This window comes from Vibrio sp. B7, from assembly GCF_963888765.1.
Taxonomy (GTDB): domain Bacteria; phylum Pseudomonadota; class Gammaproteobacteria; order Enterobacterales; family Vibrionaceae; genus Vibrio; species Vibrio anguillarum.
Window position 1 is genome coordinate 1 of record NZ_CAWPKR010000003.1, and the last position, 115,343, is coordinate 115,343.

The 115,343-nt window shown below is 45.2% G+C and carries 109 protein-coding genes, 2 tRNA genes, 1 other RNA gene, 3 pseudogenes and 1 riboswitch (1 of these 116 running past the window's edge); of the genes and pseudogenes, 51 read left to right on the top strand and 64 right to left on the bottom strand.

Annotated elements, in window-relative coordinates; genetic code table 11:
- Positions 1–47 precede the first annotated feature (47 nt).
- Positions 48–132, top strand: a tRNA-Tyr gene (locus tag AACV32_RS01695).
- A 79-nt stretch (positions 133–211) separates the two neighbouring features.
- Positions 212–296, top strand: a tRNA-Tyr gene (locus AACV32_RS01700).
- 99 nt (positions 297–395) lie between these two features.
- On the opposite strand, the gene AACV32_RS01705 is transcribed toward AACV32_RS01700, so the two are convergent.
- The 9 genes from AACV32_RS01705 to gmhB all read right to left on the bottom strand — a co-directional run bounded on the left by AACV32_RS01705 (position 396) and on the right by gmhB (position 9,374).
- A complete protein-coding gene (locus AACV32_RS01705) occupies positions 396–1,163 on the bottom strand; it encodes a PKD domain-containing protein (RefSeq protein ID WP_017047989.1) in 768 nt (255 codons plus the stop codon).
- 22 nt (positions 1,164–1,185) lie between these two features.
- Entirely contained in the window at positions 1,186–1,422 is a 237-nt protein-coding gene (locus tag AACV32_RS01710; protein ID WP_170894834.1) for a hypothetical protein, read from the bottom strand.
- A 76-nt stretch (positions 1,423–1,498) separates the two neighbouring features.
- A complete protein-coding gene (locus AACV32_RS01715; protein ID WP_017049464.1) occupies positions 1,499–3,133 on the bottom strand; it encodes an ATP-binding protein in 1,635 nt (544 codons plus the stop codon).
- Positions 3,124–3,846: a winged helix-turn-helix domain-containing protein gene (locus AACV32_RS01720; RefSeq protein WP_017044211.1), complete on the bottom strand. Its 723-nt coding sequence runs from the start codon at positions 3,844–3,846 to the stop codon at positions 3,124–3,126. Before AACV32_RS01720 ends, AACV32_RS01715 begins: the two co-directional genes overlap by 10 nt.
- 257 nt (positions 3,847–4,103) lie before the next feature.
- Positions 4,104–5,795, bottom strand: a complete 1,692-nt coding sequence (treC, locus tag AACV32_RS01725; protein WP_170894835.1) for an alpha,alpha-phosphotrehalase — start codon at positions 5,793–5,795, stop codon at positions 4,104–4,106.
- A gap of 61 nt (positions 5,796–5,856) precedes the next feature.
- On the bottom strand, positions 5,857–7,281 hold the full coding sequence (treB, locus tag AACV32_RS01730) for a PTS trehalose transporter subunit IIBC (protein WP_026027679.1): 1,425 nt from the start codon (positions 7,279–7,281) through the stop codon (positions 5,857–5,859).
- 167 nt (positions 7,282–7,448) lie between these two features.
- Positions 7,449–8,396: a trehalose operon repressor TreR gene (gene treR, locus AACV32_RS01735; protein ID WP_013857380.1), complete on the bottom strand. Its 948-nt coding sequence runs from the start codon at positions 8,394–8,396 to the stop codon at positions 7,449–7,451.
- Between the two features lie 55 nt (positions 8,397–8,451).
- Positions 8,452–8,796: an MliC family protein gene (locus AACV32_RS01740; protein WP_096036176.1), complete on the bottom strand. Its 345-nt coding sequence runs from the start codon at positions 8,794–8,796 to the stop codon at positions 8,452–8,454.
- Positions 8,797–8,822: 26 nt separating this feature from the next.
- A complete protein-coding gene (gene gmhB, locus AACV32_RS01745) occupies positions 8,823–9,374 on the bottom strand; it encodes a D-glycero-beta-D-manno-heptose 1,7-bisphosphate 7-phosphatase (RefSeq protein WP_017044207.1) in 552 nt (183 codons plus the stop codon).
- Between the two features lie 197 nt (positions 9,375–9,571).
- Between gmhB and metN the strand changes: the two genes are divergently transcribed.
- The 3 genes from metN to AACV32_RS01760 are packed head-to-tail and all read left to right on the top strand — an operon-like array spanning position 9,572 to position 12,132.
- Positions 9,572–10,606 carry a methionine ABC transporter ATP-binding protein MetN gene (gene metN / locus AACV32_RS01750; protein WP_013857383.1) on the top strand — a complete coding sequence of 345 codons (1,035 nt, stop codon included), beginning with the start codon at positions 9,572–9,574 and terminating at the stop codon, positions 10,604–10,606.
- Positions 10,596–11,273, top strand: a complete 678-nt coding sequence (locus tag AACV32_RS01755; protein ID WP_017044205.1) for a methionine ABC transporter permease — start codon at positions 10,596–10,598, stop codon at positions 11,271–11,273. The genes metN and AACV32_RS01755 overlap by 11 nt, the downstream gene beginning before the upstream one ends.
- Positions 11,274–11,322: 49 nt before the next feature.
- Complete coding sequence (locus AACV32_RS01760) at positions 11,323–12,132, top strand: MetQ/NlpA family lipoprotein (RefSeq protein ID WP_013857385.1); 810 nt, start codon at positions 11,323–11,325, stop codon at positions 12,130–12,132.
- A 94-nt stretch (positions 12,133–12,226) separates the two neighbouring features.
- Here the strand turns inward: AACV32_RS01760 and AACV32_RS01765 are convergent, their stop codons facing one another.
- Positions 12,227–13,003: a Zn-ribbon-containing protein gene (locus tag AACV32_RS01765; RefSeq protein WP_088728698.1), complete on the bottom strand. Its 777-nt coding sequence runs from the start codon at positions 13,001–13,003 to the stop codon at positions 12,227–12,229.
- 2 nt (positions 13,004–13,005) lie between these two features.
- On the bottom strand, positions 13,006–13,551 hold the full coding sequence (gene syd / locus AACV32_RS01770; protein WP_170894836.1) for a SecY-interacting protein: 546 nt from the start codon (positions 13,549–13,551) through the stop codon (positions 13,006–13,008).
- 98 nt (positions 13,552–13,649) lie between these two features.
- Here syd and queF point away from each other — a divergent pair, with 98 nt between their 5' ends.
- The 5 genes from queF (at position 13,650) to xni (ending at position 21,005) form a co-directional block, all read left to right on the top strand.
- Positions 13,650–14,495 carry an NADPH-dependent 7-cyano-7-deazaguanine reductase QueF gene (gene queF / locus AACV32_RS01775; protein WP_013857388.1) on the top strand — a complete coding sequence of 282 codons (846 nt, stop codon included), beginning with the start codon at positions 13,650–13,652 and terminating at the stop codon, positions 14,493–14,495.
- A gap of 14 nt (positions 14,496–14,509) precedes the next feature.
- The gene (locus AACV32_RS01780; protein ID WP_170894837.1) at positions 14,510–16,777 is read left to right on the top strand and encodes a tetratricopeptide repeat protein; all 2,268 of its coding nucleotides are present in this window, start codon (positions 14,510–14,512) and stop codon (positions 16,775–16,777) included.
- Between the two features lie 109 nt (positions 16,778–16,886).
- On the top strand, positions 16,887–18,443 hold the full coding sequence (locus AACV32_RS01785; RefSeq protein WP_017049458.1) for a GGDEF domain-containing protein: 1,557 nt from the start codon (positions 16,887–16,889) through the stop codon (positions 18,441–18,443).
- A gap of 304 nt (positions 18,444–18,747) precedes the next feature.
- Complete coding sequence (gene ppnN, locus AACV32_RS01790; protein WP_017044198.1) at positions 18,748–20,115, top strand: nucleotide 5'-monophosphate nucleosidase PpnN; 1,368 nt, start codon at positions 18,748–18,750, stop codon at positions 20,113–20,115.
- Positions 20,116–20,219: 104 nt separating this feature from the next.
- Positions 20,220–21,005 (top strand): flap endonuclease Xni, encoded by a 786-nt coding sequence (gene xni, locus AACV32_RS01795; RefSeq protein WP_026028115.1) that lies wholly within the window; start codon positions 20,220–20,222, stop codon positions 21,003–21,005.
- A 44-nt stretch (positions 21,006–21,049) separates the two neighbouring features.
- On the opposite strand, the gene rlmM is transcribed toward xni, so the two are convergent.
- The 6 genes from rlmM to pomA all read right to left on the bottom strand — a co-directional run bounded on the left by rlmM (position 21,050) and on the right by pomA (position 27,145).
- Positions 21,050–22,141, bottom strand: a complete 1,092-nt coding sequence (rlmM, locus tag AACV32_RS01800; protein WP_017045575.1) for a 23S rRNA (cytidine(2498)-2'-O)-methyltransferase RlmM — start codon at positions 22,139–22,141, stop codon at positions 21,050–21,052.
- The gene (locus tag AACV32_RS01805; RefSeq protein WP_013857395.1) at positions 22,138–22,536 is read right to left on the bottom strand and encodes a DUF423 domain-containing protein; all 399 of its coding nucleotides are present in this window, start codon (positions 22,534–22,536) and stop codon (positions 22,138–22,140) included. The genes rlmM and AACV32_RS01805 overlap by 4 nt, the downstream gene beginning before the upstream one ends.
- Positions 22,526–23,437 carry a transcriptional regulator GcvA gene (locus AACV32_RS01810; protein WP_026027676.1) on the bottom strand — a complete coding sequence of 304 codons (912 nt, stop codon included), beginning with the start codon at positions 23,435–23,437 and terminating at the stop codon, positions 22,526–22,528. Before AACV32_RS01810 ends, AACV32_RS01805 begins: the two co-directional genes overlap by 11 nt.
- Before the next feature lie 376 nt (positions 23,438–23,813).
- Positions 23,814–25,262, bottom strand: a complete 1,449-nt coding sequence (thiI, locus tag AACV32_RS01815) for a tRNA uracil 4-sulfurtransferase ThiI (RefSeq protein WP_026028972.1) — start codon at positions 25,260–25,262, stop codon at positions 23,814–23,816.
- Between the two features lie 162 nt (positions 25,263–25,424).
- Positions 25,425–26,369, bottom strand: coding sequence for a flagellar motor protein MotB (locus tag AACV32_RS01820; RefSeq protein WP_017045578.1), 945 nt, complete (start codon positions 26,367–26,369; stop codon positions 25,425–25,427).
- Between the two features lie 11 nt (positions 26,370–26,380).
- On the bottom strand, positions 26,381–27,145 hold the full coding sequence (gene pomA, locus AACV32_RS01825; protein WP_017045579.1) for a flagellar motor protein PomA: 765 nt from the start codon (positions 27,143–27,145) through the stop codon (positions 26,381–26,383).
- Positions 27,146–27,489: 344 nt separating this feature from the next.
- Between pomA and xseB the strand changes: the two genes are divergently transcribed.
- From xseB to dxs, 3 genes are all read left to right on the top strand, one after another.
- Positions 27,490–27,732, top strand: a complete 243-nt coding sequence (gene xseB, locus AACV32_RS01830) for an exodeoxyribonuclease VII small subunit (protein WP_010319093.1) — start codon at positions 27,490–27,492, stop codon at positions 27,730–27,732.
- A gap of 148 nt (positions 27,733–27,880) precedes the next feature.
- Positions 27,881–28,765 carry a (2E,6E)-farnesyl diphosphate synthase gene (gene ispA / locus AACV32_RS01835; protein ID WP_013857402.1) on the top strand — a complete coding sequence of 295 codons (885 nt, stop codon included), beginning with the start codon at positions 27,881–27,883 and terminating at the stop codon, positions 28,763–28,765.
- Between the two features lie 19 nt (positions 28,766–28,784).
- Positions 28,785–30,668: a 1-deoxy-D-xylulose-5-phosphate synthase gene (gene dxs, locus AACV32_RS01840; protein WP_013857403.1), complete on the top strand. Its 1,884-nt coding sequence runs from the start codon at positions 28,785–28,787 to the stop codon at positions 30,666–30,668.
- Positions 30,669–30,793: 125 nt separating this feature from the next.
- On the opposite strand, the gene truC is transcribed toward dxs, so the two are convergent.
- Both truC and AACV32_RS01850 read right to left on the bottom strand, forming a co-directional pair.
- Positions 30,794–31,516 carry a tRNA pseudouridine(65) synthase TruC gene (gene truC / locus AACV32_RS01845; RefSeq protein ID WP_017045581.1) on the bottom strand — a complete coding sequence of 241 codons (723 nt, stop codon included), beginning with the start codon at positions 31,514–31,516 and terminating at the stop codon, positions 30,794–30,796.
- Positions 31,510–31,830, bottom strand: coding sequence for a YqcC family protein (locus AACV32_RS01850; protein ID WP_088721012.1), 321 nt, complete (start codon positions 31,828–31,830; stop codon positions 31,510–31,512). Before AACV32_RS01850 ends, truC begins: the two co-directional genes overlap by 7 nt.
- Before the next feature lie 122 nt (positions 31,831–31,952).
- Between AACV32_RS01850 and AACV32_RS01855 the strand changes: the two genes are divergently transcribed.
- Positions 31,953–32,996 carry a DUF3549 family protein gene (locus tag AACV32_RS01855; RefSeq protein ID WP_026028113.1) on the top strand — a complete coding sequence of 348 codons (1,044 nt, stop codon included), beginning with the start codon at positions 31,953–31,955 and terminating at the stop codon, positions 32,994–32,996.
- 11 nt (positions 32,997–33,007) lie between these two features.
- Positions 33,008–33,307, top strand: a complete 300-nt coding sequence (locus AACV32_RS01860; RefSeq protein WP_017045584.1) for a DUF3301 domain-containing protein — start codon at positions 33,008–33,010, stop codon at positions 33,305–33,307.
- On the opposite strand, the gene AACV32_RS01865 is transcribed toward AACV32_RS01860, so the two are convergent.
- Entirely contained in the window at positions 33,267–33,779 is a 513-nt protein-coding gene (locus AACV32_RS01865) for a GNAT family N-acetyltransferase (RefSeq protein ID WP_013857407.1), read from the bottom strand. The genes AACV32_RS01860 and AACV32_RS01865 overlap by 41 nt on opposite strands.
- A gap of 868 nt (positions 33,780–34,647) precedes the next feature.
- Here AACV32_RS01865 and AACV32_RS01870 point away from each other — a divergent pair.
- On the top strand, positions 34,648–34,935 hold the full coding sequence (locus tag AACV32_RS01870) for a hypothetical protein (protein ID WP_047688899.1): 288 nt from the start codon (positions 34,648–34,650) through the stop codon (positions 34,933–34,935).
- Positions 34,936–34,942: 7 nt separating this feature from the next.
- Positions 34,943–35,392, top strand: coding sequence for a YaiI/YqxD family protein (locus AACV32_RS01875; RefSeq protein ID WP_026027673.1), 450 nt, complete (start codon positions 34,943–34,945; stop codon positions 35,390–35,392).
- 51 nt (positions 35,393–35,443) lie between these two features.
- Here AACV32_RS01875 and ykgO read toward each other — a convergent pair whose 3' ends face one another.
- Together ykgO and AACV32_RS01885 are read right to left on the bottom strand one after the other, a co-directional pair.
- The gene (ykgO, locus tag AACV32_RS01880; protein WP_010319082.1) at positions 35,444–35,569 is read right to left on the bottom strand and encodes a type B 50S ribosomal protein L36; all 126 of its coding nucleotides are present in this window, start codon (positions 35,567–35,569) and stop codon (positions 35,444–35,446) included.
- Positions 35,570–35,572: 3 nt separating this feature from the next.
- Positions 35,573–35,827, bottom strand: a complete 255-nt coding sequence (locus AACV32_RS01885; RefSeq protein ID WP_010319081.1) for a type B 50S ribosomal protein L31 — start codon at positions 35,825–35,827, stop codon at positions 35,573–35,575.
- 121 nt (positions 35,828–35,948) lie between these two features.
- Between AACV32_RS01885 and tsaA the strand changes: the two genes are divergently transcribed.
- From tsaA to AACV32_RS01910, 5 genes are all read left to right on the top strand, one after another.
- Positions 35,949–36,644, top strand: a complete 696-nt coding sequence (gene tsaA / locus AACV32_RS01890; RefSeq protein ID WP_017047973.1) for a tRNA (N6-threonylcarbamoyladenosine(37)-N6)-methyltransferase TrmO — start codon at positions 35,949–35,951, stop codon at positions 36,642–36,644.
- Positions 36,645–36,732: 88 nt separating this feature from the next.
- Entirely contained in the window at positions 36,733–38,448 is a 1,716-nt protein-coding gene (locus AACV32_RS01895; protein WP_017047972.1) for a proline--tRNA ligase, read from the top strand.
- A 140-nt stretch (positions 38,449–38,588) separates the two neighbouring features.
- Positions 38,589–39,230: a tellurite resistance TerB family protein gene (locus tag AACV32_RS01900; RefSeq protein WP_170894838.1), complete on the top strand. Its 642-nt coding sequence runs from the start codon at positions 38,589–38,591 to the stop codon at positions 39,228–39,230.
- 108 nt (positions 39,231–39,338) lie between these two features.
- Positions 39,339–39,545: a YaeP family protein gene (locus AACV32_RS01905; RefSeq protein ID WP_010319078.1), complete on the top strand. Its 207-nt coding sequence runs from the start codon at positions 39,339–39,341 to the stop codon at positions 39,543–39,545.
- Positions 39,545–39,736: a DUF4250 domain-containing protein gene (locus tag AACV32_RS01910; protein WP_026028112.1), complete on the top strand. Its 192-nt coding sequence runs from the start codon at positions 39,545–39,547 to the stop codon at positions 39,734–39,736. The genes AACV32_RS01905 and AACV32_RS01910 overlap by 1 nt, the downstream gene beginning before the upstream one ends.
- A 79-nt stretch (positions 39,737–39,815) precedes the next feature.
- Here the strand turns inward: AACV32_RS01910 and AACV32_RS01915 are convergent, their stop codons facing one another.
- Both AACV32_RS01915 and purL read right to left on the bottom strand, forming a co-directional pair.
- Entirely contained in the window at positions 39,816–40,049 is a 234-nt protein-coding gene (locus AACV32_RS01915; RefSeq protein ID WP_010319076.1) for a DUF3622 domain-containing protein, read from the bottom strand.
- Positions 40,050–40,289: 240 nt separating this feature from the next.
- Positions 40,290–44,186, bottom strand: a complete 3,897-nt coding sequence (purL, locus tag AACV32_RS01920) for a phosphoribosylformylglycinamidine synthase (protein ID WP_170894839.1) — start codon at positions 44,184–44,186, stop codon at positions 40,290–40,292.
- 312 nt (positions 44,187–44,498) lie between these two features.
- Here purL and mltF point away from each other — a divergent pair, with 312 nt between their 5' ends.
- The gene (mltF, locus tag AACV32_RS01925; protein WP_013857418.1) at positions 44,499–46,037 is read left to right on the top strand and encodes a membrane-bound lytic murein transglycosylase MltF; all 1,539 of its coding nucleotides are present in this window, start codon (positions 44,499–44,501) and stop codon (positions 46,035–46,037) included.
- 209 nt (positions 46,038–46,246) lie between these two features.
- Entirely contained in the window at positions 46,247–46,381 is a 135-nt protein-coding gene (locus AACV32_RS01930; RefSeq protein WP_254917022.1) for a hypothetical protein, read from the top strand.
- Positions 46,382–46,418: 37 nt separating this feature from the next.
- Here AACV32_RS01930 and tadA read toward each other — a convergent pair whose 3' ends face one another.
- Positions 46,419–46,934, bottom strand: coding sequence for a tRNA adenosine(34) deaminase TadA (gene tadA, locus AACV32_RS01935; RefSeq protein WP_170894840.1), 516 nt, complete (start codon positions 46,932–46,934; stop codon positions 46,419–46,421).
- A 20-nt stretch (positions 46,935–46,954) separates the two neighbouring features.
- The gene (locus tag AACV32_RS01940) at positions 46,955–47,842 is read right to left on the bottom strand and encodes a LysR family transcriptional regulator (protein ID WP_017045589.1); all 888 of its coding nucleotides are present in this window, start codon (positions 47,840–47,842) and stop codon (positions 46,955–46,957) included.
- A gap of 126 nt (positions 47,843–47,968) precedes the next feature.
- Between AACV32_RS01940 and AACV32_RS01945 the strand changes: the two genes are divergently transcribed.
- On the top strand, positions 47,969–49,102 hold the full coding sequence (locus AACV32_RS01945) for an S-(hydroxymethyl)glutathione dehydrogenase/class III alcohol dehydrogenase (RefSeq protein ID WP_017045590.1): 1,134 nt from the start codon (positions 47,969–47,971) through the stop codon (positions 49,100–49,102).
- A gap of 51 nt (positions 49,103–49,153) precedes the next feature.
- Positions 49,154–49,996, top strand: coding sequence for an S-formylglutathione hydrolase (fghA, locus tag AACV32_RS01950; RefSeq protein WP_094123620.1), 843 nt, complete (start codon positions 49,154–49,156; stop codon positions 49,994–49,996).
- Between the two features lie 63 nt (positions 49,997–50,059).
- Here the strand turns inward: fghA and AACV32_RS01955 are convergent, their stop codons facing one another.
- The 5 genes from AACV32_RS01955 to AACV32_RS01975 all read right to left on the bottom strand — a co-directional run bounded on the left by AACV32_RS01955 (position 50,060) and on the right by AACV32_RS01975 (position 54,723).
- Positions 50,060–51,619, bottom strand: a complete 1,560-nt coding sequence (locus AACV32_RS01955) for an AbgT family transporter (RefSeq protein ID WP_170894841.1) — start codon at positions 51,617–51,619, stop codon at positions 50,060–50,062.
- 256 nt (positions 51,620–51,875) lie between these two features.
- The gene (locus AACV32_RS01960; RefSeq protein WP_017045593.1) at positions 51,876–52,289 is read right to left on the bottom strand and encodes a type IV pilus modification PilV family protein; all 414 of its coding nucleotides are present in this window, start codon (positions 52,287–52,289) and stop codon (positions 51,876–51,878) included.
- A complete protein-coding gene (locus AACV32_RS01965; RefSeq protein WP_170894842.1) occupies positions 52,279–53,586 on the bottom strand; it encodes a hypothetical protein in 1,308 nt (435 codons plus the stop codon). Before AACV32_RS01965 ends, AACV32_RS01960 begins: the two co-directional genes overlap by 11 nt.
- A complete protein-coding gene (locus AACV32_RS01970; protein WP_170894843.1) occupies positions 53,577–54,245 on the bottom strand; it encodes a PilW family protein in 669 nt (222 codons plus the stop codon). Before AACV32_RS01970 ends, AACV32_RS01965 begins: the two co-directional genes overlap by 10 nt.
- Entirely contained in the window at positions 54,223–54,723 is a 501-nt protein-coding gene (locus tag AACV32_RS01975; RefSeq protein WP_017043370.1) for a GspH/FimT family pseudopilin, read from the bottom strand. Before AACV32_RS01975 ends, AACV32_RS01970 begins: the two co-directional genes overlap by 23 nt.
- A gap of 99 nt (positions 54,724–54,822) precedes the next feature.
- On the opposite strand from AACV32_RS01975, the gene AACV32_RS01980 reads away from it, so the two are divergent.
- On the top strand, positions 54,823–55,257 hold the full coding sequence (locus AACV32_RS01980) for a type IV pilin protein (protein ID WP_170894844.1): 435 nt from the start codon (positions 54,823–54,825) through the stop codon (positions 55,255–55,257).
- 109 nt (positions 55,258–55,366) lie between these two features.
- Here AACV32_RS01980 and dnaJ read toward each other — a convergent pair whose 3' ends face one another.
- From dnaJ to grpE, 3 genes are all read right to left on the bottom strand, one after another.
- Entirely contained in the window at positions 55,367–56,509 is a 1,143-nt protein-coding gene (gene dnaJ / locus AACV32_RS01985; RefSeq protein WP_026027474.1) for a molecular chaperone DnaJ, read from the bottom strand.
- Positions 56,510–56,795: 286 nt separating this feature from the next.
- Positions 56,796–58,703, bottom strand: coding sequence for a molecular chaperone DnaK (gene dnaK, locus AACV32_RS01990; protein WP_017049444.1), 1,908 nt, complete (start codon positions 58,701–58,703; stop codon positions 56,796–56,798).
- A 344-nt stretch (positions 58,704–59,047) separates the two neighbouring features.
- A complete protein-coding gene (grpE, locus tag AACV32_RS01995; RefSeq protein WP_038148829.1) occupies positions 59,048–59,647 on the bottom strand; it encodes a nucleotide exchange factor GrpE in 600 nt (199 codons plus the stop codon).
- A gap of 142 nt (positions 59,648–59,789) precedes the next feature.
- Here grpE and nadK point away from each other — a divergent pair, with 142 nt between their 5' ends.
- From nadK to bamE, 4 genes are all read left to right on the top strand, one after another.
- Positions 59,790–60,674, top strand: coding sequence for an NAD(+) kinase (nadK, locus tag AACV32_RS02000; RefSeq protein ID WP_013857433.1), 885 nt, complete (start codon positions 59,790–59,792; stop codon positions 60,672–60,674).
- 635 nt (positions 60,675–61,309) lie between these two features.
- On the top strand, positions 61,310–62,728 hold the full coding sequence (tnaA, locus tag AACV32_RS02005) for a tryptophanase (protein ID WP_170894845.1): 1,419 nt from the start codon (positions 61,310–61,312) through the stop codon (positions 62,726–62,728).
- A gap of 329 nt (positions 62,729–63,057) precedes the next feature.
- Positions 63,058–64,722 (top strand): DNA repair protein RecN, encoded by a 1,665-nt coding sequence (gene recN, locus AACV32_RS02010; RefSeq protein ID WP_170894846.1) that lies wholly within the window; start codon positions 63,058–63,060, stop codon positions 64,720–64,722.
- A gap of 144 nt (positions 64,723–64,866) precedes the next feature.
- Positions 64,867–65,226, top strand: coding sequence for an outer membrane protein assembly factor BamE (gene bamE, locus AACV32_RS02015; protein ID WP_026027472.1), 360 nt, complete (start codon positions 64,867–64,869; stop codon positions 65,224–65,226).
- A gap of 111 nt (positions 65,227–65,337) precedes the next feature.
- On the opposite strand, the gene AACV32_RS02020 is transcribed toward bamE, so the two are convergent.
- Both AACV32_RS02020 and AACV32_RS02025 read right to left on the bottom strand, forming a co-directional pair.
- A complete protein-coding gene (locus tag AACV32_RS02020; RefSeq protein WP_010319507.1) occupies positions 65,338–65,640 on the bottom strand; it encodes an RnfH family protein in 303 nt (100 codons plus the stop codon).
- Entirely contained in the window at positions 65,640–66,071 is a 432-nt protein-coding gene (locus tag AACV32_RS02025) for an SRPBCC family protein (protein ID WP_017049442.1), read from the bottom strand. The genes AACV32_RS02020 and AACV32_RS02025 overlap by 1 nt, the downstream gene beginning before the upstream one ends.
- A 116-nt stretch (positions 66,072–66,187) precedes the next feature.
- Here AACV32_RS02025 and smpB point away from each other — a divergent pair, with 116 nt between their 5' ends.
- From smpB to AACV32_RS02050, 5 genes and pseudogenes are all read left to right on the top strand, one after another.
- Complete coding sequence (gene smpB, locus AACV32_RS02030) at positions 66,188–66,673, top strand: SsrA-binding protein SmpB (protein WP_013857439.1); 486 nt, start codon at positions 66,188–66,190, stop codon at positions 66,671–66,673.
- Between the two features lie 67 nt (positions 66,674–66,740).
- Positions 66,741–67,107, top strand: a transfer-messenger RNA (tmRNA) gene (ssrA, locus tag AACV32_RS02035).
- Between the two features lie 374 nt (positions 67,108–67,481).
- Positions 67,482–67,835 (top strand): annotated as a pseudogene (locus AACV32_RS02040) (hypothetical protein); the annotation flags it as partial.
- A gap of 2 nt (positions 67,836–67,837) precedes the next feature.
- A pseudogene (locus AACV32_RS02045) lies at positions 67,838–67,921 on the top strand (transcriptional regulator); the annotation flags it as partial.
- Between the two features lie 114 nt (positions 67,922–68,035).
- Positions 68,036–68,158: pseudogene (locus AACV32_RS02050) on the top strand (integrase); the annotation flags it as partial.
- A gap of 16 nt (positions 68,159–68,174) precedes the next feature.
- Here AACV32_RS02050 and AACV32_RS02055 read toward each other — a convergent pair.
- The 3 genes from AACV32_RS02055 to AACV32_RS02065 form a co-directional block, all read right to left on the bottom strand.
- Positions 68,175–68,732: a hypothetical protein gene (locus tag AACV32_RS02055; protein WP_017045604.1), complete on the bottom strand. Its 558-nt coding sequence runs from the start codon at positions 68,730–68,732 to the stop codon at positions 68,175–68,177.
- Positions 68,733–69,020: 288 nt separating this feature from the next.
- The gene (locus AACV32_RS02060; RefSeq protein WP_013857464.1) at positions 69,021–69,173 is read right to left on the bottom strand and encodes a hypothetical protein; all 153 of its coding nucleotides are present in this window, start codon (positions 69,171–69,173) and stop codon (positions 69,021–69,023) included.
- A 99-nt stretch (positions 69,174–69,272) separates the two neighbouring features.
- Positions 69,273–69,668: an ACT domain-containing protein gene (locus tag AACV32_RS02065; protein WP_170894848.1), complete on the bottom strand. Its 396-nt coding sequence runs from the start codon at positions 69,666–69,668 to the stop codon at positions 69,273–69,275.
- 251 nt (positions 69,669–69,919) lie between these two features.
- Here AACV32_RS02065 and AACV32_RS02070 point away from each other — a divergent pair, with 251 nt between their 5' ends.
- The 11 genes from AACV32_RS02070 to AACV32_RS02120 all read left to right on the top strand — a co-directional run bounded on the left by AACV32_RS02070 (position 69,920) and on the right by AACV32_RS02120 (position 81,264).
- Positions 69,920–70,507, top strand: coding sequence for a class I SAM-dependent methyltransferase (locus AACV32_RS02070; RefSeq protein ID WP_170894849.1), 588 nt, complete (start codon positions 69,920–69,922; stop codon positions 70,505–70,507).
- Positions 70,504–73,431, top strand: a complete 2,928-nt coding sequence (locus AACV32_RS02075) for a DEAD/DEAH box helicase family protein (RefSeq protein WP_170894850.1) — start codon at positions 70,504–70,506, stop codon at positions 73,429–73,431. Before AACV32_RS02070 ends, AACV32_RS02075 begins: the two co-directional genes overlap by 4 nt.
- Before the next feature lie 294 nt (positions 73,432–73,725).
- Positions 73,726–74,088: a transcriptional regulator gene (locus AACV32_RS02080; RefSeq protein ID WP_228209387.1), complete on the top strand. Its 363-nt coding sequence runs from the start codon at positions 73,726–73,728 to the stop codon at positions 74,086–74,088.
- Positions 74,079–74,447: an SFCGS family glycine-rich protein gene (locus tag AACV32_RS02085; protein ID WP_019281179.1), complete on the top strand. Its 369-nt coding sequence runs from the start codon at positions 74,079–74,081 to the stop codon at positions 74,445–74,447. Before AACV32_RS02080 ends, AACV32_RS02085 begins: the two co-directional genes overlap by 10 nt.
- On the top strand, positions 74,444–74,737 hold the full coding sequence (locus AACV32_RS02090; protein WP_010320376.1) for a DUF4312 family protein: 294 nt from the start codon (positions 74,444–74,446) through the stop codon (positions 74,735–74,737). Before AACV32_RS02085 ends, AACV32_RS02090 begins: the two co-directional genes overlap by 4 nt.
- Positions 74,738–74,761: 24 nt before the next feature.
- Positions 74,762–75,538: a DUF4311 domain-containing protein gene (locus tag AACV32_RS02095; RefSeq protein WP_017045612.1), complete on the top strand. Its 777-nt coding sequence runs from the start codon at positions 74,762–74,764 to the stop codon at positions 75,536–75,538.
- 10 nt (positions 75,539–75,548) lie between these two features.
- Positions 75,549–76,196 (top strand): DUF4310 family protein, encoded by a 648-nt coding sequence (locus AACV32_RS02100; protein ID WP_017045613.1) that lies wholly within the window; start codon positions 75,549–75,551, stop codon positions 76,194–76,196.
- A gap of 45 nt (positions 76,197–76,241) precedes the next feature.
- The gene (locus AACV32_RS02105; protein WP_212752741.1) at positions 76,242–77,405 is read left to right on the top strand and encodes an amidohydrolase/deacetylase family metallohydrolase; all 1,164 of its coding nucleotides are present in this window, start codon (positions 76,242–76,244) and stop codon (positions 77,403–77,405) included.
- The gene (locus AACV32_RS02110) at positions 77,389–78,513 is read left to right on the top strand and encodes a DgaE family pyridoxal phosphate-dependent ammonia lyase (protein ID WP_017049433.1); all 1,125 of its coding nucleotides are present in this window, start codon (positions 77,389–77,391) and stop codon (positions 78,511–78,513) included. The genes AACV32_RS02105 and AACV32_RS02110 overlap by 17 nt, the downstream gene beginning before the upstream one ends.
- Positions 78,504–79,250 carry a 2-dehydro-3-deoxy-phosphogluconate aldolase gene (gene dagF / locus AACV32_RS02115; protein WP_170894851.1) on the top strand — a complete coding sequence of 249 codons (747 nt, stop codon included), beginning with the start codon at positions 78,504–78,506 and terminating at the stop codon, positions 79,248–79,250. The genes AACV32_RS02110 and dagF overlap by 10 nt, the downstream gene beginning before the upstream one ends.
- 106 nt (positions 79,251–79,356) lie before the next feature.
- Positions 79,357–81,264, top strand: a complete 1,908-nt coding sequence (locus tag AACV32_RS02120) for a BglG family transcription antiterminator (protein ID WP_249339514.1) — start codon at positions 79,357–79,359, stop codon at positions 81,262–81,264.
- A gap of 197 nt (positions 81,265–81,461) precedes the next feature.
- Here AACV32_RS02120 and katG read toward each other — a convergent pair whose 3' ends face one another.
- Positions 81,462–83,636: a catalase/peroxidase HPI gene (gene katG, locus AACV32_RS02125; protein ID WP_170894852.1), complete on the bottom strand. Its 2,175-nt coding sequence runs from the start codon at positions 83,634–83,636 to the stop codon at positions 81,462–81,464.
- Between the two features lie 304 nt (positions 83,637–83,940).
- Positions 83,941–84,261 (bottom strand): DOPA 4,5-dioxygenase family protein, encoded by a 321-nt coding sequence (locus AACV32_RS02130; protein WP_019281185.1) that lies wholly within the window; start codon positions 84,259–84,261, stop codon positions 83,941–83,943.
- A 379-nt stretch (positions 84,262–84,640) separates the two neighbouring features.
- Here AACV32_RS02130 and AACV32_RS02135 point away from each other — a divergent pair, with 379 nt between their 5' ends.
- Positions 84,641–86,527, top strand: a complete 1,887-nt coding sequence (locus AACV32_RS02135; protein WP_170894853.1) for a BCCT family transporter — start codon at positions 84,641–84,643, stop codon at positions 86,525–86,527.
- A 95-nt stretch (positions 86,528–86,622) separates the two neighbouring features.
- On the opposite strand, the gene AACV32_RS02140 is transcribed toward AACV32_RS02135, so the two are convergent.
- On the bottom strand, positions 86,623–87,513 hold the full coding sequence (locus AACV32_RS02140) for a LysR substrate-binding domain-containing protein (protein ID WP_170894854.1): 891 nt from the start codon (positions 87,511–87,513) through the stop codon (positions 86,623–86,625).
- Positions 87,514–87,618: 105 nt separating this feature from the next.
- Between AACV32_RS02140 and AACV32_RS02145 the strand changes: the two genes are divergently transcribed.
- Together AACV32_RS02145 and AACV32_RS02150 are read left to right on the top strand one after the other, a co-directional pair.
- On the top strand, positions 87,619–88,878 hold the full coding sequence (locus tag AACV32_RS02145; RefSeq protein WP_170894855.1) for a D-amino acid dehydrogenase: 1,260 nt from the start codon (positions 87,619–87,621) through the stop codon (positions 88,876–88,878).
- Positions 88,879–89,176: 298 nt separating this feature from the next.
- Positions 89,177–90,721: an alanine/glycine:cation symporter family protein gene (locus AACV32_RS02150; protein ID WP_017049427.1), complete on the top strand. Its 1,545-nt coding sequence runs from the start codon at positions 89,177–89,179 to the stop codon at positions 90,719–90,721.
- Between the two features lie 92 nt (positions 90,722–90,813).
- Here AACV32_RS02150 and AACV32_RS02155 read toward each other — a convergent pair whose 3' ends face one another.
- The 5 genes from AACV32_RS02155 to guaB form a co-directional block, all read right to left on the bottom strand.
- Positions 90,814–91,422, bottom strand: a complete 609-nt coding sequence (locus tag AACV32_RS02155; RefSeq protein ID WP_010320388.1) for an acetate uptake transporter — start codon at positions 91,420–91,422, stop codon at positions 90,814–90,816.
- A gap of 179 nt (positions 91,423–91,601) precedes the next feature.
- Positions 91,602–93,290 carry a chitinase gene (locus AACV32_RS02160; RefSeq protein ID WP_170894856.1) on the bottom strand — a complete coding sequence of 563 codons (1,689 nt, stop codon included), beginning with the start codon at positions 93,288–93,290 and terminating at the stop codon, positions 91,602–91,604.
- 280 nt (positions 93,291–93,570) lie between these two features.
- The gene (thiD, locus tag AACV32_RS02165; protein ID WP_017049424.1) at positions 93,571–94,428 is read right to left on the bottom strand and encodes a bifunctional hydroxymethylpyrimidine kinase/phosphomethylpyrimidine kinase; all 858 of its coding nucleotides are present in this window, start codon (positions 94,426–94,428) and stop codon (positions 93,571–93,573) included.
- Positions 94,429–94,528: 100 nt separating this feature from the next.
- Positions 94,529–94,639: riboswitch (TPP riboswitch) on the bottom strand.
- Between the two features lie 49 nt (positions 94,640–94,688).
- Positions 94,689–96,242 (bottom strand): glutamine-hydrolyzing GMP synthase, encoded by a 1,554-nt coding sequence (gene guaA / locus AACV32_RS02170; protein ID WP_017044245.1) that lies wholly within the window; start codon positions 96,240–96,242, stop codon positions 94,689–94,691.
- 81 nt (positions 96,243–96,323) lie between these two features.
- Positions 96,324–97,787, bottom strand: a complete 1,464-nt coding sequence (gene guaB / locus AACV32_RS02175) for an IMP dehydrogenase (protein WP_026028100.1) — start codon at positions 97,785–97,787, stop codon at positions 96,324–96,326.
- A 230-nt stretch (positions 97,788–98,017) separates the two neighbouring features.
- Between guaB and xseA the strand changes: the two genes are divergently transcribed.
- Positions 98,018–99,349 carry an exodeoxyribonuclease VII large subunit gene (xseA, locus tag AACV32_RS02180; protein WP_026028457.1) on the top strand — a complete coding sequence of 444 codons (1,332 nt, stop codon included), beginning with the start codon at positions 98,018–98,020 and terminating at the stop codon, positions 99,347–99,349.
- A gap of 4 nt (positions 99,350–99,353) precedes the next feature.
- Here the strand turns inward: xseA and AACV32_RS02185 are convergent, their stop codons facing one another.
- The 17 genes from AACV32_RS02185 to AACV32_RS02265 all read right to left on the bottom strand — a co-directional run.
- Positions 99,354–99,578 carry a zinc ribbon domain-containing protein gene (locus AACV32_RS02185; RefSeq protein WP_199871416.1) on the bottom strand — a complete coding sequence of 75 codons (225 nt, stop codon included), beginning with the start codon at positions 99,576–99,578 and terminating at the stop codon, positions 99,354–99,356.
- A 621-nt stretch (positions 99,579–100,199) separates the two neighbouring features.
- Positions 100,200–101,687: a ribosome biogenesis GTPase Der gene (gene der, locus AACV32_RS02190; RefSeq protein ID WP_026028098.1), complete on the bottom strand. Its 1,488-nt coding sequence runs from the start codon at positions 101,685–101,687 to the stop codon at positions 100,200–100,202.
- A 149-nt stretch (positions 101,688–101,836) separates the two neighbouring features.
- Positions 101,837–102,997 carry an outer membrane protein assembly factor BamB gene (bamB, locus tag AACV32_RS02195; RefSeq protein ID WP_026027694.1) on the bottom strand — a complete coding sequence of 387 codons (1,161 nt, stop codon included), beginning with the start codon at positions 102,995–102,997 and terminating at the stop codon, positions 101,837–101,839.
- A gap of 12 nt (positions 102,998–103,009) precedes the next feature.
- Positions 103,010–103,624: a YfgM family protein gene (locus tag AACV32_RS02200; protein ID WP_096036119.1), complete on the bottom strand. Its 615-nt coding sequence runs from the start codon at positions 103,622–103,624 to the stop codon at positions 103,010–103,012.
- Between the two features lie 38 nt (positions 103,625–103,662).
- Positions 103,663–104,931, bottom strand: coding sequence for a histidine--tRNA ligase (hisS, locus tag AACV32_RS02205; protein ID WP_170894857.1), 1,269 nt, complete (start codon positions 104,929–104,931; stop codon positions 103,663–103,665).
- Positions 104,932–104,956: 25 nt separating this feature from the next.
- The gene (gene ispG, locus AACV32_RS02210; RefSeq protein WP_010320399.1) at positions 104,957–106,081 is read right to left on the bottom strand and encodes a flavodoxin-dependent (E)-4-hydroxy-3-methylbut-2-enyl-diphosphate synthase; all 1,125 of its coding nucleotides are present in this window, start codon (positions 106,079–106,081) and stop codon (positions 104,957–104,959) included.
- An 8-nt stretch (positions 106,082–106,089) separates the two neighbouring features.
- Positions 106,090–107,034: a RodZ domain-containing protein gene (locus AACV32_RS02215; RefSeq protein ID WP_170894858.1), complete on the bottom strand. Its 945-nt coding sequence runs from the start codon at positions 107,032–107,034 to the stop codon at positions 106,090–106,092.
- A 303-nt stretch (positions 107,035–107,337) separates the two neighbouring features.
- The gene (locus tag AACV32_RS02220) at positions 107,338–108,459 is read right to left on the bottom strand and encodes a bifunctional tRNA (adenosine(37)-C2)-methyltransferase TrmG/ribosomal RNA large subunit methyltransferase RlmN (RefSeq protein ID WP_026028096.1); all 1,122 of its coding nucleotides are present in this window, start codon (positions 108,457–108,459) and stop codon (positions 107,338–107,340) included.
- 209 nt (positions 108,460–108,668) lie between these two features.
- On the bottom strand, positions 108,669–109,094 hold the full coding sequence (gene ndk, locus AACV32_RS02225) for a nucleoside-diphosphate kinase (RefSeq protein ID WP_013857494.1): 426 nt from the start codon (positions 109,092–109,094) through the stop codon (positions 108,669–108,671).
- A gap of 72 nt (positions 109,095–109,166) precedes the next feature.
- Positions 109,167–110,462, bottom strand: coding sequence for an aminopeptidase PepB (pepB, locus tag AACV32_RS02230; RefSeq protein WP_026028095.1), 1,296 nt, complete (start codon positions 110,460–110,462; stop codon positions 109,167–109,169).
- A 184-nt stretch (positions 110,463–110,646) separates the two neighbouring features.
- Positions 110,647–110,841, bottom strand: a complete 195-nt coding sequence (iscX, locus tag AACV32_RS02235) for a Fe-S cluster assembly protein IscX (RefSeq protein ID WP_010320404.1) — start codon at positions 110,839–110,841, stop codon at positions 110,647–110,649.
- A gap of 50 nt (positions 110,842–110,891) precedes the next feature.
- A complete protein-coding gene (gene fdx / locus AACV32_RS02240; RefSeq protein WP_010320405.1) occupies positions 110,892–111,230 on the bottom strand; it encodes an ISC system 2Fe-2S type ferredoxin in 339 nt (112 codons plus the stop codon).
- An 11-nt stretch (positions 111,231–111,241) separates the two neighbouring features.
- Positions 111,242–113,095, bottom strand: a complete 1,854-nt coding sequence (gene hscA, locus AACV32_RS02245; protein WP_170894859.1) for a Fe-S protein assembly chaperone HscA — start codon at positions 113,093–113,095, stop codon at positions 111,242–111,244.
- 21 nt (positions 113,096–113,116) lie between these two features.
- Positions 113,117–113,632: a co-chaperone HscB gene (gene hscB / locus AACV32_RS02250; RefSeq protein ID WP_094132407.1), complete on the bottom strand. Its 516-nt coding sequence runs from the start codon at positions 113,630–113,632 to the stop codon at positions 113,117–113,119.
- A 66-nt stretch (positions 113,633–113,698) separates the two neighbouring features.
- On the bottom strand, positions 113,699–114,022 hold the full coding sequence (iscA, locus tag AACV32_RS02255) for an iron-sulfur cluster assembly protein IscA (protein WP_010320408.1): 324 nt from the start codon (positions 114,020–114,022) through the stop codon (positions 113,699–113,701).
- Between the two features lie 62 nt (positions 114,023–114,084).
- Entirely contained in the window at positions 114,085–114,468 is a 384-nt protein-coding gene (gene iscU / locus AACV32_RS02260; RefSeq protein WP_010320409.1) for a Fe-S cluster assembly scaffold IscU, read from the bottom strand.
- Positions 114,469–114,524: 56 nt separating this feature from the next.
- A protein-coding gene (locus AACV32_RS02265) for an IscS subfamily cysteine desulfurase (RefSeq protein WP_170894860.1) crosses the window boundary here: on the bottom strand, positions 114,525–115,343 show its 3' portion. 396 nt of this gene lie beyond the right edge of the window; 819 of the gene's 1,215 nt are visible here — the last part of the coding sequence; its start codon lies beyond the right edge, outside the window; its stop codon occupies positions 114,525–114,527.

Consider the following 115,343-nt stretch of genomic DNA (forward strand, 5'->3'; position numbering starts at 1 on the left):
GTTGGGAAAACATCATTCAAGCCTATTTTTAGAATAGGAAAACACCCGGAGGGGTTCCCGAGTGGCCAAAGGGAGCAGACTGTAAATCTGCCGGCTCCGCCTTCGATGGTTCGAATCCGTCCCCCTCCACCATATTCTCTCGCAAGAGAAACCTTGATTGATACGTTGGAAAAACATCATTCAAGCCTATTTTTAGAATAGGAAAACACCCGGAGGGGTTCCCGAGTGGCCAAAGGGAGCAGACTGTAAATCTGCCGGCTCCGCCTTCGATGGTTCGAATCCGTCCCCCTCCACCATATTTTCTCGATTGAGAACGATAAAAAGCCAGCTTTCGAGCTGGCTTTTTCGTTTCTTTACATCATAGCTCTATAAACTGACGTCACTAAGTAGTCTAGTTAACCCTCAATATACTGAAGTAGAGCGGTAACACAGCTTTGTGCATCACTGCAATTGATACTCTCTGGCAGTTCAGTCTGCAATAAAAACCCTTGTTCCAAAGAGTGGCAAGATGAACTTTCACTTAAACAAATCGGAACTCCTTGAGCAGAAAGGGCATTTAATAACAACAAAGCCGTTTGTATATTTCCCCCAGCATTGGCGGCAAAATGTAGCTCAAACTCAGCAGCGCTATTGAGTGAGGTCAGCGCATGCTCTAATTGAGTGTCCACTTCGGTTAAAGAAACCGAATCTAAATCACTAAAGATCAGCATGCCTTGGTTCCTATCAGCATACTGCCAAGCAACGATATCAACCTGCTGCATATAGGCTCGCTGCATGCTTTGCGCGGCCGCCTGAATGATCACCTGCATTTGGTCACTGTTGCTTCTTCCACCACTGTCTTTAACTGATAATTCAAAAATATACGTGCCAGCAATCGTAGGATAAAACGCCGTTGCTTTCAGAGAATCTGCATTGATTAAGGTAAGCGATTGAGGCCCAGAAACTTGACGCCAAGACTTCGTTTTAATTTCATATATTGATAACTCAGATTTCGCCGTTCCGCTCAACGTAATACTATTTACTGGCAGTATTAACATCTGATCAGCACCAGCATTAACCGTAGGCTTAGTCAGCTTATCCGCATCTTTCAAATCATCGGCTTTACATCCCACGATAAGTGCGAGCACACTCAGGATCACGAACAACTGGTTTAACTTAAACATAATATTTTCCTGTGATTAAGCATTAGAAGAGGTAACTGGTACTGGTGGAAAGAAAGGTGACTTCACTACCGTCCAAATACATTGCAGCATCTTGTTGCGCGTAATCCATCATCACATTCGATTGCGTATTGGTTTGGCTGAGCTGGTCATTTAAGCGGACCCCATCGCTGAAGGCTGAGATCCATTCCATCGGTTTAGTGGCACTGGTGGATGAGAAAAATACGCCGCTTAAAAACAGCGCTAATAGTTTGGTATTCATGCTTACTCCTTGTGAGCGGTCTGATTCACCGACCCATTCAAGGTAGCATTCTCAATACAAATAAATCGTCAGCAGTTTATTGACCATTTGTATCCAGTTTGGTCACATTAGGTAAAGAAATCTGTTTCGGCCATTGCAGTTCAAAACATGCGCCCCCTAATGCTGAACCATTTACTTTTACTCTAACCTTGCCTTGATGCCAACGAGTGATCTGTTTAACAATCGCCAGCCCAAGACCATGGCCTTTTTCACTATTACGCTCTTGATTATTCACTTGAGTAAAGGGCTCAAAAATACGTTCAATATCATCTGGCGCAATACCGGGGCCATCGTCTTCGACCACCAAAAAAAGTTGCCCATCAGATTCGTTCAACGAGAGATGGATCTCTTGCTGCGCAAATCGCGCGGCATTACTCAGCAAGTTTTTAACGGCCCGCAATAAAGCTCGATTATCGACAAATATCGTTTGCTGTCGCAACGAATCCAACACACTGACACGCAATGTGAGTTGCGGGTTTTCAAGCTGGAAATGCTCCGCTTCTGCAACCAAGTTGTCGGCAAAGTGGCAATAAGAAAAATGGCGAATATCTGTGATACGGTTATAGCGCGACAAAACAAGTGTCTGGTTAATCAAATGATCGAGATCTTCAATACTGGAGTGAATTACTTGGCGGTATTTTTCTTTCTGGCTTAAGGCAATGTCTTCATCCTCAAGCATTTCAAATGCAAAGCGTAAACGGTAGAGCGGTGTTCGTAAATCATGCGCCACGGCGTTGGTTAAGGTTCTTTGGCTGGCAATCAGCTTTTCGATGTTATTTGCCATGTTATTAAAAGAATGACTGAGCTGAGAGACCACGGAAAGCCGAGATGTCGTCGCTCTACGAGATAATACTCCTTGACCAAATTCATTCGCCGTTTTTACCAGACGTTTCAGATCTCGCCATAAAGGATAAATCCACATAACTAAGGCCACAGAAATGGCTAAAAAAAAGAAACCGCCGATAGCCGTAGTGAGCTTTAATTGGGTTTGGTAGGAAATATTGTCCTCGACGCGTAACCACGTATTCTCATCCACCGCAGCCAATAAGATCATGCTGCCTTGTTGATTGATATAGCTGGTCATCTGCTCTTTATCAGCCAGCAATTTGGTTCGCTCGATGGGTGACAAATCTTGCTCTCGCAATAGACTCAACTCTAAAGGTATTCGGCTATTTTGCTCAGCAATACTGGTTTGCCATTGAGTACGAGGTTGGCTACGGAGATCTTCTACCGCGAGGTATAATGTGCCTCTGGACTGGTTAAGCGCAGCGAGTTCTCTCGGTTCATTGATCGCGAAATAGAGCACTTTGTCACTGTTCAGCACTCTTTGCAAAAGTGCCATAGGATCACCATCTTGGAAAATGATCTCGCCTTTTTGCAACGCTTGATAAACTTCTGGGGAGGCGTGGTAACTGTCTAATGCCTCTAATCGAAGTGGGTAACTGAAATGCTTAGCATAGCCGTCAATAATCGTTGTCCACTCAGCTTGAGGCGCTTGACGCAATTTTTCAGATAGAAACGTAAAGTTACTCTGATAGACAGGCTTATAAAACTCTTCAGAGATACTGCGGCTAAGATATGGGATCGGATTAAATTGCGTGGGAATACTGAGTAATAAGATCGGCAGAAACACAGCTACCCAGAGTACCCAAAAAGATCGAATCATGACCACTTCCCTTCCGATACAGCGCAGAGCTGATATCCTTTACCTCGAACCGTTTTTATCAACTTAGGTTCATTAGGATCATCTCCGAGCGCACGCCGCAAGCGTGATATACGACGATCAATTGAGCGATCTAAACCATCATATTCAAAACCACGCACATGCTGAGCGATATCATCTCTCGTGACAATGGTGCCTACATGTTGGGCGAGTAGATACAAAAGCTCAAACTCGCTGGTCGTGAGTTTTATGGGCTGCTGCTCAAGTAATACCGCTCGATGTTGCAAATTCATCCACAAGCTACCTATGCACAATTCATATTTGTCACTTTGACTTCCTCTTGCTTGCCTCCGAAGTAAAGCTCGAATACGTGACAGTAGCAAACGGGGCTTAACCTGCTTAACAACATAGTCATCGGCACCCAGTTCCAACCCCATCACCTGATCAATATCATCGTCCAACGCCGTTTGCATTAGGATCATACCGTGGTATTGATCTCGGACAGCGCGGCAGACATCCATACCACTTTGCCCTGGTAGCATAATATCTAGAATGACTAAATCAGGTTGCTCATCCAAAATCCGATCAACGGCTTGAATCCCATCCGCAACCGTTGAGACACAAAACTCATAGTGGTTGAGAAAGTCTTTGATCAGTTCCGAGAGTTCTAAATCGTCTTCAACGAGAACCACTCGATAAGAGGGGGAGAGAGTACTGTTCATTGTGTTTCACATCCGTTTGCTAAGAACGCAAACTATAGCGGATTGTGTTTCATCTTTGTGTGACTAATTGTGACCAAGCAACAAAGTTGTGGTGTTGTTAAAACATTAAACAAATCATCAACAGCAGAGCCTACTGCGTTGAATCAATAAGAGTACGAAGAAAGTACCATTGGGCCGTGACTCATAAACAGAATCGATAAAAAAGCCCCGAAAATTCGGGGCTGAAAAATGACTGAATCTATAGGGGTAGGACTCAATCAGGATACTAAATCGAACAAAATTACGCGTGTTTCATACGGACGAAGCACTTGATGTTCCAAAACTTTGAGTGGTTTTATATCTGTATAGTTACCTAACAGGTATTTTGCTTTCTCAATCGGTAACTCTTTTGGCAGCACGCATTCGGTGTCAACGCCATAATAGTTATTGATACAGATCAGCACCTGTTTCGCGTTGCGTCGCTGGTAGGCAAAAATCTCTTTATGATCGGGTAGTAAATCGGTGTAATCACCATCGGTAATTACACCGATTTTTTTGCGCAGCGCTATCAACTCTCGATAGAAATAGAACACCGATTGCTCATCAACTAACGCCCGTTGCGCATTCAATTCTTGATAGTTTTCTGCGATGTCTAGCCAAGGCTGACCTTGGCTAAAACCAGCAAAGCGCTCTGCATTCCATTGCATTGGCGTGCGAGAATTGTCACGGGATTTTTGTGCAAGAATGACCATCATGGCTTCATGACTTACCCCTTGCTGGTTCACCATGATGTCGTAAATGTTAGTACTTTCCACATCTCGGTACTGTTCAATAGCGGTGTAGCCGGGATTGGTCATGCCAATTTCTTCACCTTGATAAACATAAGGCGTGCCTTGCATCATATGAATCGATGCGGCCAACATTTTTGCCGACTCAACGCGATAACGTTGATCATCCCCTAAACGGCTCACGATACGAGGTTGATCATGGTTACACCAAAAAAGTGCTCCCCACCCTTTACCATTTAAACCCGTTTGCCAATGGTTGAAAATCTGCTTCAATTGCAAGAAATCAAATGGTGCTTTCGTCCATTTTTCACCGTTCGGATAATCCACTTTTAAATGGTGGAAGTTAAACACCATCGACAGCTCTTTGCCGTCCAAGCGTGAATATTGTTGGCAATGTTCAAGCGTTGTTGAGGACATTTCCCCCACGGTGACACTGCCGTACTGTTGGAAAACCGCTTGGCTGATCTCTTGTAAAAATTCATGCACGCGCGGGCCATCGGTATAAAAACGGCGTCCATCACCTTGGTGATCATCACTGAAATCCTGCGCTTTTGAGATTAAATTGATCACATCGAGACGAAAACCATCCACCCCTTTTTCGGCCCAAAAACGAATCACTTGCTTCACTTCCTCACGAACTTGAGGATTTTCCCAATTTAGATCCGCCTGCTCTTTGGCAAATAGGTGCAGATAATATTGCCCTGTTGCGTCATCTAACGCCCATGCGCTACCACCAAACTTTGACTGCCAATTATTTGGAGCCTGACCATTAATCGGGTCTTGCCAAATATAATAGTCACGATACGGACTTGATTTATCACCCAACGCCGACTGAAACCAAGCGTGCTCGGTTGAGGTGTGGTTAACTACAATATCCATAATAATGCGGATACCTCTTTGATGAGCTTGAGCCAGCAGTTCATCAAAATCTTGCATGCTACCGAATTGAGGATTGACACTGTAATAATCCGAAATGTCATAACCGTTATCAACCATCGGAGATGAATAAATGGGTGTCAGCCAAATGGCATCAATTCCCAAGCGGTGCAAGTAATCCAGTTTAGAGATGATCCCTTTGATATCTCCCGTTCCTTTATTGCCGCTATCACAAAAACTTTTGGGATAAATCTGATAGATGGTCGCAGTTTTCCACCACTGACTATCACTCTTGGTTATAACCATATTGACAACTCACTTACCAAAATGAAAATGAGTGGTGAAAACTCACCACTCGAATGAAAGGTTATGCACTTGCTGGCTCTAGCTCGCCTTTAGCTTGAGCTCGTTTGTATAAAAACAGAGTAAGCAGAATTGGGACGGCCATCGCCACCAGCATCGCGATGCCGTAAATACCCCAGTATTGTGGTTGAATCGAAAGAATACCTGGTAAACCACCCACACCGATGCCATTCGCCATCACCCCTGCACTACCACAAATTGCGGCTGCAATAGCACTACCAATCATGGCGCTTAGCATTGGGAACTTGTACTTTAAGTTGACACCATACATCGCTGGCTCTGTCACACCCAAATAAGCCGAAATAGCCGCAGGAACAGAGATGTCTCGCTCACCGTGTTTTTTACTGATAAAGATGATACCGACGACCGCAGACGCTTGAGCAATATTTGACAGTGCAATCAGTGGCCAAATTGGCGTACCACCCATTTCTTGCATCAATTGCAGATCCACCGCGTTAGTGGTGTGGTGAATCCCGGTAATGACCAGTGGCGCATACAAGAAACCGAACACCATTGAACCGATAACCGCAAAATCGCCAGTCATTGCAGCTTTAGCCGCAAACGCGACGCCATCGCCCAATACGCGACCAAATGGACCAATTAAAGCGTGGGCCAAAATAACGGACAATATGATAGAGATAAACGGCACAACAACGAGGTAAAGATAAGAAGGGATGATGCGCTTTAAGTTTGTCTCAATAAACGCCAGAGCAACACCCGCCAACATTGCAGGAATCACCTGAGCTTGATAGCCGACTTTCTCTATCACAAACAAGCCAAAATCCCACACTTCGGGCATCTGCTTACCGATCAGATAAGCATTCATTAATTGAGGCGAAACCAGAGTCACACCCAAAGTAATACCTAGTATCGGTGTTCCACCCAACTTTTTCACCGTTGACCAACAAACACCAACCGGTAGGAAGAAGAAAATAGCCTCGCCAATTAACCATAAGAAAGAATGAACCGTGGCCCAAAATTGGCTAATTTCAACCAAGGTTTTGCCATCGAACATACGAATGTCGCCAATGACATTACGAAAACCGAGGATTAAACCGCCAGTGATGATCGCTGGCAGCAAAGGAACAAAGATTTCCGCAAGATGCGAAATGCCACGTTCTAAAAAATTCATGTTTTGGCGAGCGGCTTTCTTCGCTTCATCTTTAGAAACGGCTTCTTTGCCTGAAAGCCCGATTAAGATGGCGTAAACTTCGTCCACCTCAGTACCAATCACAACTTGAAACTGCCCAGCATTGGTAAAACACCCTTTAACCATGCTCAGCTGTTCTAGTCCTTTTTTATCCGCCTTGTCGGTATCATTTAAAACAAAGCGTAAACGAGTCAAACAGTGACTCACACTGGCGATGTTCTCTTTACCACCTACCAGCTCGATAAGACGTATCACGTCTTGCTTCGCTATCTTGGCCATACTTTTGCCCACCCTATATTGGAATACTGTCTGTTTTTCTTTTTAATGGGAACATTCCCACCTGCAAGTGCAATATTGACATAAATAATAAAAGGTAAAAATGGGAACAATCCCATTAATTGAATAAGATCACAGACTAATTGTAATTCACTTTAAGAAATAAGGAGTTAGCTTGTTAGCGGTTGTTGAGTGATGTGTGCAGGGTTCATTTCATTATTAAGCTGTAAAATCAATAAATTAGCTGCTTTTTCTCCCGCTTGAGCATAGCCAGGATCAATACTGTAAATATTAGGGAAAAGAAAAGAGAGCAGTTCATTACCACCCACACCAGTGACGGCGATATCATCTCGGCCCAATTCTTGGAGACGTTTAATTACGCCAAGTGCCAGAGTGTCACTGGCGCACACGATAGCTTGAGTCTGATCATTTAGCACTTCATCAACCAGTTGGTAGGCACTTTCATGATGCAAACGTCCAGTGCGATAATTGGGAGTGCATCCACTTTGTTTGCACCAATCTAAGTACGAATCTAAACGTAATTTACCTGTCGTTTTATCGCTAGGATCGACCCCAATGTAGGAAATATGAACTCGATTTTTCGAAGTCAAATGAGCAAGCGCGCCTTGAATAACACCATAATTGTCATAGTTAATCGATGAGACTTTATCGGCATCCATCGCAATCACAACCGCTCGCGATGCCCATAGGTTGAGTTGTGTGATATCGAGATCGGTAAAACCAAATACAATTACACCATCCACATTACGCTTATGTAAAACCTCAAGGTGCTCGTTCGTTTTAGTGCGATCAAACTGGCTTTCCATAATCACCACATCGTACCCATTTTGATACAACACCTGTAGCATTCGCCCCACGGCGCGGTTTTCAGACGGTGACTCAAGGCGTGAGATAATCACGCCAATCACTTTTTCACTGCCACCACGCATTAACTGAGCCGATTTCAGTGGCACATACCCAGAATCTTGGATAACGCGTTCCACTTTTGCTCGTGTTTCAGGCTTCACTTTTGGGTCGTTCGTCAATACACGAGAAACCGTCGATTTACCAACACCAGACAGTTTTGCAATATCCAAGATAGTCAGTTTTCTGCTCATGCGAACCTATAGCGTAAATAAAAATGGAAGATAGCATGCGCTTATCTTAAATGAATTATTGAGTGATACAGCCTTGATAAGTCGTTGATCCCACTTCGAGCAAAGCTTCATCGCCTTTCGTATGTAAAAGCACGGTTTGAGGCTGAGTTTGCTCGCTATCGTCGATCACATACTTTGCGCCAGAGGCGGCTGGAATTTGTATTAATGTATATTCGCGATCGGCAATACGGAGAACGGCTGACTGTTGCTCAATATACGCAACATCAAAATGCTCACCAGAACGGCATTGATAATGCTGGAACAGGTTCTCACTTTCAACGCGCGAATCGTTCGCGTAATGTGGTGAGCATGCCGCTAAAAAACCAACACTGAATCCAACAAAAAGAAATGATTTATTCATATTGCCTTCCACAAAGGGGGGAATTTTTACTGTGCAAGAAAAGCAGGGACATCGCGAATACTATCAAGTACCACGGTGGCGAGTAATTCACCTTGCTCAGTAACGGGTTTGCCCGTACGCACTAACACACGAGTACCAACACCTGCGGCTTGTGCAGCCATCATATCTTCAGCTTTATCGCCTATCATCACAGATTTTTCCATATCGATATCAAGAAAGTCCCGTGCGGAGATAAACATACCAGGCTTGGGTTTGCGGCAATCACACTCTTCTTTATACTTACCTTCACCGTGCTCTGCATGGTGCGGGCAGTAATAAATACCATCAAACTCGACACCGTGATCGGCAAAATTCCAGTCCATCCATTGCGTTAAAGATAAAAAGCGCTCTTCACTAAATTTCCCACGAGCGATACCTGATTGGTTGGTCACCAAAACCAGCAAATACCCCATGTCTTGAAACTTCTTAGTAGCTTCAAATACACCATCAATAAACTCAAAATCATGTTCATCATGAACATAGCCATGATCAACGTTGATCACGCCATCGCGATCTAAAAACACTGCAGGTTTAGCCAAAATAACTCTCTCATATCACGCCAGATATGATGATTATTACACGCTTTATTTTTTTCATCACTACCTAATTCACCAAAGCGTTTAGACGTCTAGACGTAAAAATATCTATTGACTTAAATCAAGTTAAGCCATAGCATCGTCCAACAAGTGAGAGAGAGTTCAACATTTTATTCTGTTATCCCTGCACAGGTTTTCCGATGATTCAAATTAATCAAGTAAATAAAGTTTTCTATCAAGGCAATAAGGAAATTCATGCTTTGAAAGAGATTAATCTTCACATTAAGCAAGGCACTATTTTTGGTGTAATTGGCTCGTCAGGTGCAGGGAAAAGTACACTGATTCGCTGTGTCAACATGCTAGAAGCTCCAACAACAGGTTCGGTTGTGGTTGATGGCGTTGATTTAACTCAACTGAGCAAATCAGAACTCAGCCAAGCTCGTCGCAACATTGGCATGATCTTTCAACACTTCAATTTGCTTTCATCACGTACGGTATTTGACAACGTTGCTCTGCCACTTGAACTGGCTGGTGTCGAAAAAAATAGCATTGAAAAGAAAGTGTCAGAGCTGCTGCAACTGGTCGGCCTGACGGATAAGCGCGAAACTTATCCTGCAAATCTGAGTGGTGGTCAAAAGCAACGTGTTGCAATAGCGCGAGCACTCGCCTCTGATCCCAAAGTATTGCTGTGTGACGAAGCCACCAGTGCGCTTGATCCTGCGACGACTCAATCGATTTTAGAGCTATTGAAAGAGATCAACCGCACACTCAATATCACCATTTTGCTAATTACTCACGAAATGGATGTGGTAAAAAGTATTTGCCACGAAGTGGCCATTATTGGCGACGGTGAACTGGTTGAAAAAGGCACAGTTGGCGAGATTTTTGCTCACCCTAAAACCGCCTTGGCTCATCAATTTATTCGCTCAACGCTCGATTTATCAATTCCGGAAGATTACCAAGCTCGCCTGCAAGCCACTCGCGTAAAAGGTAGCTACCCGCTGGTGCGATTAGAGTTTACAGGCGCAACGGTTGATGCTCCCTTGATGACACAAATTGCCCGTAAATTTAATATTGATGTCAGTATATTAAGTTCTGACCTTGATTACGCTGGTGGCGTTAAATTCGGCATGATGGTCGCTGAACTGTTTGGTAATGAGTCGGACGATACGGCTGCTCTTGAATTTCTTCGCGAAAACAACGTAAAAGTAGAGGTACTTGGTTATGTCCTTTAACACCATCACCGCTTGGTTAAACCTGAATGGCGATCTTCTACTGATGGCAACCTGGCAAACACTCTACATGGTCGCTGTCGCGGGCATCGTCGGTTTCGTGGTTGGTATTCCACTGGGGGTTATTTTACATACCACCAAAAAAGGCGGCCTTCTCGAAAACACTCAGCTGAACCGCATTCTTGGTGCCATCGTCAACATTGGTCGCTCTGTGCCATTTTTGGTGCTTATGGTGGCCATTATTCCGGTGACAAAACTGCTTGTCGGTACGTTTATTGGTACCACTGCGGCTATTGTTCCGCTGACGATTGGCGCAATTCCATTTGTCGCTCGTTTAATTGAAAGTGCATTGCTGGAAGTGCCCACTGGTTTGGTCGAAGCTGCGCAGTCAATGGGGGCTACGCCGATCCAAATTATTCGTAAAGTGTTGCTTCCTGAAGCGCTACCAACGATTGTCAACTCAGTCACCATCACTATGGTCACTCTAGTAAGTTACTCTGCCATGGCCGGAACCGTTGGCGGCGGTGGCTTGGGCGATGTCGCTATTCGTTACGGCTTTCATCGCTACGACTTAGGCATCATGACGGTCACCGTGGTGATGTTGATTGTCTTAGTACAAATTATTCAATCGATTGGCGATAAGTTTGTCCGCCGTGTCGACCACCGTTAAATCACAATAAAGTTAAAACACAGATTCGTTTTATAACAAGGAGTTAATCATGAAATTTAGCCTTAAAGCTCTACTTACCCTCGCCGTTAGCGCTTCAGCACTCGTGCTGGCAGGCTGTGGTGAAAAAGCGGTCGACAACAATAAAATCAAAGTGGGTGTCATTGCCGGTGCTGAAGCACAAGTTGCTGAAGTTGCAGCAAAAATTGCAAAAGAAAAATACAACCTAGATGTAGAACTCGTAACGTTTACCGACTATGTTACCCCTAATGCGGCACTGGATGATGGTTCGATTGATATCAATGCATTCCAACACAAGCCATACCTTGATCAACAGATCGCTGACCGCGGTTACAAATTAGCGATTGCTGGTAACACCTTTGTTTACCCGATTGCTGGCTATTCAAAACAAGTGAAATCGGTTGATGAGATTCAAGATGGCTCTCGTATTGCGGTACCTAACGATCCAACCAACCTTGGTCGCTCTTTACTGCTGCTAGAACAGCAAGGCCTTATTACTCTACGTGACGGTGCAGGCCTACTGGCAACGGTACGTGATGTGGTCGCCAACCCAAAAAACATCACTATTGTTGAGTTAGATGCCGCGCAACTGCCTCGTTCACTTGACGACGTTACGCTCTCGATCATCAACACGACCTACGCCAGCTCAATCAATCTAACGCCTGAAAAAGATGGTGTGTTCGTTGAAGATAAAGAGTCACCTTATGTCAATATCATTGTTTCTCGTGCAGAAAATCTGAATGCTGAAAACGTGACTAACTTTGTTAAAGCCTACCAAACAGAAGAAGTGTACCAAGCCGCTTCGAAAATTTTTGACGGTGGCGCAGTAAAAGGCTGGTAATTAATAAGCCTATTACCTGTGCAAAAAAGCCTATAAAAATAGAAAAGCCGATACGCGATGTATCGGCTTTTTCGTATCAACAACACGCATCTGTCTACTTAATATGATCCCAAGACATATTGGACACAATACGGCATGGGTCGCACTTAAAATGGAAAATGTCGTGCAGCGGTTCATCGAGTAGCCACTCTCCCCCACATTTCGGGCATTTTCTGGCTTGTTCGTCCGCTAGGCTCTGGCCGCCAACTCGATATTGGTAGTAATAAGTAGGGACGTGGGTCAAAAACTCAATTCGTCCTCGTAAATCCCATCCTCTAATAAACAGCACACTGTCCACATCGCAAATCTCGTGCAATGCAGCGTGTTCTGCTCGGCAACCACCCGCCATCTGAAGTTCATCACACGCCTGCCACTCTGTTTGCCATTTGATCACTGCTTTATGATCGCCATTTAAGGTCGCAGAATTACGATATAAAGGGATCGGCAGCAATGTGTCACCACTGCGCAGCGGAGAACAAGTGTGTACATAAGTGGTGTAAAGTATCTGCCAGCTAGGCAAAACATCATCAGCGGCTTGCTCGGAATTAAGATCGCGCCCCAACAAACGGGCTTTCGGAGCCAGCAAACTAGCCTCCGTCAAGCGACTCAGGCACACCCTAACAAAATCAGAATGATACTTAGGGTGTAAGCTTTCTTGCTCTGGGCAAACCACCCGCACAAAGAACTCGCCCTCTCCCATCACGATGGGGAATTCACGCCCAAGCACTTGACCGTTATAGCGTAAAGCATCCATTAGGCCATTAATCGCTTTATCTACCGCCGAGATAGTCGTGTTATCAAAACACTCAAACTGCAATTCAACCACGTACATCGTTACACCACAGGTTCTAAATTAGCGAAAAACTCGGCCACACTTTCGGCCAGCACGTCGCGTTTATCGGTACCTAAACGTTCTAAAATCACATGTCCAGAAAGGTTACAGATCGAAATCACATCCATCTCCGCATCGGTTGCACCAATAAACACGGTTGGTTTGAGTTTTAGTCGGCGCTGAGTCACCAAATGACCGAGGATATTTTCCTGCAAACGAATAAAATCATCCTCACTCCACACTTGCAATAGAGCGAGCTCGTTGCCTTGCCATTTAGCTGGCATGTCCGCACAAAACTGTACGCCATAAAAGGCTTTAATATCAGAATGTAGAGTCAATTCAATCGCTGCTTCTACGTTAGAAAAATCAGCTGCAACCGATCTGACGACGGGTTTCCACAGCACACGGTCTTGGTCGTTCATCACTGCGCAAGGGGAATCCAACTCAGCCAACTCATCATTACGAGGAGACTCGCCATGCTTTGTTTGGTAAGCGTCAAGATAACGTTGAGTAAATGAAAGTAAGGCTTGCTCGGCAGTTTGTGCCATGAAGTGCTCCAAAATTGATGAGTCGCTGCCTTGTGTGATGACAGCAACCCTAGGATTGCGTAAAATTCTGTTTATTCTAATCGAATTGACGTGAAAGTATGAGCAAATATTCCGATGCCAAAGCGCTGGCAGGGTTAACCCTTGGCAAAAAAACCGACTACGCCAAACAGTACGATCCAAGCTTACTGCAACCTGTCCCTCGTAGCTTAAACCGTGATGATCTGCATTTGGGGGATAGCTTACCGTTTAAAGGCTGTGACATTTGGACTTTGTACGAGCTCTCTTGGCTCAATGAAAAAGGGTTACCACAAGTGGCAATTGGCGAGGTTTCTATCCCTGCGACAAGTGCTAGTTTGATTGAATCTAAATCCTTTAAGCTCTACCTCAATAGCTATAACCAAAGCAAAATAGCCAGTTGGGATGAAGTAACGCAGCGCTTAACCAACGATTTATCGGCCTGTGCCGGCGCGCCAGTTAGTGTCACTCTCAACCCGGTGACCGATTACACTGGCCAAGCGATTGTAACTATGCAGGGTGAATGCATTGATGGACAAGATATTGAGATTGAAAGTTACCAATTTGATGCCAGCTTACTGAAAAGTGCCGCGCGTGGTGAGCAAGTCAATGAAACACTGCACAGCCATTTACTGAAATCGAACTGTTTAATCACCAATCAACCCGACTGGGGCAGCGTCGAAATTCATTATCAAGGTCAACAAATTGATCGAGAAGCACTGTTACGTTATCTCGTCTCATTTCGTGAACATAATGAGTTCCACGAACAGTGTGTAGAGCGCATCTTCACCGACATTATGCAATACTGCCAACCGACACAGTTAACAGTATACGCTCGATACACTCGCCGCGGCGGTTTGGATATCAACCCATTTCGCTCAACCGAACAAGAACGGCCAACACATAACCAACGTATGGCCCGTCAATAAGGATTAGCATTAGGATGATCAACGTGCGCTGGACACTTTTGCTCAGTTTAACTCTGGCTCTGTTTTCATTGGCTTCACAAGCCACTATCTACTCGTCGCCAATGTTAAATGAAGCCAATGGGTTGATTGATATCTCACCGAATCAAGCCAAAACCCTAGCCACTGAGTATCTGACTCAGCGCAAGTTGGCCGAAAAATCAGAAAAATCATCATCAGTGATGGCGCGCGATGAAAGCGACAGTCGGATTCGAACACCGGGCAGCAGCGTTGATGCGTTAAAGATTTTAGCCAAAGCAGAGTTCCAGTTGCACAATATGGATGCCGCACTGGCCGCGTTAAAACTTGCTGAAGAGCTCACGCAACACTATCAATTGCCTTATTTAGCCACGGATGTACAAATACTCAAAACTCGTCTAATTTGGCTCAATAATAATGATGCAAGCGCCGCTCGGCAGGCGCTACGCGCGATCAGCATTCAATATGATGCCATCAAAAATGCGGATCAAGTGGCAAAAGGTCTCGATTATAAAATTACCCTGCTCAAAGCAGAAATTGCCTCAAAAGCCAATGATATCGAACTGGCCAATAAGCTTTTTGCTGACCTAAAGCCTTACATTGATTCGATCTCCTCACCGAAAACCGTGATTGAATATCAGATTGTTATTGGTCAACATTTTCTCACTCATGGCTTTTACAATCGTGCTTTATCTGAGTTGCTAGTTGCCTATTGGGGCGCGATTGAAAACAACTCAAGCGCCCTACTCGCTAAAACCAATACCTTACTGGCTCAGCTTTTTTTTGAAAGAAAAGTGCTCGATAAGGCTTTAGAGCATTTGTCTCAAGCCGCCGATTTTTATGACGGCTATAACAAGTCGCCAGCCTTGGCTGATGTATTGCAACGTATGGGCGATGTCTATTACCAGCAAGGTAAATACAATCTAGCGCTCGTTCACTACTTCAACGTGATCGATCACGAAACGAGCCGCAATGATCTGGAAAAAGTCATTGAAGTGCGTATTAGCTTAGCGGCGACCTACCTTAGTCTCTATAACTACCCACTAACTGACCAATATCTCACTCGCGCTGAAGACTTGCTTGAGCTGAAAGATTATCCTCGTTTAAAGGCACAGGCTTACTTACTGCATTCAGGATTAGCCTTTCACCAAAAGCAAGCCGATGTGGTCATCAGCAACGCTCAACACGCCTTAAGCGTTGCTAAAACGATGCAAGATGAAGAGATTGAAGAGCATGCCTATCGGTTACTGGCCTTGGGTTATGAGCAAAACAGTCAGTACGCACAGGCCTTAGAGAATATAAAACGCAGCAATGCACTATCGCAAATACGCCAAGAAAAACTCAACCAAATCAGTGAAGATGCTTTTCGTCAGCAAAAAGAGTTTGTAGAACAAACCCTACATCTGGTTGGGCAAGAAAAAGCGCTGCTCAAAACTCAAGAAGAGTATAATAAATTCAAAAAGATCGCCTTTATTCTGTTTATCATCTCCATCATTTTATTTTTACTGCTACTGCGTAGAGGCTACCTTATCCAGTTGCAAAATGAAGAAATCGATGAACTCAACAGCACGCTCTTTACCCATTCTCGCTCTCGCTTGCGTAACTTGCGCATGCTCAATGCTAAGCTTCCTTCAGCGATACAAAAAAGCAGCCGTCATTTTGAGCCGTGGTATATTGGTGAACTCATCCACGAGCCACTGAGTGATCGCCTCCGCTTTGTGATGATTGATATTCCCTTTCTGCGCAACATGTACTTAGAACATGGCTATTCAGCTGGCTTAGAATTGGAGCATCAATTTGGTCAGTTTTTAAAATCGAAAATCAAAGAACCGAATCGGATTTATCACTTTTCAGATTCCAATCTGCTCTATATCGAACCGAATGCCGATCGCAATACACCGCCTGAAATCGCATTCGATCAAATTCAGCAATGGATAGATGAATTTCAACCTGAACGTCGCTTAAACCGTACAATACGGATGGGCATCGCCGACTACCCATTTTTGCCAAGAGCTTATATGGCGATTAATGATAAAGAGCTACTCGATATTCTGCTGATGGCAACCAACACGGCTCGAGAGCTAAGCATGAGAGAAGGAGCAAGCCATTGGGTCTACTTAAAAGCGATCGATAACGCTCCAGCCGCTAGTTTTGCCTCCAACAATATTCGCAAATCATGCAAGCACGCCATCAATCAAGGGTTGATAAAAGTGCATTCTTCTTATAAGAATGAGGAGAGCATCAAAAAACTCCTAAAAGATGGGTAATTACTCGGCATTCAATGTGTTAAAGCAGTGACGTGGGCAATTAATTTGTTATTATCGACAAATCAATTAATAGGATTCTAACGATCCTCGCAGTTTAGTTTAGTTGTACATGGGCGCTCTCGAACAGGATATTCAAACACAGTTACAGCAGCTGAAAACTCAGTTGGAACAGGTTCGTTTGACACACAGGGACACTTCGTTCAAATTTAAACGAGAACATACTGTCCTAAAACGGATCGTCACATCATTAAGCTTGGCGTGTCAGGGCAATGATCATCAGCTAAATATTAATTTATCGGATCTTCGTGAAGCTCTAGAGCAACAAAAAGACGTAAGCACGCTCATACCTCGCTTAGCCGTATTGGAGCGCATGTTGAAGCAACAAACTTTGGTTATGGAAAAAGAAAACTCTCATTTGGACTCTCAAATCAAACATTGTGGAGAAACATTACTTCGCGTTGCTGGCCTACCCGCCAAACTTAAGCGTGATTTACGTGATCTGCTCAGTTTTTCAGAAGCTCAGCCTAAAGCCGAACAAGCGATTCAACTGCTTGGGATTTATGAACGTGCAATCAAAATAATAACAGCGAATCCGAATACGGCCATCAGCGAGCTGCATGTCGCGGATAGAGAGCTATTGACCAAGCTATCCGATGAACTGCAACACCTGATCACTGAATTGGATTTTGAAGGTGAATCAGGGGAACTACTGGTAGATATTCGTGCCAAGCTGTTGATTGGCGTATCGACATCAACGCTCTTAGAGTTGACGTTAGAGGTTCTAAAACTGGTGATTGATGGCACCAACAGTGAGCGAAAAACATCTGAGAAGTTTTTAGAACAGGTCAACTCATCACTCACAAAACACATTAAAAGTAGCACTCACAACGCAGACCAAAGCCAGAGTTACTTTGAACATCGCCAAGAGATGAATGCTGAACTCGCCGCTTTGATTACCCAAAGCCAAACCCTAATCAAAGATTCTGTGGCGATTGACGATCTTAAGCTCTCCGTTTCACCTATATTATGCGAAATGGCGTCACTTTCTGAACGCTTAAGTCATGCAGAGCAACGCGAGCAGGCACTGATTGAACGCTTAAATTATGGCAAAAATCAAATGGAAGCTCTGTTTGAGCTCACCCAAGATTATCGCCGTCGATTGGAAGATCAGTCTCAGCGCTTGCTGCTTGATCCACTGACAAAAGTCTATAATCGCACGGCCTTTAATGACCACCTTGAGCTGGAATATCGGCGCTGGATAAGAGCTCAACATACTTTCCGAATCGTAATCTTTGATATTGATAAGTTCAAAACTATCAACGATAGCTTTGGCTATACGGCAGGTGATAAAGCCCTTAAAATTATTGCCCGCACCATATCCAAAGAAGCATCCGATACAGATACCGTGGCACGTTTCTCTGGTGAAGAATTTATTATTTTACTTCCCGATCAAGAAGATAATCACTGTTTCAAGGTGGTAAAAAACATTCAACGTCATGTATCGAGGCTCCCTTTCAAGTTCAGAGACAAGAGTATTACGATTACACTTTCAGCCGCGAGTACCTGTTTTAAAGACTCCGATACGCCAGAGGAAGTACTTGAACGTTTACGCCGCTCGTTACTAGAAGCCAAGAGTTTCGGTCCTAACCAAGTGGTTTGGAAATAAACACAAGTCCAGATCGGATGATGTAGACAAAAGAAATCCATTCAAATCGCGGCCTTAACTGGTCGCTATTTGAACAAAACCAAACTAAAGCGTGCTGAACATCACACTCTGCTTGCATAAACATTTCCTAACAATCGAGAAAAGAACTAGATTGATACTGTAATTTCAATCAGTTATATCGTCCTATCGCACATCCGTCACTAAACGAACCATGACCTATACTCCATACTAAGCGGGTATATATAAAAACCAACTTTAGTCGTAGCGTGGACATTTTCCTTACTTCTCAACTAAGGAGGCCAGTATGATTACTCATATCAGCCCTACAGGCAGCATGGATCTGCTTTCTCAACTTGAAGTTGAGCGTCTAAAAAAGACCGCGTCGAGCGATCTATATCAACTGTATCGCAACTGTACTTTGGCGGTACTTAACTCTGGTAGCCATACGGATAACTCAAAAGAACTTCTTGAAAAATATAAATCTTTTGATGTCACTGTCATGCGCCGTGAACGCGGTATCAAGCTAGAGTTGACGAATCCACCAGAACATGCCTTTGTTGATGGGCAGATCATTAAAGGAATTCAAGAACATCTGTTTTCGGTCCTGCGCGATATCGTTTATGTCAACATGCATCTGGCGGATAATCAGCGCCTAAATCTCACCAATGCCATTCACATCACCAACTTAGTATTTGGTATTTTGCGTAATGCCAGTGCCTTGGTTCCCGGTCTTGAACCTAACTTAGTAGTTTGTTGGGGTGGACACTCGATCAACCCTACTGAGTACCAATATACGCGGGAAGTGGGCCATGAGCTGGGCTTGCGTGAACTGAACATTTGTACAGGCTGCGGACCAGGCGCTATGGAAGGGCCAATGAAAGGAGCCGCCATTGGACACGCTAAACAGCGCTATACCGCACAACGCTATCTTGGCTTAACCGAACCATCGATCATTGCCGCCGAGCCACCGAATCCGATTGTGAACGAATTGGTGATTATGCCGGATATCGAAAAACGCCTAGAAGCTTTTGTACGAATGGCGCACGGCATCATTATTTTCCCCGGTGGAGCAGGAACAGCGGAAGAACTGCTGTACATTTTGGGTATCATGATGCACCCAGATAACGCAAGCCAACCAATGCCAATTGTACTGACTGGTCCAAAAGAGAGCGAAGCCTACTTCCGTTCAATCGACACATTCATTGCCGAAACATTAGGTGAAAAAGCACGCCAGCATTATCAAATCGTCATTGATGATCCAGAAAAAGCGGCGCGTATCATGAGCCAAGCGATGCCGCTGGTTCGTCAGCATCGTAAAGATAGTGGTGATGCTTATAGTTTCAACTGGTCCCTCAAAATCGAGCCTGAGTTCCAACTGCCTTTTGAACCGACTCACGACAGTATGGCCAACTTGGATTTACACCTAAACCAAAAACCAGAAGTACTCGCTGCTAACTTGCGTCGCGCCTTCTCTGGCATTGTCGCTGGTAATGTGAAAGCGGAAGGCATTCGAGAAATTGAACGTCACGGCCCATTCATCATTGATGGCGATGCCCAATTGATGAAAAAAATGGATCTATTGCTAAAAGATTTCGTTGCACAACACCGAATGAAGCTGCCCGGCGGCAGTGCTTATGAACCTTGCTATAAAATTGCAACCAATAACCATTAACCATTAACCATTAAAGGCAAAAATAACTTATGCCGGGGATGAGTGGCAATATTAAGTGAGATCATTACAATAAGGGCTTATTAAGCCCTTATTTTTTGGTCGTTATGTCTTTACACCTTGTCATCATTGATGCTTTGAATTTGATCCGTCGGGTGCACTCCGCACAACCCGATCCTAACGATATGGCAAGAACCATAGAGACAACCTCGCGCACCTTGCACCGTATCATCAATGAAGCTCAACCGACCCACATCATCGCCGTGTTTGATCATCACTTACAAGACCGGGGCTGGAGAGCACAACTTCTACCGACTTATAAGCAGAACCGGAAGCCGATGCCAGAAGCACTGCAACTTGGCTTAGACGCCATTCAGCAAGCATGGTGGGAATTAGGGATTGATTCACTGCTCTCGGAAGGTGATGAAGCCGATGATTTGGTGGCCACCTTAGCCACGAAAGTGGCAAGCCACGGTGAAAAAGTAACGATCATTTCAACCGATAAAGGCTACTGCCAACTGCTCTCCCCCACTTTACAAATTCGTGACTACTTTCAACATCGTTGGTTAGATCAACCCTTTATTGAACAGGAATTTGGCGTAAAGCCGAGCCAATTAACCGATTTTTGGGGATTAACGGGCATCAGTTCAAGCCAAGTTCCCGGCATTGCCGGCATTGGTCCCAAAGCAGCAAAAGAGATATTAACGCAATTTCCCGACATAGAAGCGGCCTACGCCAGTGCTGATTTGGCCAAGAAATACCGTAAAAAATTTGATGAGCAGATCGATATGGCGCGAGTCTGCAAACACATTGCCACACTAAAGACCGATATAGAGCTCGGTTTTAATTTGCAAGACATTCGCTTTTCAGCGCAAGTATCCCATCCAGAATAGCAAAACGCTCCTAGAAAGGAGCGTTAAATTAACCTATTGGAGCATTAGTGCGGAGAGATGTTCGACAAGCATTGAACATGCACTGTGATCTCTTCACGATCATGATACAAATGCTTTGCCTGCATGCGGAACTTTACATCATTTTTAATCAGAAAAACTTTTAGGTTTTCAATATCTTGTAAAACTTCATCATAGCGCCCTTTCATTGGCAGCTTTAAGTTGAAGATGGCTTCTTTCGCCCAACCCTTGAGGATCCACTGCCCCATTAAATGCGCAACACGAGCTGGCTTTTCAATCATGTCACACACAATCCAAGTCACGTTCTTGCGTGGCGGCTCAAATTTAAAACCATCCTCGGCATGGTGTTTCACTTGTCCTGTGTCCATCAAACTTTCAGCCATTAGACCGTTGTCGATAGCATGAACAAACATCGAACGCTTCACCAGTTGGTAAGTCCAGCCCCCTGGGCATGCGCCCAAGTCTACCGCCCACATTCCCGGAGCCAAACGTTCATCCCACTCTTCACGAGGAATAAACACATGGAAAGCCTCTTCCAACTTCAGTGTGGAACGACTTGGCGCATCGGCTGGGAATTTCAAACGAGGAATACCCATGAAAAAAGGCGAGTTATTGTTGGTGTACGAATACCCGACGAAGCAGTGGCCGGGTTGAATAAAACAGACATGTAGCACAGGTCTCTTCGCCGACTCTTTGTTAGATAGAATCCCCTTGCCACGTAACGCTTGACGCAATGGCACGGTAAACTTACGACAAAATTTGAGCAACTCTTTCGCTTCATTGGTATCTGGCGTTTCAATGCGAATGTCACCACAACGCGGAAAACCCTCAAGTTCGGCGAGTTCAGATAAGATAGGCGAAATACGATCATCTTTAGGTAAATCGCTAAATTCCGCCGCTACCGCAAACATCTGACGAGCAAAAATAAGCGATTGGAAATCGATCTCTTTAATCAGCTTATCAGCATCACCGGCCTGATAGCACTCAAACAAAACGTAACCCGTATTGTTTTTCAAACGAGGAAAACCAAAAACCTCTAGCTTAGTCGCTTTATCTTGGATCTCTCCGGCACACTCTTTTTCAAAGCCTGCACGACAATAGAGCATTACGTGTTTCACTGGTCCACCTCTTGAATATTAAGTGCTGCATAGCCAAACACTCCCCACCCTAGCATAAAGAACACGCCACCAAATGGCGTGATCGGGCCAAACCACTTGATGCCCGTGAGTGCTAAAGCGTAAAGACTGCCGCTAAAACAAAGGACGCCGATGATAAAGCAAATTGCCGCAATGAAAAAATATTTTTGTGCTTTCGATCCCAAACGACAACGCAGCAAAATACCACACGCTAATATGGCTAAAGCGTGAATCGATTGGTACTGCACTCCCGTTTCAAACACCGAAAGCAAGTAAGGGGTTAAATACGCTTTTAGGCCGTGCGCCGCAAAAGCTCCTAGAGCGACACCAACGCCCGCCATAAAAGCCGCGATAGTGAGCAATAGCTTACTCTTCATCTAGCAATACCTCTTGTTCCCTTCTGGCTTTTTTGAGCATCCAATCACGGAAAGTGGCGATGCGCCCCATATCGGCCTGCTTCTCGTGACAGACCACATAGAAAGCATTTTTAGTCATCAGCACTTCGTCAAAAGGCGCAATCAAGCGACCCGCTTCCAGCTCTGGCTGAGCTAACACGTTATTCCCCAGTGCGATACCTTGCCCATGCGCCGCCGCTTGCAGCACCATGGTCGAATGGCTAAAGATGGGGCCGTGGTTGACATTCACCCCTTCAAGATCGTTCTCTTTGGCAAACTGTTTCCAATCTTTACGTGAAGTATCGTGTAGCAGAGTATGGCGTGTTAGATCGTCCAGTGTTTCTAAAGGCTTAGGGCCTAGCAGCAGTGAAGGAGAACAAAGCGGGATCAAAAACTCTTGATACAACTTATCCGCGCGTAAACCAGGCCAGTTACCTCGCCCATAATAAATCGCCACATCCACATCATCGGTTAACGAACCTTCATCCATATCAACCGCTTTGATACGCACATCAATATCCGGCTCTTGCTGGTTAAAATCGGCCAGACGCGGCACGAGCCACTGAATCGCAAAACTCGGCGGTAAACTAATGGTTAATGCCCCTTTCTCACTGCGCTCGAGTACCTTATCGGTGGCTTCAGAGAGTGCGGTGAAGATATCTTTAATGTCGAGAAAGTAACTTTGCCCTTCTTCTGTCAATAGCAGAGAACGATTACGACGGCGAAATAGCTTTAACCCTAAAAATTCCTCTAACGCTTTGATTTGATGACTGACTGCGGCTTGTGTCACAAATAGCTCTTCCGCAGCACGAGTAAAACTCAGCTGGCGAGCTGCCGCTTCAAACACTTTCAGCGAGTTCAATGGTGGCAATCTTCTGGACATAGGTACACTCAAAAATTAGATTAGTTTTTTTAATCTGAAACATTATAAATTGTCCATTGCCGAGCGGCTAGAGAAATTCTATATTTCACCCCGCAACAAGGCCTGAACGGCTTGATTCAGTTATGAATCAATTGGCTTTTGTTGCGATGTTGTGTTTGCAAACTCGTATTTCGAGTGAGGTAGAATTCTACCATCCTGTTTTGTGCAGTTATCCCCTGCACCAAAACATATACTTCCTGTATTTATTGTTTGACCTGTCTGTCAAATTCTTTAGCACCGCCCTTGGGCGGTGTTTTTTTATGTCTGTGATTAAGTCGGAGCCATAAAAAAACCGCTCACGAAAACGTGAGCGGTCGATTCTGTATCGAGATAACGATTAAGGTCGATATACCTTGATGTTGTTAAAGCCTTGCTCTTTCAAATACAGAGCTTGAAGCCGGCTCATCACACCGCGCGCACAATATAAGAGATATGTTTTCGATTGATCCAAATCGCCAAACTGAGTCGATAACTTGTAGAAAGGCAAATGTTTTACTTCCACACCTTCAATCAGCAGTGGCTTGTCATCTTCTTCATCTGGGCTACGAATATCAAGTACCACCGCATCTTTTCCGATAGCGGTCACTTGTTCAACTTCAGGTGCTTGCTCTTGGCTCTCTTTCTCAATATCACGAATATCCATTTGACGAGCGTTGTAAACTACGTGCTCTAGGATTGAGAAATCAAACTTCGCTTCTTCGGCTTCTAATTTCGCTTTCACCGCTTTAACTGTTGGGCTTTTTGAAATAACCCCACAGTATTCTGGCATCGTTTTGGCAAAATCTTCTGTTCCAATCTCGCGCGCCACTTTAATAATCTCTTCTTTGTCCCAGTTGATGAGAGGACGTAAAATTAAAGTATCTGTCACACCATCAATATGACGAAGATTAGTTAGAGTTTGGCTCGAAACTTGACCCAACGCTTCTCCGGTCACTAAAGCTTCAATATTTAACTTATGAGCTATCATGCCTGCGGCGCGCATAAACATACGTTTTAGCACCACACCCATTTGGCCATCGTCTACTTTTTCTAAGATTTCAGCCACCACAGGCTCGAAATCGACCGAGATAAAACGCACTTTGGCTGAAGAACCGTATTTATTCCACAAATAATGGGCCACTTGCTTTACACCAATTTCATGCGCTGGACCGCCTAAATTGAAGAAGCAATAATGCACTTTTGAGCCACGTTTGATGTGTAAATAGCTTGATACACCCGAGTCAAAACCACCAGAAATCAAACTCAATAAATCTTCTTGAGTGCCAAGAGGGAAACCACCTAAGCCTTTATAACGGGCAATCACTTGATTGAGCAATTCATCGGCTATTTCAATATTGATGGTAACGTCCGGGTTTTTAAGTTGAACTTTTGCACTCTCAACTGCTTGGTTTAAACCACCACCAACATAACGCTCAACATCGATTGAGGTAAAATCATGCTTTCCTCGACGCTTAGCACGCACAACAAAAGTTTTTCCTTCGATGTTATTACGGCTGAGCGCTAACACTTGCTCGTAAATGTCATGCATATCCTTAAACTCAGATTGCTGCACTTCGAGCACTTGCTGGATGCCAGGAGTATGAGTCAGAATTTCAAGGACTTCTTGATAGTATTGGTCACTTTGCGCAGCCACTTCAATGTGATCGCGACGGTTAAATACCGCGACTGACTCTGTTCTTCGTTTGATGATATTACGAATATTGGACTCTAAAATTTTTGTGAAGCGCTTGCGTACTGAGTCACTTTTAACAAAAATTTCCGGATGGGGCTTAACAATAAATTTCATAGTTCTATTCGCAATCTGATTGGGTAACGTGGTGAATCAATGGGTCGCATTCTGCTTGCTACTGATACACCGCTAAGGGCGCAGGATTATACACGAGGTGATAACCATAAAAAAGACGAGCCTTAGCGCTCGTCTATGTGTTTTTACATAATCCAACGTAACTTACTGAACGGATGGAACTTCATCACTGTACAGCGGTTCACCTTGCATGATACTGATTTCTACTCGGCGGTTGCGTGAACGTTCACTTTCCGTATCGTTAGAGCCGACTGGGTCGGTATCGGCCATACCACGCACCCTGAGTCGTTGATGAGAAAACCCACGAACCTTTTCCATCTCTTGCGCCACAGAAACCGCTCGTTGAGCCGAAAGATCCCAGTTTGAGCGATACAATTCAGAATCGACACTTTGATTGTCGGTATGGCCAGAAATACGCACAATGCCCGGCACATCTTTAACCAGATCGGCAATTTGACGAACCAATGGACGAAACTTAGGTTGTAGAAATGCAGAACCTTCGGGAAACGCACCTTTTTCACGAATACGGATCACCAATTGCTGACCTAAGTTTTCAACTTCAATAGCGCCTTGTTCGATTTCTCTTGCTAACGCTTTTTTGATGTCCTGTTCAACAATTTCCATCTCCTGCGACATAGATTCTGCTTGCTGTTGTTGCATTTCCGATTCGGTATTTTGATTGCTCTGTGTTGAGGTTTCTGGGGATTGCCCCCCAGTCAATTGCCCTTCATCACGCTGCATACCACCAGAACGGTCAGAATCACCTTCTTGGAAATTTAATGTCTGCTGGGTGATATCAATGGTTTGTTGCATGATGACATCAATTGGTGTCGGTTCAGGACGGCCTGGGCGAAACTCTTGTGCAATGATGCTTGTCCCTTTAGGAATGTCTTTCACTTCCAAACGATTTTGCACACCAAAAGCAAACTTCATCGAGCCTGCTATCTGTTTAAACTTCAGAACGTCCATCTCGGAAAAAGAGAGCAGCAGTACGAAGAAACACATCAACAGCGACATTAAATCGGCAAAGGTTCCCATCCACAACGGCAAGCCGGGAGGTGGGCATTTACAGCCTTCTTCATCATCCATTACAGGCTCCGTTATTCGCTATCAACATCTAAAACACGCTTGCCTTCATTGAGGTAGTTTTTCAGATAACTATCAATGACCCGTGGGTTTTGTCCATCCTGAATAGCCAGAACGCCATCCATGATTAAACGACGGTTAAGCTTTTCTTGGTCTCGGCGCAAAGCAAGTTTGTCTGCAATCGGGAAAAAAATCATGTTCGAGAGAACAGCGCCGTACAAGGTAGTTAATAAGGCAACGGCCATGGCAGGGCCAATTGATTTAGGGTCATCCATGTTAGACAACATGGCAACCAAGCCCACCAAAGTACCGATCATGCCCATCGCTGGCGCTACGTCACCAAAGGCACGAAATACACCAGACCCTTGAGAATGGCGCTCATCGGTCAATACAATGTCTTTTTGCAACGCAGAACGCACCACGTCAGCATCATGGCCATCCACCAGCAAATCGATCCCTTTTTGCATGAAGCTATTAGTAATTTCCATCTCTTCTAACGCAAGAAAGCCGCCTTTACGTGCCGCATCCGCCATTTCCACGATTTTTGCGATCAAATCTTCAGGCTCATCAGCTTTAAACATAAAAGCCTTACCTGCGACTTTGGCTGCACCAAAAAATTGTCCCATCGTGAATTTCATCAAAACAACAAAGGTTGAGCCCCCCACTACGATCAAGATAGATGTGACGTCGAAGAACATCATTAGGCTTCCGCCTAAAATCATCGCCATGATAACGAAAGCGAGGCCTCCGATCAGGCCTATCAGCGTTGCTAAATCCACAAAGCACTCCTCATGCTGCTTACCCGCGATAATGAGTTTAAACTCGTTATCGGCAATAGATTCAAATCTTTAAGTAAATTATTGGATCATACCGAAATTCTCTCTATTCAGTTTATACCTAAACTGAGCAAAGATGCACTGTTGCCAGTACACTGATATGGCCAAGATTCTGAGTCACCGTCACTATTTCAGTAAATATCGGCCTGGTTGCTAAGTATCGTATTATTATTTGTGATAGTGACAGTTCCAAAAGAGGGACTTTTCAGACAAAAATCGTTGGTTAAATTTGACCATCACTACGCCCTAAGGTAACTTTCGTGCATATTTACCAAGATAAAAAGATTATGGCGAGCAAGAAACCTGAAAATATGTCCTTCGAAGCGACAATCGAAGAACTTGATAGCTTAGTGGAACAGCTAGAAAATGGCGATTTAGCCTTAGATGATGCGCTAAAAAAATTCGAGCGCGGAATATCCCTTGCTCGTGCTGGACAAAGTAAGTTAAGTGAAGCGGAGCAGCGAGTCAGTATTTTGCTCAGTGCGAGCGATGACGCGCCACTCTCTGACTTTACTGAACTACCTGAGTAATAGGCACGTATTACTGATACATACTTATTACTGACTCATATTTATCGATCTCATCGCTCGCTATGTGACATGAACCTGTCAATTAAGTCACAGGGAAACGGTCGATCGTAACCTAGTAGATACCACAACTTAGTAGAAAGAGTGCCCTATGATTGAGGCTCTGAGCTCCTATCAGCAAAGAAATATTGACCAATTAAACCTTTGGTTAGGCCGTTTACCGCACCAAAAACAACCGTTGATTGACGCGATGCGCTACGGTTTGTTACTTGGCGGCAAAAGAGCTCGACCTTATTTGGTGTATATCACAGGGCAAATGCTTGGTTGTACGCCAGATGAACTCGATACCCCAGCCTGCGCAATAGAATGTATTCATGCTTATTCATTGATCCACGATGACCTTCCCGCGATGGACGACGATGAATTGCGTCGCGGTAAAGCCACTTGTCACATCGAATTTGACGAAGCCATCGCGATTTTAGCGGGCGATGCCCTGCAAACACTGGCCTTTACTATTTTGGCAGAAGGTCAACTCGCCGAACATGCGCAAGTCAACCGCATTAAGATGGTCCAAATGTTGGCTCAAGCTTCCGGTGCTCAAGGTATGTGTATAGGGCAAGCGTTGGATCTGCAAGCAGAAAATCGTCTGGTCTCAGTGCAGGAATTAGAAGAGATCCATCGCAATAAAACGGGAGCCTTGATGCGTTGTGCAATCCGTTTAGGTGCGCTTGCGGCTGGTGAAAAAGGGCTTGCGGTACTACCACAATTGGATCGCTATGCCGATGCCGTTGGTCTCGCATTCCAAGTTCAAGATGATATTTTGGATATCGTTAGCGATACCGAGACATTAGGTAAACCTCAAGGCTCGGATCAACAACTCAATAAAAGTACCTACCCAGCGCTGCTAGGGTTACAAGGTGCTATTGATAAAGCACAAAGTCTGTTACAGGAAGCTCTTCAAGCCTTGGAAGCAATACCCTACAATACAGAATCACTCGAAGAGTTCGCCCGATACGTCGTCGAGCGCAAGAACTAAACTATAAGCGCGCAAAATTATGACTCTTGATATTTCAAAATACCCAACACTGGCTTTAGCAAATACACCCGATGAACTGCGCAGTCTGCCGAAAGAGGTTCTGCCAACGTTGTGTGATGAATTAAGAAACTACCTTCTCAATTCCGTCAGTCAGTCGAGTGGCCACCTTGCGTCAGGCTTAGGCACGGTTGAATTAACGGTTGCCCTACACTACGTCTATAACACCCCTTTTGATCAGCTGATTTGGGATGTAGGCCACCAAGCTTACCCGCACAAAATATTAACTGGTCGCCGCGAGCAAATGTCGACCATTCGTCAAAAAGATGGTCTTCACCCTTTTCCTTGGCGTGAAGAAAGTGAATATGACACGCTCTCTGTCGGCCACTCGTCCACCTCAATCAGTGCCGCCTTAGGGATGGCGATCAGTGCAGGTAAAGAAGGGAAAAATCGCAAAGTGGTGGGCGTGATTGGTGATGGTGCTATCACCGCAGGCATGGCCTTTGAAGCAATGAACCATGCTGGCGACGTTCATCCGGATATGTTAGTCGTGCTCAACGACAACGAAATGTCGATCTCTGAAAACGTGGGCGCACTGAATAACCATTTAGCGCAACTGCTTTCCGGTAGCCTTTATACCTCGATCCGTGAAGGTGGCAAAAAAGTGCTCTCTGGCATACCGCCTATCAAAGAGCTGGTACGCCGCACAGAAGAGCACTTGAAAGGCATGGTCGTACCCGGCACCTTGTTTGAAGAGCTTGGATTTAACTATATCGGCCCAGTAGATGGCCATGATGTGATTGAACTTATCAAGACATTACGCAACATGCGCGAGCTCAAAGGCCCGCAGTTTTTGCACATCATGACCAAAAAAGGCAAAGGTTATGAGCCCGCCGAAAAAGATCCGATTGGTTACCATGGCGTTCCTAAATTTGACCCGAGCCACACTAGCCTGCCAAAAAGCAGCAATGCTAAACCTACTTTTTCTAAAATCTTTGGCGATTTTTTATGCGATATGGCCGCGCAAGATCCAAAATTAATGGCGATTACACCCGCGATGCGCGAAGGCTCTGGCATGGTTCGCTTTTCAAAAGAGTTCCCACAACAATATTTTGATGTGGCGATTGCTGAGCAACATGCCGTCACCCTTGCGACAGGTATGGCGATTGCGGGAGATCATCCGATAGTGGCGATCTACTCAACCTTTTTACAACGGGGTTATGATCAACTGATCCACGATGTTGCCATCATGAATTTACCGGTTATGTTTGCCATTGACCGTGCAGGGTTAGTCGGAGCTGATGGCCAAACTCACCAAGGTGCGTTTGATTTAAGCTTCATGCGCTGCATTCCCAACATGGTGATCATGGCACCCGCCGATGAAAATGAGTGCCGACAAATGCTCTATACCGGCCATAAACACACAGGGCCAAGCGCCGTGCGTTATCCTCGTGGCAATGGCATGGGAGTCGAAATCCAAACCCAATTTAGTGCGTTAGAGATTGGTAAAGGACGCATTATGCGCCAATGTGACACGGCTATCGCGAATGAAAAAATCGCGATCCTCAACTTTGGCACTTTCCTACCAAACGCGCTTGAAGCAGCCGATAAGCTAAATGCAACAGTGGCTGACATGCGATTTGTTAAGCCCCTTGATGAAACACTCATTCGCCAACTGGCTGCGCAACATGATGTGCTAGTGACCTTGGAAGAGAATGCGATTGCAGGTGGTGCGGGTGCTGGTGTCATTGAATTGATGATGAAAGAGAAAATCCTAAAACCGGTACTCAATCTAGGTTTGCCTGATCAATTCATCGCTCAAGGCACACAAGAAGAGCTGCATGCAGAATTAGGTTTAGATGCCAAAGGAATCGAGCGTTCCATTCAAGAATATTTAGCAAAGTAGCGAGCGTTTTATAAGCTGTCGGTTTTATGAACTGAAGGTTTTTATGAACCGAATAGCTCGATAAGCTACACCACTTTCAGTTACATCCCAATACTCAAAACCCTCGCATCGCGAGGGTTTTGTTTTTATATCGGCTGGCTCCACTCAAACTGAGTAAACAGCCTTTGCCATACCTCATCAAAACCAGCTTTAAGCACTAATGCTTGGCCAGTAAACGGATGAGTAAAACGTAATTCAGAGGCATGGAGCATCAGACGCTGCGCGTCATAATGATCGCGAAATAGGCGGTTGTGCTTGCCATCACCATGAGTGGTATCACCAATAATCGGATGACTCAAATGGTGCATATGACGACGCAACTGATGTTTACGGCCCGTTTGCGGCTTCATTTCCACCAAACAGTAGCGGCTGGTTGGGAAACGCCCGGTTGAATACGGCACTTCTACTGTCGCTAATGGTTGATAAGCGGTGATCGCTTCTTGGGCTTCTTTATCTTGTTTGGCAAACTTATCGGCAATTTTATCTAACTCGATTTTGAGTGGGTAATCAAGCACATCCCCTTGTTCAATCCAACCACGCACAATCGCATGGTACGTTTTTTCCATTTGATGGTTGGCAAACATCGGCATCATTTGCGCCGCCACTTCACTGGAGAGCGCAAACACGAGCACGCCAGAAGTTGGCCTATCTAATCGATGTAGGGGAAACACATGCTGGCCAATTTGATCGCGCAGCGTTTGCATCACAAATTGCGTTTCGTGTTTATCTAGCCATGAGCGATGCACCAGCATTCCTGCGGGTTTATTCACGGCGACCAAATCATCGTCCTGATACAGAATCTCTAACATGGTTGGCTTACCTCATCAATCAAACGTAGCAGCGGAATCACCTCAGCCAATTCCGCTTGATGTTGCCATGCCTCTTCAAAATAGGGAGTGAGCGAAAACCCTTGAGGAAGCTCTGCTTGCTGCTCAATTGCCAATAACATTTTGGGGATGAAAATCCACTGCAGCCACTGCTCCGGAGTGAGGGTATCGATGGAGAAAGGCTCTGTGCTCATCAATGCGCTTTCGCTTGGTGGCTGAGATTGCCAGCACTGAGTATTGCGTAGCTGAGTTTCTAATTGCTTCAACAGGTGGGTAAGTTCTGTGCTTACTGTCATTATTCACCAAGTTAATTTGCTAAGTGACCTTGAAAATGGGCTATAGAGTACCATTTATTGTTCAAAGAGAGTTATTGATCAAAAATAGTTATTCAAGAACACAAGTTAAGGCCACTTTATCCATGGATACCATTCATACGCTTAGCCAATTGCTCACCAATAGTGGTAGCCAATATCGGATCTTTGATTTAGGAAGACGCATCTGCCCGATTGAAAATACACACTTTTCTCAAGTAGAAAAAGGTCAACAACCGTATCCCTATCCATTGCAGCGTCATGCTCATCTTGCCATCGCGTATTGGAACCAAGCCCAACAACCTTGGATCTGGTTTCTTAAATTCTCTTTGGATGAACGCGGCCTACTCAAACAAGCTGAGATAGGTAACTTCATCAAGTTTGTACTTGAAGCGATGGGGTCACGTTTGCATCAAGACCTCAGCGATGAGCAGCAACAAAAGCTTGCCAATAATCCTTATACCTTTAAACCGAGCGACGACAAAATGGCGGTATTCCACAGCCAAATACGCGCCCAGTTGAACCTACCATCAAGCCAATATTATGAGCATGCACAACACTATTTTAGTGGGGATTTAGGCTGGGAAAACTGGCAGACGGTCGGCTTACAAGGCATTACTGATATTTGTGCTCGTTTAAGCAAAGAACAAAATAGCGTGTTATTAAGGAAAGCATTAAACCACCTCCCCGCTCAGCCTTTGTATGCCCTGCTGGGGGCGCTCGAACATAGTGCACCGTTGAATGATAAGTTGGCGCTGCGTTTGCAAGAGATGGCAATGTTGCACATCGAAAGCCACGAACCTGATCTGTTCTTACTCTCTGCCTTAGTACGAGCCTTATCAGGTGCGAATAATGCACTCACCGCGACCTTGGTTGAACGTATTCTGCAAAGCCCACGCTTGAGCCATCAAGAGATATTAATTGCCATTGCAGGGCGCTCGTGGCATGTATTGTCTAACCCATTGCTTGCCGAAACGTTTTTATTACGCTTGGCGCAAACAGGCAATCAAACCCTCTTTAACCAGCTCTTTGCTGATTTAGTGATGCTGCCAGAACTGCGAATGGTACTGCTGCCACTGCTGCATTCTAGCCCTTCGATCGAATTAGCCGATGCCTTAATTCGCTTACAGCAAGCGACCAAAACTCAATAACTGGAATGTTTATGCTAGGCGATCTATTGGCTATTTTATTACTCAGTTTGGGCTGCTTTCTTTTCTGGCAACAGCGTCGCCAAGCCGAATTAGCAAAAGCGGCGATCAGTCGAAAATGCGAACAACTCGACTTACAGCTGATCAGCGTTGCTTTTGGACGCCACAAATTCAAAACGCCAGAAGGACTCTGGCGTTGGCATACCGTTTATTGGTTTGAGTTTTCTGCACTAGGTGACGACTGCTACCAAGGTGAATTACAAATGATAGGCTTTAGGCCATCTGCTTTTCATTTGCCGCCTCATCGTATGTAAACTCAAATTCCCAATAAGGGCCAAAAACATCTTCTTTCTCACCCAACAGCTCAAAGCCGAGTTTTTTGAGTACCGCAATAGAGGCATGGTGGCCAATATTAGCAGTGGCTGTAATTTTTTGTCGTTGCAATTGGTAGGCCGCTTTAGGTAAAAAAGCCTTCAATGCCTCAGTTGCAATGCCTTTGCCCCAATACAATTTATCAAACAGAAAACCGAGTTCTGCTCGCTCTTCGTCAAGTTCAATGAACAAATGCCCCATGTATTCGCGGTTATAATTATCTAACACCGCCATTGCGTACAAATGAGGATCATGAAGCACTCGTTGAAAAAGCTGTTTTGCTGAAGCGACCGTTTTAGGGCCATTCATCTGTGCCCGATTTTTGGCGCAACAATTGAGCATCAAAAAATCAGACTCTAACGAATCGGTGTAAGGGAGAAGAAGTGTTCTTCTTGTTACGGTTGTCACGTACAATCCTTGTTAGCCGCAAAATAATACCGAAAGACTCAACTAGGCTCAGGGCAATACGCCTTAGCCCAGATAAAATCTGGTACTCTATTTTTGCAAAGAAGCCGAAAATTAAACCAACCGAACGATGAGGTAATTGATCTAGATTGTTTTTTTGTTGTTATTATTTTGCTGCACTTATCATATGAACTTTTTTTGAAGCAACAACACGCTAAAGCCAGAATGCAAGTAATAAGAAAAGCCTCAACACGCATGTGTCGAGGCTTAAAGTCTTACTCGCAGCAGTCCAGCTACTAAATTGTGTGCTCCATGCATCATCCATAATAGTGGCCAATTCTTCGGCTCATCCTGCATCGCCATCCTAGCGGTGTCCAAACTTTCCATGGTACTAACACTCCGGTCAATACTCATCACTTGTTCCTTGAGCGGTGTCCATAACATCATCCTGATGTTGTCCTGCCTTATCCACAAGGTGTCCATCGCCAATCCATGCAGCTCGCATCCTGCCAACTGTTGTATCCTTACGCTGTCCTAGCATCCTGCGTGGTTATTCTTCGTGAACAACCTTGTCTTCTTCCTGAAGAGACCAAACCCTGGTGCTTTGTAATTCCTTGTCAGAATCCTTCCGACAGGGTCCAATTTACTCGTTTGGCTTTAAGAAACAATCACCTAAAAATATCATTTTAAAAAAAACAACCTAAAGAAATAGATATATTAATTAAAAACAAATGGTTATAAAAAAATCACCACCAAACACTGCGCTAAACACTGTGATTTCTTACAAACAATGTGCGAGATCTCTTACAACACTTCGCCACTTTTGCTCTTGGTAAATAAAAGGTAAGATCACAGCAACTCACAAAAAGGACAACCTATGCTCACAAAAGATGTCACTCAAGAACTAGAAAACATCTTGACTCTCTTACAACAACAGGGAAAGGAACCGAGTGTGGCCTTAGTAAAGTCACGTCTTAGCACCTCAGTGCCAATGCCGGCCTTGATTGCAACCATCAAAAGTTGGAAAAATGCACACCGAGTTCCCAAAGTAGAAGTGAGCGTTAGTACGGAAAATAGCGCGAGCAAGGTAGCCGAACTTGAAACGCAACTAGCCGCTTTGTCAGCCCGAGTAGCAGCCCTAGAGGCACAACTAACCGAGAAGTAATTGAATGATGAAAATTTGGGTGGACGCCGATGCATGTCCGAAAGTAATTCGTGAAACCATTGTCCGCGCAGCCGAAAGGACGGGCGTTGAATGTACTTTTGTGGCCAATCATGTCGTTCCGATTCCGCAACGATCCAACATTCGTTCACTGCAAGTCCCCAGTGGTTTTGATGTTGCCGATAACGAAATCGTCAAACGGGTAGAAGTGGGCGATTTGGTAATTACTTCCGATATTCCGCTGGCCGATGAAGTGATAACCAAAGGTGGCTTGGCGCTCAATTCTCGTGGTGAGCTGTATACCAAAGAGACCATCAAGGCACGCCTCAATATTCGAGATTTTATGGACACAATGCGATCAAGCGGTATCCAAACTGGCGGACCAAGTGCGCTTTCTCAAACAGAACGGCGCGAATTTGCCAACCATTTGGATCGCATTTTGGCTAAAGCGAACAAATAACCACGTTTTGACGGTTGGACAATCACTAGCCTGTCCAACCGTTTCTCTTCATTAGCGCTGAACCGCCTTAAATCTTGGATTGGTTTTACAAATTACATATAAACGACCGCGTCTTTTGACGATTTGACAATCTGGATGACGTGATTTTGCGCTTTTTAATGAACTTAATACTTTCATAGTTTACTCCTTACCAAACTGAGCAAAGCGACGATTGAAATTCGCCACTCGTCCTTCTTTTTGAACAACTCGCTGCTTACCGGTGTAATACGGATGCGATTCAGACGACACATCTAAGGTGAAATAAGGATAGGTGTTGCCATCTTCCCACTCGATCGTCCGATCAGTTTTTAGCGTTGAACCCACAATAAAATACTTATCCACACTGGTGTCGTGGAAAACCACTTTTTGGTATGGCGGATGAATTCCGTCTTTCATCAATTTCCCCTTACTTAAATTGTTATGTTATAACATGCCAATTAATAATCATTACCAAGAAGAAAAGCAAGCTTAAATGTGATATTTTTCTCAACCAACGTGAAAAAAGACGGATACGGATATGCACACCATTGCTCCGATTGGCACTATTGAAACGCCTTATAAAGAAAAATTTGCCGTTCCTCGCCAACCTCGCTTAGTGGCGAGCGCAAGCGCGAGAGTCAAGCTCATCGGTCACGCTAATTGCTTAGAGTCGGTACGAGGTATCGAACAATTTAGCCATGTCTGGTTACTTTTTCTGTTTGACCAAAACCTCGATGCAGGTTGGAAACCGACGGTGCGCCCACCGCGCTTAGGCGGAAATGAACGGATCGGCGTATTTGCTTCACGGGCCACGTTTCGACCTAACGGCATCGGTATGTCTGCCGTTGAATTGAAAGGCGTCACTCAGCAAGGTGATCAGGTTTATTTGGAACTAGGCAGCGTAGATTTAGTCGATAACACACCGATCATTGACATCAAACCCTATATTCCCTATTCCGATTCGATAGCCACAGCCAGCGGTGGCTATGCCGAGAGCGAGCCCGACAAGATCGCAGTGACCTTTAGCCAAGCGGCGTTAACGGTACTGAATGCGCGGGCAGATCACGATATAGTTAAAGCCGTCATTGAGCAAGTGCTGGCTCAAGACCCTCGCCCAGCCTATAAAAAACACAAAATCGATCATAAAGAATATGCGGTAAATCTGTTCGATCTGAACGTAAAATTCACTATCGCAAACAACTTAGTCTCAGTAACCGCAATAGAACGCTTTTGACAAAGCCGATTGGCTGATATTATTAGCGGCTTAATTCTAGCCTCTCATTGGAGAGCGCTTTTAACTATCATGAAACGGATACCATAGAATGCGTACCAGTAAATATCTTCTTTCTACTTTGAAGGAGACTCCAAACGACGCAGAAGTCGTGAGCCATCAGCTCATGTTACGTGCAGGTATGATCCGTAAGCTGGCTTCAGGTCTTTATACCTGGCTGCCTACTGGTCTACGTGTGCTGCGTAAAGTCGAAAACATCGTTCGTCAAGAGATCGACAATGCCGGTGCAATCGAAACCTTGATGCCCGTTGTGCAACCGTTTGAACTGTGGGAAGAGACAGGCCGCTCTGAGAAAATGGGCCCTGAGCTACTTCGCTTTACTGACCGCCATACTCGTCCGTTTGTGCTTAGTCCAACAGCAGAAGAAGTGATCACCAGCTTGGTACGCAACGAAGTCAGCTCTTACAAGCAATTGCCGCTGAACCTGTACCAGATTCAAACCAAATTCCGTGATGAGAGACGTCCTCGTTTTGGTGTGATGCGTGCTCGTGAATTCTGCATGATGGATGCCTATAGCTTTGATATTGATAAAGCAGGCTTAGAGAAATCTTACCAAGCGATGCACGAAGCTTACTGTAAAGCCTTCGATCGAATGGGGCTTGATTACCGCCCAGTATTAGCCGACACCGGCGCTATCGGTGGTAACGGCTCGCATGAGTTCCATGTATTGGCTGAAAGTGGTGAAGACATCATCGCCTTCTCAACTGAATCGGATTACGCCGCCAACATCGAAAAAGCAGAAGCCATTGCGCCAGCCGTTGAGCGCGCCGCGCCAACTCAAGAGATGACGCAGGTTGATACGCCAAACGCCAAAACCATCGCTGAATTGGTTGAGCAGCATGGCCTACCGATTGAGAAAACAGTTAAAACACTGTTTGTAAAAGCATCTGATGAGATCGATGCCTCTATCGTGGCACTGATTATCCGTGGTGATCATGAACTCAATGAAATCAAAGCCGAGAAACTCGCTGAAGTTGCCGCTCCGCTAGAAATGGCTAGCGAAGAAGAGATTCGCGCGCTGATTGGCGCAGGCCCTGGCTCTCTTGGCCCTGTTGGTCTTGAATTGCCGTTTATCGTTGATCACAGCGTAGCCGTCATGAGCGATTTTGGCGCAGGAGCCAACATCGATGGCAAACACTACTTTGGCATCAACTGGGGCCGTGACGTTGAGCTAGCGAAAGTGGAAGACCTCCGTAACGTCGTTGAAGGCGACCCAAGCCCATGTGGCAAAGGGACACTAATGCTCAAACGCGGTATCGAAGTGGGTCATATTTTCCAATTGGGTACCAACTACTCTGAGAAAATGAACTGTGGCGTTCTTGATTCTAATGGTAAAAACACCATTTTAGAGATGGGTTGTTACGGCATTGGTGTATCACGCGTTGTGGCATCAGCCATTGAGCAAAACAACGATAAATACGGCATCATCTGGCCTGACGCGATCGCGCCTTTCCAAGTGGCGATTGTCCCCATGAACATGCACAAATCAGAGCGCGTCCAACAAGCTGCTGAAAAGCTGTATGCGGAACTGACCGCAGCTGGTATTGAAGTGCTATTTGATGATCGTAAAGAGCGCCCGGGCGTAATGTTCTCAGATATGGAACTGATCGGTGTGCCACATACCATCATTATTGGCGATCGCAGTATGGATGAGGGCAACTTCGAATATAAACATCGCCGCAGTGGTGAGAAGTCGGCCGTCGCTATGAATGAAATAGTCTCCTTTATTAATGCTCAAATCGCCTAATAAAGTATGCTCTTGAAAAGGTTGCCTAAATGGCAACCTTTTTTATTTTGTCACCAGCCACAAAAGCTTTTTCAAGCATATTAATCTTCGATTCATCTACGGTGATCTATTCTTTAATCCATTATTAATGGAGGTGACCTATGGATCTAAAAAGTTTACTTAACCAAGCATTGAATTCAGACATCGTAAAACAAGGTTCAAGCCAACTCGGCGCTATCACACAAGATTCAAGTAAACTCAAAACCTTAGGAGCTGGTGCACTCGGTGGTGGCCTAATCGGTTTATTGATGGGCTCGAAGAAAGCAAAAAAAATAGGCACTAAAGTGATAGGGATTGGTGGAGCAGCGGCGCTCGGCGCACTAGCCTATAAAGCGTATAATGACTGGCAAGCAAAACAAACGACCACTCAACCGCAGTCTAGCTTTGACCCTAATGATGCTAGCCACAGCACGCTGATCCTAAAAGCGATGATTGCCGCCGCAAAAGCTGATGGTCATGTGGATGAACAAGAAATGGCGAAAATTGAGCAAGCCATCTCTGAAATGGGCGCAGATAACCAATTGCAGCAACTGGTAAAAAATGAGCTGCATAAACCGCTCGATCCCGCAGCTATTGCACAGTTAGCCACAACGCCCGCACAAGCGAGTGAGCTTTATCTGGCCTCTTTACTTATCGCCAATGAACAAAATTTCATGGAAAAAGCGTATCTGAACGAGCTCGCTAAGCAACTACAGCTAGCCGACGATCTGGTCATGGCGCTAGAGCAGCAAGTGAATGCTTAAAGTTTCATCACATGCAATCAGAGCTTGCGCAAACGCAAGTTCTGATTTTGTCTTTGCCAAACGTAATGTGTATATTGAGAGCCATTATCATTAGTTAGGATTTAATCTATGCAAGTTTACGGTTGTTGTGAATTAGTGCGCGAGCTTTATGCGCAGATAGGCAGTGGTGATCAAGCTTATATTCCTCAAGCAATCTCCTGCGCCATCAAAACCTTGAATGATGTCGCAGCAGACGAATCGCTGCCAAAAGCGGTTCGAGAGCAAGCAGCCTTTGCGGCAGCTAACTTGCTGATTTCTGATTTCGAGGATAAGTGATGAATTTAGCCAATTTTGCCACAATGGATCCAATCATGCTGATGAGCATCATCAATATGAAGCTACGTGATGATTTTAATGGCGATCTCGATAAGCTGGCGGATGACTTTGATATCGATCGGGCGGCATTAGAAGCTCGCTTAGCCAGTGCAGGCTTTGAGTTTTTACCGCAAATCGGTCAATTTCGTTAAGGCATAAAAAACCCGCTAATTTAAAGCGGGTTTTCGTTCAAATAACAGTTCTTAAAACACAGCACTCAGATTTTTTGTACTAAGCTTTTTTCTCTTTTCTTGCCAGAGCCTTACGCTCATTGCGTTTCGCTTGGTTCTCAATAAAGCCACTGAGCTCTTTTTCCGCCCAAGCTTGTGCTTGTGCTTCGCTTTCAAAACCCATTTCGCGCTTTGAAACAACACTTCTGCGAGAGGTCACTTGACGTACGATTTCCGCCGCCCAACCATTGCGCTTTTCAGTCACTTTGATGGTAAATTTTTTACTTTCTGACATTTTCGTTTTCCTAAGGGAATAATAAGGGATTACTCATCAACGTTTGTCGCGCGCCATTATATTATATGGCGGCGGATGTTGAACACCATCCCTTGGTAAGCGCGGCATTAGAGCACAAATCACAATTTTTTTCTGCATTTTTTACAAAAAATTCATCCTCAAAGTAAACAAAAAAGCCGCTGAGTTGCAGCGGCTGGAATAACAAGACTAAGTCGTTTCTCTCACTGGCGACAAGGTGAGTTACCCTAAGTTCTTACGTGCATTTTGGAACATACGCATCCATGGGCTATTTTCACCCCAAGAATCAGGATGCCAAGAGTTCGCTACCGTGCGGAACACGCGCTCTGGGTGCGGCATCATGATCGTCACACGGCCATCTTGAGTCGTTAAGCCTGTAATGGCATTTGGTGAACCATTTGGGTTGTTCGGATATTGCTGTGTGGCATGGCCGTTGTTATCCACAAAACGCAGCGCAACAGTGCCTGATTGTTCAATCGCCACTAAATGTGCCGTATCACGAACTTCAACGCGCCCTTCGCCATGCGAAACCGCAATCGGCATGCGCGAGCCAGCCATCTCATTAAAAAACAGTGAATCTGATTGCTGCACTTCCACTAAGCTAAAGCGCGCTTCAAAACGCTCTGATTCATTGCGCACAAAACGCGGCCATAAATCAGCGCCGGGGATTAACTCTTTCAAATTCGACAGCATTTGACAACCGTTACACACTCCTAGCGAGAAAGTGTCTTCACGTTGGAAGAAACTTTGGAACTGTTCACGAGCTTGTACATTAAACAGCACTGATTTCGCCCAGCCTTCACCCGCGCCCAATACGTCACCATAAGAGAACCCACCACATGCGACGAGGCCTTGGTACTCTTCAAGCACCGCTTGACCCGTTAAGATGTCGCTCATGTGTATATCGGTTGTTTCAAAGCCTGCGCGATCAAACGCTGCCGCCATTTCAACGTGTGAGTTAACCCCTTGCTCGCGCAAAATAGCCATTTTTGGCTTCACGCCTTTAGCAATATACGGTGCCGCAACATCTTGTTGCACGTCAAAGCTCAAACTGACGTTAAGACCTTTATCACTGTTATCTTGTTTTGCTGCAAACTCTTGATCCGCGCACTGCGGGTTATCGCGTAGCGCTTGCATCTTATGCGTGGTTTCAGCCCAAATGGTGCGAAGTTCGGTGCGGTTACGCACAACAATAGGTTGTTCACCAGCAGTAATGGCTAGTTCATCAGAAGCGTCAACACGACCGATAACGTGTGAACACGCTTGTAAACCATGCGTCGTTAGCGTCGAGATCACCGTCTCTAAATCGTGGTGACGAACTTGAATGACTGCGCCCAGCTCTTCATTGAATAACGCGGCCAACGCATCATCACCTAGCGCGGCGATATCGGCTTTCACGCCACAATGACCAGCAAAGGCCATTTCAGCTAGCGTAACGAATAAACCACCGTCACCTTTATCGTGATAAGCGATAATCTGCTGATTCGCGACCAAGGTTTGGATCGCTTCATAGAAGGCTTTAAGCTGCGCCGCATTATCTACGTCTGCGGGTTTATCACCCAACTGTTTGTAGACTTGTGCTAACGCCGTTGCGCCCAAGCGATTCTTACCATTACCTAAATCAATCAAAACCAGTGAGGTTTCGCCCTTATCGGTTCTTAACTGAGGGGTGATGGTGTTACGTACATCTTCAACACGAGCAAATGCCGTGATCACCAATGATAGCGGAGAGGTCACTTCTTTTTGTTCGCCATTTTCATCCCATTTGGTCTTCATCGACATCGAATCTTTACCCACTGGGATAGTCAGGCCGAGCGCAGGACAAAGCTCTTCACCGACCGCTTTTACTGCCTCATACAAACCAGCATCTTCACCTGGGTGACCCGCTGGTGACATCCAGTTCGCCGACAACTTAATGTGTTTGATATCACCGATATGGGTAGCGGCAATATTGGTGATCGCTTCGCCCACGGCTAAACGTGCCGATGCCCCAAAATCCAGCAAAGCAACTGGCGTGCGCTCACCCATCGACATCGCTTCGCCATGGTAAGTATCATAACTTGCCGCAGTGACCGCGCAGTTTGCTACTGGCACTTGCCACGGACCAACCATTTGGTCACGAGCGACCAAGCCAGTGACGGTTCGGTCACCAATGGTGATGAGGAAGGTTTTTTCTGCAACCGCAGGGAGACGCAGTATACGATCAATCGCTTCGTTCAATTCGATATCACGGCGATCAAGTGCTGGATTATTAACTTTCAGCGTCTTCACATCACGATACATTTTAGGTGTTTTGCCAAGCAATACGTCCATCGGCATATCAATTGGCGTATTGTCGAAATGTGAATCTTCCAATTTCAGTTCACGCTCTTCAGTGGCAATGCCCACAACAGCATAAGGCGCGCGCTCACGTTGGCAAATGGCGTCAAAGCGCGCCATATTTTCTGGCGCTACAGCCAGTACGTAACGCTCTTGTGATTCATTACACCAAATTTCAAGCGGGCTCATTCCCGGCTCATCGTTAGGTACATCACGCAGCTGGAAAATACCGCCACGTTCACCATCATCAACAAGCTCAGGCAATGCGTTTGAGATACCACCAGCGCCCACATCATGGATAAAGGCGATCGGATTCGCCTCACCGAGTTGCCAGCAGCGATCAATCACCTCTTGGCAGCGGCGTTCCATCTCTGGGTTTTCACGCTGTACCGACGCAAAATCAAGATCTTCCGCAGATTGACCAGATGCCATAGAAGAAGCGGCGCCCCCACCAAGGCCAATGTTCATTGCCGGACCACCAAGCACAATTAAGCTCGCGCCAACAGGGATCTCTTTTTTCTGCACATGCTCGTCGCGGATATTCCCCATCCCACCAGCAATCATGATTGGTTTGTGATAACCACGCACTTCTTCACCTGCGTGAGAGTTAACTTTCTCTTCGTAAGTACGGAAGTAACCTAACAAGTTTGGACGACCAAATTCGTTGTTAAAAGCCGCGCCACCAAGCGGGCCTTCCAGCATAATATCAAGTGCCGTGACAATGCGCCCCGGTTTACCAAAATCCGTTTCCCAAGGCTGCACAAAATTAGGAATACGCAAGTTTGAAGTAGTAAAACCGACTAACCCGGCTTTAGGTTTTCCACCAATCCCCGTTGCACCTTCGTCACGAATTTCACCACCGGAACCCGTTGAAGCGCCCGGCCAAGGAGCAATCGCCGTCGGGTGGTTGTGTGTTTCCACCTTCATTAAAATATGCGCTTTTTCATGGTGATAACCATATTGGCGTGTCTCTGGATCAGGGAAAAAACGCCCAACTTCTGAACCCACCATGACGGCGGCATTATCTTTATAGGCAGACAGCACGTGATCAGGAGTCACTTCATAAGTGTTTTTGATCATCTTAAACAGCGATTTATCTTGCTTAACGCCATCAATAGTCCAATCGGCATTGAAGATTTTATGGCGACAATGCTCAGAGTTTGCTTGAGCAAACATCATTAATTCGATATCGGTTGGATTACGCTCAAGCTTAGTGACGAAGCTTTCGAACAAATAATCAATTTCATCGTCAGCCAATGCAAGCCCAAGGGTAACGTTTGCTTTTTCAAGCGCTGAGCGGCCGCCATTCTGCAAGTCGACGTACGCTACGGGAGCAGGTTCAGCGACTTTAAACAGTGAGGTTGCTGATTCGAAATCGGTAAACACGACTTCCATCATTCGGTCGTACAGCAGTGAATAAAGCGTAACAAGTTGCGGTTGAGAAAGTTCGCGATCTAATTCGATGTAGTAAGCCGTACCTCGCTCTAAGCGCTTCACCTCATTCAAACCACAGTTATGCGCAATATCCGTCGCCTTGGAAGACCAAGGCGAGATGGTTCCAGGGCGAGGAGTGACCAGTAAAAGAAGACCTTGTGGCTCATGTTCTTGAATCGTTGGGCCATAAGTGAGTAGTTTCTCTAATTTTTCAAGGGATTGAGCGTCTAAATCCGCAGAGAGATCAGCAAAATGCATGAACTCCGCGTAAATACCCGATACAGGCAGTTGCTGTTCACGACAAAGTTCAACGAGTTTGTTAACACGAAACTCAGAAAGCGCTGGGGAGCCACGCAAAATTCTCATGTGCTTAGGTCTCTTATACAGTGGGTTGAGGTGTAATTGGAATGAATTCAAAATCATTAAAATACAATAAGTTAACAAAAGAAAACTGAATACATACCAATTTCACCTCGTGATTTCGAACGTATTATAAAGGAATTCTTTTTGTGACGTAACACCAAAAGCAACCGTTTGCGTCATTTTTTTTGTCAAATTTGAAATACAGCCACATTAGCGTGGTCGCCGACACTTTTTCATCCGTTTTTGATCTGAAACTTTGCCAATATGGCCGCCTTTGATATAAAGGCAGTAATTGATGTAAGAGATCGCTCATAAATGCCAAAGTATTATCTGATTCAGCTTCATCGCTCATTGTCCATTTTCCTACTCACTCTTTTTGTCGTCGGTTGCCAAATCGATTCAGATCCTAAAAGCGAGCTTGACCATATTCGTGAACGTGGCGTATTGCGAGTGGGTACGTTGAACAATCAACTCTCCTACTACATTGGCCCAGATGGCCCTGCAGGGCTGGACTACGAACTAGCGCGCGAATTTGCCAATCAGCTTGGGGTTAAACTAGAGATGAAACCCGCTTATCGGTTGTCTAGTCTCTTTCCTGCACTGAAAAATGGGGAAATCGACGTTGTTGCTGCAGGGTTAAGTCAATCGAATCAACGCTTGAATGAGTACAGAACAGGGCCCGCTTATTACTATGTCAGCCAACAAGTCGTCTATAAGAAAGGCAACTGGCGTCCAAGAAATTTAAAACAATTACTGGAAAAACAACCGGAACTGATTGCTGGGCATGAAGGTGACAGCGTTTTTTCTATCGTGAATGAATCCCACTTTGAAAATACGCTCAGCGACATTAAACAGATCTACCCAGAGTTTCAGTACAATGTGAATAATAACGCCGACGTTAACGACCTTTTAAAACAGGTTTCGAATGGCGAACTGCTATTTACCATGGCTGATTCGGTCGAAGTCTCGTTGTCGCAGCGAATCTACCCTGACTTAGCCGTCGCTTTTGAATTAACTGAAGATCAGCCTATCGCTTGGTATATGCGTCGCTCTGAAGATGAAAGCTTATACGCCTTGATGATTGAGTTTTTTGGCAACCTTAAACAATCTGGTCAATTAGCGGCCTTGGAAGAGAAATATATTGGTCACGTGGGCACGTTTGATTATGTCGATACGCGCGCCTTTATTAGAGCACTCGATGTCCGCTTACCAAAATGGGCCCCTCTTTTCCAACAATATTCTGACGAGTTTGATTGGCGATTGATTGCCGCCTTAGCTTATCAAGAGTCTCACTGGAATCCATTAGCTAAATCCCCCACCGGGGTCCGCGGTATGATGATGTTGACTCTCCCTACGGCAAGAAGTGTTGGTGTCGCCAATCGACTCGATCCGGAACAATCGATTCGTGGTGGTGTCGAATACCTGCGTCGGATGGTACAGCGTATACCAGACTCCATCCCAGAACATGAGAAAATTTGGTTTGCTCTCGCTTCCTATAACGTCGGCTATGGGCATATGATGGATGCAAGACGCTTAACCAAGCAACAAGGTGCGAACCCTGATTCATGGACTGAAGTCAAAGAACGCCTCCCTCAACTGAGACAAAAGAAATACTTCAGCCAGACTCGATATGGCTACGCGCGAGGTGACGAAGCCAAGGCCTACGTTGAAAATATTCGTCGCTATTATCAAAGTATTATTGGCCATGTTGATCAACAAAAGCAGATAGACAATAGTTCAGGTACTGATGATTTGGTTGTGATCAGTATTGAGGAGGAGGAGGCCGCGTTAGAAGCGATGGAATCGGCCGATGAGGCGCAGGATAATCAGTATCTCGACCCCGTAGCTCAATAAGCATAACAATAGCTAAATCTTCCACGTTGAACAAAAATTGCACACTTGATTTCCAAGTGTGCAGCCCATACATCAAAACGTGAAAAAGATCGTTTCCTAAGTTTCATATTATGGTAACAATCCTGCACTATAAAGGCAGATTAAGATTGTCATAAGGCACCCTAAACCATTAGGGATCATTGTCAAAACTCAGCAGTAGGAGGTTGTTTATGCTTAAACGTAAAAAGCTATCAAAACACCTTAATAAAACGGTGGCAGCGAACCGTCGTAAACGTATGTTATCCAATAATAAAAAGAAAATTATCTGGCGTAACCGTGCATTTATGCAATTAATCTCTGCTTAATCTTCAGCGGCAAACATCTACTCAAAGTGGATGTTTGCTAAAGCCCATCACTCTGTTGCTTATTCCGCTGTTTTTCCGCCTGTATCTCTGCGCGTCTTCGTCTAAAAAAAGATTGCAGTTGCTCCCGACACTCCTCTTCTAACAATCCTTTATCGACCGTCGCGTAATGATAGGAGGCTTGGCTTTCAAATAAATTCAGCACCGTACCGGCCGCCCCAGCTTTGAGATCTGGAGCGCCAAAGACAATCCTTTTGACTCGGCTATGCAGCAGTGCGCCTGCGCACATTGGACAGGGCTCTAAAGTGACGTATAAGGTAGTATCAAGCAAACGATAATTTTGTAACCGTTGACCTGCTTGACGCAAAGTCTGAATTTCAGCGTGCGCTGTCGCATCATGTTGACCAATAGAGGCATTCCAACCTTCAGCAATGATTTTGCCATCTTTAACAAGCACAGCGCCCACAGGCACTTCACCTGCTTGTTCTGCAAGATTGGCAAGCGCGATGGCTCGGCGCATAAACTTTTGATCTTGAACGGTAAACTGTGTATTCATATATCCTATTTTCTCTTTCACTAGCCTTTGCCGTTAGCGGACGATAGCCGTTCTGCCAGAAAATCCACCAGCAGCCTAACTTTTGAGGACAAATGGCGATTTTGTGGGTATAAGGCCCATACACCTTCACGATCATCTCGGTACTGATGTAGCACTTCTTGCAACTCACCCGAGAGCAAATACGGCTCTACATAATAGTCGGGCAATTGTACGATTCCAATCCCTTGCAACGCGGCATTCAATAACGCCACACCGCTGTTGCATTTAATTTTTCCTTTAACACCGATTTCACGAGAGCGTTGCTGATCCTTAAATCGCCAATAGTTCATAGTGCCTTGTAAACATTGGTGATGAACCAACTCTGACAATGAATAGGGGGTGCCATATTTCACCAAATAGTCAGGGCTAGCGCAGACAAACAGTTGTCGGTTGGATAACTTTTTGCCAATAAAACTCGAATCATCTAACTGCCCTAATCGTACGGCGACATCAATTCCTTCCGCAATCAGATCCAATTTTTGGTTAGTGAGTATCAGTTCCAACTCCAATTGAGGATGTAACTGTAAAAACTCATGCAGCAAAGGCGCGACTTTCTGCTCACCATAAGTCACCGGAGCGGTCACTTTCAGTAAACCTGACGGCGTTTGCTGCATCTGCGTGACAGCAAGATCAGCCTGCGCTAAGCCTTCAACCAATTGCCGACACTGATGATAATAGAGTTGACCCGCTTCGGTCAGGGAGACTCGCCGCGTGGTACGTTGCAACAACTTTACCGCCAAGCGCTCTTCTAATAGCGCAATACGTCGGCTGACATTCGCTACTGATGTCGATAGTTTGTGCGCTGCTGCGGTAAAACTTCCAGTTTCAGCCACCGCAACAAATTCATGAATGCCTTCCCAACTCGCCATCTTAATTATTACTGATAAGTAAAAGTGATTCTTATTTTAGACCGATTATCAAATTTCAAGAAGGGAATATACTGTCACTCTCCCCAACTCACTTGAAACTTCAAGTCATGTGCAAAGGAAAATCTTATGTCATCACATCAATTCATTAAATCTCGCGCGGCGATTGCGTGGGGGCCAAATCAACCACTAAAAGTCGAGGAGGTTGACGTTATGTTGCCCCAAAAAGGCGAAGTGTTGGTGCGTATTATTGCGAGCGGCGTTTGTCATACCGATGCCTTTACGCTATCTGGTGAAGACCCTGAAGGGATTTTTCCGGTTATCCTCGGCCACGAAGGCGGCGGTATCGTTGAGCGGATTGGTGAAGGGGTAACCAGCGTCGAGGTAGGAGATCATGTCATTCCCTTGTACACCGCAGAGTGTGGTGAATGCAAATTCTGTAAATCAGGTAAAACTAACCTGTGCCAAGCAGTACGTGAAACGCAAGGAAAAGGATTAATGCCTGATGGCACTACACGTTTCTATAAAGACGGCCAACCCATTTTCCATTATATGGGTTGCTCCACCTTTTCTGAGTATACCGTGTTGCCAGAAATTTCCTTGGCTAAGGTCAATAAAGCGGCGCCATTAGAAGAGGTCTGCTTGCTCGGTTGTGGTGTCACAACGGGCATGGGCGCGGTGCTCAATACGGCCAAAGTTAAACAAGGTGATACTGTGGCCATCTTTGGCCTAGGCGGCATCGGGCTTTCCGCCATTATTGGCGCAAGAATGGCCGGTGCCAGCCGTATTATTGGCATTGATATCAATGAGAGTAAGTTTGAGCTTGCTACTCAGCTTGGTGCAACGGACTGCCTGAACCCGAAAACTCTGACTAAGCCAATCCAAGAAGTGATTATTGAGATGACTGATGGCGGTGTTGATTTTTCTTTTGAGTGCATCGGTAACGTCAATGTAATGCGCCAAGCGTTAGAATGCTGCCATAAAGGCTGGGGAGAATCGGTCATTATTGGTGTGGCTGGCGCGGGCCAAGAAATATCAACTCGCCCTTTCCAATTAGTGACGGGCCGAGTATGGCGTGGTAGTGCATTTGGCGGCGTAAAAGGCCGCTCGGAACTGCCACACATTGTCGAGCGCTATCTGGCAGGCGAATTTGGTTTGCAAGAGTTTATTACCCATACCATGGGTTTAGAGGATATCAACCAAGCCTTTGATTTAATGCATAAAGGCGAAAGTATTCGTTCTGTGATTCATTTTGACCAATAAGCCTTAATAGTCAGCCCTTTTCTCTTAAAGGGCTGGGTGGGGAAACTTGCTATGCACATTGAAAACATTAGCCAAGCCAAAGTATTTGAAGGCTGGCATAAACAGTACACGCATTCATCACAAGTACTAGGGTGCAGTATGCGTTTTGCTATTTATCTTCCACCTCAAGCGGCCTATCAATCGGTTCCGGTGTTGTATTGGTTATCCGGCTTAACATGCAGCGATGAAAACTTCATGCAAAAAGCTGGCGCATTTCAAAGCGCGGCTAAGCTCGGTATCGCGATTGTTGCCGCCGATACCAGCCCAAGAGGTGAAGGTGTTCCTGACGACCCGCAAGGAGCGTATGATTTTGGCCTTGGCGCAGGATTTTACCTCAACGCAACTCAAGCGCCTTGGGATAAGTACTACCAAATGTACAGCTACATTGTGCAAGAACTTCCAGCCTTAATAGAGCAACATTTTCCCGTAAACCAACAGCGAGCGATTGCAGGACACAGTATGGGTGGCCATGGTGCATTAACCATCGGATTGAAAAACCCTCAACGCTATCGCTCGATTTCAGCCTTTAGCCCGATAAGCAACCCAATACACTGCCCTTGGGGGCAAAAAGCATTTCGCCACTACCTTGGTAATAACCAGCAAGATTGGAAACAATACGATGCGGTTGAATTGCTCACTACTCACTCATCATCCTTACCCATTTTGGTTGACCAAGGAGAGGAAGACCCGTTTTTACACGAACAGCTTAAACCTGAACGCTTACTCGCCGCTGCACAAGCGAGCAATAGCCCACTCTCGTTAAGAATGCATAAAGGTTATGATCACAGTTATTTTTTCATTCAAAGTTTCATTGATGATCACTTAGCATTTCACGCGCAGCATCTGCACAAATGAAATTGAAAAAGCCCGCGATACACTCGCGGGCTTTTAATTCAGACTCGATAAATAACGTTAACGCTACAAGCTGTATGTGTAAGGCGCTTGCACCCCTAGCGGAATACCAAAAACCCAGTAAGCGAGCAGGAACAGCGTCCAACCAATCAGCATCGCAATGGAGAAAGGCATCATCATTGAAGCCAAGGTGCCAATGCCCGTCGATTTTACATAACGTTGGCAATACACCACGACTAATGGGAAGAAGACCATCAGTGGAGAGATAATGTTAGAAACCGAATCGCCCACGCGGTAAGCCGCTTGCGATAGCTCGGGAGAAATCCCTACCGCCATCAGCATAGGTACCAGAATTGGACCAATCAATGCCCATTTTGCCGAGGCCGAACCCACCAGCAAATTAACGCTAGCCGTGAGTAAAATCATCCCCACAATCGTTGCTTGGCCGGGTAAGTCCATCGCTTTTAAGCCTTCAGCGCCATACAATGCCAACATAGTACCAATATTAGACTGACCAAACGCTGATAGGAACTGAGCACAGAAGAACGACATCACTATGTATGCGCCCATCGTAGCCATGGTGCCAGACATCGCTTTTATCACGTCATTACTGTTTTTAAAGGTGCCAGCCACTCGGCCATACACAATTCCCGGAATAATAAACAAGATAAAAATCAAAGGAACGATCGACTTCATCACTGGCGCAGAAAAGGCCGTTAGCTCACCATCAGGCGAACGCAGTGCTGAGTTTTCTGGGATCAAAGCCGCTACTAGTAATCCAATACCTACCACCATTGCCCAGCCAGCAAAACGAAATGCTCTCGATTCCGTTGCGCTGAATGTTCCTAGATCTGGCGCTATTTCCGCATCTTCATCGACAGGCATATTCGCTAGACGAGGTTCAATAATTTTCTCAGTCACATACCAACCAATCGCAACGATGATCACCGAAGATAAACCCGTGAAGAAAATGTTCGCCAGCGGATTCACTATGTATTGAGGATCCAAAATTTGTGCGGCGGTTTGTGTAAAACCAGCGAGCAAAGGATCAATACCAGAAGGGATAAAGTTCGCTGAAAAGCCACCAGAAACACCAGCAAATGCGGCTGCAATACCGGCCAGTGGATGACGCCCTGCCGCATGGAAAATAATCCCACCCAGAGGAATAACCAATACATAACCAGCATCAGCAGCCGTATGCGACACTATCGCCACCAAAATCAGCATCGGTGTTAGTAGTTTCGCTGGCGTGAAATTTAGCATTTTCTTAAGGCCTGTAGTGATAAACCCTGAAGAATCAGCCACTCCCACACCGAGCATGGCAACCAGCACGATACCTAGCGGCGCAAAGCTGGTGAATGTGGTCACCATATTAGCTAGAAAACTCGCGAGCGCTTTACCTGTCAGTAGGTTATTAACTTGCAGTGCTTCACCCGTTCGAGGGTTGGTCAAATCAAATGTCACATTCGATAACAGTGCCGATGAAACCCAAACAATAATCAGTGCCCAGAAGAACAAAATCGCAGGGTCAGGAATTTTATTTCCTGCACGTTCAATAAAATTTAAAAAGCGATCCATACCGCTCGGCTTCGGAAATGGTGCTTGTTTTACGACTTGGTTACTCATTCGTAACTCCATATGTGATGTTGCTGCTGTAGGCCTATATCAATTTATTTAGCCGACCTATTAATCGTCGGTTATTCTATAAAAAAGCCTCAACCAAAGCACAAGCTTCTACAGTTTTTTACAAAAACGGGGACATATTTTGCAAAAATGGCATTCCGCCACAACAATCCAAACACATTCTTATGCTCTTTTTTCCTACAAATCAGTAACCAATTTGCAAAATCAAATATTTCATTTTTGTATAAGCATCGAGACGCTAATCAAACTCACTGAACTGCGAAATCATGGTTTTCAGCTCAACCGACTGCTTATTTCCCTGACGATCATGCCAATAGGACTCAATATAAATGGTTTTCAGTGAGCCCGATAAAGAGACCGTTGGTACTGACCAACTGAGTGTATAAAAGGGATGTGAGTGATCTTGTCCGTTGACAATATCACTATCAAAATTCGCTGGCGTGAGAGTAGAAATCGCGGCAGAAGCGCCACGGCTACGAAACCATTCCAACTTTTGTTCGGCCAAATGTAGTGCTTCGATACTATGAACGGCAAAATCCGCCTTTTGCTCAACCAACACTTGTAATTTGACCAAACCCAGTGCCCCAACACCAATTAGAACAAACGATATCATTACTTCTATTAGGCTAAATCCTTGCTGCTTAGAGATCATTCCATGAACCTTTTTGCCATCTAGGTGGAACCGAAAAGGAAAAGCTGTTTTCAATATCACTGTTATATTGCAAACGTAGCGAGTTATAAAATAGTGCTATCTGACCTTGGGTATCAAAGGCCATTCCTCCGGTAAATTGAAAAGATCCCGACTGTAAGTAGGTAGCGTGCTTTGGCGTCAAGGTGGTAGCGCTGCCGTACAATGTTTTTATCGGTGCATCAAAATTAGCATTGAGATCCGCGATGAGTTCAGTATCAAATCCATTCCAATTTGCCGTATCAGCGGCAAATCCACTGTTAAAATGAAAGAGCACCCCTTGAATGCTGCCACTCCCTCGAATCCCTAACACGCCATTATGCACCAGCAAAAAAAGGTAAGTCCCAGGATGAGCATTTTGTATGGTTGACATTGTATCAATCGATGCTTGGTTCAGTTGACAACTGCCATCAATCCATACTTGATTCGGCTGACCAAGAACCAAAGCACCTTTAAATTTCGAAACACAATCAACATCACCACTGGTCATTGTGTAACTCAAGAACTTAAATTCGGTATCGTCGCGTGCTTTTTCCCATTCTCCCCGTTCGTAACCAAAGAGATCTTTAAATGGGTTTAGCGTTTCATCTCGGTAAATATCATTTTTGACATCGACTGCTTCATAAAGACCGCTACTATTTTTCCAAATACCGCTTTGTGAACTACTGTTCGTTTTATGCGTCGGCGCACAATCGGCACTATTGTCAAAAACAGCGCTTGGTTTTTGAATAGCACTCCCAACACCATTATTTGTCACTCCCGCCGTAGCAATAACATATTTAGCAACGGCGATAGCCGCGCATTCATATTTCCCATCACTATTTTTGGGCCCGGGATCTGGTGGAGAAATAAGTGTAGAGCCAAACACTATTAAGTCTGAAGTAGAGCGAATGGCTCCTGGACTTCTCCCACGTTGAAACAGAATGTTCTTTTTCAACGTCGTCATTTGATACTGGGACATAAGTGTACTGACGTTAGTAGGGTCTGCAGAGAGGTACGTTAACTCTAAATCGACACACAAGGTATTGAGGTTATTTGGAATTGAACTATTTTTATTGTTCACAATATGGCTATAACCACACTCAAGCCCCCCTTCTGCTCGCCAATGCTGTTGCCTCGCTTGCACCTCATTTTGTGCTCGTTTTATCTGAAAAAAGAGCGAACGGTATGAGCCTAATGCCACCACTAAAGCGAGCACCAACAAAAGCGTGGTGATCAATAACGTTACAGTGCCTTGCTGAGCTTGCTTCATTACTGCCAATTCCTTTGTTTTATTGCCACTCCAAATGATGTTGATACACGGCTATCCCCCACCAACTCTGCTGCCATAGAGATCGTCATGTAGGCTGAGCTCACTCCATTCGCCGCTAATGATGCTCGCTGGACTTTAAAATGAGTCACATTAATCTGGTTAGTATCAAAAATAGCAGAGCAACCAGCCGTCGCTTGGGAAACGGTTTTGGCCCCTGAAATCACAGACGTCGGCCTGTCACAGACACCCAACGCGCCAGAAGTCATGACAAACCCAACATTTCTGATCTGTTTCGTTGCCCCCGTATCATCAAGGTAGGCATACGCGAGCGTTGATTGGTCGGCCGAAATAAAAACGATATCATCGCTATCCAATAACGTGAGTGAGTTACCATGACCGCCATCATAACCTGCACGTTGAATATCTTGTTTGAGGTATTGCAGCGCGCCCGTCACTTGTTGCAGTAGCAGTAGCTCCTTGCCTCTTTCGGTCGCTACCTTCTGCCCAGTGATGAATACAGAGCCGATAATGGCTATCGCAATCAAGCCAAGCATGGATGCCACCATGAACTCAATTAACGTTGCTCCCATCTGCTTGGTTTCAGCGATATGAGCTTTATAGGTATGCTTTTTTGCTCTCGGTATGTTAGCTGCACTGCTTAAAACCAAAATAGTCTCCTCCATTACCACATAGGCGCATTCGTCCTGAAGGTCTATAGGTCGTGAATTTGAGTGCACCTTGGTGTGTTGAAAAGTCAAGGCTCCCATTTACAGCTCGGCCATTAATGGCTTCAAAATGGATCTGATTTGACGGGTAATTCACCCCCAATTCAATATTTCGATAAGGTTGCCCCGATAGCGATGAAATCACTTGCCCCCCGGGATAGGTTCCTGAATTAGTCAGCACGATTTGCCATTCACCTTGGCTATTAACCGAACCCGACATGACAATATGCGCCCATAGCGGCTGCTTTCTCATTACTGCTTCCGAACGGGCGCTCATCATCAAGCCATTAATCTCACCCGCTAAACGTTGCATCTTTTGCGTATCACTGACTTGTTTGAAATTGGGAGCCGCTATCGTTAGTAAAATAGACAAAACGGAAACCGTGATAAGCAGCTCAAGTAAAGTAAACCCGCGAGCCATTTCCCAAATTCCTATGTAATTAAAATATGAAACAAAATTCACCTTGCGCGAATGCTATCACCTAATAAAAATAGCGGGTAAATCAACAAGGAACTCCACGTGATAATTCGAAATTCTAAATGCAACAACCACAACCGGCGGTCGTTCGGGATGACATTGATCGAATTATTGATTGCGGTTGTGATTATTGGCGTACTGTCTGCAATCGCTTATCCAAGTTATACCAAACACGTTTTAAAAGGACACCGAACCACCGCACTCGCCGATATGGGGAGAATTCAACTGGAACTGGAGCATCACTACGATAAGGGTTATGACTGGAGCGGGATCATTTCAGGGGGAAATTGCGTCATCTGTGAAAGCGATGCTGAACGCTATCAGTTTTCAGTCGCCAGCTCCGCAACCAGTAGCTACACCATCACCGCGACGGCGCAGAGCACCAGAGGCCAAGACAAGGATGAATGTCTAACCAGCGATAAGGTCATGACATTGAAATCAACCAACGAATCCGCACCAAGCGCATGCTGGAAATAGAACATCACAAAGGTTCAGTTTGTGAGGGGAGGAGAAAGTCATCCTGTATCAGGAACGAATAAGGCCTGCATTGCAGGCCTTATTGGATAGATAATAATTCAACAGTGAATTAGCTGGTTAAATCATCGAAGAACTTTTTCACGCCATTAAAGAAACCTTCCGATTTAGGCTTATGCTTATTTGCCGCTTCACCACCGCAAGTTTCTTCAAATTCACGTAATAGTTCTTTTTGACGCGCGCTCAGTTTCACAGGTGTTTCAACCACGAGTTTGACAACCAAATCACCGATCGCCCCACCGCGTACGCCTTTCACACCTTTACCACGCATACGGAACATGCGCCCTGTTTGCGTCTCTTCTGGTACTTTCAAGTTTACACGACCATCGAGTGTTGGAACTTCAACTTCACCACCAAGTGCCGCCATAGCAAAACTTACAGGGACTTCACAGTATAAGTTGTTGCCATCGCGTTCAAAAATGTGGTGCTCTTTGACGTGAACTTGTACGTACAAATCCCCCGCTGGAGCGCCCATTTCTCCCGCTTCACCTTCGCCAGATAAACGAATGCGATCGCCCGTATCCACACCGGCTGGAATTTTAACATTAAGCGTTTTGGTTTTTTGCTTACGCCCCTGTCCGTGACACACGTTACATGGGTCTTTAATGATCTTACCTTTACCATGGCAAGTCGGACAGGTTTGCTGTACAGCGAAAAATCCTTGGCGCATCTGTACTTGGCCGTGACCATGACAGGTTCCACACGTTTGCGCAGACGAGCCTTTCTTCGCGCCAGTACCTTCACAAGAATCACAATGGACCAGTGTTGGCACTTCAATCTCTTTCGAACAACCACGAACGGCCTCTTCTAAAGACAGTTCCATGTTGTAACGCAAGTCAGCACCACGTTGTGCACGCGCTTGACCACCGCCCCGACGACCACCACCGAAAATGTCACCAAAGACATCACCGAAGATATCACCAAAATCAGCACTGCCGCCACCAAAGCCGCCACCGCCCATTCCGCCTTGTTCAAAAGCAGCATGACCGTACTGATCATAAGCCGCTTTCTTTTGCGAATCGGTTAAAATTTCATACGCTTCTTTTACTTCTTTAAACTTGTCCGAAGCGCTGTCATCCCCTTGGTTTCTATCAGGGTGAAACTTCATTGCTAGGCGCTTGTACGCCTTTTTAATATCGCGCTCAGAGGCATCTCGGCCTACGCCTAATACTTCGTAAAAATCACGTTTTGACATCTTCTTCGTCACCAATTTGTTACCGCAAACGACACGCTGCCGCTTGGTGTTTATATCGACCTAACTAATGGCTCTAGATTCTAGTGAATTCAAACTAAAAAGACACTGTTAGTTAGATGGACACCAATGAGTTTTCATTAATTACAGACATACGGGCGTAAGAGTTACCCCAAACGCCCGCATAATACCGTTGATTTCATTCTTCTCTTAGAGAAGTTAGGGTGGGTTAAACTCGCGAGCCACCCAACCCTAGCCCTCCCCGTTGAAAAGGAGGGAACTCAATCAATTACTTTTTGTCTTCTTTGACTTCTTCAAACTCAGCGTCAACGACATCGTCTTCTGCAGACTGTTGTTGGCCTTCACCCGCTTGTTGTGCTTGAGCTTTTTGCTGAGCGATCTCCATCAGTTTTTGAGCAGCAGCCATAAGCACTTGAACTTTAGCGTCGATCGCTTCTTTGTCTTCACCTTTCTTCGCTTCTTCAAGCTCAGTAATGGCCGCTTCAATCTTCACTTTATCGTCAGCAGGAAGAGCATCACCCGCTTCTTCAATTTGCTTACGAGTACCGTGAATCATTTGGTCCGCTTGGTTACGTGCTGTCGCTAACTCTTCGAACTTTTTGTCCGCTTCTTTGTTTGCTTCAGCTTCTTGGACCATTTTCTCGATTTCAGCATCGCTCAAACCGCCAGACGCTTGGATAGTGATCTTCTGCTCTTTGCCTGTTTGTTTATCTTTCGCAGACACGTGCAAGATACCATCCGCATCCAAGTCAAACACAACTTCAATTTGTGGCATGCCACGTGGTGCAGCTTGAATACCTTCTAGGTTAAATTGACCTAGCGATTTGTTGTACATGGCTTGCTTACGCTCACCTTGTAGAACATGGATCGTTACTGCATTTTGGTTGTCTTCAGCGGTAGAGAATACTTGATTCGCTTTAGTTGGAATCGTTGTGTTTTTCTCAACCAGCTTAGTCATCACGCCACCCATTGTCTCGATACCGAGAGACAGAGGCGTTACGTCAAGTAGCAGTACGTCTTTTACTTCACCCGCAAGCACACCACCTTGAATGGCCGCACCAACAGCAACCGCTTCATCTGGGTTAACATCTTTACGCGCTTCTTTGCCAAAGAATTCAGCCACTTTCTTCTGAACCATAGGCATACGAGTCTGACCACCCACTAGGATAACGTCAGTGATGTCGCCGACAGACAAGTCTGCATCAGCCAGCGCCACTTTTAGTGGCTCAAGCGAACGCTGAACAAGGTCTTCCACTAGAGATTCTAGTTTCGCACGTGTCACTTTCACGTTCATGTGCTTAGGACCAGCAGCATCAGCGGTGATGTAAGGCAAGTTCACATCTGTTTGTTGCGCTGATGACAACTCAATCTTCGCTTTTTCTGCGGCTTCTTTTAGACGCTGCATCGCAAGTGGATCAGTTTTTAGGTTGATGCCTTGCTCTTTTTTAAACTCATCAACGAGATAGTTGATCATGCGGTTATCAAAGTCTTCACCACCAAGGTGTGTGTCACCGTTAGTTGCTAGAACTTCGAATGTTTTCTCGCCTTCAACTTCATCGATCTCGATGATTGAAATATCAAATGTACCACCACCAAGGTCGTATACCGCGATAACGCGATCGCCACCTTGTTTGTCCAAACCATAAGCAAGTGCAGCCGCTGTTGGTTCGTTGATGATACGTTTTACTTCAAGGCCTGCAATACGACCTGCATCTTTCGTTGCTTGACGTTGTGCATCGTTAAAGTATGCAGGAACCGTAATAACGGCACCAGTAACTGGCTCACCAAGAAAATCTTCAGCTGTTTTCTTCATTTTCTTCAGAACTTCAGCTGAAACTTGAGGAGCGGCCATTTTTTGGCCTCTTGCTTCAACCCAAGCATCGCCATTATCAGCCTTCACGATTTTGTAAGGCATGATTTCAATATCACGTTGAACTTCTTCGTCTTCAAAACGACGACCGATCAAACGCTTAATTGCAAATAGCGTATTGGTTGGGTTTGTTACCGCTTGACGTTTTGCAGGCTGACCTACTAGCGTCTCACCATCTGTATATGCAATTACCGATGCAGTTGTACGTTCACCTTCAGCGTTTTCAATAACGCGAGGTTTGTCGCCATCTAAAACAGCAACACAAGAGTTAGTAGTACCTAAGTCAATACCAATGATTTTACCCATCAGGCTATCTCCAAATAAATTCTATTTTTGTTTTATGCTACCCCCTATGTGGGGGAGGGAGAACAGGGTTTCAACCCTTACTCACAAACTAAACAAGGATGTTCGTTTCTCGTATGCCCAATAAATAAGGTCACTCAGCACCTTTTCAAGGGCAAAATTGAAAAAAGTTATGATATTTCGGCTAAACAGCGTAAATAACGACTTTTTCAATCCCGAAATCACTTAATGAAGGTTTCTATCTCGACATTAATCGATTTCGACATAAAAAAGAGAGGCGACGTACACCTCTCTTTGGCACTGAATAAATTAACGCCAATAAAGCATTTGGCTTATTTCGCAACTCTTTACTTTGATACCATGACCATCGCAGGGCGAATCACTCGGCCATTCAACTCATAGCCCTTTTGCATCACAAACATCACAGTGTTAGGTTCATGATCTGGGCTCTCTTGAATTGACATTGCTTGGTGCAGTTCTGGGTTGAATGTTTCGCCTTCAGGATTAATCTCTTTCAAGCCAAACTTTTCAACTACGCCAATGAAAGTTTTGTGTGTCAGTTCCACACCTTCCACCAGCGGTTTCACTACTTCGTTCTCAGCGTCAGCAGCTTGAATCGTGCGCTCTAGGTTGTCTAACACTGGCAACAACTCTTCAGCAAAACGGCTCAACGCATATTTACGCGCTTTATCGATCTCTTGCTCTGAACGGCGGCGCATATTTTCAACTTCCGCTTTCGCTCTTAGCACCGAGTCTTTTTGCTCTTGAATTTTTGCTTCGCTCGACAGTAGCGCCGCTTCTAATTGCGCAATTTGGGACTCTTTCTCATCGACTTCAACTTGTTCGTTCCAATCGATATCCGCGTCAGTACCAACGACTTCAGCTTCTTGACCCACTACTTCTTGCTGTAGTTCTTCTTCTTTGATTTTGTTTTCTTCGTTGTTCATGATATCTCCAGAATCCAACTATTTTGCGCTTAACCTCCACAGTTCAAAAAGTTAAGCACACAAAAATTCGCACAAAGGCATAACTTGCCCTTATTATGGGGATGAACAATCCTGATTCAAGCCTAATTAGTTTGGAAAATTTATGAAAAAACCATTTGAAGTGATCGCTATCATTGGAAAACCAAGAGATCAACAAGCCATTCAAACACATAAAGAGCTTTACCAATGGCTAACTTCAATGGGATATCCGGTCTTTATTGATGATCGTCTCAGTGAAATATTGGAAGGTGTACCTGCGGAACATTTCGCTAGCCTGCTTGAAATCGGCAAAAAAGCAGACCTTGCGGTTGTGGTTGGGGGCGATGGCAATATGCTCGGTGCCGCACGCGTATTATCACGCTTCGACATTTCCGTGATTGGGGTGAATCGTGGCAATTTAGGATTTTTGACCGATCTCAACCCAGAAGATTTTCAACCAAGGCTACTTGCAGTACTCAATGGCGAATATTTAGAAGAACAACGCTTCTTACTGGAAACAGAAATTCATCGCCACGGGCAAGTCAAAAGCCATAATGCAGCGCTTAATGAAGCCGTATTACACCCCGGAAAAATTGCACATATGATTGAATTTGAAGTCTATATAGATAATAGCTTCGCTTTTTCTCAACGCTCTGATGGCCTTATCGTTTCTACCCCAACGGGCTCTACCGCTTATTCACTTTCTGGCGGCGGGCCGATTTTATCCCCCAGTTTAAACGCCATTACACTGGTTCCCATGTTCCCGCATACCCTTTCAAGCCGCCCCTTAGTTGTGGATGGCAACCGCCAGATAAAACTGCTGGTTTCGCCTGATAATCGCGGAACACAGGAAGTTAGCTGCGATGGACAAGTATCCCTACCGGTTTCCCCCGGTGATGAAGTGCATATTTACCAAAGCCCAAATATTCTAAAGCTCATTCATCCTAAAGATTACAGCTACTATCACGTGTTAAGAAAGAAACTGGGTTGGTCGAGTAAATTGTTTTAAACCAACCTCTTCACCTTCTATTGACTGTCGACCTCGATTAATAATATCGAGGTCTTTTTTACAGGGAATCATTAATATTTAATGGGTTTTAAAATTTCTATTTATTTTCCATCATAAATTTACTTATCCTATAGCTGATTATTTGTGAGCCATGATTTGTTCCATATTCAAGTTAAGGACTTCGATCACAATTATTATTTCTATCAATTTACTTACTGATCAACTTGGTTAAGAATCGTTCCATCAGTCAACCAGCTATAACTCACCACGGATTTAGATATGAGTAAAAATCTAAAAATTCAAGATAAGTTATGGTCAAGCTCCCTAGCTTGGTACACGCACGACTATCAAATATCAATTTTACCATCTTTTGCACACGCCTAACCTGCTTGGTTGTTTCTGCATTCTTTCGAATCCATTAAACAATCAGCATCAACACTAAATCTATTTATATCGTTTTTCGATGCTTGCATTCATCTTTATTAATTTAAAGTTGTTGCTTGGTTATTCTCAAATAGATTTATTTCACTCGAATTTTATCGCTAATTATTTGGCGCGATATTTTGCACTCTAAATATATAAAGGGTGTTGACTAATATCGCCTGACGAAAATCAAATTATTCAAAGGTATTATCATGGAAAACTTTAAACACTTACCAGAACCCTTCCGCATTCGTGTTGTTGAACCAGTAAAACGTACAACGCGTGAATATCGCGAAGAAGCCATCCTTAAAGCGGGTATGAACCCATTCCTTATCGATAGTGACGATGTGTTTATTGACCTTCTCACTGACAGCGGCACAGGCTCTATTACTCAAAGAATGCAAGCAGCAATGCTAATGGGTGACGAAGCTTACAGTGGCAGCCGCAGCTACTATGCGCTGGCGAATGCGGTAAAAGATATCTTCGGTTATGAGTTAACTATCCCAACTCACCAAGGCCGTGGTGCAGAGCAAATCTATATTCCTGTTCTAATTAAAAAGCGTGAGCAAGAAAAAGGCCTCGATCGTTCAAAAATGGTGGCGCTGTCTAACTACTTCTTCGACACCACGCAAGGTCACACTCAGGTTAACTGCTGTGTGGCGAAAAACGTCTATACCGAAGATGCGTTCAATACGTCTGTCAATGCAGATTTCAAAGGTAACTTTGACATCGCGAAACTTGAAATGGCGATTGAAGAAGCAGGACCTGCGAACGTACCTTACATTGTCAGCACGATTACTTGTAACTCTGCCGGTGGTCAGCCTGTCTCTATCGCTAACTTAAAAGCGGTATACGAGATTGCTCAACGCTACGATATTCCTGTCATCATGGACTCTGCGCGTTTTGCTGAGAATGCTTACTTTATTCAGCAACGCGAACCGGGTTATCAAAATTGGACTATCGAAGAAATCACTCGTGAAACCTATAAATACGCAGATGGTTTAGCCATGTCTGCTAAAAAAGATGCAATGGTTCAAATGGGTGGTCTGTTGTGTTTCAAAGATGAATCGATGATGGACACTTACACGGAATGCCGCACGCTTTGTGTGATTCAAGAAGGTTTCCCTACTTATGGTGGTCTTGAAGGTGGTGCAATGGAGCGTCTTGCTGTCGGTCTATACGATGGCATGCGTCAAGACTGGCTAGAGTACCGTATCGGCCAGGTTCAGTACCTTGTTGATGGCCTAGAAGCCATTGGGGTTGTGTGTCAGCAGGCTGGCGGCCACGCAGCATTCGTTGATGCAGGCAAACTATTACCTCATATCCCTTCGCATCAATTCCCAGCCCATGCTTTGGCCTGTGAACTCTACAAAGTAGCAGGTATTCGCGCGGTGGAAATCGGTTCGTTACTATTAGGCCGTGATCCTGCAACGGGTAAACAACACCCTTGTCCTGCTGAGTTGTTACGCCTAACCATTCCTCGTGCTACTTACACCCAAACGCACATGGACTTTGTTATCGAAGCATTTGGGAAAGTAAAAGAGAATGCCCACAACGTAAAGGGACTCGATTTCACCTACGAGCCACAAGTGCTACGCCACTTCACAGCCCGTCTAAAGGAAGTTGAATAATCACTAACTAAAGCGCGCCTAATTGGCGCGCTATTTCCTTCTAAATCGAGCAAAACAAAATCTATAAATTTAGCGGGATTTTTTGTGAACCTCGTCAAACTATTTAATGAACATTTAATAATCAATTCAAAACTAATTAACCCCATCAAATGAAGTAAAATTCACTAGAAAGCCAGAGCTATCAAGCAACATAAATCACTTCCTGTCGCATGCACTAAACTCAGAGCAGTTTACAATACTCATAGTTTTCTGACAGGCATCTTTACTGTATAAAAAAACAGTTTATACTGTTCACTTATACAGTGTTATTTGATTATATAGGTACAGAAATGCTGGCTCATTTAAGTGTGAATAATTTTGCTATTGTTAAATCATTGCAGTTAGAGCTTTCCAAAGGAATGACTACCATTACTGGCGAAACCGGTGCGGGTAAATCCATTGCAATTGACGCGCTCAGTTTATGCCTTGGTGGCCGTGCGGAAGCAGGAATGGTCAGGCAGGGTGAAGAAAAAACCGAAGTCAGCGCCGCCTTTATTTTGGACAATAACCTCAACGCCACGCGCTGGTTGGAAGACAATGACTTGTTCGACCAAAAAGAGTGTATTTTACGCCGAATCATCACCAAAGATGGCCGCTCTCGTGCCTTCATCAATGGCAGCCCTGTGCCTCTTTCGCAACTCAAAGCTCTAGGTCAATTACTGATCAACATCCACGGTCAACACGCCCATCATCAACTGATGAAAAGTGAGTATCAAATGAGCATGCTGGACCAATACGCAGGTCACGTGAATCTTGTCAAAGAGACACGCTTAGCCTACCAAATGTGGCGTCAAGCAGATAACCAGCTCAATCAACTCAAAGAAAATAGTCAACAAAACCAAGCTCAAGTTCAACTGCTGGAATATCAAATCAAAGAGCTCAATGAATTGGCGATTGGTGAAGAAGAGTTCACCGAACTCGAACAAGAGCACAGACGTTTAGCCAACAGTGGCGAGCTTGCTACCACTTGCCAGCAAGCCATTGAACTTATTTATGAAGGGCAAGAAGTCAATGCGCTAAGTTTGCTGCAGTCAGCCAACCACGCCTTGCTTGAACTGGCCGAGTTAGATGAAAAACTTGCCACCTTACCCAACATGGTGGCTGAAGCCATCATCCAACTCGAAGAAGCCAACAGTGAATTGCGAAACTATCTGGACAGTATCGATGTCGATCCTGAACGTATGGCTTATGTAGAAGAACGTTACTCTAAAGTGATGTCCATATCGCGCAAGCACTACATCGCTCCTGAAACGCTTTACCACCACCACCAAGATCTGCTCAAACAAATAGCGCAACTTGACTGCTCTGAAGATAAATTACAAGAACTGGAAAGTAACGTTGCCAAACAGTATCAGCAGTTTGCAACCTGTGCCGACAAACTGCATAAGTCTCGTAGCCGTTACGCGAAAGAGCTAGATAAATTAATCACCAATAGCATGCACGAACTGAGCATGGAAAAAGCCAAGTTCTGCATCGAAGTGAATCATGAAACAACGCATCCATCACCACTGGGTTTTGACACCGTAACCTTCTTAGTCTCGACCAACCCAGGTCAACCGCTGCAGCCTATCGCTAAAGTCGCGTCAGGCGGAGAACTGTCACGGATATCTCTAGCAATCCAAGTGATCACCGCTCAAAAAGTAGACACTCCTAGCCTTATTTTTGATGAGGTCGATGTCGGTATCAGTGGGCCAACTGCTGCGGTGGTCGGAAAAATGTTAAGGACATTAGGCGAATCAACTCAAGTACTGTGTGTGACTCACTTACCACAAGTGGCAGGTTGCGGGCACCAACAACTGTTTGTCAGCAAGCAAGCCAAAGCAGGAAAGACAGAAACACAAATGAAACGGTTAGACAATGAACAACGCGTCGCTGAACTTGCTCGCCTTTTAGGGGGTAGCCAAATCACCGAATCTACCCTTGCTAATGCGAAAGAACTGCTGATCGCCGCCTAAGCTGACATTTTTCTTTTTAGGTTTGCAACCAAACTCAAAATTTGCAGTCTCAACTAGCTCGTAGCTCAGTCTATTTTTTACTTCTGCTGCGAGCTTGTTTATTATCAGTCCAGTTTTACGACCTATTGGCAAAGAATTTTGAATATGCAGTTAAAAAAGTGGTTAATCGCAGTCCCTTTAGCAATGACAATGCTGACTGGATGCTCTTTATTAGAAAAACTCGTTTATCGTATTGATATTAACCAAGGCAACTACGTTGAACAGCAAGCCGTCGATCAACTCAAGTTCGGTATGAGCAAAGAACAGGTTAGGTTTGTCATGGGGTCGCCGATGCTTATTGAAAACGGTTATCCCGATACTTGGTATTACATTTATCACCACACGGAAGGCCACAAAGAATCGATACAGAAAAACCTGATTGCGACATTTAATACCGCAGGTGCTTTGATGGAAATCAGTGGCGACTACCCTCCTAGCGAACGGTTTTTTGAAGGCGTAAACTGAACGAAAACACGTTCAAACAAATGATACCCAAAGTGCACCTCACAATGAGTGACACTAACGGACAGGGCTCATAACGAGCCCTTTATCTTGCACCCAATACCGCAGCAACGTTTACTGTTGCGCTTTTGCCTGCTCGGCTCTCTTGCGACGGATCTCTTTAGGATCGGCCAATAACGGACGATAAATTTCAATGCGATCACGGTCTCTGACCGTCGAATCTAGCTTAACGTTACGACTAAAAATCCCGACCTTATTTTTTGATAAATCAATCTCTGGGTAGAGCTCAAGCACACCGGACTGTTGAATTATCGTTTCGACGGTTGAGTTTTTGTCTACCACCAAATTCAGTACTCTTTGCTCGTGAGGCAATGCATAGACTACCTCAACATGGATCATCTCAGATTCAATACTCATTACTGATACACCTGTTTCGCTCGTTTGGTAAATGCGTTAACCATATTACTGGTCAATTCATTGAATATCTTGCCAAAAGCCAATTCCACCATTTTGCTCGAAAATTCAAATTCCAGTTTAAGTTCAACCTTGCAGGCTTGTTCATCAAGTGCAGTAAAATACCAACCGCCTTTTAAAACCTTAAAAGGACCATCGACCAAATTCATCAAAATAGCTTCACTGGCCACCAACACATTCGACGTTGTGAACGTCTTACTTATCCCTGCCTTTGAAACATCCACCGAAGCCACCATCGACAAATCGGAAGATTCAATAACGCGAGAACCAGAACAACCTGGCAAAAATTCAGGATAACGAGCAACGTCATTCACGAGATTAAACATTTGTTCTGCACTAAAAGACACTAAAGCAGAACGACTGACTTGCTTCATATTCTCTCCTCATCACCACCGAAAAAGTCTGGTGTGTAACAATTTTACTTTTATTCTTATCCTACGCAAATAAAAGGATTTCCTAAGCTCAAACCAAGCCGTATAATGCCGCCACTATGGTAAAGAAAAAATCAAACTCAAAAGCAGGTAGCAATACCATTGCTGTAAATAAAAAAGCTCGCCACGAATACTTTATCGAAGATGAAGTAGAAGCTGGCATGGAGCTCCAAGGCTGGGAAGTCAAATCTCTTCGTCAAGGCAAAGCGAATATCGCAGAAAGCTACGTTTTCATGCGAGACGGAGAAGCCTTTGTTTCCGGAATGACAATAACGCCACTGCAGCAAGCATCCACTCACGTGGTTGCCAACCCAACTCGCGTGCGCAAGCTGTTAATCAGCCGCCGTGAACTGGACAACCTTTATGGACGCATCAACCGTGAAGGCATGACACTTATCGCACTATCACTGTATTGGTCTCGCTCTTGGGTGAAAATCAAAATTGGTGTAGCGAAAGGTAAAAAACTGCATGACAAACGTGATGATTTAAAAGAAAAAGATTGGGCAAGAGAGAAAGCACGCGTAATGAAGAGCTCATTGCGTTAATCTTGACCACTTAGACGCAGAAAGCTAGACAGACAAAGGTTTTCTGGTAGTATGCGTCAACACACTTGGGGCTGATTCTGGATTCGACGGGAATTTTGCAGTCTGAGGTGCATGCCGTGGGGCGGTTTGCCACGTTAAAAGCCGCAAAAAAATAGTCGCAAACGACGAAAACTACGCACTAGCAGCTTAATAACCTGCCAAGAGCCTTTCTGCCCTAGCTTCCGCTCGTAAGACGGGGAACAACAGAGAGTCAAAACCAAACAAGCTCGTGCCGCGTCTCCCGCCTGAGAGACAAAGCATTAAAACTAATTCAGGATAGCCATTAGATAGCGTGTCGGTTCGCAGTTTGATGGTGAAATTAAAGATCGAATAAGCATGTAGTACCAATGATGAATGATTTTCGGACGCGGGTTCAAATCCCGCCAGCTCCACCAAATCATAGTTTAAAGACGTCCTAGGGCGTCTTTTTTCTTTTCTAAACCCTTGTCATATCTAGCTTTAAGTGGTTCAGGGCGTCTCATCAATATTCACTTAATCTCAGTCATTTAGTAACATTCCTCGTAACACTGCCACAGCTCACCTCAACCACTTTGTTCATTCAAGGTAACTGTTCATTTATTACGAACAACTTGCATCACTGTACAAACTATTAACGCCCTACTTCCTATCGCAGCTTTCATCGCTGAAATCATCCATTCTGCTTATCAAAACTTTTGACTTACAGATTATGAGTAACAATTTACTCACAACTTGAAAGAAAATGACTTTAAGAGTAAAACTTTACTCATTGATAAGTAGGGTGTTGTCGATGGAAGAACTAACCGTACAAGCTTTTATCAAAGGTGAATGGATAGATATTGGTATTATCTCGTTCCCTAAAAGTAGCCAACATAATTTCCGAGTAACTGAACTCAACTACCTCAGCGACTATGCGCTAGAGCATCACGATAAAGATGACTTTCACGCTGTTTCACTAAACCACCCTGTCTCATTCTTTTTTAATGACATGGGTAAACCCAGATGGTTAAAGTTTCTAGACGATATTATGCCTAGCGGCGCTAGTAGACGGTACTGGGTTAAATACCTAGATATTGAAGACCTTAGTTCAGATGAACAAGACTATGTTTTGCTCAAGTTTGGCACGATGTCGCCTATTGGCAACTCAAACCATTTGGCTTAAAAGTCGGGCTGCTCCCTTCTTCTCCCGATGCGTTAAAATCGCTATTGATAGATGGTGAGGATGGGTAAAATGCTCAGTATCAGCGCTCTTGCTTTAGATTGAATTGCTATAACAAGCTAGTATTTTTAAATGATTTAGGAATACATGGACGCGGGTTCAGTTCCTTTTGAAGCAGGAAATTGATGATTTTGCCAGGTGGCTCTAAACAATCGCAACTCAATGACTATCGCTCAATAAATAGAAAGCGCGCCAATCTCAACTTAGGACGCCACCCTGATGTTTCTCTTGTACAAATGCGGAGGTCAGTTTACACACCCGCAGTTATGCATTCGTTTGTTGCTGATGGGTAGCAGCTGTAGTGAGTTTATCGGCGCGGAAAAGCTTGTAAGCCATAATGCCAATAACCAACGCTTTGATAATCATCATTTGTGGGTTACCGAAATAGGCAGCCATACCAACAAACCCCGATAAGAACATGAGCAAACGGAACCTTTTCAGGTCAGTCATATACAGTGCCAACAAAATTAACGCGAGATCGCCAAACTGCAAGGCTTCGGCAAGTGTGGGGTTATTGATAAAGCTGCTTACGGCCACATAAGCAATATAAAGAATACCGCTCGCCATCAAAGCCGCAGCAGAATTGATCACCATTTTGCTGGTGTTAGTAAAATCTTTCACATATCGATATGCGTTAATGGCACCAACCGACAGGTTAAGGATGACTTTAGGCCACCAGCCCATCAAAATTGACCAAGCAATGTCATTCGCAGCCGAAGCAAATGCAGCATAGCGAGTAAACTTCATCGAATTAAAAATAGTGAGTGATATATAGAATGCGACAGATGTCCATCCTAATACTTCGCGTAATATATCAAGCAAAATACGGTCTCTTTTTACATAGAATCATCATCCACAACAATGAAACTATCTGCTACTAATAAGGCCTGTAGTGGTTTATAAACCCACCACCTGACCGTTGGGCGCAGGATAATATCACGGCATTCGGTATAAATCCTAGAAAAGACTCTTATCAATACACGCTTATTCTCGAAAATATGTTTCTCAATTTTGGAAACAAAACTGCAAACTCAACAAACGCATCACCACTCCCCTTTTGACACATTCAATCATCCCTGAATGAAAATTAACTGACGTACGCTAACTCATTCAGCGAGGAGAACGAACCGCAACCACTTTCGTCTCAATCAACTGGTAACGAATCCCAGCTTGGTCAAACGACTGGCGCAGCGCCGTTAAATTCCGATGATAGGTCACTTGCCGACCAGATGCCGTCTTCACTTTCATTACCATATTACTCATACACTTATCCTCTACCCTTAACCGATTGGTTGCATCAAACTATGCTATTTTGAATATTTATAACCAAACAACTTGGAGTTGCAGGTAGCAAGGAAATCATTATTGTGCGAACTCTTTGAGTGCCGCCATCGCCTTTTCTGCCTTCTCTTTTTGCACAAAAATATGGTCATGGTAATAGCCCGCCATCACATTAGCGCTGATGCCATACGAAGCTAGCTTAGTTGCAAAAGCGGCCGTTAAACCCACCGCCTCTAAACTTGAATGAACCGTCAGCGTAATTAAGCTGAATACCGATTCAAAATCGAGCTGCGCCGCAACGGCCTTTTGCTGCTCAACGACCAAGGTCAGCCCTTCACGCTCTTGAAATGTCGCCACGGGTTCTAAATGCAAATAATCGGCTAATGCCCCTTGCACAGTAAAAAACACATAACTTCCGCCCACCAACTCGGGTGACATGGATTGCAGTAAAACCTCTAAATCAGTAATCGCTGTCATATTTTTCTTTCTCATTCAAATTGAAGCCGAAGTGCAGAGTAAAGCCCTCTGTGGAATAAGTGAAATTAATAATATTGATGGTTAATTAGTCATTCTTATTGAATAGAACATCACTTGAGTTCTATGGCAACTTTAGGCTAACTGTCTGCGCACGAAAAACTTAAAACAACTCAGTTGATCACACTTGTACTGCAATCAATTGAGCCTTTGGTATTAGATAGTTAGAATAGCGTTCACTTTGAGGAGCGATTATGTCTATCGAGTTCTACAACCAAAATGCCCAACTGTTTTTTGCATCAACCAAAGAAGTAGATACCCATTCGCTGATGGAACACTTTACGCCTCATATTCCAAAAGGGGGCATCATCCTTGATGCTGGTTGTGGTTCTGGCAGAGATGCAAAAAGTTTCATTGAGCAGGGTTATAAAGTGGTGGCATTTGACGCCAGTGAAGAATTAGCAAGCTTAGCATCTCAACTGCTTCAAATTCCGGTCACCGTTTCAACCTTTGCTGATTTTCAAAGTGATCAATTTTTTGATGGTATTTGGGCTTGCGCATCGTTACTGCATGTTGGTGAATTGGATCTTCCAGATACCTTTACTCATTTAGCTTCTCAGCTAAAACCATTAGCCCCTTTATATTGTTCTTTTAAATATGGAACAGGGGAAGTGGAACGTGATGGCCGTCGATTTACCAACGGTGATGAACAACGTTTAGCACAGTGGATCGCTCATGCCCCATTGAATGTGGCAAAAATCTGGATAACCAATGATTTAAGAACGGATCGCCAAAACGAACAGTGGTTGAATGCTATTTTAATAAAAAGTGAAGAGCGATGAGCGCTCATAGAAACAAGGGTCTAGCCACTTTATATAGCGGTCCAAAATTAAGTGCGGGAGGGAAACAAGACCCGCTACTTCCTAAGTTAATCCAAGCCATTAACCACGCTAGTGAAATAGAGATCTCGGTTTCTTTCGTTCAACCTTCCGGATTGGATTTACTATTTGACCCTATTCTTGACGCTCTAAAAAGTGGAGCCTCACTCAAATTACTGACTTCGGACTATCTAGCAATAACCCACCCAGTCGCATTACGACGCCTTATGATATTGGCGGAACGTGGAGCGCAATGCCGTATTTTTACTTGTGAAAGTCAACATAGCTTTCATATGAAATCCTACATTTTTGTTAAAACGGAACAAGGGATCATCAGTGAAGGTTGTGCTTGGGTCGGTTCAAATAACATCAGTAAAACAGCATTACTACAAAGCTATGAGTGGGCTTTACGCCACGATTTTGAGCAACCAGCCACTTCACCCGCAGCGCAAGAATTTGAATATATTCGTGAGCAGTTTTCAGCTATTTTTTCTCATGAACAGAGTATGGCTCTCTCCCATCACTGGATAGACGACTACTTACTGCGCTACAAAAAACTGTCAATGCAACGTTCATTAACACTGTTGGATGGAGCCGATGAAGCACCGGAGATCCCTACCCCAAACTCAATGCAAGTGTTGGCTTTATCAGCGCTAAACCAGAGCCGTGAGCAAGGCTATGTACGTGGCTTGGTTGTCTTAGCGACTGGAATGGGAAAAACATGGTTAGCCGCTTTTGATGCTCAACAGATGCAAGCAAAACGCGTCTTGTTTGTGGCCCATCGAGAAGAGATTCTGACTCAAGCTGAAAGCACATTTAGTAAATTAATACCTAACGCTAAAACTGGCTTATACAACGGAGCTGAAAAAACAGAGAAAGCTGATTATCTTTTTGCTTCAGTCGCCACCTTAGGTAAAAAAGCGCAGTTAGCGCGCTTCAAAGCCGATGATTTTGACTATATTGTTGTCGATGAATTTCATCACGCGAGTGCGCGTAGTTACCGAGATTTACTCGCTTATTTCCAACCAGCATTTCTTTTAGGCTTAACTGCAACACCCGAGCGCTCTGATCAAGCCGATATATTATCGCTTTGCGACAACAATTTAGTGTTTGAGCGTAACTTGGTGCATGGCATTGATGAGAAAATTTTAGTGCCATTTCATTACTACGGTATTTACGATCAATTCGTCGATTATCAAGAAATCCCTTGGCGCAATGGCAAATTTGACTCTACAGCTTTGGACAGTGCATTTGCGACCAAGCAGCGTGCCGAACATATTTATCACCATTGGTTTGACAGAAAACAACAGCGCACATTAGCTTTCTGTATTTCTAAACGTCATGCCGATTACATGGCGAAATACTTTTCCAAACAAGGCGTTCGCGCTATCGCCGTCTATAGTGACTCTCAAATACGTCGAAACGACGCCTTAAAACAGTTGAATGAAGGAAGTATCGACATTCTTTTTTCTGTCGACCTGTTCAATGAAGGAACCGATCTACCAGCGATTGATACCATTTTGATGATTCGTCCCACCGAATCAAAAATACTCTTTTTACAGCAATTAGGCCGCGGTTTGCGCCAATCTCCGAGTACAGGTAAACAGCAATTAATGGTGTTAGATTTTATCGGTAATCACTCTTCATTTTTAAATCGGCCCGCAACCCTACTCAATGTGGGTTCACTGAAAGAAATAGTCAAAGCGACCAACCAAACCACTTCGTTAGCGGCCGGTTGCTATGTCAACTTTGATCCACAACTGCTGCAATTTTGGCAAACCTTAGCAAAACAGATACGTTCAACTGCGGCTGAAGATTACCAAGATCTTAAGCATCAGCTCGCACACCGACCAAGTGCCGCCGAATTTTTCCACCATGGCTATGATCTCAGTAAAGTACGCCGCTCGATGAAAAGTTGGTTTAGGTTCGTGGCAGACCAAGAAAGTGACTTATCACTGACTCAACGACTGACGAAATATGACGAGTTTTTGCTCAAAGCAGTCGAAATCACAGCGATGAGCAAATGCTTTAAAGCCGTTTTACTTGAAGCACTATTAGAGCTTGATGGTTTGAGAAAGCCCCCAACATTGAATGAGCTAGCGATTCAAAGTCATAAAGTGTTATCACGTAGACCTGATTTGATGCGACGAGATCTCACCGAACAAGCCAAGCAATTTAGCGCCACAGGATCCGAATGGCTAAATTACTGGAATCGCAACCCAGTCAAAGCGTTTACAAGCCCAGACTCTTCTGGCCATGCATGGTTTAAGGTGGATAATCATCGCTTTGTACCCACTTTTGCTGTAGACAATGCCGATTTGCCACAGCTTCATGATCTTATTCAAGAACTTGTCGATTTGCGCTTTGCCGAATACATACAGCGAGTCAGTAAGCAAGAAGCGCACTCAAACTCGAAGCCAATCCAAACTTCGGCCAAGATCCTTCCGTTGCCAAACCAAGCAGGCGAAAAAGGTACCTATTTGCCTCTCTACCCCGATCTAAAAATTGCTTGCGGTCATTTCAAGCAAGGTACTCATGATACGCAAGAGCAATATTTAGTCGCCGCTGGTTACGGTAAGCTTGATCCAACAAGACATTTCATTGCCCCCGCTTCAGGTAACTCAATGAATGGAGGTAAAAACCCGATTCAAGATGGTGATTTACTACTACTTGAATGGGTCACACCAAAGAGCGCAGGTTCAATTTCTAATCTGGTCATGGCGATTGAAACTCAAGATGAAACGGGTGATAACCACTACTTGCTACGCGTAATACGCAAAATAGGACCAAACCATTATCAGCTTGAGGCACAAAACGCTGACTACGCTCCCATGCTCGCAACCGACAGCATGCGTACTTTTGCTCGGCTCAAAGCCATCCTCCGTTAATATTGCGTGCTTCCTGACGCTCGATTGGGAAAATAAACATAAAACCAAAATAACCACCAGTTGTTTTGTGACAGGCAGCAAATAAAGAGACGATAAATTTGCGCTTGAAATAGCGATTCAAATCACCTTTTTAGCGCATTTATTCCCATAAATCTTATTCACACATCACATAAAACCGCGCGAATGTTACTGGCCACGGTTTATTTCCATTTGGAAGTGGAAATAGGGCTTATCCACCCTTGCTCCCTTTTACGCTATTTTCTTCTCCAAGCTAAACATTTGGAGAATCCCACGGTGCAAAACTCTCAACCCATTAGCATGGATGATGCACAGATTATAGAGCTTGGCTTGTCGCTCACCGAACGAGCCATTGCCTTGCTTAATTCACACGCTATCTACCCCGATTCGCTACAGAAAAAAATGCTCGAAACACACATCAAAGCGATGGTTTGGCGCTCATTTAGCGGTGAATCGTTACCTGAACTCGATATGGAGATGTTTGATGAAATCTCTCCCATTTGTTTCACCTTGGCCGAGCAAGTGTGTCGTTGGATGGAGAACCTCGCTTATGAAGAAGCGCATCTGCTTTCGGTCCATTTTGAAGTAGCTAAAGAAAACGAATTAAACCCAACAGCAGGAGAAACAACATGTCAGTAATCAAAGTCGTTATTGGTGATCGCATGGGCAAAGGTCAGAAAGTAGGAGCCGGTGCTCAAGCGGCAGGCGCTGAAGTGACCGTTATTCCCGGCATGGCCGCAGACATGAAGTTAGGTGATGTCATGCAACAGCAGCAAGCCGATTTAGGGATCTCTTTTTGCGGCAGCGGCGGCGCAGGTGCTATCACAGCGCAAACAAAATATGGCTATCAATGCCGTTATGGAATGCGCTCTGTTGAGGAAGGGATAACCGCGATCAATGAAGGCTGTGTGGTTTTGGGTTTCGGCTTTATGGATAAAGAAGAGCTGGGCGAAAAACTGGTGAAGGCGTTTGTGGCTAAGCATGGCGTCAAAGCATGAAAGAGCAGTTAACCACTAAGGTAACTGTGAGTGGCAAGGGCGAAACAAAGCAGCAGGCTTTTGCCGCGGCTTTAAGCCAAGTACAACCCACGTTACTTAAGAATAACGCAAAAGTCCTCCTCCGGATTGAGCCGTTAGACGTCAACGTTTTGCAAGCAGAAGAGAAAGTAAAGCGAGAGAAATTCCTTTTCTTCTTTCTTGCAAGAGATCGACGCCAATACAGCGTCAAGCTAGAGGTTACGGTCAGCCTGACCCACATCGATGTGGAACAGGTCGATTTCAAACGTTAACAGGTCACTATAAGGATCCCTGACATGTTTCTTATCATTCTCTTTAAGTCCATCATCATTGGTGGCTTAGTCGGTATCGGCGTTGGAGTAGGCGCGGCAAGGATGTTCCATGCTCCAACTATCCAAGGTATGGGTGCATTTCGTACTCTGGGAGAGTTGAACTCGTGTGAAGGCGACCCTGCCTCTCACTTCTCTTTTGGGCTTGGATTCTTCTTTAATGCTTGGGCCTCAACGGTTGCGGCAGGGGCATTCACTCAAGATGTTGACCACCGCATCATCCCGAACTGGGGCGCGGCGGCGCTGATGATAAAAAACCGCGACCTTGCCACTACCTTGCATGATCCAAAACGAATGGGCATTGCTTGCGCCATTATCGGTGCGATTGTGGTTGCGTTTCTTAACTCAACGGCGGCGGCCGTTCCTGCGGCGCTGCAAGTCACGGCGGTAAAGGTATTAGTACCAGCGGCAAACTTACTGGTGAATACCGTCATGCCGGTTATTTTCTGGCTAGCGGCAATTGAAGCGGGTAAGAAATCGGGCTTTTGGGCCACTATCTTTGGTGGTTTAGCGCAAATGATCATGGGCAACGCCGTTCCTGGTTTGGTGCTGGGTATTTTGATTGGTAAAGGTGTTGAAGAGAGTGGTTGGAACAAAGTAACCCAGATCATGATGGCGGCGATTATTGCACTGTTTGCGTTAAGTGCTTTCTTCCGCGGGTTCGACATGAAATTTATCGAAGCTTTCCATATGCAAGTTCCTTTGTGGCTTGAAAACATCCATCTCATGATCAGTGGCAAATAAGGAGTTGACCATGGACGAAAAAATGAAACACAACTTTTGGTATGCCGACTGGTCTTTCCCGATTTTCGTGGGCTTGCTTTCAGCCGGGGTTTTTGCCGGAACGCACATGTACTACTTATACGGTGTCGGTGCTTTTAACGAAGTGGCGTTTGTTTCCATGCTGCGAGCAGGGATGGATACAGGCGCGTACGGTGCGGTGGCCGCTTTTGGTGCAAGCTTTCTGTTTGCACGCATCATTGAAGGTTCGCTCGTGGGCATTTTGGATATCGGTGGCGCAGTGCAAACCGGTGTGGGTTTAGGGATTCCAGCTTTACTACTGGGTGCTGGCATTGTTTATCCTCTTGAAAATTTCACCGCTTCGTTAATCACAGGCATGCTCGCTGGTTTGGCGATTGGTGGCTTAATTGTGCTGGCACGTAAATTTACCATCAACCAAAGCGATTCAACCTACGGGGCTGATGTGATGATGGGAGCAGGCAATAGCTCCGGCCGTTTTCTTGGACCATTGATCATTTTATCTGCGATGGCCGCTTCTATCCCGATTGGGATCGGCTCTCTAGGTGGCGCATTAATTTTCTATGTGTGGGGTAAACCGATTACGGGTGGTGCAATTCTCGGAGCGATGGCGTTAGGAGCTCTTTTTCCTATCGCACTGTAAAACAAGCTGGGGTTTAAATTCTACTGAGAATCGCTCTTCGCGCCGATGAGCGAAGAGCGTGAGATGCAAATTATGTATGACATCCTGATCAAAAATGCCCAACAAGCGGGTGGGTGTAGTATCGATATCGCCCTTCAGGGCAACAAAATAGCGGCGGTGGGCGATCTTGCTGGTTCATTGGCAAAACAGACCGTCGATTTAGATCATGACGTTTTTGTGAGTGCTGGTTGGATTGACGGCCACACTCACTGCTATCCGAACTCGCCTATTTATAACGACCACCCCGATAACGTTGGGGTGTCCGGTGGCGTGACGACTGTCATTGATGCGGGCAGCACAGGCACAAACGATGTGGATGATTTTGCGCAGCTTGCAGCGCAATGCACAACCCATGTGCACGCACTACTTAACATCTCGAAAATTGGCTTGTTGCGCCAAAATGAACTGGCCGATGCTAACGACATTGATCTGGATAGCGCAAAGCAAGCACTGCTTCGTCATCCCGAATTTATTGTCGGCTTAAAAGCACGCATGAGCGGTAGTGTTGTCGGCCACAATGGCTTAATGCCACTTCATGCAGCCAAAGCATTACAACAGCAATGCGGCTGCGTTCCATTGATGGTGCACGTCGGTAATGCGCCGCCAGATTTGGATGAGATTGTCGCTCTGCTGGGCAAAGGCGATATTCTCACTCACTGCTTTAATGGCAAGCCTAACCGCATTCTTGATTGTCATGGGGAAATAAAAAGCAGCGTTCAGCAGGCCAGAGCTCGAGGCCTGAAACTTGATATCGGCCACGGCAGTGCCAGTTTCAGTTTTGAGGTGGCGGAGCAGGCAATCGCACAAGGGATTTTGCCCGATACAATCAGTTCTGACATTTACTGTAAAAACCGGCTCAATGGCCCGGTTTACGGTCTTGCCCACCTGATGTCGATGTTTTTTACGCTCGGATTATCCCATGAGCAGATCATTGAGCGCGTGACGAGTCAAGCAGCGCAAGCACTTCGCCTAGCGAAAAAGGGGCACTTAATTGCAGGCTATGATGCCGATTTAACGCTCTACACCATCAATAAAGCGTCGGTTAACTACACCGATACTCATCACCAGTATCGAACTGGACAACAGAGATTTACGCCTCTTGCTGCCATTATTGACGGCAAGCTTGTATTGACTGAACAAGGACAACAGCATTATGTCTTCCATTCTTGAAAAATATCACTTGAAACAAGTGATCAACGCATCTGGCCGTATGACAGCTCTTGGTGTTTCTACTCCGCAACCCGAAGTGGAGCAGACTGTCTGTTTTGGGATGAACAACTACTTTGAAATGAGCGATTTGGTGAACAAAACTGGCCAATATATTGCTCGTTTGCTGCAAGTTGAAAATGCAGTCGTCGTCTCATGCGCTTCAGCGGGAATTGCACAGAGTGTCGCGGCAGTCATTGTGCGTGGTAACCCTTATCTGCTTGAGCATCTGCATGCAAAAACGCACCCGATCGCAACGGATATTGTGATCCCCAAAGGGCATAACGTCAATTATGGTGCCCCGGTTGGCAGCATGGTAAATCTTGGCGGCGGTAACCTGATTGAGGCCGGTTGGGCTAATGAATGCAGCGCAGAACAATTAGCCGCGGCAATCACCCCCAATACCGCCGCCATTCTCTACATTAAATCGCACCATTGCGTGCAAAAAAGCATGTTAACCGTGGCACAAGCGGCCAAAGTGGCTCAAGACCACCAGCTTCCGCTGATTGTTGATGCAGCAGCAGAAGAGGATCTACAACTCTATTATCAGCAAGGGGCTGATCTGGTTATCTACAGTGGTGCGAAAGCGATTGAAGGCCCAACCAGCGGTTTAGTGATTGGGAAACATCAATATGTGGAATGGGTTAAGCAGCAATCTGCAGGGATTGGCCGTGCTATGAAAGTCGGTAAAGAAGGCATTTTAGGCCTAACGCATGCCATTGAGTTGTACTTAAGCCGCCAACAAGAAACCGGCCAACAAATGGTGGATAAAATGACACCATTTATCGAGGGGTTAAACCGTATTGAAGGGATAAGCGCGCGCGTGGTTTGGGACAGTGCAGGCCGAGATATCGCACGTGCAGAAGTGAGTTTTGATGCCAAACAATTTGGTATCAGCGCTAATGAAGCCGTCACACGCCTCCAAAATGGTAACCCAGCGATTTACTGCCGCGCTTACAAATCCAATGAGGGTTCGGTGGAATTTGATGTCCGCAGTGTTTCATCTCATCAACTTGAACTTATTCTTAGCGCCATGAACCAACTGAATCAGGAGTCATTAGAATGTCTTTAAGCCCTAATTTTTACGCTAACCGTTTATGTCTCAATGTGCTGGCGGGCTCTCATCAGAATGCAATTGATATTTATCAAGCCGCACAAGGCCATGTGTTGGTCGGTATGCTCTCGAAAGATTACCCAGATACCGCAAGTGCTGCGGCTGATATGAAAGCGTGCGCTGAAAAAATCGAGAATGCTTTATCGATTGGCCTTGGCGCAGGGGATCCGAAACAATCGGATATGGTGACGGCTTTAGCCGGAATACTACAGCCTCAGCATGTCAATCAAGTCTTTACTGGTGTGGGGGCTACGCGTCAAGCTCTAGGTCAAAATCACACTATCGTGAATGGTTTGATTTCACCATCAGGCACTGTTGGCTTGGTTAAAATCTCAACTGGCCCGAAAAGTTCAGGTATGGAAGAAGCGGTTGTTCCCGTTGATACGGCGATTGCCATGTTGCAAGATATGGGCTGCAGCTCGGTCAAATTCTTCCCAATGCAGGGGCTAAAATGCAAAGCTGAGTACCAAGAAGTTGCCAACGCCTGTGCTCGTCACCACTTTTGGTTAGAGCCTACTGGTGGTATTGATTTGGACAACTTTGAAGAGATCTTACGCATCGCTCTCGATGCGGGTGTAGAAAAAGTCATTCCACATATCTATAGCTCAATCATCGATGAGAAAACCGGACAGACTCGCCCCGAGGATGTGAAAACCCTGCTGGCCATGACTCAAAAACAACTGGCACATTCATAACACCGACGCCGGAGCATGTGCTCCGGCATAACAAAGAGTTGGCTATCTATTGCCTTTAGTGCATTTTACCTTTTAGATAGCGCTGTTCATGCTGGAATAGGAATCGATGATGTACAAGCTACCGCACCCTCGCCTAATTCATTTGTTGGATGCTGTATCCGCCTCGCCTTTGACTCAGGACGAACTTGCGCAACGGCTTAATGTTTCGACACGCACCATACGCACCGATGTCGCGCTGCTCAATAATGTGATGGTCAATCATGGCGCACATCTTCTCCACCAGCGCGGTTCCGGTTACCAACTCAATATCTACAACCCATCAACTTTCGAGCATTTTTTATCGAGGGTGCAAAATGCAGAAACGATTCCAAGGACCAGTAAAGAGCGCATCATCCAGATTCAAGTACTGCTATTAACGGCAGAACAAGGCGTAAAAATTGACGAATTGGCCGAGACATGGAATCTAAGCCGTACCGTTATTCAAAATGATATGGTTGATGTACGCAGCCAACTGGCCACGTTTGGTTTATCGATTGAAAGTAAACCTCGTTTGGGCATGCTGATCCAAGGCCCAGAAATGGCGATTCGCTCCCGTTTAACACAACTTATCTACATCGAACAAAAAGAGACAAAACAAGCTCTGGGCTTTATTAGTACGATTTTCCCTGAAAAATCTCAGCAAATTTTTGCAGCGCGCTTTCGTGAAGTGTTGACCAACCATACACTCTATATCAATGATATTGGGCTGCGTTGGTTAACCCTTTATGCCGCCGTCACACTGCACAGGCTCGCGTGTGGCAAAGAGCTTACCGAATTTTCTAAAAACGATGTTCATGAAACGACGCTACCAATTGCCAAAGCGTTATTTTCTGCGCTACCGATGCTGTTACCCGCCAATAACCATGAAATTGCCGCCTTGGCGATTCACATTCAAGCGAGAATTGCGACGAATCAAGCACTCCTTAGCCAGAGTGTACAGCATGAAGCCGATGCTCTAGTCACTCACATCTTTGACTATATCTATCAAAATTACCCTTACGATGTGCGTGACGATGCACTATTACGCCGCGATCTTCACAACCACGTCTGCCATATGATCATTCGTGTCAAACATCATGTCGCCACAATTAACCCATTGGCCGAGCATATCAAACAGCACTACCCACTCGCTTACAGTATTACCTTATCGGCCATCGCAGACTGGATCAGAGAGACGGGTCACTGCATGACACAGCACGAAATAGGCTATCTTGTGATTCACATTGGTGTGGGGCTTGAACGTAATTACCATTTAGGTCACCGTACACCCAAAGCGCTCCTGTATTGCGACGCCGGTAATGCCGCAACACTTGGGCTAGAAGCGATCATCCGCCGCCAGTATCCGCAATTGGATATGAAAACGGTTTATTCCCCTGAACAGTTGATCACCGCTGATACCACGCAAGCGGACCTCATTATTACCACCATGCCCTTAGCCAATAGAGAGATTCAGAGCTTTGTGGTTGACCCCTTCCCTACCCAACATCAATTGGAAGAACTGGGCAAACAAGTGTTGGTTGATCGCACGCACTCTTATCTTTTGGATAAGTATTTTTCCAAGGCTCAATTTCTCTACCTTGATGACGTCATTGAGCAATCACACCTCTTTGAACAGGTTTGCTCGCATCTTGAATCAACAGAGTTGGTAGAGGAAGGATACCGAGCTTCACTGCAAGAGCGAGAGAGTTTGGTTTCAACCATGATGGGCGAATACATTGCTCTACCTCACTCAATTGAACTCTTTGCTAAACGTTCGATGGTTTACACCGTCGCTGCACCGCGTGGAATTGAATGGGGCAATGGTGAAAAAGCCTATCTGATCTTTTTCCTCGCCTTAAGTAAATGTGACTATGAAGAAGCGATGGGGCTGTATGATCTTTTCCAAGTGCTGATTAATAAAAAATTAGGCAAAAGTCTGTCGCAATGCGAAACCTTCAAGCACTTCAAAACACTGGCGCACTTGGAATTACAATAAAATATATCGCTGTGTGATGCTTCCTAGATGCCCTCTATTTTTTAGATACCATCTGTTTTCAGGTTCCGTCTGTTTTTAGAAACACTCGTTTTTTAGGGACCAGTCTTTTATAAACAAGCCGTTTAGAGAGAAAACCGAGGCACGACAAGGCCCTCGCTAAGAGGGCCTTAATATCAAGATTACTGAGTGAAGAGGGTTTACAACACGTCGAAGCGATCGGCGTTCATGATTTTGGTCCAAGCAGCGACAAAGTCTTTGACGAACTTCTCTTTGTTATCGTCCTGCGCGTAAATTTCAGCGTATGAGCGCAAAATGGAGTTTGAGCCAAACACCAAATCAACACGAGTCGCTGTCCATTTTGTTTTACCGCTCTTACGCTCAACCATATCGTAAGAGTTACGGCCTGTTGGCTTCCAAGTGTAATTCATGTCGGTGAGGTTAACGAAGAAATCGTTAGTCAACGCCCCAACACGGTCTGTCAATACACCATGTTGACTGCCGCCATAGTTTGTACCGAGCACTCGCAATCCACCAATCAATACGGTCATTTCTGGGGCGGTCAGGCGCAATAGTTGCGCTTTATCTAACAGCATCTCTTCTGGGTTAACCACGTAATGTTTCTTTTGCCAGTTACGGAAACCATCCGCCAGTGGCTCAAGCACATCAAACGATTCCACATCCGTTTGTTCAAGCGTTGCATCACCACGTCCGGTAGTAAAAGGCACAGTAATATTAACGCCTGCCGCTTTGGCCGCTTGTTCAACACCGACGTTACCCGCCAAAACAATGGTATCGGCGATGCTAATACCCGCATCAGCAGCAATTTTATCCAGAACAGCCAACACTTTGCTGAGTCTTTCTGGCTCATTACCTTGCCAATCTTTTTGAGGAGCCAAGCGAATGCGCGCACCGTTAGCGCCACCACGTTTATCGGAACCACGGAAAGTACGAGCACTATCCCATGCGGTGCTGACCATCTCACTGATGCTTAAGCCGCTGGCCGCTATTTTTGCTTTTACTGCATCCACATCATAATCTTTACGACCTGCGGGGATGGGATCTTGCCAAATGAGATCTTCTGCCGGAACATCAGGGCCAAAGTAACGCGCTTTAGGCCCCATATCACGGTGAGTAAGCTTAAACCAAGCTCGCGCAAACACTTCAGAGAAATACGCTGGGTCTTTGTAGAAACGCTCTGAGATCTTGCGATATTCAGGATCCATCTTCAGCGCCATATCGGCATCGGTCATCATAGGGTTATAACGAATGCTTGGGTCTTCCACATCAACCGGTTTATCTTCCTCTTTGATGTTGATTGGCTCCCACTGCCACGCGCCAGCAGGGCTCTTCGTCAGTTGCCATTCGTAGGTAAACAACAGGTGGAAGAAGCCGTTATCCCACTGGGTTGGGTGCGTAGTCCATGCACCTTCAATACCACTAGTGACGGTATTACGGCCAATGCCACGACTGGCATGGTTATTCCAACCCAAGCCTTGTTCGTGCAAGTCCGCCCCTTCAGGATCTGGCCCTAAGTTCGCAGCGCTACCATTACCATGCGCTTTACCCACCGTATGCCCACCCGCTGTCAGCGCCACGGTTTCTTCATCATTCATTGCCATGCGCTCAAAAGTGACGCGCATGTCATGTGCGGTTTTAAGCGGGTCTGGATTACCGTCAACGCCTTCAGGGTTTACATAAATCAGGCCCATCATCACGGCAGCAAGCGGGTTTTCTAGATCACGCACACCGGAATAGCGGCTATTTTCTCCGCCACTTGGCGCTAGCCACTCTTTTTCTGAGCCCCAATAAGTGTCTTTTTCTGGGTGCCAAATATCTTCACGACCAAAAGCGAAACCAAAGGTTTTAAGCCCCATGGATTCATAAGCCATATTACCCGCCAAGATCATCAGATCCGCCCAACTGATTTTGTTGCCGTATTTTTGTTTGATTGGCCACAATAAGCGACGAGCTTTATCTAAATTGGCGTTATCAGGCCACGAGTTAAGCGGAGCAAAACGCTGGTTGCCAGAGCCCGCACCACCGCGACCATCTGCAATTCGGTAAGTACCCGCGGAGTGCCATGCCATGCGGATCATCAAACCGCCGTAATGCCCCCAGTCGGCAGGCCACCACTCTTGGCTATCGGTCATTAGTGCTTTGAGATCTTTTTTCAAGGCATCAACATCCAATGTTTTTAGCGCATCGCGGTAATTAAAATCCGCCCCCATTGGGTTGGTTTTCACGTCGTGCTGGTGAAGAATGTCAAGATTCAGTGCTTTTGGCCACCAATCCATGTTCGATAGTTCAGCAGAGGTTACTCCGCCGTGCATGACAGGGCATTTACCGCCCGAATTCATACCTTTATTCTCCATTGCGTTCTCCTTGCTTCGCATTACTGCGGCTATTTAAGTGTGCTTGATTTATTCTAAAAACACTCAGCACGGTCGATATTGGCTGAACATTCACTGTATTAAATTCAAATGCAACAAAACTTAGAACAACATCATGTATATACAATAACAACGAGAGGTGATGAGCCTGCGGTCACGACTTGTTCGAAAAACCTTTTTCTTCAAAACCTTGCCACGATTATTGTTTCTGCTGCGTTCTGTACAGACTAGACAAGATGAGCATTAAACACTAATTCACTGTGGCTATTAATTTGATAGGCATCCTCTAACGCAATACGGCTAAGTTCACCCCTAAAGTCTCTCCTAACCACAGAACTTGCCCCTGAGAATGGTCATACCTATCGTCTCCAGAAACCGGATGGATTAACACGCTAAGACCTTCCCGATGTTCATCTAGCCACTCAATAAATCCGTGGCTATTGTCAGCAAGGTGTACTTCAAACATCGGCTTTAAGTGCGGGCCAACAAGCCTTGGTACTAAGCCAAACATGGCTTGTACATCATGTCGTTGTTGGGCAATTTTTTGTTGTACGCGTTGTGCTTTCGCTTGATCTGCGAGATCAAAATAAACATGGGCATGAAACATAAAATAACTCCTCTTGATTTTTAAGCAGTGTACTACGCCAAAAGAGCATAGAAACCACAACAAATTTGCTGATGATTTTCAGCTAATTTGAATATACCGACGCTATTTAGCCTATCAGCACGGCCATATACCTTATTACTTATACTGATTAAAACGTTAAAGACTTATAAGATGACCGAAATAAAAGGTTAACAGAACAGTCATTCCATCCAATGAATAACCCTGCCCTTACTTATTTATTCACCAAACATATATTACAAATATAATGAGTCGTTACCATATGAAATTCTAATTGTCATAATCAGATAAGCTCATAGTATTGCTCTCCAATTTACGAGACTTTTTGCTCTTTCTCAGCAAATGGATATTAGAGAATTTTATGAAAAAACACTTTGAACTCATCGACAAACCCACTTTTTTTGGTGCGCTTGCTCTACTGTGTTCAGTAATCGTGCCGCTGTTGGTTTGGCCAACACAAGGGGAATACTGGATCAGCGTCGCCAAAACCTTTATGACCGATAAACTAGGGTTTCTCTATCTTGGACTTGGTTTAGCGGCTTTTTTCTTTATGATTTACATTATCTTCAGTGATATTGGCCAAATAAAACTTGGTGATGCTGACGACAAACCTGAATTTGCAACGGGATCATGGGCCGCCATGCTATTTTGTGGGGGAATTGGAGCCAGTATTTTATACTGGGGCACCATCGAATGGGCATACTATTATCAAAATCCTCCCTTCCAATTGGAAGCGGGCAGTGAAGAAGCAATCCGCTGGGCTGCTACATATGGCATTTTCCACTGGGGGCCAATAGCGTGGTCCATATATCTTATACCTGCTCTGCCGATTGCCTATTTCTTCTACGTACGTAAGCAGCCAGTACTGAAAATATCTTCAGCATTAATGCCAGTAATTGGTGAAGCGAGAAGCTACGGAAAATTAGGTAAATTGATTGATGTTTTGTTCATTTTTGGTTTACTCGGTGGTGCAGCAACGACCCTTGGTTTAGCAGCTCCGCTGATTAATGAAGGCATTAGTTACTTATTTGGAATCCCCTCTACCACCACCAGCCAAATTGGGGTCTTACTACTGTGTACGGCATTATTTGCTTATTCGTCCTACAAAGGGATGGATGACGGAATTAAGGTTCTGAGTAACATCAACTTCTGGGGAGCATTAGCGCTGTTGGCCTTTATTTTAGTCGCAGGCCCAACGATCTTTATATTGGAAACGGGCCTCGACTCTATTGGTCGTATGCTGTCAAATTTCTTTATCATGGCTACATGGGCAGAACCATTTGGTGGATATGGCTCATTTTCAGATACTCATTTCCCACAAGATTGGACCATTTTTTATTGGGCATGGTGGTTAGTATTTGCACCTAGCATGGGCTTATTTGTTGCGCGAATTTCTCGTGGTCGCACTATTAAACAAATGGTCGCAGGTTCCATTTTCTTTGGCTCGATGGGCTGTGCACTCTATTTTATGGTTCTTGGTAACTATGGATTATCGTTGCAATTAACGGGGCAGCTGGACGTGGTATCGATTCTAAATCAACACGGCGCCACTAAAGCGATTTTTGCCATACTTGAACAACTGCCAATGAGTACCATAGTGATTGCCGTTTTCACTATTTTATGTATCATTTTTACGGCAACAACTTTTGACTCCATCTCATTTATTTTAGCTTCTGTGGTGCAAAATAATGTGACTGAAGATCCTCTACGCTGGAATCGTCTATTTTGGGCATTCGTACTATCCTTTATGCCTTCGGTTTTACTGTTTATGGGGGGGCTCTCAACCCTACAAACAGCAGCCATCGTCGGTGGTTTGCCATTACTCATCATTGCTGTAATGTTAATGATTTCAGGGATCAAAGCAGCAACTCTAGACTTAGCCCACCAAGAAGGCTACGAAGATCCAGTCATCAATATCGAAGATTTCCCTGATGTAGACCCTTGGTCAAGAGAGGGAATGGCATTAGCAAAATTCGAACGCTTAAAAGATGAAGCAATGACAGCGGCAGAACAAGAAAGAGAAAGCCTAGCTGCAATCTGGAAGTTGAAGAAAGTGATTCGGTTAGAAGCACTGGCACGTGGTGAGAATGGTTTAGAACTTGGGGAAGCTCCTGAAGATCAATTAACAGAGATACAAAGTCTAACAGAAGCAGTAATGGCTGCTCGTGAGCATAAACTACAAGCCTCAGAGGCAGCACAAGCAGCAAGAATTGAGTTTAATGAATTGCTCAAAGAGAAAGAACAATAAGCTGACTCTTCAGACACCATATTAACTTAACTGTATGAAATCGCCCTGCACTTCGGTTAAGGGCGATAAATTCTAACAAGTCACTTTTTCTAAACTTAAGTTTGTTGATTAAGCCAGCGAATAAACGCCGCAATACAATCATTTTTTCCGTTATGTATCAGATAATAGCCCGCATTTGCTTTGAGCGGTTTAAAGGGGGAAACCAAACGCTCTGTTTCTAATTCATTATCAATCAATGCCATTCTAGCCATCGCAACTCCAACTCCGGCTTCTGCGGCCGACATCGCCATATCAGTACGATTGAAAAAATGACCTTGTTGAGTCGCTATGTCTACCCCCATTTCTGACGCCCAATAAAGCCATTCGTAATCTCGCGACGCATTTGCCCACGGCATAGCATCATGCAGTAGCACGACACCATTCCAGCTTTCTTGCTGATAATGGCTATGCTGTAATTGTGGATGAGCTTGCAGGTAGGCTGCGCTCATCACTGGTAGCAGGTACTCTTCAAATAGCAGTTCCGCGTTCATTTTTTTGTAGGGCAATGGACCATAATCAATCGCTAAGTCGTAGTCTCGTCGGTCACTGTCTACCAGCGCTCCCTCAGCGAATATTTGAATTTGGATATCTGGATGTTTTCTATGGAAGTTTTCTAGACGAGGTACAAGCCATTTAAATGCAAATGATGGGGTTGACTTCAGTTTGATTTCGTTAATATTTCGACTTTGATTAAGATAGGCAATAGTACTTTCAATATCTTGAATATTCTGCTTCACCACTCTAGCAAGAGTTCGTCCTTCGTCAGTTAAGCGAATGCCACGAGAATGCCGTTCAAATAGTTTAAAACCGATCTTCTGCTCTAACAGGATAAGCTGCTGACTAATAGCTCCTGTCGTTAAATGTAAACTCTTTGCTGCTTCACTAAAACTGTTGTATTGCGCCACTTTCACAAATGTCGACAATATGGATAAGGTATTACCTTTCATCGCTTTTGCTTATAGATATTCTAAACACTGGTGATAATTTATATCGATTGTTAATAAAAGGTAAAGCAATAAAACTACGTGCAACAACTATCTTAGGAGCAAGTAATGGACGTGATCGTCTTAGGTAGCGGCGTCATCGGGCTAACCAGCGCATGGTATTTATCACAAGCGGGCCACCGAGTAACGGTGGTGGATCGCCAATCACAAGGTGCAAAAGAGACCAGTTTTGCTAACGCAGGGCAAATATCTTATGGCTACTCTTCCCCTTGGGCTGCACCCGGCATCCCACAAAAAGCATTAAAGTGGCTGTTTGAAGAGCATGCACCGTTGAAAATAAAACCGTCTATCGACCCACAGCTGTTAGCGTGGATGGGTAAAATGTTATTGAACTGCCAGCAGGATCGTTACAACATCAATAAAGTCCGAATGCTGGCGATTGCCAATTACAGCCGCGTTTGTTTGGCTGACCTGAATCAGCAACATAACCTGCAATATCAAGGCCGTCGGCTTGGAACGTTGCAAATATTTCGCAGCGAAAAACAGCTACAAGCGGTACAAAGGGACATCAAACTACTCGAGCAAAGTGGGATTAGTTATCAGCTTCTTGATGTCGATGGGTGCATTAAGCAAGAGCCGGGGCTTGCTCTTGTACGCGATAAATTGCGAGGTGGTTTGTACCTCCCCGACGATGAAACCGGGGACTGCTATCTGTTTTGCCAACAATTAACAGAGCTCGCGAAAAGCCGTGGGGTGCAATTTCTGTTTGATACACAAATAAAAACATTAACCACTGAAGGCAAAAAGATCATCGCTGTCCAAACCGATAAAGGTGAGCTAAAAGCAGACAAATATGTCGTCGCACTCGGCAGTTACTCTACCGCTTTACTGGCGACATTGGGTATCTCCATTCCTGTTTATCCAGTGAAAGGATACTCACTAACGCTGCCGATTGTCGACGCCGAACTGTCCCCACGTTCAACGGTAATGGACGAAACATATAAAGTGGCCATCACTCGTTTTGAGGATCGAATTCGTGTCGCGGGCACGGCAGAGTTAGCCGGGTTTGATCCTGCCTTGCCTGATGCGCGCAAAGCAACCATTGCAAAAGTCGTGACCGATCTCTTTCCTCAAGGCGGTGATTTAGCACAAGCTGAATTCTGGACAGGCTTTAGACCAATGACGCCTGACGGGACCCCGATTATAGGCTCCACTCCATTTGAAAACCTCTACACCAATACCGGACATGGAACCTTAGGGTGGACGATGGCTTGCGGATCTGGACAGCTTCTTGCCGACATTGTCAGTGAGCAAACTTGTGCTTTACCAATTCATGAGTTGAATCTCTCTCGCTACCTCACCAACTAGTCACAATAGAAAATGCTTATTATTAGCTAAACCTTAGTGGAAAGTTATTATGCATAATGATTCATCCGAGAGAATTTAATTTCCAACCTTTCGGGTGACCAACCCATATGCGCTGAAATTTTAGCCAATTCTAATTAACCCACCTATTATTTAACATTTCATTAGCATTTTGTGTTCCTCATCACGCTAACGATTATTCACAGACAAATAAATTAACATCTAAGTTACAAAAAGATTAATATGTTGCCCACAAAGCAAACACAACACTCACCAAAACTACTAAAACAGGGAAATGCATATGCAGTCATTTGTTGATTTTCTGAATGGAATAATCTGGAGCCCGGCGCTAATTTATTTATGCCTTGGTGCGGGTTTATTCTACTCAATTGTGACCCGATTCGTTCAGGTCCGTCACTTTTTTGAAATGTGGCGACTTCTTCTTTCCGGAAAAAGCTCAACCAAAGGGATATCCTCTTTCCAAGCTTTGGCCGTTTCACTTTCGGGACGCGTCGGTACGGGTAATATTGCAGGCGTAGCCGCAGCAATTGGTTTTGGTGGCCCTGGTGCTATTTTCTGGATGTGGGTAGTGGCCTTTTTTGGTGCCGCGACTGCTTATGCTGAGTCAACTCTGGCACAAATTTATAAAGAAGAAGATGAAGGTGAATTCCGTGGTGGCCCCGCTTATTACATCGAAAAAGCGATGGGACAAAAATGGTATGCATGGATCTTCGCCATTTCCACCATCTTTGCCTGTGGTGTGCTTTTACCTGGCGTGCAATCCAACAGCATTGGTAATGCCGTAGAAGCGGCTTTTGGGGCTGGCCCAATCATTGAAACCACTATCGGTAGCTTCACTTTTGCTAAGATTTTTACTGGTACCGTAGTGTCAATTATTTTAGCTTTCATCATCTTTGGTGGTGTTAAGCGTATCGCTAACTTCACACAGGTCGTGGTGCCATTTATGGCTTTGGCCTATGTCATTACTGCGTTTGTTATCATCCTGCTTAACATCAGTGAAGTACCACGTATTTTTTCCATGATCATTGGTGATGCGTTCACACCAATGGCAGGTATTGGTGCTGCGATTGGTTGGGGGGTAAAACGAGGTGTTTACTCAAACGAAGCAGGCCAAGGTACTGGACCGCACGCTGCGGCTGCCGCGAGTGTTGATCACCCAGCGCAGCAAGGTTTAGTGCAAGCATTTTCTATCTACATTGATACTTTGCTGGTCTGTTCCGCAACCGCGTTCATGATTCTGATCACTGGTGCTTATAACGTACACGGCGGCGCAGAAGGTGCATTTTTAGTACAGAACATCGCGGCGGATATTAGTGCCAATGGCCCAGTATTTACCCAAATGGCGATTGAGAGCGCACTACCGGGCGTGGGTAAACCTTTTGTTGCGTTTGCTCTGTTCTTCTTCGCCTTTACCACGATTTTGGCATACTACTATATTGCTGAAACGAATATTGCTTACATTCGCCGCACCTTTAAAGTCGATGGCCTGATGTTCCTTCTTAAAGTAGTGATCATCGCAACGGTATTCTACGGCACAGTGAGAACCGCGAACCTTGCTTGGGCAATGGGTGATGTGGGCGTGGGTTTGATGGCGTGGCTAAACATAGTCGGGATTTTGATCATCTTCTTTATGGCTAAACCAGCTATTGCAGCACTCAAAGATTATGAAGAACAACAAAAACAAGGTGTCGATGAGTATCTTTTCAACCCAGTAAAACTCGGCATTAAGAATGCGACATATTGGGAAGGAAAATATAAACGCAAAACGGGACAAGAACCAACCGTAGAAGAAAGCTCCGTGGGTGTTGAACAACCATCATCCTAACGGATTAGCTAAGCTCATCAGCAAAAAGCATTCAAGGTAAACGTAAAAAGGGTTAGCAAACGCTAACCCTTTTTCTTTTTCATCAACCCGTATTAGGCTGCGATTTCTTGTGTCGTCAACTTTTCGACAACAGCGTTTTGCGCTTTCTTTTCACCAATCGGTAAAATAACACGACCATATTCATTATTCAGAACTTGAGCCATTGCAAAATAAATCGCACTTGCGCCACAGAAGATGCCTTCAAAGCCAGCAATCGTGCCGATAAGCTCGCTACCAGTGAAATCACGCGCAGCTAGTAAAGCAAATAGAATGGTCAGTGAGCCGAATACCACTTGTTTAGCGCGTGGGTAGCACAATGAACCGATAAACATGAAACCAGTGAAAATGCCCCACAACGCTAAGTACCAACCCATAAAGTGAGCAGGGCTTGCTGGTAGTCCCATGTATGGCATGACAATCAGGCCAACCAATGTGAGCCAAAATAGGCCGTAAGAGGTAAACGCTGTGGTGCCAAAAGTGTCACCACGTTTGAAACACATGATACCCACGATGACTTGACTTAAACCACCGTAGAAAATACCCATCGCCAAAATCATAGAGTCGATAGGGAAAAAGCCTGCGTTATGGATATTAAGCAGGATAGTCGTCATGCCAAAACCCATTAGGCCTAGCGGCGCTGGATTGGCCAATTTAGTAGACATTCGCGAGTACCTTAAAAAATGTTGATAAAAATTACGCGCGGATTTTAGTGGAGTAGCACACAAAATGGAAAGAACGTTAACGAAAACTAAGATTGTAAATTTAACCACTTGACTGTTCAAAAAGAGAGCGGAGCAACCGAATTCGATCGTGCTGCTCTCCTTTTGCTAAATGTTACTCTCTATTGACAGTTTATTTCATCCCAAAACCAGTTACTTTGCGTGGGTGATTCCCATACTCCGGGGTTATTTTTAGCCATAAAACACTTTCCATTATGCGTAATTTTATCGCCATTTTTTGCAACAGTAACCCCTGCAACCCAGCTTGAAAAATCACTGCTTGGTGGCGTAGGCTCTGGCGTGACGGGCGGTTCTGGCTCATTGACCACTGGTGGTGGCTCAACAGGGTCAGGTGTTGTGGGCGCTGTTGGTTCACCTGTAATAAGCTTCCAAGGATCACCTTGAGTGGGTTCATTACCTTGTGACCACCACTTAGCTTCATAAGTAGCGCCTTTATAGCTCACCTTATCGCCCGTGTTGTATACCTTTGTTGCTTCCCAGCCGACGATGCCATCGACTGGCGGCTCTGGTGGCGTACCGGGATCAATCGCATCCACAACACGCACTTGGGGCCAGCTAGAATGTGAACCATAAAAGTTAGTCACACATTTTTCGTAATCACCAGCAACAAGGGCTGAATACGCGGTTTGGAAACCAACCAGTTCACATTCAAACGAGTAGCCACCTGGGCGATCAGAGTAATATTTCCAATTACCATCCCAGTTGGTATACAACACATCCGTCGCACCGTTCAAATTTAAGCTACCGTAAGGCGTTTGCTGCCAACAGGTATTCTTTTCATCTGACTCAATCGGTATTTGATAATGATCCGCTAGCCCTTCCCAGTAGCGAATGCGATTAACCGGTTGACCTTTATCTTTGTTCTGTTCACCGCACTCAATGCCGCCATTGATAACGTTAATTGTGGTGCCAAAACCATAGCCAATACCAGCATCGCTTTCACGTTGCGAAGGTGTCCATGTACGGTCAATTACGTGCAACATTGCCGGTTTCGGTGCTTGAGGTGTTAAGAAGAACCAAATCGCTGAGGCTAAATTCAACCAAGAATCTGCTACTAATCCGGGGTTATTGAGCAGTACTTTGGCATCACCATCAAACATCACTTCAGAAAAAGCGCCATAGTTGAAATGGTAAGAGAGCTGCTTCGCGCCACGACCAAAATAACCTTGCCCGGCGGCGCACGGCCAACGAGCATTTTGCCAATCATTTTGGCTACAACCGGTTGTGTAGCCACTTTGCCCTTCAGACCAACCCATTTCACGCACATGAACTAATGCTTGCTGCCATTCTTCAAGCCTATTCGGGTTATCAGATACGTTGTCTTTCGCAATGTGACCACCCGTTTCTTGTGAGAAATGGGCAAAAGCCGTCACAATGGATTTTTTACAAATTGCGTCTGAATCTCGACCATCCGTATATTCGCCACAAAATGCGGGGAATTTGCCAATTGCCCGTAAGAAGCGTGTGTAGGTGTATTCGGGAGCCGCCATTTGAGTTAAGAAATCCCACTCGTACTGTGGAAAAACTCGTTCAACACGCTTGACGTTTTCAGGGTTAGAACTTAAACCCGGTACTATTGCTTCAACAATCGCATTCGAACGCGTTTCTAGTGCTTTCGACCAGATGGCATACATAGGATCCGCTGTTTTGGCTTTTTCTACCGCTTGTAGCTCTACTTTAGAGACAATATAACCCGCGGAATTTTCAGGGTCAGGTAAGATATTTAACGCGTAACTGTTTGCGGCTAAGACACTGCTAATCAGCACGGCTAAATGCTTTTTTTTCAACATATCAATCCCTTATTTTTTGCTTAGTGGGTACGGTGAAAATAGTATGGATAGCCGAGCCATTGTTGACAGTGAAACTTATTAATTAAATGTCAAAATGCGAGTGGTTTCATCATGATGTAAACCAATTATCGTACGGCGACATCGCCCTTTGAAGGCAAGTCGATAAATATGAAAAAGCCTCAAAAAAGCTTGAGGCTTTTAGAGTTCAATCTATTTTTCATCAGGTTAAGTGAACAACCAATGCCTCAAATTTCTCAAGCATCATCGCACCGGCAATGGCTTAGCGCACATGAGCGTGGCCAGTAAAAAAGTGATGAACTGGGCCGCGACCTTGGCCAACATCCAGTTCATCGGCATAGCCAATGGCTTGCGATATGTACTGCTTAGCCAAATACACGGATTTGTGCAGGTTATTTCCTTGAGCAAGATAAGAAGCGATCGCAGAAGAGAGCGTGCAACCCGTCCCATGGGTATTTTGGGTTGGAAAACGCTTCGCACTGAGTAATTCTGACGAAGATTGCATGATCAAAAGATCGTTGCTGTTTTCATCTTGTTCTAAATGCCCACCTTTTAGCAGCACCGCCTTTGCACCCAACGCTCGTAAATCAGCCACCATACCGCTCATTTCGACTCCAGATTGAGGAACCGGCTTGCCAGTAAGTACTGCTCCCTCAAATAAATTGGGGGTAATGATGTCAGCCAAAGGGATCAACATTTCTTTTAATGTACTGATTGCCGATTGCTCAAGTAATAAATCACCACTGGTCGCCACCATCACGGGGTCTATCACAAGGCTCTTGGGTTGGTATTGCTGCATTTTGTTGGCAACGATCTTGATGATACTGGCATCGGCTAGCATGCCAATTTTAACGGCCACGATCTTCAAGTCGCTAAAGACGGCATCTAACTGGCTTTCGATATGATCAAGTGGAATGGGGAAAATGGCGGAGACGCCTTGAGTATTTTGTGAAGTAATGGCGGTAATAACGGAACATGCGAAACTGCCGGTTGCCGATATCGCTTTGATGTCGGCTTGAATACCTGCCCCTCCACCGCTATCAGACCCTGCGATAGTGAGTACAACAGGTATGTTTAATACCGTCGTTTCTTGTGTGTGTTTCTGTATTGGTTGTGCCATGGTCGCTCCTATGACAAGACATACAGGAACTGACTTTGACCGTGGTTTGGAAAGTTCGGTAATCGAATTTACAAAGGTTAGCCGTTGTTATTCGGCTCGTGACAAAGTGCTCATAGTTCCCTACGTCAGTATTAACTGAATCAGGTTCGACGGGTCTCGAATTTCGATCTCAGCCGATGCAGAATCTGCATCGGCTCCCCGACTATTTCGCAGCAATCATAACAGGGCACTCACCGAAGGAGTACGCTTTTCTGGAGGAATTATTCCCACTCAATCGTGGCTGGTGGCTTACCTGAAATATCGTAAACCACACGAGAAATACCATTCACTTCATTGATGATACGGTTAGAAACCTTACCCAAGAACTCATAAGGCAGGTGCGCCCAATGTGCTGTCATAAAGTCAATGGTTTCCACAGCGCGTAGCGATACAACCCAATCGTATTTACGTCCATCACCCATAACGCCTACCGAACGAACAGGTAAGAAAACCGTGAAAGCTTGGGACACTTTGTTATACAGATCAGCGGCATGCAGCTCTTCAATGAAAATAGCATCGGCGCGGCGCAGCAAATCACAGTACTCTTTCTTCACTTCGCCCAACACGCGTACGCCAAGGCCTGGACCAGGGAACGGATGGCGGTAAAGCATGTTGTAAGGCAGACCAAGCTCTAGGCCAATCTTGCGTACTTCATCTTTGAAAAGCTCACGCAGTGGTTCAACCAATCCCATTTCCATATCATCAGGCAAACCGCCAACGTTATGGTGAGATTTAATAACGTGCGCTTTACCTGTTTTAGAGGCAGCCGATTCAATCACATCTGGGTAAATCGTGCCTTGCGCAAGCCATTTCGCATTTTTCAATTTCTTTGATTCTTCATCGAAGATATCAACAAACACATGGCCGATGATTTTGCGTTTCGCTTCCGGATCAGACTCACCTTGCAGTGCGTTGAGGAAACGATCTTCTGCATTGACATGAATGATGTTTAAACCAAACTTGTTGCCAAACATATCCATTACTTGCTGAGCTTCATTCAGACGCAATAGGCCGTTATCAACGAATACGCAGGTTAATTTATCGCCAATCGCTCGGTGAGCCAGCATCGCCACAACTGACGAATCTACACCACCCGATAGGCCAAGGATCACCTCATCGTCGCCGACTTGCTCTTTAATACGAGCAACCGCATCTTCGATGATAGACTCAGCCGTCCATAGACGCTCACAACCACAAACGTTGAGAACGAAATTCTCAAGCATTTTTAGACCGTTTTTGGTGTGCGTGACTTCTGGGTGAAATTGCACGCCATAATATTTTTTCTCTTCATTCGCCATTGCCGCATAAGGACAAGTTTCCGTTTGCGCTGTTTTGACAAAATCAGCCGGAATTTGCACCACTTTATCACCGTGGCTCATCCAAACGTCTTGCGTTAGCTCAAGGTCGCTAAACAGGGCCGATTCACCCATTAGCTGTACAGCTGCATAACCAAATTCACGTTCCTCAGAACTGGCCACTTTTCCGCCCAACTGTTCAGCCATGGTTTGCATGCCATAACAAACACCAAATACAGGTACGCCAGAATCAAACACATATTGTGGCGCACGCGGAGAGTTGGCTTCAGTCACGCTTTCAGGACCACCAGAAAGAATAATGCCATCTGGGTTGAATTCACGGATGTCCGCTTCTTCAACATCCCAGCTCCACAGCTCACAATAAACACCGATTTCGCGAACACGGCGGGCAACCAGTTGTGTGTACTGAGAGCCGAAATCTAAGATCAGAATACGTTGGTCATGGATATCTTTAGTCATTTAAGGTCAATCTCAATCATTAATGTAGTGGATGGGGAGTATCGCGCTCCCCATAAGCTTCAAGCTATTCGTGGTTCGTCATTAACCCAAGCGGTAGTTTGGCGCTTCTTTGGTAATTTGAACATCATGCACGTGTGACTCTTTCATACCTGCACCAGAGATACGAACAAACTCGGCTTTAGTGCGCAGATCTTCGATAGTGGCCGAGCCAGTTAAGCCCATGCTTGAGCGTAAACCACCCATTTGTTGATGAACGATCTCTTTTAGACGGCCTCGATAAGCGATACGACCTTCGATCCCTTCAGGTACAAGCTTGTCAGCTGCATTGTCAGATTGGAAATAACGATCAGAAGAGCCTTGAGACATTGCACCCAGCGAACCCATACCGCGGTAAGCTTTATATGAACGACCTTGGAACAAAATAACTTCACCCGGAGCTTCTTCAGTACCAGCAAACATGGAGCCGACCATCACGCAAGATGCACCAGCAGCAATCGCTTTACAAATATCGCCAGAAAAACGAATACCGCCATCAGCAATCACAGGAATACCGTATTGATCAGCCACTTCAGCTGCATCAGAAATCGCCGTAATTTGAGGAACACCAACACCCGTTACAATACGCGTTGTACAGATTGAACCCGGGCCAATACCGACTTTGACCGCGCTTACGCCCGCGTCAATTAGAGCTTTCGCACCGGCACCCGTTGCAACATTACCGCCGATAATATCGAGATCAGGATAAGCGGCGCGCGTTTCACGAATACGGTTAAGTACACCTTCTGAATGGCCATGAGAAGAGTCAATCAATAGAACATCCACTCCCGCTTCCACTAATGCTTTTACGCGCTCTTCATTGCCAGCACCGGCACCAACAGCCGCACCAACACGCAAACGCCCTTGTTCATCTTTACAAGCATTCGGTTTGCGTTCTGCTTTATGGAAATCTTTCGCGGTGATCATACCAGTCAGTTTGAATTCATCATTCACTACCAAGACTTTTTCAACACGCGCTTTGTGCATGCGCTCTTGTACATCCTGACGAGATGCGCCCTCTTTAACTGTGGCTAAGCGATCTTTTGGTGTCATGACTGCTTCAACTTTTTTTGTTAAATCAGTAACAAAGCGAATATCGCGGCCGGTGATGATACCGACAAGCTCATTGTGATCGCTCACCACAGGGAAACCGGCAAAACCATGTTTCTCTGTCAAAGCAATCACATCTTGAATGGTTGCATCAGGGCGAACTGTTACTGGCGCAGTGACTACACCCGCTTCAAAAATTTTGACAAGACGGACTTGTTCAGCCTGCTCTTCAATGGGCATATTTTTGTGGATAAAACCAATACCACCCTCTTGAGCAAGAGCGATCGCAAGGCGAGCCTCTGTCACTGTATCCATAGAAGCTGAGATCATCGGAATGTTCAGTGCGATATTTTTGGTCAGCTGAGTATGGAGATCGGCTGTGTTTGGGAGAACGGTGGAGTGTGCTGGTACGAGAAGAACATCATCGAATGTCAGCGCTTCTTTGGCAATTCTTAGCATTTGCAATATCTCACAATTAAGAGGAGTGAATAAAAGGTAAATCCAAGTTGTCTCAATTTGCCCTAATACACAATGAACAGGATAAATCGATTTGGATTTGATATTGCGGTCGGATTATACGCCCGAGGTAATCGCTTGACCACTCATTTTTTCATTTTTAATTTGCATTCCAACCCTTGATATGTATTATATTGCCGCTAATTTCCATACCCTCGTCTAGGGGATTAGCCTTGCCTTCTTTGACCAACGAAAACATCTACACTGTCTCTCGTCTCAATGCTGAAGTACGCCTGTTACTTGAAAATGAAATGGGCATTGTGTGGCTCGTTGGTGAAATATCGAACTTCTCCGCTCCGGTTTCTGGCCATTGGTATCTCTCACTCAAAGATTCTCGCGCGCAGGTAAAATGTGCGATGTTCAAAGGCAATAATCGCTTTGTGACCTTCAAACCTAAAAATGGCCAGCAGGTACTTGTTAAAGCGCGTCTTTCTCTTTATGAACCCAGAGGTGACTACCAAGTCATTATCGAGAGCATGCAACCCGAAGGGGATGGTCGTCTCCAGCAAGAGTTTGAAAAGCTGAAGATGCAGTTGGCCGCGGAAGGGCTGTTTGCACAATCCAATAAGCGCCCCTTGCCGGAAAATCCTCAATGCGTCGGAGTTATTACTTCAAAAACTGGCGCAGCCCTGTTTGATATTCTTGATGTGCTCAAGCGGCGCGATCCAAGCTTGCCCGTCATCATTTATCCTACACTGGTTCAAGGCGAACAAGCGGCCATTCAAATTGCTCAAGCAATTGGTAGAGCAAATGCGAGGCAAGAGTGTGACGTATTGATTGTGGGTCGCGGTGGCGGTTCTTTAGAAGACTTATGGTGTTTTAACCACGAGATCGTAGCGCGCACAATTGCCGCTAGTCAGATCCCAATTATCAGTGCCATCGGGCATGAAATCGATGTGACGATTGCTGATTTTGTGGCTGACGTACGTGCCCCAACCCCCTCCGCTGCTGCAGAATTAGTCAGCCGAGACAACAATAATAAGCGACAAGCTTTCGCCTCATACCAACACAAACTACAAAGTGCGATGCGCTATTACACCAGTCAACAAGCGCATCATTTACGCGCTTTGGTTCACGCGCTAGAGAAACAGCACCCCACTTATCGCTTGCAGCGTCAAAGCCAGCAACTTGATGACACAGAAATGCGCCTACAGCGGGCGATACAGCGCTATATTTCGACTCAGCGCGAGCACATTGGCCAGCAATACCATCAACTGCAGTTGCATTCTCCCGTACAAACCTTAGCGAAGCAGCAGCATCGACTAGCCAAAAGCGAGCAACGATTGCTGGACGTAATGGAGAAAAAGCTCCTGCGCACAGCACACCGTTTAGCGCTAGCCGCAGAGAAGCTTGACGCAGTAAGCCCATTAGCGACACTAAAACGAGGCTATTCGATCACGCGAGATAGCTCCGGCAAAGTGATTCACCGCGCTTGCGATCTAAAAACTGGCGATCAATTGATTACGCGAGTGGCGGATGGCGAAGTTTTCTCTACCGTTAATTAATAACTTAATCTTGTGCTTGAAACTCAAATCGAATCTTAGATTTTGATTTGAGCTCATTGCATGAATTACAGAAAAAGTTTGCTGCGCCACACGCCTGCAATTTCTCCAGCTCAGAATCACACTCAGGGCAAAAACCAATTTTGTTAAAGTGATGTTTGCACTGAGCACAATGGTAACGCCCATCCCACGCCAGTGGATTTTGGCAACAAGGGCAAAGATTTTCCTGCATATTGATCCCATCTCTCTTTGTGTCTTTCACATAACATCTTTCACATAGTGTGATTTTGGTAGATGTTTTATATCGTTCGTTTTAATAGATAGCTCGTTTGCGTAGATAGATCGTGCATGTGATAGCCGACACTTCATCAAACGGCACGTATGGTCTCGGATTATCGAGAGTTCAGCTTTGATCTCTATCACAATACCTTTAGGCTCACCAACCACCTCATACACATTAGGCTATGATCGATAAAAGATCTCTGCCTGATCATTTGCTTTATCTGCTCCGTTCAGCGATCTACTCTCAAAAGAACATTTATATAACCACACACCGAAAGCATAAGTTACATATTCTGCATATGGATTTATAACGATACAAAATTCCATTTAATAGCTAATAAATCAAAAAAACCAGAATATATTAAAATGATCTTTTGGCAAAATGTTCTACTCATTTTGTTTGATACTTATACAAAGCAGCAACGTTGCCGTGCTCTGTTTTTCACTCAATCATTTTGGTACTGCACTTCATTTCCAGACCGCCACGTTAAGTGAGGTTCTATCGCCAATGATAAATTTTAGGCAAAAAAATACCCAAGTCTAAACTTGGGTATTTCAGTTATGAGGAAGGCTACTTGCTGCGTCCTTTCATCATCGTCATTAAGCGTTTACGTTTACGCTCTTGAGATAAGGTCAGCTTATTCACTTTTCCTTCAAATGGGTTATCACTGCTTTGGAACTGGATACGAATAGGCGTACCCATGATTTCTAAAGACTTACGGTAATAGTTCATCAAATAACGTTTGTAAGAATCTGGCAGCTCATTCACCAAGTTACCGTGTACAACGATAATCGGCGGGTTATAACCACCTGCGTGAGCGTATTTAAGTTTTACGCGGCGGCTACGAACCATAGGCGGTTGGTGATCATCGGTTGCCATTTTAAGAATACGAGTCAATACCGATGTACCAACACGTGTTGTCGCCGATTTATACGCTTCTTGAACCGATTCAAATAGATGACCAACACCCGTACCATGCAATGCAGAGATAAAGTGGATACGAGCAAAATCGACAAAGCCTAAACGACGGTCTAGCTCTTTCTTGACTCGTTCTTTGACGTCGTTATCGAGCCCATCCCACTTATTGACTGCAAGCACTATCGAACGTCCGGCGTTTAATGCAAAACCTAGCAGGCTAAGATCTTGATCTGAGATATTCTCACGAGCGTCAATGACTAACAGAACAACGTTTGCATCTTCAACGGCTTTTAAGGTTTTGACGACCGAGAATTTCTCAACCGTTTCGTTAATGCGAGTACGACGACGCACGCCAGCAGTATCAATCAATACATACTCGCGCTCATCACGCATCATCGGGATGTAGATGGAGTCTCGCGTCGTTCCGGGCATGTCGTAAACCACAACACGCTCTTCACCGAGAATGCGGTTAGTGAGCGTCGATTTACCGACATTCGGACGGCCAATGATCGCCAGTTTTATCGGCTGATCTTGCAGACGTTTGTATTCAGCTTCGGCTTCTTCTTCGGTGTAATCTAACTTTTCTTCTTCAGCATCTTCAAAGTCGGTTAGATCTTCGATTTCGCCTTCAGCCTGCTCGAGCATTTCTTCAGCAAGTGGATTCAAAGCTCGGTCGATAAGGATCCCAACACCACGGCCATGAGCGGCAGCAATTTGGTACATTTGATCGACGCCCAATTGCCAAAACTCAGCACTTGCAGCATCAGCGTCAATGCCATCCACTTTATTCACGACTAAAATAGCGCGCTTTTCAATCTTACGCAGATGTTGGGCTATCACTTCATCAGCCGCCGTTAAACCAGCGCGACCATCAACCATAAATAGCACAACATCAGCTTCATCAATCGCGGCCAATGACTGTTGAGCCATTTTCGTTTCTACACCCTCTTCACTACCATCAATACCGCCGGTATCGATAACAATGAAGTCGTGCTCACCCAATTTAGCTTGGCCATATTTACGGTCACGCGTTAAACCGGGGAAATCCGCCACCAACGCATCGCGAGTGCGAGTTAATCGGTTAAACAACGTAGATTTACCGACATTGGGACGCCCAACAAGAGCAACAACAGGAACCATACTAACCTCTACAATATTTTTTCTTATGTAGTTATAGGTAAACACTTGCTAGCAAGCATTAAATTTTTACCTATAACCACATCTATTTATTCAATAAAACGGCCCCTAACTGTTACCAGCCAGGAGCCGAATGTGAATTATATCACGATTTATTTTTTAATCGTCAGTTTCTTTACATTGCCATTACGGGTCATGCTGACATAACCATCATCGACAGCGAGAGGACTCACCGCAAAACCGCTCTTATCAACCAACTGTTGGGCAACGAATTCACCACTGCTGCGATCAATCCAATGTAGATACCCTTCACTGTCACCTAGCACAAGGTAGCCATTGATAATCGCTGGTGCAGTTAGCAAACGGTGTTCAAGCTGTTTGTTGCTCCAAAGTTCGGTACCGCTTCTTGTATCCACAGCCACCACATGATCTTTGTCGGTCACCACAAATAATCGGCCACCATCGCTAGCCATGTCTGTTGCTGAAGAGTAATTCCGCTTCCAAGCTGGTTTGCCCGAACGCAGATCAATGGCGATCAACTGGCCATTAAAACCAACCGCATACAGCATGCCGCCAATCACGATAGGTGAGGCATCAACATCGACTAGGCGGTCAATTTCAGTGGCACCTTTAGGCATGCCAATCGGTTGTTGCCAAATCAACTGACCACGCTCAACGATAGCGGCAGCAAGACGGCCACCTGAGGTTCCCCAAAAAACACCGCCCGATACCGCAACAGGTTTGCTGTCGCCTCTCAACGTTAAATTAGGAACTTCAGTACTGATGGTCCATTTTTGCTCACCCGTCGCTTGGTCTAAACTCACCAAAGTGCCACGACTGGTATTAACAATGATCATGTTCGCATCTGCAGCCGGAGCTGCTAGCACTTCACCGTCGACTTTAACTTGCCATACAAGCTCACCCGTAGCTTCATTAAGCGCAGTGACTAAACCGTTTTCACTACCAATGTAAATTTGGCTATAGGCCGCCGCTATACCGCCGGATAAACGCATGGTGCCATCTTGTTCAAGATCGGTTTTCCACAGCTCTTTACCCGTTTTAGGGTTCAAGGCTTTCACCAAACCATCACGGCTAGCAATAAATACTTTGTCGTAAGCGTATTCTGGAGATAACTTTGAGAAGTAATGCCCTACGCCATCACCAATCGATGTGCTCCACTGAGTTGTGGGCGTAAATTCACTCGTTACCATTGGCACAGGAGCCATGATAATGGTGTCTTCTTCACTAGCACACCCTGCAAGTGCTCCAAGCACAACGGCAGAAACGAGCACTTTGTTGAACAACTTTTTCATCAACTTGTGCCCTTATTTGGCAAGATCGTCCAGTTTCATCTGTAGCGTTTGGCTTGCATCGTCAGCTTGTTGTGCTTCCGTGTATGCCGCATAAGCCGCGTCCGTGTCGCCTTTACGCAATGAGATATCACCACGCAGTTCCGCAATGCGTCCCGCCCACCCTTTCTCTGTGATGGTCGTAAGATCAGCTAAGGCGGCATCAAACTGGCCTTGTTCCGCTTTAATACGGGCCACGCGATAGGTCGCTAACGGTAGAATAGCATCATCTTTGGTGTTTGCTTTTGCCCATTCAAGCTGCGCTAAAGCTTCATCAATTTGACCCGCTTCTACTTGAACTTTTGCAAGTTGTAGTGCGGCTAAGACGGCATATTCTGTGCCTTTATTGCTATCAATAAAGCTCTGAACAACCATTTCAGCTTCTGCGCCTTTTGCGGCTAATTGAGTTACCGCTTTGCTATAACTTTCAGAAGCGGCTTCTTGCGCAGCAACAACGCTATCTTGGTAGTAACGCCAACCAAACAAGCCACCAAGGCCAATTACAGCACCAAAGATCACGGCTTTACCGTTCTCTTTCCACCAATCTTTTATCGCTTCAACTTGTTGTTCTTCAGTATCGTAGAGTTCCACTTCCTGTCCTCTTTAATAGATGTCTCAAATGCGCTTGCTTACACAAGATACGTCAGTTTGCTCGCGACTTCAGTTTGAGAAATCGTAATTTGTTCACCACCGATAAGATCTTTGAGAACTACTGTGCTTTCTGCGACTTCATCTTCGCCTAATACCAAAGCCACCGCAGCGCCCACTTTATCAGCACGTTTAAATTGTTTTTTGAAGTTACCACCACCAAAATGGTTCATAACACGCAGCCCCGGAACCTGTTCACGCAACTGCTCAGCAAGTTTCATTGCTGCCATCATAGTGCCTTCACCCGCACTGACCATGTACACATCGACACTGCGACGCACGTCGGTCAGTTCCAGTGTTTCCATCATCAGCACTAAGCGCTCTAACCCCATGGCAAAACCCACTGCTGGTGTCGCTTTGCCACCCAGTTGTTCTACCAAGCCATCATAACGTCCACCGCCACAAACCGTACCCTGAGCACCTAAGCTTTCAGTGATCCACTCAAATACGGTGCGGTTGTAGTAGTCTAGGCCGCGCACCAAGCGCTCGTTAACTTGGTATTCGATACCCGCAGCGGTAAGAAGTTCACATAAGCCGGCAAAATGTTGCTTGGATTCCTCATCTAGATACTCAGACAATTTGGGTGCGTCACCTAAAATCGCTTGAATATCTGGATTTTTAGTATCGAGTACACGCAGTGGGTTGGTGTACATGCGACGTTTGGCATCTTCATCCAACACCTCTTGATGCTGCTCTAAATAGTCAATCAAAGCGGTGCGGTAATTGGCTCGCGCTTCAAGAGAACCAATTGAGTTCAGTTCCAAACGAACATGTTTGTCGATGCCCAATTCACGCCACAAACGCGCGGTCATCATAATCAGCTCGGCATCAACATCAGGACCATCCAGGCCAAACACTTCAACCCCACATTGGTGGAATTGACGATAGCGCCCTTTTTGCGGACGTTCATGACGGAACATCGGCCCCATGTACCATAAACGTTGCTCTTGGTTGTAGAGCAAACCATTTTCGATACCAGAACGGACACAGCCTGCGGTACCCTCTGGACGAAGCGATAAACTGTCACCATTGCGATCTTCAAAAGAATACATCTCTTTTTCAACCACATCGGTCACTTCACCGATCGCACGGCTAAATAGATGTGTCATCTCAACGATAGGCATACGTACTTCATTGTAGCCATATGCACTAATCACGTTTTTCACTGTGCCTTCCACTTTTTGCCAAAGTGGAGACTGAGTTGGGAGGCAGTCGTTCATGCCTCGAATTGCTTGAATTGTTTTTGCCACAATACTTACCGTAAGGTCGTTGAGATTAATTTTGTTCGATTTGAGTCACGTTGATTCGGTTCTTCTCATCGAGAATAGAGGCCTTCGCGCGAATTTTCGCTTCGAGTTGGCTGACCAGATCATCGTTATCAAAACGCTCTTTCTGGCGGACGCCATCTTCGTAGAATGCACTTTTCTTGTTGCTGCCAGCCAAACCAAGATGAGAAGCTTCAGCTTCACCTGGGCCATTAACCACGCAACCGATAATCGAGACATCCATAGGTGTCAAAATATCTTCCAAACGTTGCTCTAACGCATTGACTGTGGCGATCACATCAAACTCTTGACGTGAACAGCTGGGACAAGCGATGAAGTTAATGCCTCGCGAGCGAATACGCAGCGATTTAAGAATATCAAAGCCGACTTTGATCTCTTCGATCGGATCCGCAGCCAGTGAAATACGCAGCGTGTCGCCAATGCCTTCGGCAAGCAGCATACCTAAGCCAACTGCCGATTTAACTGCACCGGCTCTTGCGCCTCCTGCTTCCGTAATACCAAGATGCAGAGGTTGGGCAATCTGTTTAGCCAGTAAACGGTAGGAATCAACGGCGAGAAAAACATCCGATGCTTTAACGCTGACTTTGAATTGATCAAAGTTGAGTCTTTCAAGAATATCGACATGACGCATCGCTGACTCGACTAAAGCGGCCGGTGTTGGCTCACCATATTTCATTTGGATCTCTTTTTCGAGCGACCCACCATTCACGCCAATCCGAATGGGTATGTTCTTGTCACGTGCGCAATCGACCACGGCGCGAATACGTTCTTCGTTGCCAATGTTACCAGGGTTGATACGCAAGCAATCAACGCCATATTCGGCGACTTTCAACGCAATGCGGTAATCAAAATGGATGTCAGCCACCAGCGGGATGGATACTTGCTGCTTGATCAACTTGAACGCTTCTGCCGCGTCCATTGTCGGTACAGAAACCCGTACAATATCAGCCCCGACTTTTTCTAACGCTTTAATTTGAGCGACCGTTGCCGCAACATCGGTAGTGCGCGTGTTGGTCATAGATTGAACAGCAATAGGAGCACCATCACCGATGGGCACATTACCGACATAAATACGCGTCGATGAACGACGCTTAATTGGAGATTCGTGTTGCATAGTATTTTCTAAGGTAAGGTGAATCGAGCGACTTTACCGGAAGTATACCCAGAAAGGTCTACAGGTTCACTTGCAAATGTCATTGAAACGCTTTCAGGCGCGCCAAGAATGATTTGAAACGGAGCTTCACCTTGCAAGGTTACGGTTTGCCCTGATTTTTTAATCCCAGTGGAAAGGGTTTTGCCTGCTGCATCTTTCACCTGAATCCAACAATCTGCGCTGAATGTGAGCGTTAGAGGAGCGTATGGATTCGTTGCATCCTGCGGTGGCGTCTTATCCAATACAGGATCGTCGCTCGCACTCAGGTCGGCTTCGGCTGTATCATCTTCAGGTGAAGGGATAAGTTCTGCAGCCTGAGTGTTGATTTCTACAGGGATATCCACCGCTTCTGCTTCTACTTGAGATTCGTCAACCGTAGGTACTAATTCAGGAACGGTCGTGAAATCCTCATCTCGCAAACGCTCAACCGATGTCGACGTGATTGATGGTGAACTCTCAACCACAACATTCTCTTGTTCTTGGTTTTGCCACCACCATAATGAGGAAATACCAATAATGATGGCAAAAATACCCCATGTCAGCGTCATAATACGGCTATCGTGTTTCTCTCGCTTGGTTTTCTTCGAAAAACTTTGCATCGGTTGTTCAGCGACAACCGTAGGATAGCAATCATCAAAGGAAGCTAAAATAACTGACTCTTTGATCCCGACGGCCTTCGCATAGGAACGTAAATAACCGCGAGTAAACGTCGCCACTTGGTCCGAGGCGAAGTTATTATCTTCTAAACTCTGAATGATAGAGAGACGTAACCGCAACCTATCGGCAACTTGCTTTTGCGTTAATCCCAACGCTTCACGCTTTGCCTTTAATAAAGTGCCGGGTTGCACCGTGTCTGTTTTTACATCTGCAATAATCTGTTCTTGTTCAGTAGTCATCCGTTTTGTACATCTCATTATGTTATGGCTCGAATGGCACCGTCATCACTTTTATTGTTATTAGTTCGTAGTAATAAAAAATGGTGCATTCCAACACGGTGAAAAATTTGCATTCATTGATGCAGGCGACAGTTCAAATTTAACATTACGTCAGTTAGCAATTCTAATGGATATTTGACGTTAAACAACATGGCTTTAGGAAAGAAATTACAGCTAGGTCAATATTTTTCATAAAATTGACGTCAAAATCGCGGAAAATTATTTCAAATGGTAAAAATGCACAAAGCCAGAGGAATCTCTGGCTTTGCTTTATCATCCGATTTAGACCGATTTGACAGGAATGACATCGCCACCCATTTGTTTCATTTTGGTCCGTTTGGTTCTATCAATCACATCACCGACTAGCTGCCCACAAGCGGCATCAATATCATCACCACGAGTTTTACGCACCGTCACTGTGTGTTCATACTGCATCAGTGTTTTTTGAAAACGGTCAATACGTGAATTACTCGGTTTTTTATAAGGTGAACCGGGATAAGGGTTAAATGGGATCAGGTTAATTTTGCACGGCGTGCCTTTCATCAACTTAGCCAATTCGTGCGCGTGGTCCATATCGTCATTGACATGATCCAGCAACACATATTCCACCGTAACCTTGCCACGGTTTGCATTTGAAGTGGCGATATAACGACGCACTGAGGCTAAGAAATCTTGAATATCCCAGCGATCATTGATCGGCATAATTTCGCTGCGTAATTTGTCATTGGGTGCATGCAATGAAATCGCTAATGCAACATCGATTTGCCCTGTCATTTGATCAAGACCAGAAACCACGCCCGAAGTGGACACGGTGACACGACGTTTTGACAAGCCAAAACCTAAATCATCCAGCATGATCTCTAACGCTGGGATCAAGTTTTTCATGTTGAGCAAAGGCTCGCCCATCCCCATCATTACTACGTTAGTAATCGGACGACGACCCGTCTCTTTCTCAAGGCCAATTTCTCTCGCTGCGCGCCAAACTTGCCCGATAATTTCAGACACTTTGAGGTTACGGTTAAAACCTTGCTGAGCCGTTGAACAGAATTTGCATTCCAGAGCACAGCCAACTTGGGAAGAGACGCACAAAGTCGCTCGGTCTTCCTCTGGGATGTAAACCGTTTCAACATCTTGATCTCCTACACGCATCGCCCACTTAATCGTACCATCAGACGAATGTTGTGCTTGTGAAACGATCGGCGCGCGAATTTCACAGCGTTGCTGCAGTTGCTCACGCAGTTTCTTGTTGATATTGGTCATTTGTTCGAAGTCATCACAACCAAAATGGTAGATCCACTTCATGACCTGATCAGCGCGGAACGCTTTTTCACTGAGCTCTTCAGCAAAAAATTTACGCAGACCTTGGCGATCAAAATCAAGTAGATTGACTTTTTCAATAGTCATGTGGCCTCTCAACGACGGAAACAATAAATAAGGGCGCGAATTGTACAGCCTTTATGCAGTAACAACAAGGGTTGTACAACCCTTCAATTACTAAGTCATTCAATGCTTGCCGGATTGTTTTTACTCTGCAGCTCCCAATCATACGAGTATAAAAAAGCCTCACAACGTGAGGCCTTAATCGAAAGAATTTGGGATAGAAAACGCCAAGATTAACGAGAGAAAATCTCTGATTCAGGGAAGAAAAAAGCGATTTCACGTGCCGCCGATTCAGGACTATCACTGCCATGAACTGAGTTATGGCGCATGCTTAATGCGTAATCAGCACGAATGGTTCCACATGCCGCTTCTTCTGGGTTAGTTTTACCCATTAATTCGCGGTAACGAGCAATAGCATCTTCACCTTCAAGCACTTGAGCCATGATCGGCCCTGAGGTCATAAATTCTTTTAGTGCTGGAAAAAACGCTTTGCCTTCATGCTCAGCATAAAAGCCGCTCGCTTGCTCTTCGTTCAAATGTACCATTTTCGCGGCGATAATACGCAAACCTGATTTTTCGATACGGTGATAGATTTCACCAATCAAGTTACGTTCTACCGCATCGGGTTTAATGATAGAAAATGTTCTTTCTAGAGCCATAAGGTTATCCTTTTTCTTTTGTTTTTTTAGTTATAGTGAACCGCCCAAAACAGAGAGTTGAGCGGTTTTTCATTATTGAGCTTGGTCGGTCAAAATGCGTGCTAATGTACGCACCCCCATTGCCGTTGCACCTGCGGCCCATTTATCGCTTGCTGATTTTCGGTAAGTACCAGCGCAATCAAAGTGCAGCCACCCTTTTTTGTAATCTTCAACAAAGTAAGAGAGGAAGGCCGCTGCGGTACTTGCTCCCGGTGAATAATCACCTGAGCTGATGTTAGAGAGATCCGCAAAGCTTGAAGGTAACATAGAGCGATGAAACTCAGCCAAAGGCAGAGGCCATAAGCCTTCTTTCTCTTGGTGAGCTGCCACCAATGCCTGCTGGGATAAGCTCTCATCAAAGCTGAGTAGTGCATGGTAATCATTGCCGAGTGCATTTTTGGCGGCACCCGTTAATGTCGCGCAATCAATAATAAGCTGTGGTTTTTGCTCGTTGGCATAAATCAAGCCATCGGCCAACACTAGGCGGCCTTCTGCATCGGTGTTCATTATTTCAACTGTGGTGCCGTTTTTATAAGTGATGATATCACCTAGTTTCAAGGCGCGTCCGGAAACCATATTTTCTGCACAACACAAAATGAGTTTCACACGTTTATTAAAACCACGCATGATAGCCAAACCAAGACCACCGGTGATCGTTGCAGCGCCCCCCATATCCGCTTTCATCGCCGACATAAAGTTGGACGTTTTTAAACTGTAACCACCAGAATCAAAAGTAATGCCTTTGCCAATTAAGCAAGCAAAAACAGGAGCACTTTCTTTTCCTGTCGGATTGTAATCGAGTTGCAGCATAGCTGATGTGCGCTCGGAGCCGCGACCAACCGCATAAATACCTTCCCAACCTTCGGTGAGTAGATCTTTATCTTTGACAATGCGGTAGCTGACATGCTCAGGGGCTAGCGATTTGATGAACTCAGCCGCCATGGTCGCTAACTGACGCGGCGCGACTTCTTCAGCGCTTTTATTGATGATATCACGCGTCCATTCCGTCGCTTTAATACGATATTCTAACTCGGCTTGATCTGACTCACTCAGCGGTTGCCATTCTAGTGTGTTGAGTTTTTTCGCTTCACGATAACCTTGGTAGAAAGCCCAAATATTTTCTAAGTGCCAACCGTCACCTTGTAGGCTGATAGCTCTGATAGCTTGCCCATCAAGCTTACGTGCCGCGCGCTGAACCGCGCTGAGTTCATGCTCACTCTCAATAGCATGAATTGTGGCACCATTTTCTGAAAACGAAACAATCGCCTTTTCTCCCCACTGAGGCTGGGCAGCTTGTTGGCTGATAAATACGGACATCTTTGTAGACATGGTTTCTCCTTGCCTGAATATGGCCTCACCTGTGCCATTACGATTAAATAACCAAGGGATGTTAGCATTTTGTAGGGTCAAAATGTCAACTTGATAAAAAAACGGACCATTCGGTCCGCTCTTTTTAGTTAAAATTGTTAACTCTGTGATGTTTTACTGAATAACCATCATGTTAGCAATAGTCTTAGTCGATCTCTTCCATCCAACATAGAATAATCGCTTCGAGAATTTTTTCGTTGGAACGGTTTGGCTCATCATCAAACTCTTCCAGTTCCATCACCCACTGGTGTAGATCCGTAAAACGTACATTTTTAGGATCTACGTCTGGGTATTGCTCACAAAGCTCGATCGCAATATCACGAGAATCGGTCCATTTCATTTTGCTTTCCTTTTACAAACAGTGAACGGGCGTTAATACGCTCAATAGGATTAATGATCTTCAGAAGCCAGATTGAGTGTGTACTTTGGAATTTCAACCACTAAATCTTCGTTAGCGACTCTAGCTTGGCAGCCAAGGCGAGATTCAGGTTCAAGACCCCACGCTTTATCAAGCATGTCATCTTCCAACTCATCACTCTCATCAAGTGAGTCAAACCCTTCGCGAACGATAATATGGCAAGTCGTGCATGCGCAGGATTTTTCACACGCATGTTCAATAGCGATACCATTTTTCAGCGCCACATCCAGTACGGTTTCTCCTGCTTGCGCTTCCAGAACGGCACCTTCAGGACAAAGCTCTTGGTGAGGTAACACAATAATCTTAGGCATAATTTTTCTCTTTAAATATCATCTACCGATTGACCAGCAAGTGCACTGCGAATGGATTTATCCATACGGCGTGAAGCAAAATCTTGGCTGGCTTTGTCTGTCTCTTTAATTCCTTGCTCGATGGCATCGGCGCTATCACCATTACGCAGCACAATTAAATCTTCTATTGCATTCAGAAGGATCTGCTTTTCTGACTCAGATAACAATTCATCACCATCGGCCTGTAAGGCAGAGATCAAACCTTCGATTACACGATCGGCTTCTACACGTTGCTCTGCCAGAGCGCGAGTCTGCATATCTTGTTTGGCAAACGTCATCGAATCTCGCAGCATATTTGCTACTTCATTATCACTCAGTCCATACGAGGGCTTAACTTGAATTTCCGCCTGAACTCCCGTACTTTTTTCCATCGCTGTCACAGAGAGTAAGCCATCTGCATCAACTTGATAAGTTACGCGGATATGCGCGGCACCCGCCGTCATTGGTGGAATACCTTTTAGTGAAAAACGAGCCAATGAGCGGCAATCGTCTACCATCTCACGTTCGCCCTGCACCGTATGGATGCTCATGGCTGTTTGACCATCTTTGAAGGTGGTGAATTCTTGAGCTTTCGCAACAGGAATGGTGGTGTTACGTGGGATGATTTTTTCCACTAAGCCACCCATGGTTTCAATACCCAGCGACAGGGGAATTACATCCAGCAGTAACATTTCTGAATCGGGTTTATTACCCACCAAAATGTCGGCTTGAATTGCTGCACCAATCGCGACAACTTCATCAGGGTTGATGCTAGTTAGTGGTGTGCGACCAAAAAATTCACCAACTAAATCTCGAACCAGTGGCGTACGAGTTGAACCGCCGACCATCACCACTTCCAACACTTCATCTGCAGTAATCTCGGCATCTTTGAGTGCTCGACGACACGATAGTAAGGTTTTTTTTACTAGTGGCGTGATGAGTTGGTTAAACTCATCGCGAGTTAAACGCCCTTGCCAACCCAGTACAGAAACCTCGACACTATCAGTATCAGATAAGGCGATTTTCGCTTCGGTGGCCGCATCAAGCAATGCTCGTTGCTGCTCAGCACTGAGCGGTTCAGCCAAGCTGATTTGGCTCAAAAAATGGTCAGCAATCAAATGGTCAAAATCATCACCACCGAGCGCGGAATCGCCACCGGTCGCGAGTACCTCAAACACGCCTTTCGACAGACGTAAGATAGAGATATCAAACGTACCGCCACCTAAATCATAAACCGCAATCACACCTTCTTGCGCTGAGTCTAAGCCATAGGCAATCGCTGCAGCGGTAGGTTCATTGAGTAAACGCAGTACGTGCAAGCCGGCAAGTTGAGCGGCATCTTTGGTGCCCACGCGTTGCGCATCATCAAAATAAGCAGGTACGGTAATCACCACGCCCGCTAATTCACCACCTAACGACGCTTCGGCACGCTGAGCAAGAGATTGAAGAATATCGGCGGAAACTTGAATCGGGTTCTTATCACCTTGCGCCGTTTGCAAAATAGGCAAACCGTTGTCACTGGCTTTGAAGCGATAAGGCAATGTGGGATAACGCGCCTGAATGTCAGCCAGTGAACGGCCGATCAAACGCTTCACAGAAATGATGGTATTGGCAGGATCAACTTGCGCGTGTGCTCTGGCATCAAAGCCTACGCAACGCTCTTGAGCCGAATAGTGGACCACCGAAGGGAGGATCGAGCGTCCTTGTTCATCAGCAAGCGTCGTCGCATTACCGCTTCGAACCGATGCGACTAATGAGTTGGTTGTCCCCAAGTCGATACCCGCTGCGAGTTTATGCTGATGCGGCGCAGAGCTTTGACCGGGTTCTGCAATTTGAAGTAATGCCATGGGTTGGTCCTTATTATCGAACTAGCCGAGTAACTGTTCTTCGACTCTTTCTATTTCATTTTTGAGCTTGGCAATAAATTTAAGCTTGCGAACCGTATCAGCCGCAAGGCTCCATTGAGCATGGTTAAGTTGTTGCTCAACCAAGATAAGATGCTGTTTATACATCTTGCTGACTCTGTTTTCAAAATCGAATAACGCACTTTCAACATCAGACTGTGAGGCGATGGCTTCAAGCTCTTCTCGCAGCTCCATTTGCTCCATTAAAAACAGCGGATCTTGCATGGTTTGGTGTTCTGCGCGTAACTCTATGCCTTGTTCAAGCAACAAGTATTCTGCGCGACTGATCGGCGATTTTAATGTTTGATAAGCATCATTGATTTGTGAGGCGTTTTGCACAGCAAGCAGGCGATCTCGCTCAGACGCAGTGGCAAAGTTGTCGGGATGAAACCGTTTTTGCAGCGCACGAAACTGAGAAGAAAGAAGGCTACCATCCAGTGCAAACTGACTTGGTAGCCCAAATAATTCAAAATAGTTCATTAACACATTGCTCCTAGTGCTCGACACTAGGCTCAAGTGAGCCTAGTCACGCCGAAAGCCAATCCGTTACACGTTGAAGCTTTCACCACAACCACATTCGCTTTTTGCATTCGGGTTGTTGAACTCAAAACCTTCGTTTAGCCCTTCTTTGACATAGTCAAGCTGTGTGCCATCAAGGTAGACGAGGCTTTTCGAATCGATAATCACTTTGACACCATGATCTTCAAACACTTCGTCTTCTTCGTTAACGTCATCAACGAATTCAAGCACGTAAGCCATACCCGAGCAGCCTGTTGTTTTCACTCCAAGACGTAAACCTACGCCTTTGCCTCGGTTATCTAGGAATGCTCGAACGCGATGCGCTGCTGTTTCAGTTAAGGTAATGGCCATACTACAACCTTAGATTCTTAGTTTGAACTTATGGGAGTGAACCATCATTCACTCCCTTAATATTATTGTTGGTGTTTCTTTTTATAATCGGCAACGGCAGCTTTGATCGCATCTTCCGCCAAAATCGAACAGTGAACTTTCACTGGTGGAAGCTCTAGCTCTTCCGCGATTTCAGAGTTCTTAATAGCTGCCGCTTCGTCAATGCTCTTGCCTTTGACCCATTCAGTAACCAGTGAGCTCGAAGCAATCGCGCTACCACAACCGTAGGTTTTAAATTTTGCATCTTCAATGATGCCTTCTGGCGTCACTTTAATTTGTAGCTTCATTACGTCGCCACAAGCTGGAGCGCCAACCATACCACTACCAATGGTTGGATCTTCTTTATCAAAAGAGCCAACATTACGTGGGTTTTCATAGTGATCAATTACTTTTTCGCTGTATGCCATGATAGTTACCTCTAATCCTCTATTTCCTTGGGAATAAACCAGTGCCTTTTAAAGGACTAGTGATGTGCCCATTCAACGGTGTTTAAATCCACACCCTCTTGATACATATCCCATAGAGGAGACATGTCACGTAATTTGCTTACGGCTACGCGGATTTGTTCAACGGCGTAGTCCACTTCCTCTTCGGTCGTAAAACGGCCAAATGAGAAACGAATTGAGCTGTGCGCCATTTCATCGTTCAAACCAAGCGCGCGCAGTACATATGACGGCTCTAAGCTGGCCGACGTACAAGCACTACCTGATGATACTGCTAAGTCTTTCAAAGACATCAGTAGCGATTCGCCTTCAACAAAGGCAAAACTAATATTCAGGTTGTGCGGAACACGCTGATCTAAATCGCCATTCACACTCACAGCTTCCATGTCTTGTACACCAGCGAGTAGACGATCACGCAATGCTTTTGCGTGGTCAAAATCTTTTTGCATGTTTTGCTTGGCAATGCGGAATGCTTCACCCATACCTACGATTTGGTGCGTTGGTAATGTGCCTGAACGGAAACCACGTTCATGGCCGCCACCGTGCATTTGCGCTTCAAGACGGATACGAGGTTTACGGCGAACATATAATGCGCCAATCCCTTTAGGTCCATACGCTTTATGCGCAGAAAGGGAGATAAGATCCACTTTCATTTCTTGAACATCAAGGGGAATTTTACCGGCAGATTGCGCTGCATCTACGTGGAAAATTATCTTGCGTTCACGGCAAAGCTCACCGATCGCCATGATGTCCTGAATTACGCCAATTTCGTTGTTCACGTGCATGATCGACACCAAAATTGTGTCATCACGCATTGCCGCTTCTAATTTTTTTAGATC

What these genes read in the sequence shown, in the direction of transcription:
- AACV32_RS01705 (WP_017047989.1), bottom strand. Translation starts at nt 1,163, where the DNA reads ATGTTTAAGTTAAACCAGTTGTTCGTGATCCTGAGTGTGCTCGCACTT.
- AACV32_RS01710 (WP_170894834.1), bottom strand. Translation starts at nt 1,422, where the DNA reads ATGAATACCAAACTATTAGCGCTGTTTTTAAGCGGCGTATTTTTCTCA.
- AACV32_RS01720 (WP_017044211.1), bottom strand. Translation starts at nt 3,846, where the DNA reads ATGAACAGTACTCTCTCCCCCTCTTATCGAGTGGTTCTCGTTGAAGAC.
- treC (WP_170894835.1), bottom strand. Translation starts at nt 5,795, where the DNA reads ATGGTTATAACCAAGAGTGATAGTCAGTGGTGGAAAACTGCGACCATC.
- treB (WP_026027679.1), bottom strand. Translation starts at nt 7,281, where the DNA reads ATGGCCAAGATAGCGAAGCAAGACGTGATACGTCTTATCGAGCTGGTA.
- treR (WP_013857380.1), bottom strand. Translation starts at nt 8,396, where the DNA reads ATGAGCAGAAAACTGACTATCTTGGATATTGCAAAACTGTCTGGTGTT.
- AACV32_RS01740 (WP_096036176.1), bottom strand. Translation starts at nt 8,796, where the DNA reads ATGAATAAATCATTTCTTTTTGTTGGATTCAGTGTTGGTTTTTTAGCG.
- metN (WP_013857383.1), top strand. Translation starts at nt 9,572, where the DNA reads ATGATTCAAATTAATCAAGTAAATAAAGTTTTCTATCAAGGCAATAAG.
- AACV32_RS01755 (WP_017044205.1), top strand. Translation starts at nt 10,596, where the DNA reads ATGTCCTTTAACACCATCACCGCTTGGTTAAACCTGAATGGCGATCTT.
- AACV32_RS01760 (WP_013857385.1), top strand. Translation starts at nt 11,323, where the DNA reads ATGAAATTTAGCCTTAAAGCTCTACTTACCCTCGCCGTTAGCGCTTCA.
- AACV32_RS01765 (WP_088728698.1), bottom strand. Translation starts at nt 13,003, where the DNA reads ATGTACGTGGTTGAATTGCAGTTTGAGTGTTTTGATAACACGACTATC.
- syd (WP_170894836.1), bottom strand. Translation starts at nt 13,551, where the DNA reads ATGGCACAAACTGCCGAGCAAGCCTTACTTTCATTTACTCAACGTTAT.
- queF (WP_013857388.1), top strand. Translation starts at nt 13,650, where the DNA reads ATGAGCAAATATTCCGATGCCAAAGCGCTGGCAGGGTTAACCCTTGGC.
- AACV32_RS01780 (WP_170894837.1), top strand. Translation starts at nt 14,510, where the DNA reads ATGATCAACGTGCGCTGGACACTTTTGCTCAGTTTAACTCTGGCTCTG.
- AACV32_RS01785 (WP_017049458.1), top strand. Translation starts at nt 16,887, where the DNA reads ATGGGCGCTCTCGAACAGGATATTCAAACACAGTTACAGCAGCTGAAA.
- ppnN (WP_017044198.1), top strand. Translation starts at nt 18,748, where the DNA reads ATGATTACTCATATCAGCCCTACAGGCAGCATGGATCTGCTTTCTCAA.
- xni (WP_026028115.1), top strand. Translation starts at nt 20,220, where the DNA reads ATGTCTTTACACCTTGTCATCATTGATGCTTTGAATTTGATCCGTCGG.
- AACV32_RS01805 (WP_013857395.1), bottom strand. Translation starts at nt 22,536, where the DNA reads ATGAAGAGTAAGCTATTGCTCACTATCGCGGCTTTTATGGCGGGCGTT.
- AACV32_RS01810 (WP_026027676.1), bottom strand. Translation starts at nt 23,437, where the DNA reads ATGTCCAGAAGATTGCCACCATTGAACTCGCTGAAAGTGTTTGAAGCG.
- thiI (WP_026028972.1), bottom strand. Translation starts at nt 25,262, where the DNA reads ATGAAATTTATTGTTAAGCCCCATCCGGAAATTTTTGTTAAAAGTGAC.
- AACV32_RS01820 (WP_017045578.1), bottom strand. Translation starts at nt 26,369, where the DNA reads ATGGATGATGAAGAAGGCTGTAAATGCCCACCTCCCGGCTTGCCGTTG.
- xseB (WP_010319093.1), top strand. Translation starts at nt 27,490, where the DNA reads ATGGCGAGCAAGAAACCTGAAAATATGTCCTTCGAAGCGACAATCGAA.
- ispA (WP_013857402.1), top strand. Translation starts at nt 27,881, where the DNA reads ATGATTGAGGCTCTGAGCTCCTATCAGCAAAGAAATATTGACCAATTA.
- dxs (WP_013857403.1), top strand. Translation starts at nt 28,785, where the DNA reads ATGACTCTTGATATTTCAAAATACCCAACACTGGCTTTAGCAAATACA.
- truC (WP_017045581.1), bottom strand. Translation starts at nt 31,516, where the DNA reads ATGTTAGAGATTCTGTATCAGGACGATGATTTGGTCGCCGTGAATAAA.
- AACV32_RS01850 (WP_088721012.1), bottom strand. Translation starts at nt 31,830, where the DNA reads ATGACAGTAAGCACAGAACTTACCCACCTGTTGAAGCAATTAGAAACT.
- AACV32_RS01855 (WP_026028113.1), top strand. Translation starts at nt 31,953, where the DNA reads ATGGATACCATTCATACGCTTAGCCAATTGCTCACCAATAGTGGTAGC.
- AACV32_RS01860 (WP_017045584.1), top strand. Translation starts at nt 33,008, where the DNA reads ATGCTAGGCGATCTATTGGCTATTTTATTACTCAGTTTGGGCTGCTTT.
- AACV32_RS01870 (WP_047688899.1), top strand. Translation starts at nt 34,648, where the DNA reads ATGCTCACAAAAGATGTCACTCAAGAACTAGAAAACATCTTGACTCTC.
- AACV32_RS01875 (WP_026027673.1), top strand. Translation starts at nt 34,943, where the DNA reads ATGAAAATTTGGGTGGACGCCGATGCATGTCCGAAAGTAATTCGTGAA.
- ykgO (WP_010319082.1), bottom strand. Translation starts at nt 35,569, where the DNA reads ATGAAAGTATTAAGTTCATTAAAAAGCGCAAAATCACGTCATCCAGAT.
- AACV32_RS01885 (WP_010319081.1), bottom strand. Translation starts at nt 35,827, where the DNA reads ATGAAAGACGGAATTCATCCGCCATACCAAAAAGTGGTTTTCCACGAC.
- tsaA (WP_017047973.1), top strand. Translation starts at nt 35,949, where the DNA reads ATGCACACCATTGCTCCGATTGGCACTATTGAAACGCCTTATAAAGAA.
- AACV32_RS01895 (WP_017047972.1), top strand. Translation starts at nt 36,733, where the DNA reads ATGCGTACCAGTAAATATCTTCTTTCTACTTTGAAGGAGACTCCAAAC.
- AACV32_RS01900 (WP_170894838.1), top strand. Translation starts at nt 38,589, where the DNA reads ATGGATCTAAAAAGTTTACTTAACCAAGCATTGAATTCAGACATCGTA.
- AACV32_RS01905 (WP_010319078.1), top strand. Translation starts at nt 39,339, where the DNA reads ATGCAAGTTTACGGTTGTTGTGAATTAGTGCGCGAGCTTTATGCGCAG.
- AACV32_RS01910 (WP_026028112.1), top strand. Translation starts at nt 39,545, where the DNA reads ATGAATTTAGCCAATTTTGCCACAATGGATCCAATCATGCTGATGAGC.
- AACV32_RS01915 (WP_010319076.1), bottom strand. Translation starts at nt 40,049, where the DNA reads ATGTCAGAAAGTAAAAAATTTACCATCAAAGTGACTGAAAAGCGCAAT.
- purL (WP_170894839.1), bottom strand. Translation starts at nt 44,186, where the DNA reads ATGAGAATTTTGCGTGGCTCCCCAGCGCTTTCTGAGTTTCGTGTTAAC.
- mltF (WP_013857418.1), top strand. Translation starts at nt 44,499, where the DNA reads ATGCCAAAGTATTATCTGATTCAGCTTCATCGCTCATTGTCCATTTTC.
- AACV32_RS01930 (WP_254917022.1), top strand. Translation starts at nt 46,247, where the DNA reads ATGCTTAAACGTAAAAAGCTATCAAAACACCTTAATAAAACGGTGGCA.
- tadA (WP_170894840.1), bottom strand. Translation starts at nt 46,934, where the DNA reads ATGAATACACAGTTTACCGTTCAAGATCAAAAGTTTATGCGCCGAGCC.
- AACV32_RS01940 (WP_017045589.1), bottom strand. Translation starts at nt 47,842, where the DNA reads ATGGCGAGTTGGGAAGGCATTCATGAATTTGTTGCGGTGGCTGAAACT.
- AACV32_RS01945 (WP_017045590.1), top strand. Translation starts at nt 47,969, where the DNA reads ATGTCATCACATCAATTCATTAAATCTCGCGCGGCGATTGCGTGGGGG.
- fghA (WP_094123620.1), top strand. Translation starts at nt 49,154, where the DNA reads ATGCACATTGAAAACATTAGCCAAGCCAAAGTATTTGAAGGCTGGCAT.
- AACV32_RS01955 (WP_170894841.1), bottom strand. Translation starts at nt 51,619, where the DNA reads ATGAGTAACCAAGTCGTAAAACAAGCACCATTTCCGAAGCCGAGCGGT.
- AACV32_RS01960 (WP_017045593.1), bottom strand. Translation starts at nt 52,289, where the DNA reads ATGATCTCTAAGCAGCAAGGATTTAGCCTAATAGAAGTAATGATATCG.
- AACV32_RS01975 (WP_017043370.1), bottom strand. Translation starts at nt 54,723, where the DNA reads ATGGCTCGCGGGTTTACTTTACTTGAGCTGCTTATCACGGTTTCCGTT.
- dnaJ (WP_026027474.1), bottom strand. Translation starts at nt 56,509, where the DNA reads ATGTCAAAACGTGATTTTTACGAAGTATTAGGCGTAGGCCGAGATGCC.
- dnaK (WP_017049444.1), bottom strand. Translation starts at nt 58,703, where the DNA reads ATGGGTAAAATCATTGGTATTGACTTAGGTACTACTAACTCTTGTGTT.
- grpE (WP_038148829.1), bottom strand. Translation starts at nt 59,647, where the DNA reads ATGAACAACGAAGAAAACAAAATCAAAGAAGAAGAACTACAGCAAGAA.
- nadK (WP_013857433.1), top strand. Translation starts at nt 59,790, where the DNA reads ATGAAAAAACCATTTGAAGTGATCGCTATCATTGGAAAACCAAGAGAT.
- tnaA (WP_170894845.1), top strand. Translation starts at nt 61,310, where the DNA reads ATGGAAAACTTTAAACACTTACCAGAACCCTTCCGCATTCGTGTTGTT.
- recN (WP_170894846.1), top strand. Translation starts at nt 63,058, where the DNA reads ATGCTGGCTCATTTAAGTGTGAATAATTTTGCTATTGTTAAATCATTG.
- bamE (WP_026027472.1), top strand. Translation starts at nt 64,867, where the DNA reads ATGCAGTTAAAAAAGTGGTTAATCGCAGTCCCTTTAGCAATGACAATG.
- AACV32_RS02020 (WP_010319507.1), bottom strand. Translation starts at nt 65,640, where the DNA reads ATGAGTATTGAATCTGAGATGATCCATGTTGAGGTAGTCTATGCATTG.
- AACV32_RS02025 (WP_017049442.1), bottom strand. Translation starts at nt 66,071, where the DNA reads ATGAAGCAAGTCAGTCGTTCTGCTTTAGTGTCTTTTAGTGCAGAACAA.
- smpB (WP_013857439.1), top strand. Translation starts at nt 66,188, where the DNA reads ATGGTAAAGAAAAAATCAAACTCAAAAGCAGGTAGCAATACCATTGCT.
- AACV32_RS02060 (WP_013857464.1), bottom strand. Translation starts at nt 69,173, where the DNA reads ATGAGTAATATGGTAATGAAAGTGAAGACGGCATCTGGTCGGCAAGTG.
- AACV32_RS02065 (WP_170894848.1), bottom strand. Translation starts at nt 69,668, where the DNA reads ATGACAGCGATTACTGATTTAGAGGTTTTACTGCAATCCATGTCACCC.
- AACV32_RS02070 (WP_170894849.1), top strand. Translation starts at nt 69,920, where the DNA reads ATGTCTATCGAGTTCTACAACCAAAATGCCCAACTGTTTTTTGCATCA.
- AACV32_RS02075 (WP_170894850.1), top strand. Translation starts at nt 70,504, where the DNA reads ATGAGCGCTCATAGAAACAAGGGTCTAGCCACTTTATATAGCGGTCCA.
- AACV32_RS02085 (WP_019281179.1), top strand. Translation starts at nt 74,079, where the DNA reads ATGTCAGTAATCAAAGTCGTTATTGGTGATCGCATGGGCAAAGGTCAG.
- AACV32_RS02090 (WP_010320376.1), top strand. Translation starts at nt 74,444, where the DNA reads ATGAAAGAGCAGTTAACCACTAAGGTAACTGTGAGTGGCAAGGGCGAA.
- AACV32_RS02095 (WP_017045612.1), top strand. Translation starts at nt 74,762, where the DNA reads ATGTTTCTTATCATTCTCTTTAAGTCCATCATCATTGGTGGCTTAGTC.
- AACV32_RS02100 (WP_017045613.1), top strand. Translation starts at nt 75,549, where the DNA reads ATGGACGAAAAAATGAAACACAACTTTTGGTATGCCGACTGGTCTTTC.
- AACV32_RS02105 (WP_212752741.1), top strand. Translation starts at nt 76,242, where the DNA reads ATGAGCGAAGAGCGTGAGATGCAAATTATGTATGACATCCTGATCAAA.
- AACV32_RS02110 (WP_017049433.1), top strand. Translation starts at nt 77,389, where the DNA reads ATGTCTTCCATTCTTGAAAAATATCACTTGAAACAAGTGATCAACGCA.
- dagF (WP_170894851.1), top strand. Translation starts at nt 78,504, where the DNA reads ATGTCTTTAAGCCCTAATTTTTACGCTAACCGTTTATGTCTCAATGTG.
- AACV32_RS02120 (WP_249339514.1), top strand. Translation starts at nt 79,357, where the DNA reads ATGATGTACAAGCTACCGCACCCTCGCCTAATTCATTTGTTGGATGCT.
- katG (WP_170894852.1), bottom strand. Translation starts at nt 83,636, where the DNA reads ATGGAGAATAAAGGTATGAATTCGGGCGGTAAATGCCCTGTCATGCAC.
- AACV32_RS02130 (WP_019281185.1), bottom strand. Translation starts at nt 84,261, where the DNA reads ATGTTTCATGCCCATGTTTATTTTGATCTCGCAGATCAAGCGAAAGCA.
- AACV32_RS02135 (WP_170894853.1), top strand. Translation starts at nt 84,641, where the DNA reads ATGAAAAAACACTTTGAACTCATCGACAAACCCACTTTTTTTGGTGCG.
- AACV32_RS02140 (WP_170894854.1), bottom strand. Translation starts at nt 87,513, where the DNA reads ATGAAAGGTAATACCTTATCCATATTGTCGACATTTGTGAAAGTGGCG.
- AACV32_RS02145 (WP_170894855.1), top strand. Translation starts at nt 87,619, where the DNA reads ATGGACGTGATCGTCTTAGGTAGCGGCGTCATCGGGCTAACCAGCGCA.
- AACV32_RS02150 (WP_017049427.1), top strand. Translation starts at nt 89,177, where the DNA reads ATGCAGTCATTTGTTGATTTTCTGAATGGAATAATCTGGAGCCCGGCG.
- AACV32_RS02155 (WP_010320388.1), bottom strand. Translation starts at nt 91,422, where the DNA reads ATGTCTACTAAATTGGCCAATCCAGCGCCGCTAGGCCTAATGGGTTTT.
- AACV32_RS02160 (WP_170894856.1), bottom strand. Translation starts at nt 93,290, where the DNA reads ATGTTGAAAAAAAAGCATTTAGCCGTGCTGATTAGCAGTGTCTTAGCC.
- thiD (WP_017049424.1), bottom strand. Translation starts at nt 94,428, where the DNA reads ATGGCACAACCAATACAGAAACACACACAAGAAACGACGGTATTAAAC.
- guaA (WP_017044245.1), bottom strand. Translation starts at nt 96,242, where the DNA reads ATGACTAAAGATATCCATGACCAACGTATTCTGATCTTAGATTTCGGC.
- guaB (WP_026028100.1), bottom strand. Translation starts at nt 97,787, where the DNA reads ATGCTAAGAATTGCCAAAGAAGCGCTGACATTCGATGATGTTCTTCTC.
- AACV32_RS02185 (WP_199871416.1), bottom strand. Translation starts at nt 99,578, where the DNA reads ATGCAGGAAAATCTTTGCCCTTGTTGCCAAAATCCACTGGCGTGGGAT.
- der (WP_026028098.1), bottom strand. Translation starts at nt 101,687, where the DNA reads ATGGTTCCTGTTGTTGCTCTTGTTGGGCGTCCCAATGTCGGTAAATCT.
- bamB (WP_026027694.1), bottom strand. Translation starts at nt 102,997, where the DNA reads ATGAAAAAGTTGTTCAACAAAGTGCTCGTTTCTGCCGTTGTGCTTGGA.
- ispG (WP_010320399.1), bottom strand. Translation starts at nt 106,081, where the DNA reads ATGCAACACGAATCTCCAATTAAGCGTCGTTCATCGACGCGTATTTAT.
- AACV32_RS02215 (WP_170894858.1), bottom strand. Translation starts at nt 107,034, where the DNA reads ATGAGATGTACAAAACGGATGACTACTGAACAAGAACAGATTATTGCA.
- AACV32_RS02220 (WP_026028096.1), bottom strand. Translation starts at nt 108,459, where the DNA reads ATGACTATTGAAAAAGTCAATCTACTTGATTTTGATCGCCAAGGTCTG.
- ndk (WP_013857494.1), bottom strand. Translation starts at nt 109,094, where the DNA reads ATGGCTCTAGAAAGAACATTTTCTATCATTAAACCCGATGCGGTAGAA.
- pepB (WP_026028095.1), bottom strand. Translation starts at nt 110,462, where the DNA reads ATGTCTACAAAGATGTCCGTATTTATCAGCCAACAAGCTGCCCAGCCT.
- iscX (WP_010320404.1), bottom strand. Translation starts at nt 110,841, where the DNA reads ATGAAATGGACCGATTCTCGTGATATTGCGATCGAGCTTTGTGAGCAA.
- fdx (WP_010320405.1), bottom strand. Translation starts at nt 111,230, where the DNA reads ATGCCTAAGATTATTGTGTTACCTCACCAAGAGCTTTGTCCTGAAGGT.
- hscA (WP_170894859.1), bottom strand. Translation starts at nt 113,095, where the DNA reads ATGGCATTACTTCAAATTGCAGAACCCGGTCAAAGCTCTGCGCCGCAT.
- hscB (WP_094132407.1), bottom strand. Translation starts at nt 113,632, where the DNA reads ATGAACTATTTTGAATTATTTGGGCTACCAAGTCAGTTTGCACTGGAT.
- iscA (WP_010320408.1), bottom strand. Translation starts at nt 114,022, where the DNA reads ATGGCCATTACCTTAACTGAAACAGCAGCGCATCGCGTTCGAGCATTC.
- iscU (WP_010320409.1), bottom strand. Translation starts at nt 114,468, where the DNA reads ATGGCATACAGCGAAAAAGTAATTGATCACTATGAAAACCCACGTAAT.